Source organism: Agrobacterium vacciniicorymbosi (assembly GCF_040427045.1).
Classification (GTDB): Bacteria; Pseudomonadota; Alphaproteobacteria; order Rhizobiales; family Rhizobiaceae; genus Agrobacterium.
In genome coordinates, this window is sequence record NZ_JBETMF010000011.1 from 1 (window position 1) to 115,343 (window position 115,343).

96 protein-coding genes and 2 tRNA genes (1 of these 98 running past the window's edge) are annotated in these 115,343 nt (G+C 56.7%); 46 read left to right on the forward strand and 52 right to left on the reverse strand.

The features are described 5' to 3' along the window. The first annotated feature begins 440 nt into the window (after positions 1–440). The 4 genes from ABUK73_RS17060 to ABUK73_RS17075 all read left to right on the forward strand — a co-directional run bounded on the left by ABUK73_RS17060 (position 441) and on the right by ABUK73_RS17075 (position 3,341). Positions 441–1,154: a GntR family transcriptional regulator gene (locus tag ABUK73_RS17060; RefSeq protein WP_353578316.1), complete on the forward strand. Its 714-nt coding sequence runs from the start codon at positions 441–443 to the stop codon at positions 1,152–1,154. A gap of 8 nt (positions 1,155–1,162) precedes the next feature. Next, a complete protein-coding gene (locus tag ABUK73_RS17065) occupies positions 1,163–2,074 on the forward strand; it encodes a dihydrodipicolinate synthase family protein (RefSeq protein WP_353578469.1) in 912 nt (303 codons plus the stop codon). Between the two features lie 143 nt (positions 2,075–2,217). After that, positions 2,218–2,291, forward strand: a tRNA-Gln gene (locus ABUK73_RS17070). A gap of 651 nt (positions 2,292–2,942) precedes the next feature. Beyond that, positions 2,943–3,341, forward strand: a complete 399-nt coding sequence (locus tag ABUK73_RS17075) for a hypothetical protein (protein ID WP_353578317.1) — start codon at positions 2,943–2,945, stop codon at positions 3,339–3,341. Positions 3,342–3,494: 153 nt separating this feature from the next. On the opposite strand, the gene ABUK73_RS17080 is transcribed toward ABUK73_RS17075, so the two are convergent. Both ABUK73_RS17080 and ABUK73_RS17085 read right to left on the reverse strand, forming a co-directional pair. Continuing rightward, complete coding sequence (locus tag ABUK73_RS17080; protein ID WP_353578318.1) at positions 3,495–5,060, reverse strand: DUF1963 domain-containing protein; 1,566 nt, start codon at positions 5,058–5,060, stop codon at positions 3,495–3,497. A 334-nt stretch (positions 5,061–5,394) separates the two neighbouring features. Further along, on the reverse strand, positions 5,395–6,018 hold the full coding sequence (locus ABUK73_RS17085; RefSeq protein WP_353578319.1) for a TetR/AcrR family transcriptional regulator: 624 nt from the start codon (positions 6,016–6,018) through the stop codon (positions 5,395–5,397). Positions 6,019–6,127: 109 nt separating this feature from the next. Here ABUK73_RS17085 and ABUK73_RS17090 point away from each other — a divergent pair, with 109 nt between their 5' ends. The 4 genes from ABUK73_RS17090 to ABUK73_RS17105 all read left to right on the forward strand — a co-directional run bounded on the left by ABUK73_RS17090 (position 6,128) and on the right by ABUK73_RS17105 (position 12,558). Next, on the forward strand, positions 6,128–7,201 hold the full coding sequence (locus ABUK73_RS17090; RefSeq protein WP_353578320.1) for an efflux RND transporter periplasmic adaptor subunit: 1,074 nt from the start codon (positions 6,128–6,130) through the stop codon (positions 7,199–7,201). Further along, positions 7,198–8,283, forward strand: a complete 1,086-nt coding sequence (locus ABUK73_RS17095; RefSeq protein WP_353578321.1) for an efflux RND transporter periplasmic adaptor subunit — start codon at positions 7,198–7,200, stop codon at positions 8,281–8,283. Before ABUK73_RS17090 ends, ABUK73_RS17095 begins: the two co-directional genes overlap by 4 nt. Next, positions 8,280–11,354 (forward strand): efflux RND transporter permease subunit, encoded by a 3,075-nt coding sequence (locus tag ABUK73_RS17100; RefSeq protein ID WP_353578322.1) that lies wholly within the window; start codon positions 8,280–8,282, stop codon positions 11,352–11,354. The genes ABUK73_RS17095 and ABUK73_RS17100 overlap by 4 nt, the downstream gene beginning before the upstream one ends. A 67-nt stretch (positions 11,355–11,421) precedes the next feature. After that, entirely contained in the window at positions 11,422–12,558 is a 1,137-nt protein-coding gene (locus ABUK73_RS17105) for an alpha/beta hydrolase (RefSeq protein WP_353578323.1), read from the forward strand. 21 nt (positions 12,559–12,579) lie between these two features. Here ABUK73_RS17105 and pglB read toward each other — a convergent pair whose 3' ends face one another. From pglB to ABUK73_RS17175, 14 genes are all read right to left on the reverse strand, one after another. Beyond that, the gene (pglB, locus tag ABUK73_RS17110; RefSeq protein ID WP_353578324.1) at positions 12,580–13,932 is read right to left on the reverse strand and encodes a polygalacturonase PglB; all 1,353 of its coding nucleotides are present in this window, start codon (positions 13,930–13,932) and stop codon (positions 12,580–12,582) included. A gap of 65 nt (positions 13,933–13,997) precedes the next feature. Continuing rightward, the gene (locus tag ABUK73_RS17115) at positions 13,998–14,969 is read right to left on the reverse strand and encodes a mannonate dehydratase (RefSeq protein ID WP_353578325.1); all 972 of its coding nucleotides are present in this window, start codon (positions 14,967–14,969) and stop codon (positions 13,998–14,000) included. Between the two features lie 47 nt (positions 14,970–15,016). Then, positions 15,017–15,892 carry an SMP-30/gluconolactonase/LRE family protein gene (locus ABUK73_RS17120; protein WP_353578326.1) on the reverse strand — a complete coding sequence of 292 codons (876 nt, stop codon included), beginning with the start codon at positions 15,890–15,892 and terminating at the stop codon, positions 15,017–15,019. Positions 15,893–15,958: 66 nt separating this feature from the next. Then, positions 15,959–17,044, reverse strand: coding sequence for an ABC transporter ATP-binding protein (locus tag ABUK73_RS17125; protein WP_353578327.1), 1,086 nt, complete (start codon positions 17,042–17,044; stop codon positions 15,959–15,961). Between the two features lie 37 nt (positions 17,045–17,081). Next, positions 17,082–17,921 (reverse strand): carbohydrate ABC transporter permease, encoded by an 840-nt coding sequence (locus tag ABUK73_RS17130; protein WP_353578328.1) that lies wholly within the window; start codon positions 17,919–17,921, stop codon positions 17,082–17,084. Positions 17,922–17,932: 11 nt separating this feature from the next. Continuing rightward, entirely contained in the window at positions 17,933–18,874 is a 942-nt protein-coding gene (locus ABUK73_RS17135) for a carbohydrate ABC transporter permease (RefSeq protein ID WP_353578329.1), read from the reverse strand. 64 nt (positions 18,875–18,938) lie between these two features. Further along, positions 18,939–20,240, reverse strand: coding sequence for an ABC transporter substrate-binding protein (locus tag ABUK73_RS17140; RefSeq protein ID WP_353578330.1), 1,302 nt, complete (start codon positions 20,238–20,240; stop codon positions 18,939–18,941). Positions 20,241–20,672: 432 nt separating this feature from the next. Next, on the reverse strand, positions 20,673–20,891 hold the full coding sequence (locus tag ABUK73_RS17145) for a hypothetical protein (protein ID WP_353578331.1): 219 nt from the start codon (positions 20,889–20,891) through the stop codon (positions 20,673–20,675). 157 nt (positions 20,892–21,048) lie between these two features. Continuing rightward, positions 21,049–22,116: an LLM class flavin-dependent oxidoreductase gene (locus ABUK73_RS17150; RefSeq protein ID WP_353578332.1), complete on the reverse strand. Its 1,068-nt coding sequence runs from the start codon at positions 22,114–22,116 to the stop codon at positions 21,049–21,051. Next, entirely contained in the window at positions 22,113–23,843 is a 1,731-nt protein-coding gene (locus ABUK73_RS17155; RefSeq protein WP_353578333.1) for an ABC transporter ATP-binding protein, read from the reverse strand. Before ABUK73_RS17155 ends, ABUK73_RS17150 begins: the two co-directional genes overlap by 4 nt. After that, complete coding sequence (locus ABUK73_RS17160) at positions 23,822–24,670, reverse strand: ABC transporter permease (protein WP_353578334.1); 849 nt, start codon at positions 24,668–24,670, stop codon at positions 23,822–23,824. The genes ABUK73_RS17155 and ABUK73_RS17160 overlap by 22 nt, the downstream gene beginning before the upstream one ends. Then, positions 24,667–25,677, reverse strand: coding sequence for an ABC transporter permease (locus ABUK73_RS17165; RefSeq protein ID WP_353578335.1), 1,011 nt, complete (start codon positions 25,675–25,677; stop codon positions 24,667–24,669). Before ABUK73_RS17165 ends, ABUK73_RS17160 begins: the two co-directional genes overlap by 4 nt. 38 nt (positions 25,678–25,715) lie before the next feature. Further along, positions 25,716–27,368, reverse strand: a complete 1,653-nt coding sequence (locus ABUK73_RS17170) for an ABC transporter substrate-binding protein (RefSeq protein WP_353578336.1) — start codon at positions 27,366–27,368, stop codon at positions 25,716–25,718. 571 nt (positions 27,369–27,939) lie between these two features. Then, a tRNA-Leu gene (locus tag ABUK73_RS17175) sits at positions 27,940–28,024 on the reverse strand. Positions 28,025–28,275: 251 nt separating this feature from the next. Here ABUK73_RS17175 and ABUK73_RS17180 point away from each other — a divergent pair. After that, positions 28,276–28,791 (forward strand): disulfide bond formation protein B, encoded by a 516-nt coding sequence (locus tag ABUK73_RS17180; protein WP_353578337.1) that lies wholly within the window; start codon positions 28,276–28,278, stop codon positions 28,789–28,791. Between the two features lie 5 nt (positions 28,792–28,796). Here the strand turns inward: ABUK73_RS17180 and ABUK73_RS17185 are convergent, their stop codons facing one another. Both ABUK73_RS17185 and ABUK73_RS17190 read right to left on the reverse strand, forming a co-directional pair. Further along, positions 28,797–29,354 carry an HNH endonuclease gene (locus ABUK73_RS17185; RefSeq protein WP_113089221.1) on the reverse strand — a complete coding sequence of 186 codons (558 nt, stop codon included), beginning with the start codon at positions 29,352–29,354 and terminating at the stop codon, positions 28,797–28,799. 99 nt (positions 29,355–29,453) lie between these two features. Continuing rightward, complete coding sequence (locus tag ABUK73_RS17190) at positions 29,454–30,164, reverse strand: DNA-3-methyladenine glycosylase family protein (protein ID WP_353578338.1); 711 nt, start codon at positions 30,162–30,164, stop codon at positions 29,454–29,456. Here ABUK73_RS17190 and gluQRS point away from each other — a divergent pair. After that, positions 30,163–31,044: a tRNA glutamyl-Q(34) synthetase GluQRS gene (gluQRS, locus tag ABUK73_RS17195; protein ID WP_353578339.1), complete on the forward strand. Its 882-nt coding sequence runs from the start codon at positions 30,163–30,165 to the stop codon at positions 31,042–31,044. The two genes, ABUK73_RS17190 and gluQRS, sit on opposite strands and share 2 nt — an antisense overlap. Here gluQRS and ABUK73_RS17200 read toward each other — a convergent pair. Continuing rightward, on the reverse strand, positions 31,015–31,923 hold the full coding sequence (locus ABUK73_RS17200) for a YihY/virulence factor BrkB family protein (RefSeq protein WP_353578340.1): 909 nt from the start codon (positions 31,921–31,923) through the stop codon (positions 31,015–31,017). The genes gluQRS and ABUK73_RS17200 overlap by 30 nt on opposite strands. A 185-nt stretch (positions 31,924–32,108) precedes the next feature. On the opposite strand from ABUK73_RS17200, the gene ABUK73_RS17205 reads away from it, so the two are divergent. The 7 genes from ABUK73_RS17205 to ABUK73_RS17235 all read left to right on the forward strand — a co-directional run bounded on the left by ABUK73_RS17205 (position 32,109) and on the right by ABUK73_RS17235 (position 37,487). Continuing rightward, a complete protein-coding gene (locus tag ABUK73_RS17205; protein ID WP_353578341.1) occupies positions 32,109–32,942 on the forward strand; it encodes an SDR family oxidoreductase in 834 nt (277 codons plus the stop codon). Between the two features lie 62 nt (positions 32,943–33,004). After that, positions 33,005–33,202, forward strand: a complete 198-nt coding sequence (locus ABUK73_RS17210) for a twin transmembrane helix small protein (RefSeq protein ID WP_113089216.1) — start codon at positions 33,005–33,007, stop codon at positions 33,200–33,202. 15 nt (positions 33,203–33,217) lie between these two features. Beyond that, complete coding sequence (locus ABUK73_RS17215) at positions 33,218–33,805, forward strand: cob(I)yrinic acid a,c-diamide adenosyltransferase (RefSeq protein ID WP_353578342.1); 588 nt, start codon at positions 33,218–33,220, stop codon at positions 33,803–33,805. 21 nt (positions 33,806–33,826) lie between these two features. Then, positions 33,827–34,603, forward strand: a complete 777-nt coding sequence (locus ABUK73_RS17220) for a rhomboid family intramembrane serine protease (protein WP_353578343.1) — start codon at positions 33,827–33,829, stop codon at positions 34,601–34,603. Positions 34,604–34,784: 181 nt separating this feature from the next. Further along, complete coding sequence (locus ABUK73_RS17225) at positions 34,785–35,531, forward strand: electron transfer flavoprotein subunit beta/FixA family protein (protein ID WP_353578344.1); 747 nt, start codon at positions 34,785–34,787, stop codon at positions 35,529–35,531. A gap of 24 nt (positions 35,532–35,555) precedes the next feature. Then, positions 35,556–36,485: an electron transfer flavoprotein subunit alpha/FixB family protein gene (locus ABUK73_RS17230; RefSeq protein ID WP_353578345.1), complete on the forward strand. Its 930-nt coding sequence runs from the start codon at positions 35,556–35,558 to the stop codon at positions 36,483–36,485. Between the two features lie 120 nt (positions 36,486–36,605). Further along, the gene (locus ABUK73_RS17235) at positions 36,606–37,487 is read left to right on the forward strand and encodes a 3-hydroxybutyryl-CoA dehydrogenase (protein WP_113089211.1); all 882 of its coding nucleotides are present in this window, start codon (positions 36,606–36,608) and stop codon (positions 37,485–37,487) included. 9 nt (positions 37,488–37,496) lie between these two features. Here ABUK73_RS17235 and tlpA read toward each other — a convergent pair whose 3' ends face one another. Then, positions 37,497–38,165: a thiol:disulfide interchange protein TlpA gene (tlpA, locus tag ABUK73_RS17240; protein WP_353578346.1), complete on the reverse strand. Its 669-nt coding sequence runs from the start codon at positions 38,163–38,165 to the stop codon at positions 37,497–37,499. A 24-nt stretch (positions 38,166–38,189) separates the two neighbouring features. On the opposite strand from tlpA, the gene argH reads away from it, so the two are divergent. The 4 genes from argH to ABUK73_RS17260 all read left to right on the forward strand — a co-directional run bounded on the left by argH (position 38,190) and on the right by ABUK73_RS17260 (position 44,013). Continuing rightward, positions 38,190–39,590, forward strand: coding sequence for an argininosuccinate lyase (gene argH / locus ABUK73_RS17245; protein WP_353578347.1), 1,401 nt, complete (start codon positions 38,190–38,192; stop codon positions 39,588–39,590). Positions 39,591–39,685: 95 nt separating this feature from the next. Further along, the gene (gene lptM / locus ABUK73_RS17250) at positions 39,686–39,883 is read left to right on the forward strand and encodes an LPS translocon maturation chaperone LptM (protein WP_113089208.1); all 198 of its coding nucleotides are present in this window, start codon (positions 39,686–39,688) and stop codon (positions 39,881–39,883) included. Positions 39,884–39,894: 11 nt separating this feature from the next. Then, positions 39,895–41,163, forward strand: coding sequence for a diaminopimelate decarboxylase (gene lysA, locus ABUK73_RS17255; RefSeq protein WP_353578348.1), 1,269 nt, complete (start codon positions 39,895–39,897; stop codon positions 41,161–41,163). A gap of 165 nt (positions 41,164–41,328) precedes the next feature. Next, positions 41,329–44,013, forward strand: coding sequence for a TIGR02302 family protein (locus tag ABUK73_RS17260; RefSeq protein ID WP_353578349.1), 2,685 nt, complete (start codon positions 41,329–41,331; stop codon positions 44,011–44,013). Between the two features lie 80 nt (positions 44,014–44,093). Here ABUK73_RS17260 and ABUK73_RS17265 read toward each other — a convergent pair whose 3' ends face one another. The 7 genes from ABUK73_RS17265 to ABUK73_RS17295 all read right to left on the reverse strand — a co-directional run bounded on the left by ABUK73_RS17265 (position 44,094) and on the right by ABUK73_RS17295 (position 52,485). Then, positions 44,094–45,608, reverse strand: coding sequence for an amidase (locus tag ABUK73_RS17265; RefSeq protein WP_353578350.1), 1,515 nt, complete (start codon positions 45,606–45,608; stop codon positions 44,094–44,096). Then, positions 45,605–46,891: an NAD(P)/FAD-dependent oxidoreductase gene (locus ABUK73_RS17270; protein WP_353578351.1), complete on the reverse strand. Its 1,287-nt coding sequence runs from the start codon at positions 46,889–46,891 to the stop codon at positions 45,605–45,607. The genes ABUK73_RS17265 and ABUK73_RS17270 overlap by 4 nt, the downstream gene beginning before the upstream one ends. After that, positions 46,881–47,906 (reverse strand): ABC transporter ATP-binding protein, encoded by a 1,026-nt coding sequence (locus ABUK73_RS17275; protein ID WP_353578352.1) that lies wholly within the window; start codon positions 47,904–47,906, stop codon positions 46,881–46,883. The genes ABUK73_RS17270 and ABUK73_RS17275 overlap by 11 nt, the downstream gene beginning before the upstream one ends. A 19-nt stretch (positions 47,907–47,925) precedes the next feature. Next, positions 47,926–48,903 (reverse strand): ABC transporter ATP-binding protein, encoded by a 978-nt coding sequence (locus ABUK73_RS17280; RefSeq protein WP_353578353.1) that lies wholly within the window; start codon positions 48,901–48,903, stop codon positions 47,926–47,928. Beyond that, on the reverse strand, positions 48,903–49,820 hold the full coding sequence (locus tag ABUK73_RS17285; protein WP_454892385.1) for an ABC transporter permease: 918 nt from the start codon (positions 49,818–49,820) through the stop codon (positions 48,903–48,905). Before ABUK73_RS17285 ends, ABUK73_RS17280 begins: the two co-directional genes overlap by 1 nt. A 14-nt stretch (positions 49,821–49,834) precedes the next feature. Next, entirely contained in the window at positions 49,835–50,812 is a 978-nt protein-coding gene (locus ABUK73_RS17290) for an ABC transporter permease (protein WP_353578354.1), read from the reverse strand. 80 nt (positions 50,813–50,892) lie between these two features. Further along, entirely contained in the window at positions 50,893–52,485 is a 1,593-nt protein-coding gene (locus ABUK73_RS17295) for an ABC transporter substrate-binding protein (RefSeq protein WP_353578355.1), read from the reverse strand. Positions 52,486–52,587: 102 nt separating this feature from the next. Between ABUK73_RS17295 and ABUK73_RS17300 the strand changes: the two genes are divergently transcribed. Further along, positions 52,588–53,355, forward strand: a complete 768-nt coding sequence (locus tag ABUK73_RS17300; RefSeq protein WP_353578356.1) for an IclR family transcriptional regulator — start codon at positions 52,588–52,590, stop codon at positions 53,353–53,355. Positions 53,356–53,362: 7 nt separating this feature from the next. On the opposite strand, the gene kynU is transcribed toward ABUK73_RS17300, so the two are convergent. Genes kynU through ABUK73_RS17320 form a run of 4 tightly spaced genes read right to left on the reverse strand, consistent with a single transcriptional unit; the run spans position 53,363 to position 57,463 of the window. Then, entirely contained in the window at positions 53,363–54,559 is a 1,197-nt protein-coding gene (kynU, locus tag ABUK73_RS17305; RefSeq protein ID WP_353578357.1) for a kynureninase, read from the reverse strand. Between the two features lie 2 nt (positions 54,560–54,561). Continuing rightward, positions 54,562–55,401, reverse strand: coding sequence for a tryptophan 2,3-dioxygenase (locus ABUK73_RS17310; RefSeq protein ID WP_353578358.1), 840 nt, complete (start codon positions 55,399–55,401; stop codon positions 54,562–54,564). 56 nt (positions 55,402–55,457) lie between these two features. Next, complete coding sequence (locus ABUK73_RS17315; protein ID WP_353578471.1) at positions 55,458–56,462, reverse strand: DUF1611 domain-containing protein; 1,005 nt, start codon at positions 56,460–56,462, stop codon at positions 55,458–55,460. 20 nt (positions 56,463–56,482) lie between these two features. Beyond that, positions 56,483–57,463: a dipeptide epimerase gene (locus tag ABUK73_RS17320; protein ID WP_353578359.1), complete on the reverse strand. Its 981-nt coding sequence runs from the start codon at positions 57,461–57,463 to the stop codon at positions 56,483–56,485. Between the two features lie 156 nt (positions 57,464–57,619). Between ABUK73_RS17320 and ABUK73_RS17325 the strand changes: the two genes are divergently transcribed. Continuing rightward, on the forward strand, positions 57,620–58,219 hold the full coding sequence (locus ABUK73_RS17325; protein WP_353578360.1) for a helix-turn-helix domain-containing protein: 600 nt from the start codon (positions 57,620–57,622) through the stop codon (positions 58,217–58,219). A 58-nt stretch (positions 58,220–58,277) separates the two neighbouring features. Then, positions 58,278–58,421, forward strand: a complete 144-nt coding sequence (locus ABUK73_RS17330) for a hypothetical protein (RefSeq protein ID WP_353578361.1) — start codon at positions 58,278–58,280, stop codon at positions 58,419–58,421. Between the two features lie 37 nt (positions 58,422–58,458). Here the strand turns inward: ABUK73_RS17330 and ABUK73_RS17335 are convergent, their stop codons facing one another. From ABUK73_RS17335 to ABUK73_RS17355, 5 genes are all read right to left on the reverse strand, one after another. Then, complete coding sequence (locus ABUK73_RS17335; protein WP_353578362.1) at positions 58,459–59,640, reverse strand: alpha-hydroxy acid oxidase; 1,182 nt, start codon at positions 59,638–59,640, stop codon at positions 58,459–58,461. 86 nt (positions 59,641–59,726) lie between these two features. Then, complete coding sequence (locus ABUK73_RS17340; RefSeq protein ID WP_113087548.1) at positions 59,727–61,235, reverse strand: tripartite tricarboxylate transporter permease; 1,509 nt, start codon at positions 61,233–61,235, stop codon at positions 59,727–59,729. Positions 61,236–61,266: 31 nt separating this feature from the next. Then, complete coding sequence (locus tag ABUK73_RS17345) at positions 61,267–61,728, reverse strand: tripartite tricarboxylate transporter TctB family protein (protein WP_353578363.1); 462 nt, start codon at positions 61,726–61,728, stop codon at positions 61,267–61,269. Further along, positions 61,725–62,684: a tripartite tricarboxylate transporter substrate binding protein gene (locus tag ABUK73_RS17350; RefSeq protein ID WP_113087546.1), complete on the reverse strand. Its 960-nt coding sequence runs from the start codon at positions 62,682–62,684 to the stop codon at positions 61,725–61,727. Before ABUK73_RS17350 ends, ABUK73_RS17345 begins: the two co-directional genes overlap by 4 nt. Before the next feature lie 51 nt (positions 62,685–62,735). Continuing rightward, entirely contained in the window at positions 62,736–63,431 is a 696-nt protein-coding gene (locus tag ABUK73_RS17355; protein WP_353578364.1) for an IclR family transcriptional regulator, read from the reverse strand. A 132-nt stretch (positions 63,432–63,563) separates the two neighbouring features. On the opposite strand from ABUK73_RS17355, the gene ABUK73_RS17360 reads away from it, so the two are divergent. The 3 genes from ABUK73_RS17360 (at position 63,564) to ABUK73_RS17370 (ending at position 69,956) form a co-directional block, all read left to right on the forward strand. Beyond that, positions 63,564–64,586: a hydroxyacid dehydrogenase gene (locus ABUK73_RS17360; protein ID WP_353578365.1), complete on the forward strand. Its 1,023-nt coding sequence runs from the start codon at positions 63,564–63,566 to the stop codon at positions 64,584–64,586. A 29-nt stretch (positions 64,587–64,615) separates the two neighbouring features. After that, positions 64,616–65,290, forward strand: a complete 675-nt coding sequence (locus tag ABUK73_RS17365) for an RraA family protein (protein ID WP_353578366.1) — start codon at positions 64,616–64,618, stop codon at positions 65,288–65,290. 667 nt (positions 65,291–65,957) lie between these two features. Further along, positions 65,958–69,956: an amino acid adenylation domain-containing protein gene (locus tag ABUK73_RS17370; protein ID WP_353578367.1), complete on the forward strand. Its 3,999-nt coding sequence runs from the start codon at positions 65,958–65,960 to the stop codon at positions 69,954–69,956. 17 nt (positions 69,957–69,973) lie between these two features. On the opposite strand, the gene ABUK73_RS17375 is transcribed toward ABUK73_RS17370, so the two are convergent. The 6 genes from ABUK73_RS17375 to pobA form a co-directional block, all read right to left on the reverse strand. Further along, entirely contained in the window at positions 69,974–70,702 is a 729-nt protein-coding gene (locus tag ABUK73_RS17375; protein ID WP_353578368.1) for a branched-chain amino acid ABC transporter ATP-binding protein, read from the reverse strand. After that, positions 70,683–71,447 (reverse strand): ABC transporter ATP-binding protein, encoded by a 765-nt coding sequence (locus tag ABUK73_RS17380; RefSeq protein ID WP_353578369.1) that lies wholly within the window; start codon positions 71,445–71,447, stop codon positions 70,683–70,685. Before ABUK73_RS17380 ends, ABUK73_RS17375 begins: the two co-directional genes overlap by 20 nt. After that, a complete protein-coding gene (locus ABUK73_RS17385) occupies positions 71,444–72,466 on the reverse strand; it encodes a branched-chain amino acid ABC transporter permease (protein ID WP_353578370.1) in 1,023 nt (340 codons plus the stop codon). Before ABUK73_RS17385 ends, ABUK73_RS17380 begins: the two co-directional genes overlap by 4 nt. Next, the gene (locus tag ABUK73_RS17390) at positions 72,463–73,326 is read right to left on the reverse strand and encodes a branched-chain amino acid ABC transporter permease (protein ID WP_353578371.1); all 864 of its coding nucleotides are present in this window, start codon (positions 73,324–73,326) and stop codon (positions 72,463–72,465) included. The genes ABUK73_RS17385 and ABUK73_RS17390 overlap by 4 nt, the downstream gene beginning before the upstream one ends. 63 nt (positions 73,327–73,389) lie before the next feature. Then, positions 73,390–74,562 carry an ABC transporter substrate-binding protein gene (locus ABUK73_RS17395; RefSeq protein WP_353578372.1) on the reverse strand — a complete coding sequence of 391 codons (1,173 nt, stop codon included), beginning with the start codon at positions 74,560–74,562 and terminating at the stop codon, positions 73,390–73,392. A 102-nt stretch (positions 74,563–74,664) separates the two neighbouring features. Further along, the gene (gene pobA / locus ABUK73_RS17400; protein ID WP_353578373.1) at positions 74,665–75,837 is read right to left on the reverse strand and encodes a 4-hydroxybenzoate 3-monooxygenase; all 1,173 of its coding nucleotides are present in this window, start codon (positions 75,835–75,837) and stop codon (positions 74,665–74,667) included. A 118-nt stretch (positions 75,838–75,955) separates the two neighbouring features. Here pobA and ABUK73_RS17405 point away from each other — a divergent pair, with 118 nt between their 5' ends. Further along, positions 75,956–76,837: a helix-turn-helix domain-containing protein gene (locus ABUK73_RS17405; protein ID WP_353578374.1), complete on the forward strand. Its 882-nt coding sequence runs from the start codon at positions 75,956–75,958 to the stop codon at positions 76,835–76,837. Between the two features lie 311 nt (positions 76,838–77,148). Here the strand turns inward: ABUK73_RS17405 and ABUK73_RS17410 are convergent, their stop codons facing one another. Continuing rightward, positions 77,149–78,030: a LysR family transcriptional regulator gene (locus tag ABUK73_RS17410; RefSeq protein WP_353578375.1), complete on the reverse strand. Its 882-nt coding sequence runs from the start codon at positions 78,028–78,030 to the stop codon at positions 77,149–77,151. 233 nt (positions 78,031–78,263) lie between these two features. Here ABUK73_RS17410 and ABUK73_RS17415 point away from each other — a divergent pair, with 233 nt between their 5' ends. From ABUK73_RS17415 to ABUK73_RS17470, 12 genes are all read left to right on the forward strand, one after another. Continuing rightward, entirely contained in the window at positions 78,264–79,499 is a 1,236-nt protein-coding gene (locus ABUK73_RS17415) for an alpha-hydroxy acid oxidase (RefSeq protein WP_353578376.1), read from the forward strand. A 29-nt stretch (positions 79,500–79,528) separates the two neighbouring features. Further along, positions 79,529–80,236 carry a molybdate ABC transporter substrate-binding protein gene (locus ABUK73_RS17420; protein ID WP_353578377.1) on the forward strand — a complete coding sequence of 236 codons (708 nt, stop codon included), beginning with the start codon at positions 79,529–79,531 and terminating at the stop codon, positions 80,234–80,236. A gap of 14 nt (positions 80,237–80,250) precedes the next feature. Further along, complete coding sequence (locus ABUK73_RS17425; protein WP_353578378.1) at positions 80,251–80,919, forward strand: aspartate/glutamate racemase family protein; 669 nt, start codon at positions 80,251–80,253, stop codon at positions 80,917–80,919. 2 nt (positions 80,920–80,921) lie between these two features. Continuing rightward, on the forward strand, positions 80,922–82,187 hold the full coding sequence (gene otnK, locus ABUK73_RS17430; protein WP_353578379.1) for a 3-oxo-tetronate kinase: 1,266 nt from the start codon (positions 80,922–80,924) through the stop codon (positions 82,185–82,187). Positions 82,188–82,190: 3 nt separating this feature from the next. Continuing rightward, positions 82,191–82,835: a 3-oxo-tetronate 4-phosphate decarboxylase gene (otnC, locus tag ABUK73_RS17435; protein ID WP_454892386.1), complete on the forward strand. Its 645-nt coding sequence runs from the start codon at positions 82,191–82,193 to the stop codon at positions 82,833–82,835. 418 nt (positions 82,836–83,253) lie between these two features. After that, entirely contained in the window at positions 83,254–84,231 is a 978-nt protein-coding gene (locus ABUK73_RS17440; RefSeq protein WP_353578381.1) for a Bug family tripartite tricarboxylate transporter substrate binding protein, read from the forward strand. A gap of 90 nt (positions 84,232–84,321) precedes the next feature. Beyond that, positions 84,322–84,792, forward strand: coding sequence for a tripartite tricarboxylate transporter TctB family protein (locus ABUK73_RS17445; RefSeq protein WP_353578382.1), 471 nt, complete (start codon positions 84,322–84,324; stop codon positions 84,790–84,792). Positions 84,793–84,804: 12 nt separating this feature from the next. Then, the gene (locus tag ABUK73_RS17450; RefSeq protein WP_353578383.1) at positions 84,805–86,310 is read left to right on the forward strand and encodes a tripartite tricarboxylate transporter permease; all 1,506 of its coding nucleotides are present in this window, start codon (positions 84,805–84,807) and stop codon (positions 86,308–86,310) included. Between the two features lie 41 nt (positions 86,311–86,351). Further along, complete coding sequence (locus ABUK73_RS17455) at positions 86,352–87,134, forward strand: hydroxypyruvate isomerase family protein (protein ID WP_353578384.1); 783 nt, start codon at positions 86,352–86,354, stop codon at positions 87,132–87,134. An 896-nt stretch (positions 87,135–88,030) separates the two neighbouring features. Continuing rightward, on the forward strand, positions 88,031–89,422 hold the full coding sequence (locus ABUK73_RS17460; RefSeq protein ID WP_353578385.1) for a tyrosine-type recombinase/integrase: 1,392 nt from the start codon (positions 88,031–88,033) through the stop codon (positions 89,420–89,422). Positions 89,423–91,299: 1,877 nt separating this feature from the next. Next, positions 91,300–93,345 (forward strand): AAA family ATPase, encoded by a 2,046-nt coding sequence (locus tag ABUK73_RS17465; protein WP_353578386.1) that lies wholly within the window; start codon positions 91,300–91,302, stop codon positions 93,343–93,345. A 134-nt stretch (positions 93,346–93,479) separates the two neighbouring features. Further along, positions 93,480–94,793, forward strand: a complete 1,314-nt coding sequence (locus ABUK73_RS17470; RefSeq protein WP_353578387.1) for a DUF2442 domain-containing protein — start codon at positions 93,480–93,482, stop codon at positions 94,791–94,793. Positions 94,794–95,241: 448 nt separating this feature from the next. Here the strand turns inward: ABUK73_RS17470 and ABUK73_RS17475 are convergent, their stop codons facing one another. Both ABUK73_RS17475 and ABUK73_RS17480 read right to left on the reverse strand, forming a co-directional pair. After that, positions 95,242–95,463 carry a hypothetical protein gene (locus ABUK73_RS17475; RefSeq protein ID WP_353578388.1) on the reverse strand — a complete coding sequence of 74 codons (222 nt, stop codon included), beginning with the start codon at positions 95,461–95,463 and terminating at the stop codon, positions 95,242–95,244. A 161-nt stretch (positions 95,464–95,624) separates the two neighbouring features. Then, a complete protein-coding gene (locus ABUK73_RS17480) occupies positions 95,625–96,920 on the reverse strand; it encodes an MFS transporter (protein ID WP_353578389.1) in 1,296 nt (431 codons plus the stop codon). 673 nt (positions 96,921–97,593) lie between these two features. Between ABUK73_RS17480 and ABUK73_RS17485 the strand changes: the two genes are divergently transcribed. Together ABUK73_RS17485 and ABUK73_RS17490 are read left to right on the forward strand one after the other, a co-directional pair. Then, positions 97,594–99,192 carry an MFS transporter gene (locus ABUK73_RS17485; protein ID WP_353578390.1) on the forward strand — a complete coding sequence of 533 codons (1,599 nt, stop codon included), beginning with the start codon at positions 97,594–97,596 and terminating at the stop codon, positions 99,190–99,192. Positions 99,193–99,284: 92 nt separating this feature from the next. Further along, positions 99,285–99,848, forward strand: coding sequence for a response regulator transcription factor (locus ABUK73_RS17490; RefSeq protein ID WP_353578391.1), 564 nt, complete (start codon positions 99,285–99,287; stop codon positions 99,846–99,848). Between the two features lie 257 nt (positions 99,849–100,105). Here the strand turns inward: ABUK73_RS17490 and ABUK73_RS17495 are convergent, their stop codons facing one another. Beyond that, positions 100,106–100,900 (reverse strand): hypothetical protein, encoded by a 795-nt coding sequence (locus ABUK73_RS17495; RefSeq protein ID WP_353578392.1) that lies wholly within the window; start codon positions 100,898–100,900, stop codon positions 100,106–100,108. 459 nt (positions 100,901–101,359) lie between these two features. On the opposite strand from ABUK73_RS17495, the gene ABUK73_RS17500 reads away from it, so the two are divergent. Continuing rightward, positions 101,360–104,767: a TM0106 family RecB-like putative nuclease gene (locus ABUK73_RS17500; RefSeq protein ID WP_353578393.1), complete on the forward strand. Its 3,408-nt coding sequence runs from the start codon at positions 101,360–101,362 to the stop codon at positions 104,765–104,767. Positions 104,768–105,202: 435 nt separating this feature from the next. Here the strand turns inward: ABUK73_RS17500 and ABUK73_RS17505 are convergent, their stop codons facing one another. The 3 genes from ABUK73_RS17505 to ABUK73_RS17515 form a co-directional block, all read right to left on the reverse strand. Beyond that, on the reverse strand, positions 105,203–106,234 hold the full coding sequence (locus ABUK73_RS17505) for an alpha/beta fold hydrolase (protein WP_454892387.1): 1,032 nt from the start codon (positions 106,232–106,234) through the stop codon (positions 105,203–105,205). Positions 106,235–106,268: 34 nt separating this feature from the next. Then, positions 106,269–107,048, reverse strand: a complete 780-nt coding sequence (locus ABUK73_RS17510; RefSeq protein WP_353578394.1) for an alpha/beta fold hydrolase — start codon at positions 107,046–107,048, stop codon at positions 106,269–106,271. Positions 107,049–107,304: 256 nt separating this feature from the next. Next, positions 107,305–108,204 (reverse strand): LysR family transcriptional regulator, encoded by a 900-nt coding sequence (locus ABUK73_RS17515; protein ID WP_353578395.1) that lies wholly within the window; start codon positions 108,202–108,204, stop codon positions 107,305–107,307. A gap of 134 nt (positions 108,205–108,338) precedes the next feature. On the opposite strand from ABUK73_RS17515, the gene ABUK73_RS17520 reads away from it, so the two are divergent. Both ABUK73_RS17520 and ABUK73_RS17525 read left to right on the forward strand, forming a co-directional pair. Continuing rightward, positions 108,339–109,541 carry an HlyD family secretion protein gene (locus tag ABUK73_RS17520; protein WP_353578396.1) on the forward strand — a complete coding sequence of 401 codons (1,203 nt, stop codon included), beginning with the start codon at positions 108,339–108,341 and terminating at the stop codon, positions 109,539–109,541. A 360-nt stretch (positions 109,542–109,901) separates the two neighbouring features. Next, a complete protein-coding gene (locus ABUK73_RS17525) occupies positions 109,902–110,345 on the forward strand; it encodes a CBS domain-containing protein (protein ID WP_353578397.1) in 444 nt (147 codons plus the stop codon). 38 nt (positions 110,346–110,383) lie between these two features. Here the strand turns inward: ABUK73_RS17525 and ABUK73_RS17530 are convergent, their stop codons facing one another. The 3 genes from ABUK73_RS17530 to ABUK73_RS17540 all read right to left on the reverse strand — a co-directional run bounded on the left by ABUK73_RS17530 (position 110,384) and on the right by ABUK73_RS17540 (position 112,995). Beyond that, positions 110,384–111,016, reverse strand: coding sequence for a response regulator transcription factor (locus ABUK73_RS17530; protein WP_353578398.1), 633 nt, complete (start codon positions 111,014–111,016; stop codon positions 110,384–110,386). A 23-nt stretch (positions 111,017–111,039) separates the two neighbouring features. Continuing rightward, a complete protein-coding gene (locus tag ABUK73_RS17535) occupies positions 111,040–112,368 on the reverse strand; it encodes a sensor histidine kinase (RefSeq protein WP_353578399.1) in 1,329 nt (442 codons plus the stop codon). Positions 112,369–112,626: 258 nt separating this feature from the next. After that, the gene (locus ABUK73_RS17540; RefSeq protein WP_353578400.1) at positions 112,627–112,995 is read right to left on the reverse strand and encodes a nuclear transport factor 2 family protein; all 369 of its coding nucleotides are present in this window, start codon (positions 112,993–112,995) and stop codon (positions 112,627–112,629) included. A 345-nt stretch (positions 112,996–113,340) separates the two neighbouring features. On the opposite strand from ABUK73_RS17540, the gene ABUK73_RS17545 reads away from it, so the two are divergent. Continuing rightward, positions 113,341–115,343 carry the 5' portion of an ATP-binding protein gene (locus ABUK73_RS17545; protein WP_353578401.1) on the forward strand. Its footprint extends 799 nt past the window's final position, so the window shows 2,003 of its 2,802 coding nt (coding positions 1–2,003); its start codon is at positions 113,341–113,343; its stop codon lies beyond the right edge, outside the window.

Sequence of the window (115,343 nt, forward strand, 5' to 3'; positions counted from 1 at the left end):
GGACATCGTCGCTAGCAGCGCCGCCGCCCTCGTCAGTGAGCGGACTTATAGAGGACACACCCGAAACAAGTCAACAGGGCACTTTGAAGAAATTACAGAAAAGTGGTAAGTGTTTGAGATATTGGGGTAATTTCGTGTTTCAGGGGAATCGCCCATCAAATCCCGCCGAAATTGCATGCCGAACCTCCCGGCAATGGGCTCCCAATAATAGGATTTAGCAAGTCGCCCCTCGCGACGGCCTTTCTAGCTAAAGTTCATATCCTTGCATGGACGAAAGGCCACTCGTAGCAAGTGTGCTCTTTATCTTTAGCCAATCAAGCAGACTGAAAAGCCGTTTCCAAAACGGCTCTGGATTTGAGCGCCACCACGTCCTTGTCAATAACTGAACTTATCTGATATATCAGATATCAATATCACTTCTGATGTGAGGAACTGTTGCATTGGCCCCAATTCAGCCATCAGCCTTGGATGATCGTATTGCACGGCTCGATCCGCAGCTTCTGACGACACTTCGTGACCATGTGCACCGGACGCTGAGAACAGCCATTCTCTCAGGACGCTTTTCGCCTGATGAACGCGTGAACGAACGCCAACTTGCAGAGCAACTTGGTGTGAGCACCACGCCGATCAAGGAGGCCCTCCGTCAGTTGGAGGCAGAAGGTTTGGTAGAGACGCTTGCCCGGCGCGGAGTCGTTATTCGGTTCAATGAGAGCTGGGCCGAGGAGACTATCCTTGCCCGGGCAGCTCTGGAGTCCATGATCGCTCGGCTCGCTGCGAAACGGTTACAGCAAAATGCAGTTGAAGCTTTACAGCATACGATCGAGCAGATGCGGATTGCGACCACTGACGCGGCAGCGGATGAACTCATCGCGCTTAATGAGACTTTTCACGATCAAATTCACGTCGCCTCCAGGTGCCAGTACCTTTCACGAATGATCGAGCGCCAACGCTTCTACGACGCGGGAATTCGTCGCGTCATTCATTCAGACCCTTCAGAACGGGCAAAAGCACTCGCCGAACACACAGACATCGCCACGGCAATCATCTCGGGCCAAAGTGATGAGGCCGAAAGAGCCATGCGCGATCACGTCGTGAGGTCAGGCGACACGTATCTAAGCATTATTTTCAAAAAACTGGGAGGAGAACCAGAGTGAACACATCTATGGAAAAGGTGCGCAAGGCACTGACGGGTATTTCAGGCGTGCCAGTCACACCCTACGCCGCGGATGGGAGTGTCGATACATCGATCTTATCGACCTTGATCAAGGGTCTCGCAGACGCTGGCGTTCACAATCTTATGGCGGCAGGCAATACGGGGGAGTTCTTCACCCTGTCGATGGAAGAGGTGCGTCTGGTTCATCAGACAACCATAAAGGCTGCGGCAGGCGCCTCGCTGGTCAGCGCGGCCGTCGGCCGTTCGCTGACGGAAGCCAAGGCCTTGGCGCGTGATGCGATTGCCGAAGGTGCCGACGCCATCATGGGACATCATCCCATGGACCCGTTTGCGGGGCCGAGTTACCAGGCAAAATATTTTCTGGAGCTGGCGGAGTCTTCCACCGTCCCCGTCATAGCCTATGTGCGTAGCGACAGCTTTTCTGTTGCAGATTTTCGCAAGCTGGCGCTTCATCAGAATATTGCAGGCATCAAATTCGCCTCCAGCAACCTCATGCTACTGGCAGAAGTCATCCGCGCCACGAAAGACGCCCCCGCAATTTGGGTCTGCGGTTTGGCAGAGGGTTGGGCTCCGGCATTCTATGCGATGGGCGCACGCGGGTTCACATCCGGATTGGTCAATGTCTTTCCAGAACGTTCGCACGCCATTCATCGCGCGCTGGAAGCTAGCGACTATAGAGCGGCTCGCGAATTGATAGACGGCATCGCCGGCTTCGAAGCCATGCGCACGAAATATCTCAACGGTGCCAATGTCACTGTCGTCAAGGAAGCCATCGGCATGCTCGGCACCAACGTCGGCCCGGTTCGCGTTCCCGGGGTGGAGAAACTGAACGATGCAGAACGGGCTGAACTGAAAGAGATTGTCGAGCGGGTAAAAAGAGAGGCACCAGTTGCCGCTTGAGCGGCAGGACGCTTCCCTCCCCGGATCAAGAAATAAGCGCCAAGCTATAATATCGTCTCGCAACCGCATTTTTCGACTTGCATAGCGAGACAAATCATTTATATGACGCGCTAACGAAGCGGCACAGACCACTTCGGTTGCGTTGGGGAATAGTTCAACGGTAGAACGACGGACTCTGACTCCGTTAATCTTGGTTCGAATCCAGGTTCCCCAGCCAATCTCTTTTCTCCCCCTTATATCAAAGCCTTAAGGGCGACCGCTCACCTCGAAGCGTGCTGCTTTATGTAGCTCTCATCAACATCGCATCAGATGAGCAGCGTATGAGGGTTTGATTTTCGTAACTTGAAATGCCGACGCTTTCTGTAGCTTCAATATGGCGAATTCGCCAACGGCCACGTCATTCCCATTGTGCCGCGCTAGAAGGCCAGCAGCCCCTGATGGATAGGATGGGGTCGGCTACGTCCCAAAAGACTTTCCGATGTAACGCTGGACGGGTGGACTGATGGGTAATCTCAACAAGAGGGAATGCCCACTTCGTATATACGCCTTTGGAACATGGCGTGGCCGCACGTAAACCTGGCGGTCCGCTTGCGCGCCCATTCCAGCTGTCAACTTCGAAGCAGTTCATGTCTGCTAATGGTGTGTTTCCGTCACGATGTCAGTCAACCCAAACCGCGTGTGGCCGACCAACATCATCGTTTTGCCCTAGCCCCTCCTCCTCGGCAGAGCCGACATTCACACAAATGTATTGAACCTTGTTGCTTGAATTCATACACCCTGCTCAAGCAAGTTGTTCATGTTCGCTATAACCGGTCCCGTTTGTTGGGGGCTTGTATAGGCATGCATGTAAGCTGACAAAGGAACGCAGATGTCGATTACCGTAGAAAAAGTTATTCCCGCTGCGCGTATGCGCCAGTTCCATCAGATGGTTGACCGCTGGCTTAACGAGGGTCCGATCAGGCTTGCGACGAATGCCACGATCACCGCAATGGACAATGCCGGAATCCCGAAAGCTGAGCAGGCAGCGATCATCGAGGACCGGGATATCATCATGAAACACAACATGCGTCTCGGTGTCATCAGCGAAGTCTTCGCACCGGCCATTGAGAAAACGGTGAATGCATTCCGGTCTGGAAGTGACGCACAGGATGAGATCGCTCGGTTGATTGTGACTGCAGTTGGCATCCGTCAGGACGATGACAGTGAACGAGTGACATTCACCTTTGCAACGGAAGGTGAGGCAGACGCCTTCGATAAAGCCATCTGAAGGCATCGCCGTGAGCGGTTATCGGTATAATAACTCGGCAAGCACCCCGCCTTTGTTAAGGCCGTTCGCCCCTTGTTGGCCCTAGTTGGACGTTCGACATATAATATCGCGATTGCACCTTGAGCGATGGATCAAGGTTCTGATCCCTCTTTCTCAACCGGAGTCGACAAAGGCGTAGACCCTCGAGAAATCGGCTCGCGCTGCATCCTTCCGATGGACCATAAAAATGTAGTCGCCGTGGTCGCCGAAGCTGAAATCTGCTTCGCCTCCGGATGCGAGCTTGATGAGGATAAACCAGCCATCTGGCGCGGATATATCTGACCAATCGTTTCGTGCGGCATGGTTCGCTGCCATTTTCTGGATCGCAGGAAGATCGCGAACGCCGCTTATGCCAAACATCTGGTGCTGTGGGCCATCTCCGATTTTAAAGCGCTCACCAATCGCGATGGCAAAATCCGATGGGTCTTCGATACCGAGATCTGCATATTTTTTCGGGTTGTTCTTCTCACCTAGCTGGCCGAAGGGAGCGCTTAGAGAGCGTTCGAAGCGCAGGGCCTGCGCCGAGCGGCTGAATTCGTATTCGGAGGCAAAGGCCCTCACAGTTGCGCCGTCGCGCGTGAATGTCATGCGGCCTGCCTCGTCAACACGAACCGATAGTCCATCAACGGCCTGCCCGTTCGGAACAAATCGCTTGAGGTCGCTATCCCAGACGATCATCTGCGATACCGAGATTGCCGTGTCCATCGCGTCTTCCGGCAGCGTATAGGGCTCGAGAGTGGCGTCCGCCGGTGTGTAGAGGACGCGCCAGTCCGAGTACTCCGTTCCAGTAAAGAAGGAGATCAGCCCGGATTCCGGTAGCGCTTCCGGGCGATCGGGCACGTCAGCGAGATTGATCTGGGCAAGATAATTGAGGTGCAAGCCGTTGTCGTCGCGCGGCCAATCCATGTCGGCAGACAGGTCAGGACCACCGCCGATGCGGCTCAGTCCAGCGATGTTGCCGTCAGCGGCATCGAATTCAACCATGCTAACCGTTGGCATGACGATCAGGCGTAGGGCGTCACGCTTATCCTGTAACCCAGCGTCAGCCACCGCCTCATTGAAGCGCTCCTCGATACTGGCCACGGGCGCCTTCGCCGCCGCTGCATTTTCAATGCGCCGTTGCTCATGGCTTTGCTGCATGCGAATGGCTGACACCCGCTCCATGTTGTCCTTCAGTCTTTCAAGGACGGCTGCCCGCTCGGCGTCCGCCACAGCTCTTGGTTCGTCCGCCGCACTGCCTTCGAGCTTGAGGCGGATGGATCCCAGCAGACGCTCAAAATCAGTCTCGATCTCGGTGAGGTCAGGTGCACTGACCATGGCGGTGGCGTGATACCATCTGGAACCATCGGCCGATACCAAAAGGACGCGCAGGCGGTACCAGTCACGTCTTTCCTTCGTCTCCCAATCTTGCAGACGATCCTTTACCTTGCTCATCTCGCCCGTCATGCCCGCGAAGGTGACAGCCTTTCGCTCTACGATCTTGCCGCCGTCGTCTGTAAGGCGTTCGCCGAACCATTTTTCGGGCGATTTTCTCTCACGCTTGGAAGACCATACGCTCATCTGTGGCGAGAACACCGTCTCCGGATGACGGCGAAATCCGATTGATCCTGCAAAGACGCGGACATTTTCAAACATCGGATTTGCTTCAATCGAGAATTCCGGCGTTTCGACCAGCTTCATATGATAATCCCAACATGTACGTAGCCACTTCGATACTCGACCAGATCAGAAACCTGCGCAATGGCCGCAAATGCCGTGATGCGGTCGCGGCAGGTTCTGACAATGAGCGGACATGACGTCATCAGTCCGGCGAAGCCAAGGCGACGGAGCCTAACCGGATAGGAGCACACAACGGTCAAATCGATTGATTGCCAAATCCGCGCGGCACGTTCGGTTTTAGGGCCTTGCCCAGAAGACCAGAGCATCTCATTTGCTCCCTAAACCTGCGCTCATCTAACATACGCAGGGACACCAGACGGCGAGCCTTTGCTTCGCCATCTGGCTCACCAACATCTCAGCGCACACGATTGCTGACCAATAAACTCCCCATCACCAGATCAAGATGCGCTTCCATGAAGCTGGGGATATCCAGTTCGCGGCGGTCGCCGTGGATGAGGGTTTCTACGGCCATGGCCACGACAGGGGCGAAGATGATGCGGGCGGTTGCTCGGGGGCCGGTTATGAACTCGCCTGCTTCTATTCCTTCATCGAGAATGGTTTGGATGCGAATGAGCAATGGCTCAATCAGCTCGTCGCGGTGCGTGTCGATCACCTGCGGGAAGCGTGTGCCCTCGGATATGACGAATCTCAATATCTGGCGCAGGCGCCGGTCTTTCAGCAAGCCTTCGTAGAGCAAAAGCAGCAGCTCCTTCAGCCGCTCGGCACCGTTGCCCTGCAGGTGCTGGCTTTCTTTCGCCAGATCATCGATCGGGGCGGCGATGTGGCGGATCATTGCCGCAAAAAGCTCTTCTTTTGTAGGGAAGTAGACATAGACCGTTCCCTTGGTTACCCCTACTCTCTCGGCGATATCTTCCACCCGTGCTGCGGTGAAGCCATGTTCGACAAATTCTTCAAAGGCTGCTTCCAGAATTTGCGTGGGCCGAAGTGCCTTCTGTTCGGCGCGTGTCAGCCGTTTCATATGCGATCCTTAACCATTTTGCCCGCGGCGAATATCGCAGCAAACAATTTCATTGACTGTCCGGTAAGTCAAATGTATCACGGTTTCATCACGGTTCAAGAGGCAATGCATGAGACGTCTCGCTTTACCCGCCCTTATGGCGATATCCCTTGCAGGTCTTTCCGCCTGCACCCCAGATAAAGAAACAGAAGAGAAATCTCCCCGGCACGTCGAGACGGTCAAGGTTCACACCGTAAAGGTGGCTGAGGCCGTTTCGACGACTGGGGAAATCAGTGCGCGCGTTCAGTCCGACCTTTCCTTCCGGGTCAGCGGCCGTATTACCGAGCGGCTTGTCGACATTGGCCAGCATGTGACCAATGGACAGGTTCTGGCCCGCATCGATCCTGAAGAGCAGAAGGCGGACCTGGAAGTGGCCTTGGCTACTCTCCAATCCGCGCAGGCCCAGCAGACTCAGGCTCAGCAGGCATTCGACCGCCAGCAGAGCCTGTTCAACACAGGCGTGACGACAAGGGCCGCGCTGGATCAGGCGCAGGAAACATTGCTCACCGGCCAGGGTACGGTTCAGTCCGCCCAGGCGCAGGTGGAAACGGCCCGGGATGCTCTCGACCAGACTGAGCTGAAAGCGGATTCCGACGGTATTATCACGGCACGCAACGCGGAAGTCGGTCAGGTTGCACAGGCTGCGCAGCTGGTCTTCACGCTGGCGCATGATGGCCCTCGCGATGCCGTCATCAACGTCGATGAGTCCATGCTTCTGGGAGGCGAGCTTCAGGACGATGTGTTCGTCAAGATGCTTTCCGGTGGAGACCCGATCAAGGCAACGGTGCGCGAAATTTCACCGACACTCGACACCACGAAGGGCACAATCCGCGTGAAGCTTTCACTTGATGCGGCAGCGGCGGTTCGGCTTGGAAGTGCCGTTGTCGCGACTGCGCATTACAAGCCCGTTGATACCATTCAACTGCCTTGGTCTGCCATGGCATCGGTTTCCGGCCAGCCAGCCGTATGGATCATCGATCCAAAGAGCGGCTCAGTATCGCTGCGCAAAATCGAAGTTGGCAACTACGTCAACGAGCGTTTTTCAGTCCATTCCGGCCTGTCCGAAGGTGAAACTGTCGTTGTCGATGGCACCAAATTCCTCACCGCTGGCGAAGTCGTGGCATACGAAGGAGCGGCTCAATGAAATCGTACAAGACCGTTGTGGCGCTGATGCTGGCCACGACCTTTCTCGTTTCCTGCCAGAAGCAGGAGGAAACCGCTGCTGAAAAGCCGCGGCCCGTGTTGTCTGTGGTAGCCGAACTCATGCCCGAGGCAACGTTGACTTTGCCCGGCACAGTCAACGCACGCATAGAAACAGAATTCGGATTTCGCGTTCTCGGGCAAATCGTCGCTCGCAATGTGCAGGTCGGGGATATCGTCAAAAAGGGCGATGTGCTTGCCGCAATAGACCCGCTCGCCCTGGAGCTTGCTGTCAGAAGTTCGCAGTCTGATGTGTCCAATGCACAGGCGCAACTTGCCAATGCAGTCACCAACGAGCAGCGCCAGCAGACGCTGTTCGAACGGCAGTCTGCGGCGAAATCCACTTTCGAAACTGCGCAGCAGGAACGCGTTACCGCCGAGGCCAATCTGAACAAGGCCAAGGCCAATCTCGATAAGGCCGAGGAACAGCTGGGTTACTCCCAGCTGCGGGCAGAGTTCGATGGTGTCGTCACCACCACCTCCGCTGAAGTCGGCCAGGTCGTTTCCGCAGGCCAAAGCGTCGTGACCGTTGCGCGGCCGGAAGAACGGGATGCCGTTATCGACGTGCCGGAAGCCGGAGGCGCGCTTTTGAAGCAAGGCTCGGAATTCAACGTCTCACTGCAACTGGACCCGGATATCCGCGCCAAGGGGCTCGTTCGCGAAGTCGCGCCTGAAGCAGACGATGCGACACGTACCCGCAGAACGAAACTGACGCTGATCGACCCGCCGGAGGCGCTGCGCCTTGGCGCAGTCATCACCGCCAGCGCCGCGACCACCTCGCATCCCGTCATCCGTCTTCCGGCATCGGCAATCAAAAAAGACGGCTCGAAAACCTCTGTCTGGGTCGTTGATGACAAGGCAGGCAAGGTTTCGTCGCGAGACGTCACCATCGACGAAGGCTCGACGATTGGCGACCTGGTGGTGATTGCCGATGGCGTCAACCCGGGTGACCGCATCGCGGTCGCGGGTGTCAACCAACTCAAAGACGGCCAGGCCGTTCGCATCGATCAGGAGACTGCCCAGTGAAATCGTTCAATCTTTCCGACTGGGCGCTCGAGCACCGTTCGCTCGTCTGGTACTTCATGATCGTCTTTATTCTGGCGGGTACCTTCTCCTACCTCAATCTCGGACGTGAAGAAGACCCATCCTTTACGATCAAAACGATGATCATCAACGCGCAGTGGCCCGGTGCCTCTGCCGAAGAGGTCACGAAACAGGTCACCGACAGAATCGAGAAGAAGCTCGAAGAGCTAGACGCGCTCGATTACACCCGCAGTGAAACCAAGGCGGGCCAGACGACGATCTATGTCGAACTTCTTCCCACGACCAAGGCGAAGGATGTTGCCGGCAACTGGATCCGCGTCCGCAACATGGTCAACGACATCAAGGGCGATCTGCCAAGCGGTGTGCTTGGACCCTCGTTCAACGACACATTCGGTGATGTTTACGGCAACATCTACGCCTTTACCTCGGATGGCGTGTCTCAGCGGCAATTGCGTGATCTGGTAGAAGACGCCCGCGCAAAGCTGCTGACCGTTCCGGACGCTGGTAAGATCGATATCATCGGCGAACAGGATGAGGTCGTCTATCTCGAGTTTTCAACGCGCAAGATTGCAGCACTGGGGCTTGATCGCCAAAGCATTATCGACACGCTTCAGGCACAGAACTCGGTGACCCAATCCGGCTTCGTGGATGCTGGTCCTGAGCGTATTGCACTGAGAGTGGGTGGGGCATTTTCGTCTGAGGAAAGCCTGAAGTCGATCAATCTTCGGGTCAATGACCGATATTTCCCACTCACGGATGTCGCGACCATCAAGCGCGGATATGTCGATCCGCCGTCTTCCCTCTTCCGCTTCAAGGGTCAACCGGCAATCGGTCTGGCCATCGGCATGACGCCCGGTGCGAACCTGCTGACATTCGGTGAAAATCTCGATGCCGAGATGAAGCGTGTCGTTGCAGACCTGCCAATTGGCGTCACGGTAGAACGCGTGTCCGATCAGCCGGCGGTGGTTGAAGAGGCCGTATCCGGGTTCACGACCGCCTTGTTCGAGGCCATCGTCATCGTTCTTGCCATCAGCTTCATAAGCCTGGGTGTAAGGGCGGGTCTGGTCGTTGCGATCTCCATCCCGCTCGTTCTGGCCATCACCTTCGTCTTCATGGAATATACCGGCATATCGCTGCAGCGTATTTCGCTCGGTGCACTCATCATCGCGCTTGGCCTTCTCGTGGACGACGCCATGATCGCGGTGGAAATGATGGTCTCGCGATTGGAAGTAGGAGACAGCCTGCGAAAGGCCGCCACCTACGTCTATACCTCGACGGCCTTTCCGATGCTGACGGGCACGCTTGTCACCGTCGCAGGCTTTATCCCGATTGGCCTCAACAGCAGTGCGGCTGGTGAGTTCACTTTCACGCTCTTCGTCGTCATCGCGGTGTCGCTCGTCGTGTCTTGGATCGTGGCCGTGGTCTTCACGCCTCTCCTGGGCGTGGTCATCCTGCCAAAAACGATGAAATCGCATCATGAGCAGAAGAGCCGCACGGCCAAAGGTTTTGCGTGGCTGCTGCGTCTTGCCATGCGGTGGCGGTGGATTACGATTGCCACAACGGTCGTCATTTTCGCCCTGTCTCTGGGTGGCCTCGGTCTGGTGCAGCAGCAGTTCTTCCCGGCATCCGACCGCGTCGAACTCATCGTGGACTGGAGCCTGCCACAGAACAGCACCATTGCCGAAACCAACAGGCAGATGGCGCAGTTCGAAAAGGACAAGCTCGTCGGCAATAAGGACATCGACCACTGGTCGACCTATGTCGGTGAAGGCGCGCCTCGTTTCATCCTTTCCTATGACGTTCAAAGCCCAGCCAGCTGGTTTGGCCAGAATGTCATCGTGGCCAAGGATCTGGAGGCAAGAAACCGTCTTCGCAGCGACCTTCAGGCCTATCTCACCAAAACATTCCCCGGCACCGATGCCTTCGTCAAACTGCTCGATATCGGCCCACCGGTGGGTAAGCCCGTGCAATACCGCGTAAGTGGTCCGGACGTGCAGAAAGTGCGTCAGTTCGCCCAGCAGTTCGGAACCATCGTCAATGCCAATCCGCTGCTGACCAACATGACCTATGACTGGAACGAGCCATCGCGCGTCGTGAAGGTGGATGTGTTACAGGACAAGGCGCGGCAGCTTGGCGTTTCTTCTCAGGATATCGCGACCCTGCTGAATGATATCGTCGAAGGTACGTCCAGCACCCAGATCAGGGACGATATCTATCTCATCGACGTTATTGGTCGCGCCGAAGATGTCGAGCGTGGTTCTATCGAAACGCTGAAGAACCTGCAGTTGGCGGGTTCGAATGGAAAATCCGTTCCGCTTTCTGCAGTCGCCAAGTTCCGTTACGAGCTCGAACAGCCCATGATCGGACGCCGCGACCGTATCCCGACGATTACGGTCAAGGCTGCCGTCATCGGCTCCACGCAACCGGCAACGATTGTCGAGGAGCTGAAGCCGGAAGTGGCAAAGTTCACGGCGTCACTCCCTGCTGGTTACAAGGTGGAAATCGGTGGCTCGGTTGAATCCAGCGCGGATGCACAGGGGCCAATTGCAGCTGTTGCGCCGATGATGCTGCTGGCAATGGCGACAATTCTGATGCTCCAGCTTCAGAGCTTCAGCAGATTGTTCCTCGTCTTCGCTGTTGCACCGCTTGCTCTGATCGGTGTCGTCGCCGCGCTACTTCTCAGCAATGCTCCTATGGGCTTCGTCGCCATTCTCGGTGTCCTCGCTCTCATCGGCATTCTGATCCGAAACTCGGTCATCCTCGTGGTGCAGATCGAGCATCTCAGAACCGAGGGCGTATCGCCCTGGCGCGCGGTGATCGAAGCCACGGAGCATCGTATGCGGCCCATAATGTTGACGGCAGCGGCAGCCACGCTTGCCTTGATCCCCATCTCCCGGGAAGTTTTCTGGGGACCAATGGCCTATGCCATGATGGGCGGTATTGTGGTCGGTACGGTTCTCACGCTTCTGTTCTTGCCAGCTCTCTATGTCGCCTGGTTCAGAATTCCGCGTGAGGACGACGCTGAACCGGACCACGAGACAGCAACGGCCTGATTGATAAGAGGGAGGGTGCGAAACGCGCCCTCCCATCCCGCCCTTAATTTATAAAGCGACGCGTATAATGTTTCTTTTTTCCTTCTGCGGTGACCGGACCATTCGCTCTGCCCTCGCCATCGCCGCCATTGGAATTGCCCTTTCCGGCTGCGCGTCTCGTCCCGAGGCCGACGTCCTTAAGCCCGTTGCGCTGAAGAACGACACGGCTCAGACCATCGGCGTGCTGGCTGTCACCAACCGCGATCACCAGAGCAAAGACAACTCCTTCGGCAATCGCTGGGCGGCGGCAGTTCACTACGACCGTTTCGTCTTCTCTATCCCGCCGGATAGAAAAGGCGCGGCCATTACCTATCCGGCAAAGCAGCCCGACCCGAAGCGCCAATTTGTGGTGACGGGCCGTGAAAATCTATCGAAGGACGGGCTGGTGCTGGCGGCAACGCGTGCGGCCAATTTCGATGGCACGGTTGCCGTCTTCGTCCATGGCTACAATTACTCCTATCAGGAAGCTCTGTTCCGCACGGCGCAGATGGCAGCGGATGCCAAGACGATCAGCCCGCCGATCATGTTCTCGTGGCCGTCGGCTGCCAGCGTCACGGGATATGTGGCGGATAAGGATGCGGTTCTATATTCCCGCACCGAGCTGGATGCGCTTTTGACGGCGCTGACGAAGTCGCCCAAGGTCAAGCGGGTCATCGTGTTTGGCCACAGCATGGGCGGTTTTCTGTCCATGGAAGTCGCCCGGCAGCTGAAGCTTCAGGGTCGCGACGACGTGCTGGCAAAGCTTCAGATCATCCTTGCCGCGCCTGATATCGACGTCGATGTCTTCCAGTCGCAGCTCAAGGACATTGGTCGCATCCCCAATCCGATCACCTTGCTGGTATCGAAAGAAGACAATGCGCTCAGCATTTCGAGCTTTGTTGGCGGCGAGCGCCCGCGGGTCGGGCTTCTCGACATCCACGACCCGATCATTCAGAACACGGCGAAGGCCGAGCACCTGACGGTGATCGACATTTCCTCGCTGCAATCGTCAGACGGGCTGGGACATGACCGCTATGCTTCGCTTGCAAAGTTCGCGGGCGATCTCAGCAAGGCTGAAACAAAAATGCGCAGCAATGGCGGCAATATCGGCGCATTCGTCTTCGACGCCGCCGGTGCTGCTGTCGCAAGCCCGTTCAAGCTGGCAGGGCAGATCGCACGCCAGTGAAGAAAGCCAGCCTCCGCGCTTTCAAGCGGAGGCTGCCGTTACCACCACAACCTGCGCATTCCAGTTCTCCGGCAGCGGATCGGGTCTGGTGATCTCGATGTCTTCCACGATGAGATCGGACACACCTTTGGTGAAAATTCCGGGGATGCCGTTCGGATAGTCAATGAGGCCGATAATCTTGCCATCAGGTCCAAAACGCCAGGCATTGACGCGACCCGCACTTTTATCACCGATGGGAAAGCGGTCGAAACGATCGTCTATCGTCGGGCGGATATCGTAGCAAAGACCGGTTTTCAGAGGGCCGACTTTCTGGTCGAGCGAAATGCGCCGCAGGGTGATGTTGGAAATACCGCCCTCATGTTCCGAGACCATGTTGATCGCACCTTCCATGACGCCGGTGACATCCTCGATCAAAACGTTGCTGACTGTGCCCGCCGGAAACTCTTCCGGTCGCCTGTCTAGAACTGTGATCGTGATCGCTTCGCCGGAGCCCCAAAAGCCCGCAGGCGTCTCATGGCAATCAACGGAAATGCGCACGAAGCGAATACCCTCCACCAGGCCGCCATCGCGCGAGAAGATACCAAGGCCGCGATTGGACTTTTCGATGCGAACATCTTCGAAGGAAATATTGCGAAACGGCGAAAAGCTTTCCGTACCGAGCTTCAGCGCGCAGGAACGGCTTTCAACGATGCAATTGCGGATGTTGATATTCTCACATGGACCGGTCAGCGATCCATCTTCGCGGCGTGTCGTCTTCAGCACGATGCCATCATCTGCGGTGCGGAATACGCTGTCGAAAATCTCGACATTGCGGCAGCCGTCGATGACGATACCATCCGTGTTGGGCATGCGCCTGTCGTTATCGACGGCAACGCCCTTGACCTGAATGTTTTCGCAACCCGCAAAATGCATGGTCCACATCGGCGAATCGTCTATCCGAAGGCCTTCGATGCGGATGTCATTGCAGCCATCCAGCACCAGAATACGCGGGCGATAGCGTGACGCAACCAGCGTGCCCATGTCACCATCATCGCCGTGGGTATAGCGCGTCGAGCCCGCGCAAAAAATCCGCCCACCGCCAATTAGCGCAATGTTGTCCGCCCCAACCGCCGTCATCATCGCCCGGTTGCTTTCCTCGGCGACAATGGCGACAGTGGTTTGCGCATAGGCATCATAGCTCGGAATAAAATGCAGCTCCGCTCCCTCCAATATCTCAATCGTGAGATTGGAGCGCAGGCGCAGACCGCCGCAGTGATGGAGACCGGGCTCCAGCACAATATGCAGAAGTCCCTCATGCGTATCGAAAAGCGATTGAAGCTTCCCGGTGATCTCTTCTGTCTGAGGCGCAATGCGAATGGTGGGAGAGAAAGGCATGGTTCCAACCTGATTATCTGAAAAGGATTTTGAGGCGACCCGTTTTGACCGGGCCGCCATTGAAATCAGCAACGGGTCTGCAAAAGCGCAGCGATGTAGCCGTAGCAGAAGGCGAATGCGACCTGCTGCTGGTTATCGCCCGACAGCGTCGGCGCGTGGTCCGGCATGACCATGTATTTGTAACCCGTGTCCCGCAGCGCATCGATAACCGCTGGCATGTCGATATCGCCATCCTCGGGGAAGCTTTCACGGAAGGAATAGCGTTTGCCGACGATGTTGCGGTAATGGATGTTCATGATCTTGCCACGCTCACCGAACCAGCGGGTGATGGCGGGCACTTCAGACACATCCTCGACCATCTCACCCAGCGTGCCGATGCAGAAATTGAGGCCGTGGACTGGGCTCTCATGCATGCTGACAAAGCGCTTCATGCCCTCGACAGAGCCCAGAACGCGCGTCACGCCCATGTAACCGGGTGGCGTTGCGGGATCATGCGGATGGCAGGCAAGGCGGATATTGGCGGCTTCGGCAACGGGCACGACCCGCTCCAGAAAATAATCCACTCGCTCCCAGATCGTATCTTCATCGATTGAGCCAATGCCCTGCGGGGTCGGCTCATCGGGATTGGCCAGATCCAGCCGGAAGGCTTCCGCCATATAGCCACCCCTGCCAGGCTCCATCGGTGTGCGCGGAATACCGATATAGTTGAAATTGTAGCGCACGGATGGAATGCCCGCGGCGGCGCAATTTTCAATCAGGCGGCAGATGCCGTCGATCTGGCTATCGCGCTCAGGCCCTGCCAGCATGATATCCTTGCATGGAACATCGCGATCGACGCGCGTGGATGGCATAGGCAGCTGCGTCATATCGAGGATCAGCCCAAAGCTCTCGATCTTCTCACGGAAGGCTTCCAGCGTCGGTCGATCCCAGCTGCGCCAATCCCCCGGCGGCGTTGCCGAGATATTGTTGACACCAAGCTGCTTCATCACCCTGTAGTCATCGTCATGGCGGGCGGGGATTTGTGTTCCGAGATACATCTGCATTGCTCCGTTTGGAATTCATGAATCAGTCGAACGTCAGCGCCTTAAGGGTCGAAAGACCCGGGATCGTAGCGCGGTTCTGTCAGGCCCTGAAAAGGAAGCTGAACCACGTAAACGTCCCCGCCCGGCCCTGTGCCATTCGCCTTGAGTGTCGTGATAAAAGCGGTTCTCAAATCCGCTCCGATAAAACAGATATTCGTCGGGTTTGGCACATCGACATGGATTTCGGCATCGATGCGCCCATCCGGCGTCATGCGCAGCACCCGGCCACTATCGCTCGCCGAAATCCAGTAGCAGCCATCGACATCCATCGCGGCGCCATCGGGACGTCCGCCCAATGTTGCCCGATCCGCAAACAGCCGCCCATTCTGGAATTGCCCCGAGGCGGGATCGAAATCATGGACCATGACATAGGGATTGAGCGTGTTCGAATCCGAGACATACATGGAAAGCCCGTCCGGGCTCCAGGCAAGGCCGTTCTGGGTACGGAAGCTGCCGCCCCTCTCCAGAACCTCGCCGCCAGTACCGATGCTGAAAAGTGTGCCGAATGCACCCGGCGCGGATGTGTCCGGTGCCATCGAGCCAGACCAGAAACGGCCCTGTCTATCGCAGGCCCCATCATTCATGCGCCAACCGGCCTTGAGTTCAGGCCCTGTGTCTACGTCGATAACGACCTTGCCATCGATGACATCGAGTTTGGCAAAACCACGTTCCGTGGAGGCGATGAACCCGCCGCCGAGATGCAGGGCAAGAGCTCCGACCTTGAGCGGGAGATCGAACCGCTCCATGAGCCCGGCAGGATAGGTCATTCTGTAAAGGCTGGCGCCGGGTGAATCGACCCATGTCACGTGCCCATGTTCAGGCTCCCAGACAGGCGTCTCACCCACGGTGCAGTCGGGTTGGGCAACCCTTTCAGCCATGTAAACAGATGCGCCTTGTCTTGTCATATCGTCACATTCCGCTTCATGCATGTGCGCCTCTAACAGCTAGGATGCAGGCACCAGACGCTGCTCCGTCTCACCATCGAAAAGCAAGGCTTTTCCATCAGCAATCTTCAGAGCGACCTCTTCCCCAAGATGCAGAGAACTGCGGCTTTTGGAGGAAACGAGAATTTGGCCGACGGGGCTGTCGCAAATGACGGTCGTATCCGAGCCCGTTGTTTCCACGGCATGCACGGTGGCTGGTAACGCGCCCGCGCTGTCACGCGGCACGATTTCCAAATATTCCGGCCGCACCCCAACCACGACTTGTCGTCCTGCGGCATTTGGATAGCGTCCCGGCATCGGCAACTGGCTCTTGCCATCCTGCAACAGCAGGCTTGCCGCATCTGCGCTGACTTTGGCCTTTACCAGATTGATTGCTGGCGAACCGATGAAGCTGGCAACGAAAACACTGTTTGGAAGATCGTAAAGCTCGAGCGGTGTTCCCGCCTGTTCCACCCGACCATCGCGCAGAACGACGATCTTCTGCCCCATGGTCATGGCTTCCACCTGATCATGGGTTACATAAACCGACGTCGTGTTCCACTTGTGATGAAGATCGCGGATTTCGCCGCGCACCTGGCTGCGCAGCTTGGCATCGAGGTTGGACAAGGGCTCATCGAAGAGAAAGACCGCAGGGTTGCGGACAATGGCACGTCCCATGGCAACGCGCTGACGCTGGCCGCCTGACAGTTCCTTCGGCAGACGATCCAGCAGTTTGCCGAGGTCGAGCATCTGCGCCACCTCATCGATCTTCTGCTTGATCTCATCCTTGGGACGTTTCGCCAGTCGCAGCGCGAAACTCATATTTTCACGCACCGTCATTTGCGGGTAAAGCGCATAGCTTTGGAACACCATGGCGATATCGCGCTCCTTGGGCTCAAGGTCGGTCACGTCTCGCTGACCGATCTGGATTGTGCCATCGCTCGCCTCTTCCAGCCCCGCGATGATGCGCAGAAGCGTGGATTTTCCAGAACCGCTTGGTCCGATCAAAACGCAGAACTCGCCGTCTTCGATGTCTATCGACACATCCTTGATGACATCAACCGCACCGAACGACTTGGAAACGTTCCTGAGTGAAACTGCACCCATGTTTTCCTCCTAAAATAATGTGGCGCACAGGGCGCAATTAGCCTTTGACTGCGCCTGCCATGATGCCGCGATTGAATTGCCGCTGGAGCAGGAGGTAGACGATGACGCTGGGCGCCATAGCCACAAGCGTTGCCGCCACGAGAATGTTTGGCGTGATCGTATCGTCCACGCGCAGAGACCCGAGCGCGACCGGCAGCGTCATCAAATCCTTGTCGTTGACCACGATCAGCGGCAGCAGATACTGATCCCAGATCATGATGAAGCCGAAGATCAGAACGGTGCCCAGCGCTGGCCGGACCAGAGGAAGAATGACACGGTAGAAAATCTGCCACTCACTCGCACCATCGATGCGCGCGGCCTCTTCGAGTTCGAGCGGAATGGCCCGCATGAACTCCGTTAGCATGAAGATCGAGAACGCCCAGCCGACGACCGGCAAGATCATCGCCAAATAGGTGTTGTAGATGGAGACGTTGATAACAGGCAGTTCCTTCTGCATCACCAGATAGAGCGGAATGGCGATGACCTCTTCGGGCAGCATGAGCGTGCACAAAATGAGCAGGCTGACGACAGCCGCACCCCGGAATTTCTTGCGGGCAAGCGCATAAGCGGCCAGCGCACTGACTGTGACCTGCAAAGCAGTGCCGACAATAACGACGATGACGGAGTTGGTGAGGTAGCGCCAGACCTTCATATCGAAGATGGCGATGCGAAAATTCTCCAGCGTCGGGCTGTGCGGAATCAGCGTCAATTCGCCCGGCTTCAGGCTGACGCCGCTGAAGGCCGTCACAAGCGCGCCCCAGAACGGACCCACGAAAACAATGAGCAGGACCGCGTAGAGAACATACCGGATCACGGTGAGCCAGAAGGGAGTTTTCATCTATCGCCTCATCAACGGGTAAGTCTGGATTTGATGGTCATGTGCAGCAGCGTCAGCAGAACCGTGAACACCAGCAGCATGAGCGAGACGGCAGACGCGTAGCCGTAATTCAGCTCTTCAAACCCCACCTTGTAGATATGCGTCATGATGGTGGAGGTAGATCCGGCCGGGCCCCCGCCCGTCGTCGCGTAGACTTCGGCAAACACCCGGAAACCACGGATAAAGGACAGCATCAACACGACCGATATCGAAGGAATGATACCCGGCAGCGTCACATGCCAAAGCTTGCGCCACACACTCGCACCATCCACACTGGCTGCATCGTAAAGCTCCCGGTTCACACCCACGAGACCGGCAACGAAGATCACCATGTCATAGGGTGCGCTTTTCCAGACGCTCATGAGGATCAGAACCCAAAGCGCCTGGTTCGGATCGCTGAGAAAGCCTTGCGGCGCGATGCCGAAAAAGCCAATCAGCGAATTGACCAAGCCGTAATCGGCGGAATTGAACAATATGCGCCAGATCTCCGCAATGATGGCCACGCTGGTGATGGCAGGCAGGAAAACCGCCGTACGGATAATACTAAGGTGTCGTGCAGGTCCTTCCAATGCCAAGGCCATAAAGAAGGCGATGAAAGAGGCCGACAGCGTTGCCACGATGACGTAGATCGTGGTGTGGATGACGGCCGCACGCAGGGCCAGGTCGTTGAATGCCCTGTAGAAATTATCCAGGCCCACCCATTTGCTATCCGAGTAGAACTGGACATCATAGAAGGACATGGAGAAGCCCGATACCATCGGGTAGAACTTGAACCATGTGAAAATGATCAGCGCGGGCGCCAGAAACAGCCATGGCGTCAATGTTGCGCCAAGACGTTTCCGGGAGCGACGGCGCTTGGCACCGGTTGGACGAGTAACTGTTCCAACAGCTGATGTCTGTGGTGTGGCGGACATGTTCACCTCAAAAGACAAGGCTTTGCCGTTGCGCCTCTGCATGTGCAGAGACGCAAGGAAGCCATTATTGCTTGGAAGCGGAAAGGGCGTTCTGCCCGCTCAATTCTGTCGCAACCTGGGTATTCAGGGCTTCCAGTTCCTTCGCCACATCGGCATCGCACTGCGCCAGAATACGGTTGAAGCCTTCACCGGTAACCGTGCGGATCGCCGTCCAGTTTGGAACGGCGGGCATATAGTGGCCGTATTTGTCGAAGGTTTCCTTGAAGACCATCCAGCGCGGGTCATTGCGAACCGCATTGACGTCAACCTTGGTATTAACAGGCAAACGAACGATCGGCGTCTTGCCAGACCCCTGCGCCATGGCGATTTCCTGACCTTTCGGTGAAATCAGGAAGGAAAGGAATTTGTTGGCGGCATCAACATCCTTCACGCTCTTCAACAGATAGGCGCTGGTGCCCTCGGACAGAGAGGCGATACCGCCGGGACCGGCAGGCATCATCACCACCTCGACAACATCCTTGCCGGGCTCGGCATCTAGCTGCGGAATGTGATACGGGCCCGAAATGAAGATACCGGTCTGGCCGGAGCGGAAGGTCGGCAGCGTATCGCCAGTGGTGGCGTTGATGGCGCCCGGCTGAGCAAGCCTGTCGCAGATCATGCCGCGCACATAGGTCAGCGCCTCAGCAACCTGCGGCGTATTCAGCGTTGGAATGAAACCATCCGGGGCCTGTTTGACGTAATCGCCACCCGCCTGCCAGATGAAGCTGCTCATGAACCAGCTTGCGTAGCCGCGCGTTGTCGATCCAGGGATAGCCATGCCGAAAGTATCGGCCTTGCCATTGCCGTCAGGGTCTTTGTTGGTAAAGGCTTCGGCCAGCTTGCGCACATCATCCCAGGTCTTGGGCTGCGGCATGTTCAGCCTTTCGCGCCAGTCCTTGCGGATGAACATGGCAAAGGACTGCGCCGAAAACGGCACCGAATATGTCTTGCCATCATTCGCCTTGGCACCATCCCAGGCGGAGGGCGACACATCCTGACTGCCTGCGATCTTGGCGGGATCAATGGTTTCGAGAATACCCATCTGCCGCATCTGGCCCATTGCCGTCGTATCGTTCAACACGATATCCGGCAGCGTGCGACCGGCGGCAGCGCGCGCAAGCCGCTGCTCGAAATCAATGCCGGTATTGAATGTCTCGACCTTGATGCCTGTTTCTGCGGTGAACGCATCCGTCAGTGCTTTCAAAACGCTGAGCGATTCATCCGTTTGTCTGGACCAGACACTGATGGTCTGAGACTGCGCCGAACCGACACCCGCACACATGACAGCGCAGCCAAGCAGCAACGCCTTTAAAGACTTCCTATGCATTCACGCCTCCCAAGTTTCTCCCAGGGCAACGCACGGACAGCATCAGCCCAAACTCACATGATGAGTTAGCGCAAGTGATAAGATGATACAAGGAATTTATATGCTAATATATGTTTTAGGGGTTCTTGCTATAGCAAATTCACATGATTGCTTCAGACTAAAAACCTAGCGGATGTTGGCTTTTGGCGCCGATCAGGGATTTTCTTGGCATCATAGGACTTCCGCCTACAGCGAACTTAAAAAAGCTCCGCGAACCGAAGTCACCGCTCGGATTTTGCAAAGGTACCTGCTGCAAACGCCCGAGCGGCAAAAACAAAATACATATTATAAATATATTTATTAGAGGGAATTAACTCAGCTTAAGCAAAAGTTCTGCGGCATAGATTCAACTGGTGATCTGCCTGAAAACATTGCAAGCATGACCCAATCAACTCAGGACTTATCGTCAGCCGTATCGTCAAAATTGATATCCCAATCCTTACCAGATTTTTTCTCGCCTGGAGGACCACGATGTTCGGTCGCGTCTTCTGATCCGGTTATGACCGTCGGCTTGGCGCTGGCGACGCCAGAGCTTTTTCCATCCGCCTGAGAGGGTGCATATTGACCTTTTGCATCCTGCTCTGGCCCTGTTTTTGAAGTCTTCTTATCCATGTCATATCTCCTTATGCAGAGGTAACAGGAGTAAGGGTCGATAGTTCCATCGATCCAGAGTGCAGCGACGCACGAAATGACCTTAGCTCCGCCTTTGCAGGCAGAGCTTTCTCGTCTCAATCACGGGTGAAGGTTATTGGCGTGATGGACCCGGTGATCATCCGAAGGCTGGGGCTACCGTTTCGGAGAGATCGGTCAGCAACCGCAAATTCTCTTCAAGCCCGAAAGCCGGCGGCAGGAACAGTACGATTTCATCGGCAGCGGCAAGGCCGGGGTCGTTGTAAACCGCTTCGATGACCTGATCGGGGGTGCCCTGAAATACGGGTGAAATTTGTGCGCCCTTGGGTTGGCCGGGCGGCTCAAGCGCGCCTTTGGGGCGGGATGCCGCGATGCCCTTGGTGCGACGCTCCAGATCATAGGCCGCGTATTTGTCACGCAATTCGGCGGTGGCGCCGACGAGGATCGAGGCGGCCACGGCAACCGGCGGCGGCTCCGTCCCCCATATCTTGCGCCATGTCGTCCGGTAGGTTTCGATGATGCGGGCCTGATATTGCCCGAATGTCTCGCCCTCTTCCTGATCATGCTGAACGGTGCCGGAAATCAGACCGATACCGAGTTCTGCCGCCTGTATGGCCGAACCGACGCTGGCAGAGCCCTGCCGAATGCGGGATCGAAGCGTGGGGCTGTGCGGCGTGACCCGCAATTCTGCACCCTGCGGCGCGCCTTGGCCCGGCTCGGTAACGGTGTGAAGAACCTCACCTGCAATCGCCGCCAGAAAACGTGCCTGCCGCCGCTTTGCTTCCGTGCGCGCATCGGTATCAACGGTGCCGAAAACGGCATCGAAAGCACCGTTGGCACCGGTGGAAATGGCCAGTTCCAGCCGCTCGCCGATCAGCAAATCCGTGGTTCCAGCCGCTTCGGCCAGCAGGATCGGGTCCTGATACCGCATGGGAATGACGGCAGAGCCCAGCGTGATCGAACTCGTATGCTGGCCCACTGCCGCAAAGAATGGAAGCGGTGATGATAGATAATGGTCGAAGTGCCGTTGATAGGCCCAGCCGGATTGATAACCCAGCCGCTCTGCTTCCACGAAAAGCCTGATCCCGTCTTTCAGCCCCTGCGCCGGGCCAGTATCGTCGCTAAAAGACACCCTTGTGTTGAAACCCAGGCGATGCTTTGGACGAAATGAAGCCGATAATGTTGGGCTCGACAGGGCAATGGTCATGCGATCTGCTCCTTGCGGGCAACGCGTCGCACAGCGGATTGCGGCACTTCGGACGGCGCGTGGATACCGGCGGGGATCGATTCCAGCAGGGTCGCGGTATAGGCATGGCGCGGATTGCCGAAGATGTCACGGACCAGCCCGTGTTCCACGATGCTCCCGCGCTGCATGACCGAGACGGTGTGAGCAAGCTGCCGCACGAGCGCCAGATCATGGGACACGAAGACATAGGTCAGACCCAGCTTGGCCTGCAACGAGAGCAGAACCTCGACAATTTCTGCCTGAACGCTAACATCAAGGGCGGAGGTCGGCTCATCGAGCACGATGACATCGGGTTTGAGGACCAGCGCACGCGCAATCGCAACGCGTTGACGCTGGCCGCCGGAAAGCGCGCCCGGCCTGCGGGCAAGCAGATGCGGGCCTAGCCCGACATTCGACAGCGCTTCCCGCACCTGCTCGGTACGCTCCTGTTTCGTGCCTATTTTGAAGCGGTCGAGAGGTTCTCGTACCAGCTGCTCCACCGTCCAGGTTGGGTCCAGCGACGTGAACGGGTTCTGATAAACCAGCTGGAGATGACGCCACACCTCGCGCAGGGACTCTCGCGACCGGCCGGAAACACGCTCTCCCGCAACGGAAATCTCGCCGCTATCCGGCTGCTCTAGGCCCAGCAACAACCGGATCGTCGTTGTTTTTCCTGAGCCGGATTCGCCCACCAACGCATGGGTCGTTCCCGGCGCGACGCTGAAGGAGATGTTGTCCACGGCGGTCGTGATCTTGCCGTCGACAGTGAAGGTCTTCGAAACATCCCTGACCTCGATCTTGCTGGGCTTTTCAGCGCTGCCGCCGACGAGCCGAAGACCGCGATCGCGCAGCCGGGCGTATCGATCCGGATTGAGCGCAGGAACATCCGAGTGCAGCTTTTTCGAATAGGCCGAGTTGGGCGAGGAGAACACGGCCCGCGTGTTGCCCGCCTCCTGTACCGTGCCGTCTTTGAGGACCACCAGCTGATCGGCCCGCTCTGCCGCAATGGCAAGATCGTGGGTAATGAGCAGGAGGCTGATGTTCAAATCGTGCTGCAAGCGAGACAGAAGATCGAGAATACGTTTCTGGATCGTCACATCCAGCGCCGATGTCGGCTCATCCGCCACCAGCAGTGCCGGGCGCGGCAGCACCGCAAGGCCGATCAACACGCGCTGAAGCATGCCGCCGGAGAGCTGATGCGGATAGGAATCATAGACCCGCTGCGGATTGTCGAGACCGACTTGCGCGAATATATCGAGAATGAGGGCCTTGCGGATGGCCGCATCCGGCTCATCCGTCAAATCCGCTGCTTCCATCGCCTGCGCGCCGATTGTGCGAACCGGGTTGAGCGCATTGCCCGGATCTTGCGGAACAAAGCCGATGGTTCGACCACGCAGGGGCCGGAACTGCCTCTCCGGCAGAGCCAGCAAATCGCGGCCATCGAACTGCACATGGCCGCTTGCCTGCCCGCCAGCGGGCAAGAGCCGCAGCACGGCGCGGGCAATGGTGGATTTACCGGAGCCCGACTCCCCAATCAGCGCAAGGCTTTTGCCCCGCTCCAGGCTAAAGTCCACATCGCGAACGACCGTCTGTTTGCCATAGGCAACAGACAATCCATCGACGTTTAGGATAGGACTTGCCTGCTTGGTCACTGGGACCAGAACTTTGCTATGAACGAGTGTGGGGGTCAGTCTGTTTTGCGAAGCCATCGGCTGATCCTATTCACTGAGAGGACGGTCAAGATCGTGACGAATGCAGGTGCGTAAACAAGCCACGGCCATTTCAGGTAATCCTTGCCGATAGAGATCAGCAGGCCCCAATCTGAGGCGGGTGGCGGATCGCCGTAGCCGAGGAAAGCGAGGCTGGCGATGATGAGAATAGATTCGCCGAATTGCAGCACCGCGAGCGGCAAAATCGAGCGAGACGCATTCGGCAGGATGTGACGCCAGAGAATGTACCAACGCGAGCCACCCGCCAGAAACGAGGCTTCCACAAAGGTCGCCTGCCGCGTCTTGATGACCTCGGCGCGGGAAACACGCGCGAAGATCGCGACTGCCGATACGCCGGTGGCGATGGCCGCATTGATCGTTTCGAAACCGATGGCGGTGACGACGATGACGGCGAGCAGAAATTTCGGGATGGCCAAAAGCACATCGACAAAGCGCGCAAGGACGACATCGACCCAGCCGCCGAGGAAGCCAGCCATCAGGCCGATCAGCCCTCCGGCAACAACCCCTATGACAACAGCGACCAATGCGCTGGTTACAGAAGAGGCCGTGCCGTACACAACGCGGGTGTAGAGATCGCGTCCGAGATGATCGGTGCCGAACCAATGCTCAAGGCTGGGACCGAGCAACTTGTCAGCGGGAACACCGACGAACGGACTGTGGCTGGTGAACAGGCCGGGCGCTATCGACCAGGCGATAACGAGCACAACGATGGCAAAGGAGATTGCCACGATAGGCGGCATTCGAAGTGTGGTTCTCCAGCGTGATGCTGCCACGCCCGACGAAGGTGAGCTATAGACGAGGCTCATGGTGTCACCGCCTTGCCTGCACTGATGGAGGTTTCATCAGCGGTGGTCGGACTGCGCTTCTGCCCGCCCAGGATTTTGACGCGTGGATCGAGCAGCGGATAAAGAAGGTCAGCAACGAGGTTGACGAGAACGAACACCACCGCGCCCAGCGACACCACAGCCTGCAAGACCGGCAAATCCTGCGTGCTGACCGCACGCTGCACCAGACTGCCAATGCCGGTGCGGCCATACACCGTTTCGGTAATCAGCGAACCGCCGAGCAATTCGCCGATGGTCAGTGCGATGACGGTGACAACCGGCAGCGAGGCGGGTTTGAGCAGGTGTTTAGCAAACAGGCGCGTGCGCCCGATGCCACGGCTGCGGGCAACCGTCGCATATTCCTGCTCCGCCTCCCGGTCTAGATTGGCAATCAGCACCTCTGCGATCTGTGCGGAAACCGGAATGCCCAGCGCAATCGCCGCAAACAGGGTGGCCCAGAAGCTATCAGGATTGATGACGCGGAAGAGGCCGATCTGAAAACCGAAAATATGGATCAAGGCCAGACCGATCACGAAATTTGGCACCGAGAGGAACAGCGACGGGAAGCCTCGTAGCAGCCCCTGGCCGTAACGTTTGGGCACGAATTGCGTCCGATAGGCCACCGCAATTGCCAGTATCAGCGCAACCGCAAGGCCTGCGGAGGCAAGAATGAGCGTCGATGGCAAGACCTCCGCAATCAAGGTCACCACTGGACGGCTGGAGCGCATCGAAAGACCGAGATCCCCGGTCAGAAAGCCGGAAAGGGAAGACCAGAGCTGCACCAGCACCGGTCGGTCCAGCCCTTGAGCCGCTATGATTTCCGCAATCTGCTCTTCGGTAAATCCGTTTTGCGGGTTGCGCAGCACGCTGGTTATCGGGTCGCCGGGCAAAATGCTGACGACCACGAATGTCAGGACATAGGCCAGCAAGATGACGATCACCGCTTGGCCAAGCCGCTTTGCGGCATAGGTCAGATAGCTGTTGCTCACACCGGCACTCCTTTCAGATGGAACGGTTTCAAAACGTCTCAGTCTGCAAGGTAAGCCGTGTAGTAGCTGGCATAGGCGACGCCGTTATAGACCTCGCCCTTGAGCCTGGGTGATTGCACATAGATCCGCTGGACGATCTGCGTGCGTGGGACGAAATATCCCTGCTCCAGAACATAATGCTGCAATTCGCTCAGCAACGGTGTTCTCTCATCCAGCGATCCGGCAGCGGCGATCTTGTCGCGCAATCCGTTCAGCGTAGCGTCGCGGTCATCGAGAGCAAACCAGTTCTCGCCATTGTTGGCGTTGGTCAGAATGCTTGCGACCGTTCCGGCATCGATGAAGCTGCGCGTCACCTCATAGGCGGGAACGGCAGCACCGCCGAATTTCACCTTTTCACCAAAAGTGACAACATCATACGCACGGATTTCGACCTTCCAGCCGAGCTTTCCAAGCTGCTGGGCAATCAACTCATCGACCGAGCGTGATGTGGCCAGATAGGGGTTGGAGTGGATCGTCAGCACAAGCGGCTTGCCGTCCTTCGCGCGGATGCCACCGGCACCCTTGATCCAACCGGCTTCGTCCAGAAGCTTCTCTGCCTTGGCCGGATCATAGGCCAAAAGCGCACTCTGGTCGGAAGCGCCAGGCACATTGCTTTGGATGAAGGAGGTCGCCAGCTTCCAGTCCGACGTATAGACGGTGTCGATGATTTCTTGACGGTTGATACCGGCCTGCAGCGCCTGACGCACCTTCACATCATCATAGGGCGCGTGCTTGGTATTGACCGCCCAGCCATTGACGAAACCGAGATAACGCGGCGTGGCAACGGTGAAACCTTCTTCCTTCAGCGACTTCAGTTCCTGAGGAGACGCATTATAGGCAACGTCTGCCTGTTCGGACTGGACCGAGGCCACCCGCAGCGATGGTTCAACAACCAGCTTGTAAGTGATGGAATCGAGGAAGGCCGGACCGGTGTGACCAACAGCCTGCGGACCCCAATTATAGTCCTTGCGCTTTCTCAGCGTGACATGGTCACCCTCTTTCCAGGATTCGACCACATAGGGGCCGCTGCCGGAAGTCTTGCTGAGATCGGCCTGTTCGGTTGCCGGTTGCGCAATGGTTTTCGGGGAGATCAGGATCGAACCGTGATAACCGAGCGTCGGAATAAATCCAAGTGTCGGCGCCTTGAAGAACACCTTCACTGTTGCTGCATCGACAGCTTCCGCGCGCTCATAGGTTTTCGGGAAAAGGCCGATAGGGTTTATGCCTTCCTTCTTGCGCCCGGCATACCAGATGTCGAGATTAGCAACGACGGCAGCAGCATCCAGCGGCGTGCCATCAGAGAAGGTTACACCGCTCTTCAGATGAAGCGTAAATTCGGTCGCCTTGTCGTTCTGCTCCCAGCGCTCCGCCAGCCACGGGCTGACCTTGCCCTCGGCATCGACATAAACAAGCTTGTCAGCCACATGACCCCAGATATGGCCCTGAAAGCTTGAGATCGCACTGTTGTTGGGTATCCAGGTATCGCCGAGAGAGTCGATCAAAAAGGTGATGTCGCCGCCATCGCGTGGAGTTTCGGTCGCAAGAGCGGGATTGAAACCTGCCGGGGAAACCAAAGCCGCTGCGGCCGCAACTGCTGTCGTAATCAACAGGCGACGGCGGGAAAGAGAAAGCAGAGAAGAACGGTCGGTCATGTATGTTTCCTGAATATGAATGCGTTGTCGCGTTGCTGTGATCACAGACGGCCTGGCAGAGCTAGAGCGCACAGTTGCTCCTTCGCGGGACAAGTTGTGCCGAGCGAACCACGCCTGTTTTGAAGTTGGGATGAAACTGTCGCTATGCCGCTGGAATGAAACGGTGGGACCAATGCGGCCCGATACTCAATCCGCTGCGGCCGCTTCGTTTAAAGGCCGCGCCTGGTGCTACATGTTGTGATCATCAAGCGGTCCCTTTCCGATTTTTGATGAATATCATGCCATACAGACTACCAATGTCTCGCTTGATAGAAAGACTGCCTGTTCTTTTTCTATGGAATTTATGGATTATTTTTCCCGCCGTTTGGCGTGACGTTAGCACTGGCTTTCACCCTGCGTCCGCCACGGCGGGAATACCGTTTAGGTACGTCAGCCCAGAACTCGCAAAAGGCCGCAAAAGCCTCTGGAGAAGAAAAAGGGGGAACAAAGGTGTCCAGCTTTTTAGGGTATTTGAAAAACCTTGAACGCTTTTCGAAAATTATACAGGAAAAACAATGCTATTTTTGAATAGTGGTGCCCCTTGCCGGAATCGAACCAGCACTCCTCTCGGAACCTGATTTTGAGTCAGGCGCGTCTACCAATTCCGCCAAAGGGGCAACTTTGGAATCTCATTCCTTGGTATGCGGCGGACTATACGAACCGGGCATGTGAGGTCAACAGATTTTTGCGAAAATCTCGAATTCACGAAACTTTGCTCAGAAGCGGTATCACGGCATTCGATGAAGGATTTGCAAGCGGCTTGAGACTGGATTAGAGGCATTGGGCGGACTTTAATAATGTCCGCAGCCCGCCTTGTTTTTTACCCAATCACTTGTTTCAAATCTTGCGTCGAATGTAAGGACAGACCATGGAAAGTGCAGCTTCTGCAGAGAAGAACCGTAGCATGTCGGCCATTCTGGTTACGGTGGGAATGATCTTCACCGTGGGATCGGCGCTAGGCTTCCAGCATATTGGCGGTTACACCCCCTGTGCACTCTGCCTTTTGCAGCGAGACCCTTATTATTACGCCATTCCAGTCGGCATTCTGGCCATTGCCGCCAGCCTGTTCAAGCTGCCGGTGTGGCTGACACGGTCTGCGCTTGCTCTGATCGGCATCGCCATGCTGATCGGCGCTGGCCTTGGCGTGTATCATTCGGGCGTGGAATGGGGTTTCTGGCCTGGTCCGATCACCTGCTCGACGGGTGCCCCATCGGTTACGACCAATGCCGGTAGCCTGCTGAACGACCTCAATGCCATCAAGCCGCCATCCTGCAACGACGCCGCACTGCGCGTTCTCGGCCTGTCTTTTGCGGGCTGGAACGTAATCGCAAGCATCTTTCTTGCGGGCATCGCGTTTTTCGGTGCGACCCGGAAGAGCGCCTGAGCCGATCAAGGCTGCAATTCGGTATCCCAGTAGAGATAATCCATCCAGCTTTCGTGCAGATAGTTGGGTGGGAAAGAACGGCCATTATTGTGCAAATCCTGCACCGTCGGCTGATAAGGCTTCTGGTGCGGGAACATGCCTGCAATCTTCGGCAGCTTGCTGCCTTTCTTCAGATTGCAGGGTGAGCAGGCCGCGACGACGTTCAGCCACGTCGTTTCACCGCCATGGGCACGCGGGATGACGTGATCGAACGTCAGATCGTCTTTCGAACCGCAATATTGGCACTCGAACTTGTCACGCAAAAACACGTTGAAGCGTGTGAAGGCGGGATTTCGCGTCGGCTGCACATAGGTCTTCAGGCTGACGACACTCGGCAGCCGCATGGAAAAACTAGGCGAACATACCGCGTGATCATATTCTGCAATGATGTTCACACGGTCAAGAAATACGGCCTTGATCGCGTCCTGCCAGGACCATAACGACAAGGGATAATAACTCAGCGGCCTGTAGTCTGCGTTCAGAACGAGCGCGGGCAGGGCCTGTGGTGAAACTGCAATCGTCAAGGGCGTCTCCTGATCGATTCGGCATCTGCACTTGTATATTAGGTCTGTTGTTACAGGATTGTGAAGCCTATAAATGAAGCGCTGAAAGAAAGGCTTATTTCAGGCAATCGGCAAGACATCGCGCCGCGTCATGGACGCATAATAGGCCCAGAAAAGCCGGGCCGCGACAGACCGCCAGGGCGACCAGAACATTGCCATTTCTGCCAGTTGTTTGGCACTCGGGCGGGTTTTCATGCCAAGCGCATGGGCCACGGCTGCCTGTAGCGCCACATCGCCGGACGGAAAGATGTCCGAGTGCCCGCCACAAAACATCAAATAAACCTGTGCCGTCCATGGACCGACGCCCTTCAGCGCGGTCAAAGCTGAAAATGCGCTCGCATCATCCAGCAGGTTCAGAGATTCGAGATCAAGCCTTCCATCGACGGTAGCGGTGGCAACGCCATGAAGTGTTCGCGCTTTTGCACGGGAAAGGCCAAAGCGCGGTACGTCCGCAGACGATACGGACAGATAATTCTGCGCCGTCACCTCGCCAACCTCATCCAGCATTCGTCGCCAGATGGCATCGGCGCTGGCGCGGGACACGACCTGCGATACGATGATATGGGCGAGCCCCGCAAAACCGGGCTCGCTCAGCCGTAACGGCAGCGGCCCCGCCCGCTCGGCGACGCGCTCCAGCCGCGGGTCTATGAGGACAAGGGCTTTCAGCCCTTCCTCGATGTCAGCAGCATTTCGAATGATTTTGACCACCGCACCCCAACACGCATGACTTCGTCTTGGCGAAGCACCGGAAACCGTGGCAGAAGAAACCATGTCTTCGCTTTCAGGTCAAAAGCCGGTTTTTCGTTTTGCGCCAAGTCCAAATGGGCGGCTGCATCTGGGCCATGCGCTCTCCGCCATGCTCAATCATGACATGGCGAAAGCGGTGGACGGACGTTTTCTCCTGCGCATCGAAGATATCGATCTCACGCGCTGCACGCCGGAACTCGAACAGGGAATTTACGAGGACCTGAGATGGCTTGACCTTTCATGGGAGGAGCCCGTGCGCAGGCAATCCGACCATTTTGCGGATTATCGCCAAGGGCTGGAGACGTTGATCGGGATGGGACTGGCCTATCCGTCCTTCATGAGCCGTAGCGAGACGAAAGCTTTCGTCAGAAACTACGAGTCCAACGGACAGATTTGGCCACGCGACCCTGATGGCGCGGCGCTCTATCCACCGTTCGACAAGCAAAGGCCCGCGGAGGAAGTCGCAGCACGACTTTCGTCAAACGTTCAGCACGCCTGGCGTCTGGATATGGGCAAGGCCATCTCTCACCTTGGGCATTCACTGGAATGGGCCGATACCGGTAGCGGCGAGAGGGCAATCATCAAGGCCGATCCGGCAGCGTGGGGAGACGTCATCCTGTCCCGGTCCGATGCACCGTCCAGCTATCATCTGTCCGTGGTGCTGGATGATGCCTTGCAGGGTATAACCCATGTCGTGCGGGGCATGGATTTGTTTGCCGCGACATCAGTCCATCGATTGCTCCAGCATCTGCTGAACCTGCCGGTTCCGGAGTATCACCACCACCGGCTGGTGTTGGACGACAAGGGTCGGAAACTCTCTAAGAGCATCAGCAGCACGGGCCTTCAGGCGTTGCGCCAGCAGGGCCACACACCGTCAGATATCCGCAGCCTCCTCGGCATCTAGCGCTTCTCTCAGGCTGCCATTGTGAATGCCTGCCTTGATGACATGCCTGATGCGATATTTCATCAGCGCCGCATTCACCTCGGCCCCCAGCATGAAGATGACGCCCACCATATAGAGAAAGACGAGTACGATCATAACAGAGGCAAGACCGGCATAGGTCGCCGCATAATTGGCGAAGGTCGCCAGATAATAGGCAAAGATCGCCGCGCCGATGACCCAGAAGATCAGCGTCAGAACAATACCCGGCAGAACATCCCAGATGCGGCGGCGTCCGGCGGGAAGCCACAGATGCGCGGCTGAAAGGCCGACGGCCAGAACAATGATCGTGCCGTAAAGTCCGAGATTGGAGACCGTGACCAGAACATCTTTCAACAAGGGAAAGCGCGTTTCCGCAAAGGACAGCGCCACCGGCACGGCAACGAGAACAATGCTGATAGCGGCGAAGGTGGTCACCGCGATGACCACATAAAACAGGCTGAGCAGGCGGGTCACGTACCACCAGCGTGTTTCGCTGACCCGGTAAGCACGGTTGAGAGATATTCTCAGCGCTTCTACACCATTGGACGCGAAATAGGCGGCAGCGAGAACCGAAATCGTCAGCAGTCCGCCACGCGGAATGGTCAACACCTGTTGCACCTGCGCGGCAAGCGGCGCAGCAATGGCGGCTGGCCATGTGTCGAAGATGATATGGACGGCGGTTTCGGCAAACTGGTCAGCACCCAAAAAACCAGCCAGCGCCGTTCCGAAAATCAGAAACGGAAACAGGGCGAGCAGAATGGAAAGCGCGACATGGCTCGCCATCGCCCAGCCGTCATCCTCGGCAAAGTGAAAATAGGCATCGAAGGCGACTTTTCGGACAATGTCCAACGCGGCAACCATGTCACCTCCTCAATCGGCATTTCATTTGTAACCCATGGCGAGATATGGGAAGTCAGTCATGCTTATACAGCGCATGAGACCACGCGCCGGTTCCACTTGAAAAGAAGAATTGTGCACTACTGAAATTCACCCTACCCTTTTCTAGGCATTTTTTATAACACGTCCTGCCCGAGGAAACCTATTCCATGTCCGAAAAACCGGCCATCATCATCACCGGCTGCTCCTCCGGCATCGGCGCTTATTGTGCCGAAGCGCTTCACAAGGATGGCTGGCGAGTGTTTGCCACGGTCCGGCGCATGGAAGACATGATTGCGCTGGAACGCAGTGGCATCGAGACGCTGCTGATGGATTACACCAAGCCGGAAACCATCGCCGCCCTGGTGGATGAGGTCGCGGCACGAACCGGTGGGCGCATCGACGCGCTCTTCAACAATGGTGCCTATGGTCAGCCCGGCGCGGTAGAGGACTTATCCGTCGATGTTCTGCGCCAGCAGTTCGAAACCAATGTCTTTGGCTGGCACGATCTGACATGCCGCGTCATCCCCTTCATGCGCAGGCAGGGACACGGGCGCATCGTCCATTGTTCATCCATTCTCGGTCTCGTGCCTTACCGCTATCGCGGCGCCTATACGGCGTCGAAATTCGCTCTCGAAGGGCTGGGCGTTACGCTTCGCATGGAGCTTCAGGGCAGCGGCATTCACCTCAGCCTCATCGAGCCTGGCCCCATAGCCTCGAAATTTACTGCGACGGCACTGGCGCATATCAAGGGCAATATCGACCTTGAGAATTCTGCCCATGCGCAAGATTATAAGCGCCAGCTTGCGCGGCTGGATGGCAGCGGGCCGAAAAACAAGCACAAGCTTGGTCCAGATGCCGTTTACAGGGAATTGAAGCATGCCTTGACGGCGCGGCGTCCAAAAACCCACTACGTCATCACCACCCCAGCCAAGCAGGCAATGATTTTGAAACGGCTTGTGCCCGCCGATTTGTTTTACCGATTGCTGCGCAAGTTCGACTAGCGCTTTCACGCCTCAATCAGCTACAACGCATTCAAGGTCACGGCATTTCGGGAGGGTAGAGCATGTCGAGTTTCACCATGGTTCTTGCAGCCATCGTCATGGGTCTGGTGGTGCTTGTGCTGATACGCGGGCTGTTCAACATGCTCAAAGGCACGGATGCCAATAAATCCAACAAATTGATGCAGCTGCGGCTTTTGCTGCAGGCCATCGCCATCATCCTCATCATGCTGACCCTGTGGCTGACGGGCGGCGGGCGATAGGGGCGAGAGGCAAAAATGGTCAAGCTGAACAAGATTTACACCCGCACCGGCGATGACGGCACGACTGCTCTCGTTTCAGGACCACGACGGACCAAGCATGATCTGCGCGTGGAAAGCTATGGAACGGTTGACGAGACGAATTCCGCCATCGGCGTAGCCCGGCTGCACACATCCGGCCTTACTGAACTCGATGCGATGCTGTTTCGCGTGCAAAACGACCTTTTCGACCTTGGTGCCGATCTGGCAACGCCTGATACAGGCGAGACCCTGTCCTATGAGCCGTTGAGGATCGTTGAAGCGCAGGTCACGCGGCTGGAAAACGAGATCGACGCATTGAATGCCGGTCTTTCACCGCTGAAATCCTTCGTTCTACCGGGTGGAACGCCCGCCGCCGCCTATCTGCATCTTGCCCGCACCGTGTCACGCCGCGCAGAGCGGCAAATGGTGGAGCTGGCGCAGATGGAGGGCGAAGTGGTGAGCAGCGCAGCGCTCAAATACATCAACCGTCTATCCGACTTCCTGTTTGTCGCGGCCCGCTTTGCCAATGATGCGACGAACTCGGAGATGCCCGATATTCTCTGGGTTCCCGGTCAGAACCGCTAGGTCAAGCAAGGGCGTTTTCGCATGTTCATTCCATTGCACGATGCGAATTCGCTCAAGCACATCAAGCTGCAATATGTGACCCTGTCGCTGATCGGCCTCAATGTTCTCGTCTGGCTGCTGACGGGCGCTCTTGCAAGCAATGAGGCCGCCAATGCCGCGGCCCTTGGTCTCGGCTTCATTCCCGCAGTCGTCTTCGACTATGCTTACCTAGAGCCCGCGCTGCAAATCGTGCCTGATGATGCGACCGTTTTGACCTATGCGTTCTTACATCTGAATTTCTGGCACCTTGCCTCCAACATGGTCTTCCTTTGGGTGTTTGGCGATAATGTCGAGGACGCATTCGGCCATCTGCGCTTCCTGCTGTTCTACATAGCCTGCGCCGTCGCAGGCGCACTCTTCCACGGCCTTGTCGAGCCTGCATCGGAAGCCCCGCTCATTGGCGCGTCCGGTGCGGTGTCCGGTGTTGTTGCGGCCTATCTGCTGCTGCATCCCAAGGTGCGGGTGTGGATCCTCGTCTTCATGCGCATTCCTATTCCCCTGCCCGCCTTCATTCCGTTGGCGCTATGGGTTGGGCAGCAATTCTTCATGTTCGCCTTCGGTTTTCAGGAGCGCGTCTCCTGGGGTGCGCATGTGGGCGGCATTATTGCAGGCGCGATCCTCGTGCTGTTTCTGCGAAGAAAGGGCGTGCCGCTGTTTGACCGCTCCATAGTCACGCCGCGCGCCGTCGAACATAAAAATCAGGGCCCACAAGCCTCTGTCGTGTCGCAAACGGAACGACCTTTCGATGGTATTCGATGAAGATTGTCACAAGGATTGATATTTACGTTCACGTTAACGTAAGATATCCGCAACGTGCATGAGATCATGAGCATTGCTCCGTTGAAATTACGGGAAAAATGCGTATCCATGTCGCAACTTGATTATCTGGAGGACCGTTCGGCGTCTCGCTTTGCGGTCAGGAGTTGAAGGAAGGTTATCGATGAAAATCCTCGTCCCTGTGAAGCGTGTGGTGGACTACAACGTCAAGATTCGCGTCAAGGCGGATGGTTCAGGCGTTGAGCTTGCCAACGTCAAGATGTCGATGAACCCCTTCGATGAGATTTCCGTCGAAGAAGCCCTTCGCCTGAAGGAAGCTGGCAAGGCGGAAGAGGTCGTCGTCGTTTCCATCGGTCCTGCCAAGGCGGAAGAAACGCTCCGCACGGCACTGGCCATGGGTGCTGACCGCGCCATTCTGATCGAGACCGATGAAGCCGTAGAGCCGCTGGCCGTCGCCAAGCTTTTGAAGGGTGTCGTTGAAGCCGAAGCTCCGGGCCTTGTCATCGTCGGCAAACAGGCCATCGATGACGACAGCAACCAGACCGGCCAGATGCTGGCAGCGCTTCTCGGCTGGGGACAAGGCACATTCGCCTCCAAGGTCGAGCCTTCCGACGGCAAGGTTGCCGTAACCCGCGAAGTGGATGGCGGCTTGCAGACGGTGGAACTGAAGCTTCCCGCCGTCGTCACAACAGACCTTCGCCTCAATGAACCACGCTATGCGTCTTTGCCAAACATCATGAAGGCAAAGAAAAAGCCGCTCGACAAGAAGACGCCTGCCGATTTCGGCGTCGATATCGCACCTCGCCTCAAGGTCTTAAAGACCGAGGAGCCCGCAGGCCGCAAGGCTGGCGTGAAGGTTGGTTCGGTGGCCGAGCTCGTATCGAAGCTCAAGGCCGACGGCGTCCTTTAAGAATTCGGATAGGGAGATTTTACCATGGCCATTCTTCTTCTGGCAGAACACGACAACGCAACCCTTTCCGACCAGACGGCAAAGACACTGACGGCGGCAACACAGATTGGCGGCGATGTGACCGTGCTGGTCGCCGGTTCCAACGCCAAGGCCGCTGCTGACGAAGCCGCCAAGCTGTCCGGCGTTTCAAAGGTCTTGCTGGCCGACGACGCATCCTATGCCAACCAGCTGGCAGAACCACTCGCGGCATTGCTTGTTTCGCTCAGCGCTTCCTATGACGTCATCATCGCGCCTGCCACGGCATCCGCCAAGAACGTCCTGCCTCGCGTGGCGGCCCTTCTGGATGTGGCGCAGATTTCTGAAATCATCGAAGTCATCTCCGCCGATACGTTCAAGCGCCCGATCTATGCCGGTAACGCCATCCAGACCGTACAGGCCAGCGACGCGAAAAAGGTCATCACCGTTCGCACCTCGACCTTTGCTCCGGCACAGGCTGGCGGTTCGGCTTCCGTTGAAACCGTCGCTGCTGCTGAAAACCCGGCAGTCTCGTCCTTCGTTTCGGACGCTCTCGCATCTTCCGACCGCCCGGAGCTGACGTCTGCCAAGATCATCGTTTCCGGTGGCCGCGCGCTCGGTTCTTCGGAAAAGTTCAAGGAAGTCCTGCTTCCTGTCGCGGACAAGCTGGGTGCAGCCGTTGGCGCATCACGCGCGGCCGTGGATGCGGGCTATGCTCCGAACGACTGGCAGGTCGGCCAGACCGGCAAGGTCGTTGCTCCGCAGCTTTACATCGCCGCAGGCATTTCCGGCGCCATCCAGCATCTGGCTGGCATGAAGGACTCGAAGGTCATCGTTGCCATCAATAAGGATGAGGAAGCGCCGATCTTCCAGGTTGCGGATTACGGCCTCGTGGCTGATCTGTTCGACGCGCTGCCAGAGCTCGAAAAAGCGCTTTGATCATAACAATCATGAAAGCGGCGCGTTTTTCTAAACGCGCCGCTTTTGTTTTACGGTAATATGCGTAACATCCCGCGCAATATGACGCGCACCAAGCACATCCCACAGGAGAGACACATCATGGCCGCCCCAATCAAGAATATCGGTATCATTGGAGCCGGTCAGATGGGCTGCGGTATTGCGCATGTGTCTGCACTGGCGGGCTACAAGGTTCATATCTACGACCTCGCCAAGGATCGCATCGAAGCCGGTCTCGCGACGATCAACGGCAACCTTGCCCGGCAGGTCAGCAATGGCAAGATGGCCGATGACGACCGCAAGGCGGCACTTTCGCGCATTGGCGGCTCCTCCGATATCAACGATCTGGCCGCAATGGATCTGGTGATCGAGGCTGCGACGGAGCATGAGGAAACCAAGCGCAAGATTTACGCGCAGGTTTGCCCGGTTCTAAAACCAGAAGCGCTTCTCGCCACCAACACGTCTTCGCTCTCCATCACCCGCCTTGCTTCGGCAACAGACCGCCCAGAACAGTTCATGGGCATCCATTTCATGAACCCGGTGCCGGTCATGAAGCTGGTGGAACTGGTGCGCGGCATTGCCACGGACGAGCCGACCTTTGAAAGTGCCAAGGAATATGTCCGCACGCTGGACAAGGCGATCACCGTTGCCGAAGATTTCCCAGCCTTCATCGTCAACCGCATTCTTCTGCCGATGATCAACGAGGCGATCTATACGCTATACGAAGGCGTCGGCTCGGTTGAGGCCATCGACACCGCCATGAAACTCGGCGCGAACCATCCCATGGGGCCGTTGCAACTGGCCGACTTCATCGGTCTCGACACCTGCCTGTCGATCATGCAGGTGCTGCATGATGGTCTGGCAGACAGCAAATATCGCCCTTGCCCGCTTCTGGTCAAATATGTCGAAGCCGGTTGGCTTGGCCGCAAATCCGGCCGTGGCTTTTATGACTACCGCGGCGAAACGCCCGTCCCGACGCGGTAAATCCTCGGCTCACTTTGCTTTCGCAAATTCCACGAGTGTTTTGGCGTCCTGGCTATCCCAGGCCGCGGGGCCATTCATGGACGCCATTAGGCAGCCCTGGTCATCGATCAACAGCGTCGCGGGAAGGCCGAAAGCAAGGCCTTCTTTTTTCAGCGCGTTGAACACGCCCATCGAACTGTCACGGTAGAGCTTGAGGGAATCGATCCCATATTCGCTCATGAAGCTTCGCGGCTTCGCGTCGTCGCCCGTATCGATATTGACGGTCACGACTTCGAAGTTGTCTGCGCCCTTTTCCTTTTCGAGAGCATTGAGCGCTGGCATCTCTTCACGACATGGAACGCACCATGTGGCCCAGAGATTGAGCAGCACTGTCTTGCCCTTGAAGTCGGCTTCGGTCATCGCAGCACCATCCGCCCCCTTAAAAGAAAGCGGAATGACGCGCGGTCGCTCGCTGGCCGACATGGCGGCAACCTGGCCCTTCAGAAGTGGCTTGAGGGAGGCGATACGCTTGGCAGCCCCCTCACATAAACCGGCTTGCGCCACTGCTGCCCCTTGAACCTGACCCTCAGACCCAATAAGCCTGAACGCCACAACACCCGCGCCGCAGACGACACCGGCGATAGCGGCAATTGCAACAAGTCTGGCGGAGGGAAGCCTGAGCGGCTTTTTTTCTGTCATTGAATACTCCAGGGCAGGCAAAGAATGGCTGACGGCATCGAACAAAAATCCTCCAACCAGATGTGGGGCGGACGTTTCGCTTCCGGTCCTTCGGCCATCATGGAAGAGATAAATGCCTCAATCGGCTTCGACAAGAAGCTTTATGCGCAGGACATCCGCGGCTCAATAGCGCATGCCACCATGCTGGCCGCAAAATCCATTATTTCGGATGAAGATAAAGACAAGATCATTCACGGCCTGAACACGATCCTGTCAGAGATCGAAGCGGGAGCCTTCGAGTTCTCCCGCAAGCTTGAAGATATTCACATGAATATCGAGGCGCGCCTTGCCAATCTCATCGGCCCCGCCGCCGGTCGCCTGCACACGGCCCGTTCGCGCAATGACCAGGTGGCACTCGATTTCCGCCTTTGGGTCAAGGAAGAACTTCAGAAGACCGAGGGCATGCTGACCGCTTTGATCGCTGCCTTCCTCGACCGCGCCGAAGAGCATGCCGACACCGTTATGCCGGGCTTTACCCATTTGCAGACGGCACAGCCTGTCACCTTCGGTCACCACTGCATGGCCTATGTGGAAATGTTCGGTCGTGACCGCGCGCGCGTCCGCCACGCCATCGAACACATGGATGAAAGCCCGATTGGTGCAGCGGCGCTGGCTGGCACGGGCTATCCCATCGACCGCCACATGACAGCGAAGGCGCTCGGTTTCCGTGAGCCGACCCGCAACTCCATCGATACGGTCTCCGACCGTGATTTCGCCTTGGAATTCCTGTCGATTGCCTCCATCTGCGCGACGCATCTTTCGCGTCTGGCCGAAGAAATCGTCATCTGGTCGACCCCGCAGTTCGGCTTTATCCGCCTGTCAGACGCGTTTTCGACCGGCTCTTCCATCATGCCGCAGAAGAAAAACCCGGATGCCGCCGAACTTGTGCGCGCCAAGACGGGCCGTATCAACGGTTCGCTGATCGCCCTTCTGACCATCATGAAGGGCCTGCCGCTCGCCTATTCCAAGGACATGCAGGAAGACAAGGAACAGGTCTTCGATTCCGCCGAAAGTCTGGAACTGGCCATTGCCGCCATGACCGGCATGGTGCGCGATCTGGAAGTACGCGCCGACAAGATGCGCGCCGCTGCCGGTTCCGGCTATTCCACAGCGACCGATCTGGCGGACTGGCTGGTGCGTGAAGCGGGCCTGCCCTTCCGTGATGCGCACCATGCCACCGGCCATGCCGTTGCGCTGGCTGAAAAGAAAGGCTGCGACCTCGCAGATCTCTCTCTGGAAGAGTTGCAGGCCATCAACCCCGCCATCACCGCAGGCATCTTCGATGTGCTGTCGGTCGAGGCATCGGTTGCCAGCCGCACCAGCTTCGGCGGCACCGCCCCGTCTGAAGTGCGCAAGCAGATCGCCTGGTGGCGCGGTAAAAACTAATCAATCCAGCGTTCGACGAGCATCACAAGAAACAGGGTGCACAAGCGCCCTGTTTTTCGTTATCAGGAATGCAGAGATTTCCTTTGGACAGGCCCATGCTTTCAAAAACCTTGCGTACCTTCATCGTTCCCGTCGGCGTGGCACTTGCCGTTAGCCTTGCTCTTGCAGGCTGTGGCCGCAAAGGCGACATCGATCCGCCGAGCACGCCTACGGAACAGCGTAACATTCGCTCCAACAAAGCCAAGGTGCAGCCGACGCCAGAGCGGCCTTTCATTCTCGATAAGCTCCTTTAAGGTCCAGCGCTGTGAACCATTTTCACTATATCGACGGCGTGCTTCACGCCGAAAACGTTCCCGTGCCTGAAATTGCGAAGGCCGTTGGAACGCCGTTCTACGTCTATTCCACGGCGACGCTGGAGCGACATTACAAGGTCTTTTCAGAGGCTTTTGCCGATGTAGACTCCATGGTCTGCTATGCGATGAAGGCCAATTCCAATCAGGCCGTTCTGAAAACGCTGGCAAAGCTCGGCGCTGGCATCGATGTCGTTTCCGGCGGTGAGTTGCGCCGCGCGCTGGCGGCAGGCGTCCCCGCAAGCCGCATCATGTTTTCCGGCGTCGGCAAGACCGTTGCCGAAATGGATTTTGCGCTGGACGCCGGTATCTACTGCTTCAACATCGAGTCCGAACCGGAACTGGAAGTTCTGAACCTTCGCGCCGTGAAAGCGGGTAGGAAGGCGCATGTGTCCTTCCGCATCAATCCGGATGTGGATGCCGGCACCCATGCCAAAATTTCCACCGGCAAGAAGGAAAACAAGTTCGGCATCTCCTATGAGCGGGCACGCGCCGTCTACACCCACGCCGCCACTCTGCCCGGAATTCAGGTCAGCGGCATCGACATGCATATCGGTAGCCAGATCACCGAATTGCAACCCTTCGAGGATGCCTTCCGGCTGCTGCGCGAGCTTGTCGAAGCCCTGCGTGGCGATGGCCACACGATCAGCCATGTCGATATTGGCGGCGGGCTGGGCATTCCCTACCGCGAAGACAACAATCCGCCGCCCTTGCCAGATGCCTATGCCTATATCGTCAAGAACGAGCTGCAGAGCCTCAACTGCAAGATCATCACAGAACCGGGCCGTCTGATCGTCGGCAATGCCGGAATTTTGGTGACGGAAGTCATCTATGTGAAGGATGGTGGCGACAAGACCTTCGTGATTGTGGACGCGGCGATGAACGATCTCATTCGCCCGACACTGTATGAGGCCTATCACGCTATTCGCCCGGTCGTGCAATCAACCACTGACGCCCCGCGCATCAAGGCGGATGTCGTTGGCCCGGTCTGCGAAACCGGCGATTATCTGGCACTGGACCGTGAAATGGCAGCGCCCCAGCCGGGTGACCTGATCGCCGTCAGCTCCGCCGGAGCCTATGGTGCCGTGCAGGCCGGAACGTACAATTCGCGCCTGCTGGTCCCGGAAGTCCTGGTGAAGGGTGACCAGTTCCACGTCATCCGCCCACGTGGCACCTATGAAGAGTTGATTGCGCTCGACTCGGTCCCCACCTGGCTCGATTGAGTTTTGAACGATCACAATTGAGCGAATAGGGCTGAAAAATGGGGGTGAGCGCAGGCTTGCCCTCGTCTTCGCCATAAAGAGTGTTATCTTCATTTCCGTTGCACTGAGTTCAATCGCTGTTTGGGAATGGCGAAATCGGGTGGCCAGAACCGGGAGAACGGATTGATGACCACATCCAGGCAGGGCGGAAAAGGCGCTTTCGAAAACAGGCCGGACCTTGCACGCCGCGTGGCAGGCAAGCGCTTTTTTGCCAAGCTCGTGCTCTTTGCCGAGCGCCTTGCGCCCAAAACCCTGCTTCCGCTTTCGCTCGCTGCCGTGTTTGTTTCTCTGGCCTGGCTCGGCCTTTTCCGGCAGATGCCGGATTTCCTGCGCCTCGGCATTGTCTTCCTGCTCATCTTTTCCTTCATCACGTCTCTGCTGCCCATTGCGCGGTTAAGATGGCCGACGAAAGATGAGGCTTCACGCCTTTTGGAAACTCGTAACGGCCTGCCGCACCAACCCGTTGGCGTGCAGGAGGACGAGCCCGCTTTCGAAACGCCTTTCGCGCGCACGCTGTGGAAAGAACACCAGCTGCGCATGGCCGAGCGGATTGCAGCGCTGGATGCAGGCCTGCCGCAGCCGGACATCGCCAGCCACGACCGCAGTGCACTACGCGCCATCCCGGCCCTCATTCTCGTCGCCGCTTTCGGCTTTTCCTTTTCGAATGGCGCAGGCGATATTGCCGATGCCTTCCGCAACCGCCCGTCCAGCGGACCGGCAAACCCGGATATTCGTCTCGACGCATGGGTTACGCCGCCGTCCTATACCGGTCGTGCTCCGATCTTTCTCACTGGCAACAATGCAGCCGGACATGAGGCCGTCTCCCTGCCCCAATCGTCCAAACTCACCATCCGCATGACGGGCGGCGAAGGCAATGAAGAGGTCACCTTCGAGCCGCAAGAAGCAGGTCAGCTGCAAAAACTGACACCCGAAGGCGCTGAGAAGCCGGGTGCACAGGACGCTGCGAAAGTGGCGGAGACGACCGAGACACCGCTTGCACCGCGAACCTTCGCGATGGAAATAAAGGAAAGCGGCACCATTGAAGCCAATGGCCAGCAATGGCAATTCAACGTCGTTCCCGATAAAGCGCCAACGATTGCTTTCGACAATCTGCCGCGCCGGGCAGTCAACGGTGCGCTGGAAATCGGCTTCACCGCCAAGGATGACTATGGCATCCGCGAAGCACACGCCGTGATCGAACCCATCGGCGTGGCCGAAGGCGCGACACCGCTTTATCCGCCACCGGAATTCAAGCTGGATCTGCCACGCCAGAATCCGCGTGACATGAAAGGCGTGACCAGCCGCAATCTGACCGAACATCCCATGGCGGGCAAACGTGCGCGCATTACGCTTGTCGCCACTGATGGTGCTGGCCAAACCGGTCGCAGCCCCTCTCAGGAGATGATCCTGCCCGGACGTAACTTCTCCGAGCCGCTGGCCGGAGCGATTGTCGAACAGCGCCAGATTTTCTCACTCGATACCCGCCAGATGCCGAAGGCAATCGCCTATAACGAGGCTGTTGGGCTGCGTCCGGAAGAGACCATTCCCAACAAGACCCATTATCTTCTACTGCAATCTGCGCAGACGCGCATGAAGCTCGCCTACAATGAAGAGATGCTCAAGGACACCGCAGATTACCTGTGGCAAATTGCACTGGGCATCGAAGATGGTGATCTCTCTCAGGCCGAACAGCGGCTGCGCGACGCGCAGAACGCGCTCTCGGATGCGCTGGAGCGCAAGGCGCCTGACGAGGAAGTCGCCAAGCTGATGCAGGAACTTCGCGAAGCGATGAACGAGTTCATGAAGGAACTCGCCCAGCGCATGCAGAACGCACCGCAGTCCAACATGAACCAACAGGCACAGAATGTGCTGCGGCAGCGCGATCTGGAAAACATGATGAACCAGATCGAAAACCTCGCGCGCTCCGGCAATCGCGATGCCGCGCAGGAAATGCTTTCGCAATTGCAGCGCATGATGAACAATCTTCAGGCAGGACGACCACAGCGCGGCCAGCAGGGACAACAGCAGCAACAAAGCAGCCAGTTGCGCCAGCAGATCGACAAGCTGGGTGAGATCATGCAGCAGCAACAAAAGCTGATGGATGAGACCTTCAAGCTGGATCAGGCCCTTCGTGACCGCATGCAGCGCGGCGACCCACAGCAGGGTGAAGAAGGCGGCGATCCGCAAATGGGGCAGAATGGCCAGCAGCCGGGTCAGCAGGACCAGCAGCAGCAAGGGCAGAACGGTCAAAACCCGAATGGTCAGGGTCAGAACCCGACTGACCAGATGACAGCCGATCAGCTACGCGAAGCACTGAAAAACCTGCGCCAGCAACAGGATGGTCTTGGAAAGCAACTCGGCGATCTGCAAAAAGGCCTGCGCGATCTCGGCATGGAGCCCGGCCAGAATTTCGGCAAGGCCGAACAGGAAATGAAGGGCGCTGGCCAGGCGCTCGGTCAAAGTCAGGGCGAACAGGCCGTCGAAGGTCAGGGCAATGCCCTTAATGCACTTCGTCAGGGCGCACAGGACATGATGGGCCAGATCATGCAGGCCATGCGGCAGCAGGGTCAGCAACCCGGTCAGGGTCAGGAGGGCATGATGGGCCAAGGCGGCCAGAACGGCCGCGATCCGCTCGGTCGCCCGCGCGAAAGCAGCGGCCCGGATTTCGGCGATAATCAGGTCCGCGTGCCGGATGAAATCGATGTCCAGCGCGCCCGCGAGATTCTCGAAGCCATCCGCGAAAAGCTCGGTAACAACCCGCCCGGAGAGGTCGAGCGCCGATATCTGGAGCGCTTGCTGGACATTCGGTAAGCTGCTTTAGCGCAGGCCAAAAGCCTAAAGGTCCGTCACGAAGTCTGCGTCAGCAGACCCGTGAACGGATCGTTTAACGCTCAATCCCAGCTGTAAAAGCCCTCGGACAGGTTCAGCGGCGACGCGTTTGTTAGGGCGTCGAGTTTCGGCAGAGGGCGTGCCGTCAGCGGATCGCCCGCCAGCGCGCTTTCCAATGCATGGGCAACACCGAGCAGGAACCTGTCGGCGCCTCTGCGGGCAACGATCTGCAATCCAAACGGCATGCCGTGATGATCGACTCCGACAGGCAGCGACAGTGCCGGGCACCCGGCGATCGTCGTGGCATAGGCGCAGGCCAGCCAATGGTAATAGCTTCGTGTCTCGCGTCCCTCGATTTCACGCGGGTATAGCTCCCGCCAGGAGCGCGGCGAGACGGTGACGGCGGGTGCCAGAACGATATCGTAATCTCCAAAGAACGCGTGCCAGCGGCGGTGATAGGCCGTCTGTTCGTTCAGCGCTCTGCTGACATCGCTGGCGCTGTAGCCAAGCCCCTCGGCAACATTGGCATGAATATTCGGTCCAATCTGATCGCCGTGCTTTTCAATCATTTTCTCGAACATGCTGAGAGCCGCAACTGCGCGCAACACGGCAAATATGTCATCCGCGCCGCTGCAATCCGGCGTCGCTTCGGTCACAGAGCCGAAAAGATCAGCGAAGCGGGCGACCTTGTCCTTGAGTGCCCCAGCAATGGCCGTTTCAACCGGAGCGAATCCAAAGTCGGTTGTGACGGCCACCTTGAGCTGAGAAAGATCAACAGCCGGAGGCCCGGCTGCCCAATCCGCGCTGGAATAGGGCGTGTCATCCCAGACGGGAGACAGCGGGTCACGTCCATCCCGTCCGGCCATCACCGAAAGCATCAGCGCCGTGTCCTGAACGGTCCGTGCCATGGGACCGAGGGTGGAAACCTGAAGCCACGCCGTTCCGCGTTTTTCACTGGGGATCAGGCCAGGCGTGGGGCGAAAGCCAACGATGCCGCAATAGGCTGCCGGGTTGCGCAACGAGCCGCCGGTATCGGAGCCGGATGCCAAAGGCATCATGCCACACGCCAAGGCAGCGGCTGAGCCGCCGGACGAACCGGCAGCGGTTTTCGTTGTATCGAACGGGTTTCCGGTCGCGCCAAACACTGGATTGCGGGTGTTTCCGCCGGCTGCCCATTCCGGCACATTGGTTTTACCGATCACAACGCCACCGGCGTCCCGCAACCGCGCCACGAAGCCCTCGTCCTTTTGGGGCATATGATCGCGAAAGACCACGCTGCCAAAGGTCGTCCTCAGTCCGCCGGTTTCCGCCGTATCCTTGATCCCGATGGGAAGGCCGTGAAGCGGACCGAGCGGCGCGCCGCTCATCACCTCATCCTCCATCCTTCTAGCCGTTGATAGCGCCTTGTCGAAATCGCGCGTCACCACGGCGTTGACGGCGTGGTCGACCGCTTCGATGCGCTCGATACAGCTCTGCACCAATTCCACCGGTGACAAGGCCTTTTGCCCTATCAACCGGCGTGCGGTGGTGGCATCGAGATCGCAGGGGGAACCGTCGAAGTGAGGTTGTTTTGTCATGCTGGTATGCTCTCCCAAGTCACTGGTTTTCGTTCAAAGCGGGCTGGCGAATAGGGTTCAACAGGTAAAAATGGCTGCTCGCCGCCCATGAGTTCCGCGAGAAGCCGCCCGGTAACCGGGCCCTGGGTAAAGCCGTAATGCCCATGGCCAAACCCGAACCACAGGCCTTTGTGGCGTGGCGCCGCACCGATGACGGGCAGCATATCGGCCATGCAGGGGCGCGCGCCCAGCCATGGCTTCGCATCCAGCCGCTCGCCCAGCGCCAGCGTCTCATGGGCACAATCAATCATTTTTTCCATTTGGCAAGGCGTTGGCAATGCGTCCCGCGGGGCAAGTTCCACGCCCGTCATCACCCGCACACCTTGCACCATCGGCACGATAAGGCAGTGCCGGTCACGCACATAAATGGCGCGCTGCAGGGGTGGGGAGGCATTTTGAAAATGCTGATGATATCCACGCTTGGCGATGAAGGGCATGCGATAGCCCAGCTTTTGAACCAAATCCACAGACCATGGCCCAAGCGCCACCACCACTTTGGGCGCTCGCAATATACCGTCCGAGGCGGGAACCTCCCACACACCGTCAACACATCGAAGCCCGAGGGCATCGCCTTTTTGAAAGACGCCTTGCTGCGCGGTGAAAAGGGCACGGAGTTTGGTCATCAGGCCGCCGGGATCGACGATGCGGGCAGTATCGAGCCAGTGAATGGCGCCCGCAAACCGCGTCTTTAACGCCGGCTCAAGTCGCGAAAGCGCGCTGCCATCGATCTTTCGTGCGTTTATGCCGTAATCTCTAGCCGCATCCGCAGCCCGGTCGGCCTCTTGCAGGTCCCGCTCAGTGCGACACAATTCCAGCCAGCCATCTTCATTCAGAAGGTCGCCTGCACCGGTTTTTTCGATCAACAGTCGATGCTCCGCAAGGGAAGCCCCACTTAGCCGTCTGAACGGTGAAGCAATTTTTTCCAGATTGCTTGTCGAGGACGCCCTTTTGTACGCGAAAAGCCAAGGGAGATTTTTCAGCAGAAATCGATAGTCAGATTTGACGGCAGTTGATCGGTTGAAGGCTAGACGCAGGAGGTTTGCGATGCCCTTTGGAAAGGGATGCGGCAATATTGCAGATGTTTCGATGAAACCGGCATTGCCATAGCTGGTCGCTTTTCCCGGCTCCTGACGATCGATGATCGCCACCCGCAGCCCCCGCATCTGGAGGTGCAGGGCCGTCGATATGCCAACGATACCCGCACCAAGCACGATAACGTCGACGTCCGGGGCCTCACACCGCACTTGTCCGCTCCCTCGCCTGCAACTCGTTACGGAAGTGGCAAGCCGATAACCGCATCGGTCCGCTTTCGAGCAAGGCCGGTCTTTCCTGAGAACAGATCGGGGCTGCGACTGGACAGCGCGGATGGAAATGGCATCCCGAAGGTGGCTCCAATGGTGACGGTAGTTCGCCCTGAATGGCGGTGAACTGTCGCTTGCGCGGCTCCAGCGTCGGAATTTCTTGAAGAAGCGCGCGCGTATAGGGGTGGCGAGGATCGGCAAACAATTGTTCAGTGTCGGCCAGTTCGACGATGCGCCCCAGATACATGACCGCGATACGGTCGCAGAAATTTTCGATCATGCCCAGGTCGTGGCTGACGAAGATGTAGGTCAGGTCGAGTTCGCGCTTCAACTTTGAGAAGAGATTGAGGATTTGCGCCTGAATGGAAACGTCGAGCGCTGCGGTTGACTCGTCACACACCAGAACGCGCGGCTTTACGGCGAGGGCGCGTGCAATGCCAATTCTGGCGCGCTGCCCGCCCGAGAACTGGTGCGGGTAGAGATCGCGGCTGGCAGGATCGAGCCCGACCAGTTCCATCACGCCGCTGACATAGGAAACGAGATCACGGGCGGGGATGATCCCATGCACGACCGCCGCCTCGCCGATCAGATCGACCACGCGCTTACGCGGATTGAGTGCGGCCGTCGCATCCTGAAAGACCATCTGGATCGATAGACTGGCTCGTTTCCGCTCAGCCTCTGTCATGGTGGCGACATCGCGCCCATCGAGAACGATGCGGCCTTGCGACGGCGGCAGAATGCCAGACACGATCCGCGCCAGTGTCGATTTTCCGCAGCCGGATTCGCCGACCAGCCCGATGATTTCTCCCCGTTGGATGTCCAGATTGATATCATCAACCGCGCGCACCACCACTTCCGAGGATGTTCGCATGATGAAGTCGGATATTCGCTGCGCAAGATCAGGCGTGCCGCGAAACTGTCGCGACAGGCCGTCCAGTGTGAGAATTGGTTGCTGCATGGCTTGGTCCACCTCTCTTCTATCTCGGGTGATGACAGCGAACGAAATGGCCGCCTGCGTTCGATGAAACCGGCAATGTGCTTGCACAGACCGTCGTGCTTGCCGCGCAACGGGGGTGGAAGGCGCAACCGCCCGGCATATTGCCGAGATTGGGCGTGGAGCCGGGTATCTGTGCAAGCGGCTGCCCCCGACGATTGCGGCTTGGCACAGACGCGATCAGACCTGAGGTGTAATGGTGGGCAGGATTGACCAGAATGTCCGATACGGTGCCGCTTTCGACGATACGTCCCGCATACATAACCGCTATCCGATCGGCCAGACCGGCCACGACCGACAGGTCATGCGTAATCCACACCAGCGCCGTGTTACTCTGAGCCGCAAGCTTTTGAACCTCCGCAAGAATCTGTGCCTGTATCGTGACATCGAGTGCTGTCGTTGGCTCATCCGCAATCAGCACCGAGGGGCGATGCAGAAGCGCAATGGCGATTGCCACACGCTGGCGCATGCCGCCGGAGAACTGATGTGGATAGGCTTCCAACCGCGATTCCGGTGATGGGATGCCCACGGCTTTCAGGGCCTCAATCGCCTTTGCTCGTGACGCTTTGGTCGACAAACGCTCATGCGCACTGATGGCTTCAATGATCTGCGTATCGATGCGCAGAACGGGGTTCAGCGTCGAGATGGGATCCTGAAAGATCATGGCAATGCGGTTGCCGCGAAGCCTTCTGAATTCTCGATCCGGGAGAGCGGCAATATTCTCGCCATCAAGTCTGATGCCTTTGGCCGAGACGATGCCGGGCGGATCGATGAGGCCCATCAGGGCCAGACCGGTCACGGATTTGCCAGAGCCGGATTCGCCGACGACACCGAGAACCTCACCCGGATTGACGTGAAAGTTCACATCCGTAACGGCATTGACCCTGCCTTTGCGGGTTTTGAACGAAACGTTGAGGTTCTCGACGCTGAGCGCCGGTTTTGTTGAAACAAGATCACCCATCAGCCTAAAAACCTCGGGTTAAGAACCACGCGCAGCCGGTCGCCAACCAGATTGATCGCGATGACGATGACGACGAGTGCGATGCCGGGATAGGTGGAAACCCAGTAATTGCCTGACAGCAGGAAATCATAGCCGGAGGCGATGAGCATCCCTAGCGAAGGCTGCGTCACCGGCACGCCCACGCCCAGAAAGGACAATGTCGATTCCAGCGTAATGGCATGGGCAATCTGAACCGTGGAGACGACGATCAGCGGCGGAATACAGTTGGGAAGCATATGCCGCAGCAGAATGCGGGACTGGGGAATTTCCAGACCGCGCGCGGCGGCGATATAGTCCTTGTTCTTCTCCACCAGAGCGGAGCCGCGCACGGTGCGGGCATAATAGGCCCATTGCACCGCAACCAGCGACAGCACGACCTTGTCGACACCGCGACCGAAAACGGACAACAGAACAAGCGCTATCAGGATGGATGGGAAAGACAGCTGAAGATCGACGATACGCATGACCAGCGCGTCGAAACGGCCGCCTATGTAGGCCGAGAGAACGCCGATACAGGCACCGATGACGCTGGCTATTGCAACCGCCGAAATCCCGACGCCGAGTGAAATGCGCATTCCATAGATGATGGCGGACAAGAGATCGCGGCCCTGATCATCGGTGCCGAGCCACGCCGTGACACCGCTGGAAAGCTGCGAGCCCGGAGGCAGCATATTGTCCATGATATCGAGCTGCATCAGATCATAGGGATTTTGCGGTGCAATCCAGGCGGCAAAGATGGCCGCGAGAGCAAGTAGCCCCAGAAATATCAATCCAATGGCCGCTTCCGGGCTGGAAACCAGATCGCGGGCCTGTCTCACCAGCAGGCGTTCGCCTTTGTGAACAGGAGCGGCAGTGGGGGCATTTTCGCTGATTGTCATAATCATATCCCTTTTCATGAGTTTCCACCGCCCAGCCTGACCCGTGGGTCAAGCGCGACGTAAAGGAGATCGACGACGAGGTTGATGACGACGAATATGACTGTCGTGACCATCAGATAGGCAACCACCACCGGACGGTCGAGGCGGTTGATGGATTCGATCAGCAACTTACCCATGCCCGGATAGGAGAAGACCGTTTCGATGACGACGGTGAACGCAATCATCGCGCCGAACTCCATGCCCAGAATGGTGATGACCGGGATCATCATGTTTTTCAGCAGGTGCAGGCGAATGATGCGGAACTGGGAGATGCCCTTGGCGCGGGCAAAACGGATATATTCCTGGGTCATAACCTCACGCGTCCCGGCTTCGCATAGCCGCACGACAAGCGAGGATTTATAGAGCGCCAAGGTCATGGCCGGCAGGATGAGGTGCCGTATGCCCTCCCACGACCCCAGCGAAAGCTGCAGGCCAAGGATGCTTTCGGTCGGGCCGCGACCACCCGAAGGTAACCAGCCCAGATAGACCGAGAAAAACAGGATGAGCATCAACCCGATCCAGAAATTGGGCAACGAGAAGCCGAGGATCGAGGTGGACATGATCGCGCGTCCCGCCACCGATTTCGGCTTCATACCGGCAATGACGCCAAGCGGCACGCCGATACAGACCGAGAGAATGAGGGCGACAACCGCCAGTTCCAGAGTGGCAGGAAGTCTTTCCACGATAACCGCGAGGGCGGGCTTTCCGTAGGTGAAGGAGCTGCCGAGATCACCCTTGAGAGCGTTGGAAATGAAGGAGGTGAACTGTACCGGCAAGGGTTGATCCAGACCGAACCGGGCGGCGAGCGCGGCCCGCTCGGCCTGGTCCGCATCCGGGCTGGCCAGCACATCGACCGGGTTTCCCAGCGCGAAGATTGCCAGGAAGACCAGAACTGCCATGGTGAATAGAACAAGAATACCCTGCCCTATCCGTCGTATCAGGAAGGCTAACATGGATATGACCAATCGCGTTGCGGCGTCAGGTGACGCAAGGGAAAAGGGCGTGCTTCACGCAAGCACGCCCGCGCTAGCATCTACGTCTTGGGTACGAACATCGCGGCGGAGGTGCGCTCGTCCATGCGCGGAATGATCTCCACATCCTTGCGCGCAGCCCAGGTCGAACCCTGGAAGTAGAGCGGCACGATGGCCATGTCGTCGATGACCGTATGGACGGCAGCCTTGAGCATGTCGTTGCGCTTCTGGTCGTCCATTTCCGATGTCAGGGCAACGAGCTGCTCGTTGAGCTTGGGGTTGCAGTAATGCCCCCAATTGCCAACGCCCCAACCCCTTTGCTTGTCCGGACAGGCGACCAGCATGCGAATCCCGGTGGAGGCTTCGGATGTCTGAACGCCCCAGGCCATCATGACGGATGAGTATTCGCCCTTGTTGCCACGGGTGTTGACCGAAGCGAACGGGGCAGCATCGACATCGGTGCGAATTCCGATGCGGGTCAGCATCTGGGCGATGCCCTGAGCAACGCGTTCGTCATTGATCAGGCGGTTGTTGGGCGTTCCGAGCGTCAGACGAAATCCATCAGGATAACCGGCCTCTGCCAGCAACTTTTTCGCAGCAGCCGGGTCGAATGGCACTTTTTCGAGTTCCGGGTCGTAACCCATCATCTGGTCGGTGGCCATGTTGTTGGTGGGGTAGGCAAGTCCCATCATCAGGCGGTCGTTGATGGCCTTGCGGTCGATCGCCATATTGATCGCCTTGCGCACACGAATGTCCTTGAAAGGGTTGCTCGCGAGCGGCTTTCCATCAATTGCCTTCACGCCCGGCGTCGTATCGCGACCGCTGTCGAGAAACATGAACACCATGCGGTTGGATTTTTTCGATGCAAAGACAAAATCCGGGTTCGCCTTCAACTTCGGAATATCGGGCGTCGGAACGTTTTCGATGGCGTTGACATCGCCTGAAAGCAGTGCCGTCATGCGGCTGCCGTCATTGGGCATGAAACGTAGCGTGACATTGTCCCATTTGGGCTTTCCGCCCCAGTAATCGTCAAAGCGCGTCGTGACGACACGGTCATCAGGCGTGTAGCTGACGAATTTGTATGGGCCGGTCCCGACGACATATTTCGGAGAATTGAACTGCTCCGACTTCACGCCATCGCTTGCCTTTTTGCTCAGCATGAAAATCGAAACGAGATCCGCAGGCAAAAGCGGATAGGGCGTGGCGGTGATCAGGCGAACGGTGTGCTCGTCCACGATCTCCGTGCGGATGATCGAGCGGGTGTAGATCGTGTAGCTCGAAGGGCTGTTCTCGATGGTGGCGGGCCGCTTCAGTGACCAGACGACGTCTTCCGCCGTAAACTCGCTACCATCATGAAACTTCGCCTTCCGAAGTTTGAACTCCCACGTCACATCGTCAATCTTCGTCCAGGATTCGGCGAGACCGGGGGTGATCCGGCTGTCCGAATCCATGATTGTCAACGTTTCGAAGATATTGCGCAGGACCGCGACATTCTGGTTTGCGTTGTGAAATTGCGGGTCCATCGAGGTCGCCGGAGAACTCATGGCGAGATTGAGATCAGCGGCCTGAGTGTTTTGCATCAGCATCGTCAGGACGAAGATTGCCCCAACGGCGGCTTTTGTTTTTGACAGGATAACTTTGGGTCTCACATGCATTTTGGCATTCCCCTTTTTTGTTCATGTCCTTTACAAGGAACATGATATCGTTATAAGGCATTTTAGGTTTCAAATATTCCGTCTGTCAATAGGAGGATTGGTATGAATATCAGAGCTAAGGGAACAGACAGGTTGCTGGACGTGCTCGACGTGATGATGCAGCAGGAAAAGCCGATTACGCGCAATGCCATAGCGGCAATCCTCGGCGCGCCACGCACCACGATCTACAGCGTCATCGACACTCTGCTCACCCGCGGTTACCTCGATCAGATCGAGCCCGATGGCCTGATCGTTCCCGGTCGCCGATGCGGTTTGCTAGGCTTCGCCTATGATAAAAGTACGCCCCTGCTGCGCGAAGCAAAGGACGTGGTCAAAAAGCTTTCGGAAGCCACAGGCGAACTCGTCGAACTGGATGTGCTTCAAGACTGGAAGCAACTGATCCTCGTCTCCCGCTCCGGGCGCGGCCACACATATCGTGGTGCATCGGAGGGCACGCGTATGCCCCTTCCCTGGACTGCGTCAGCGCGCTTCCTCCTGCAAAATGTTGCCCGTGACGATCTGGCCCGCTTCATTCCGTCAGAGGATTTTTCGACACCGTCGGGCCAGCCGACCTCACTGGACATTCTCAGCCATGAGATCGGCCTTGCCCGCGAAACCGGCTTCTGGATCGCGCGCGGCCTGGTCGACCCCTACATCGGTTGCGTCGCCGCTCCCGTTAACAACAGGCAGGGACACTGCATTGGCGTCATTTGCCTGATCCTGCCCTTGCAGGAACTGGCAAAGCGTGAAGAAACCCTCACGGAGATGACCATCCAAGCGGCAAAAGCCCTGACGGCCTCTTGTACGTCCTTGCAGAACCCGTCTTTTTAAAGAGGGCTCACGTCACTGCCAGCTTCTTTTTGTATTTCGGGTCGTCCCAAAGGCCGTCGTTGATCACCTTTGCCACGATCTCGACTGCATTGGTGACATCGTCTTCGCCAATATAGAGAGGGCAGAAGCCGAAGCGCATGATATCAGGCGCGCGGAAATCACCGATGACGCCGTGGTCGATCAGCGCTTGAATGGCGGCGTAGCCATGCTCGAAAGCAAAAGACACCTGCGATCCCCTGATATCGCTTTGTCTGGGTGACGCCAGCTTGAGGCCCGGGCATCGCGACTCGACACCGGCAATGAACATTTCGCTGAGCGTGATGGAAGCTTTTCTGATGTCGCTCATTTCGACGCCGTTCCATACCTCCAAGGCCTCATCCAGAATCGATAGTTGCACGATGGCCGGTGTTCCGACCCGCAGTCTCTCGATTGACATTGCGGGGCGATAGGCCAGTTCCATCCCGAACGGCGCATCATGCCCCATCCATCCGGCCAATGCAGGCTCGATGCTCTCGATCACATCGGGACGGACATAGATGAAGGCTGGCGCACCGGGACCGCCGTTCAGATATTTGTATGAGCAGCCCACCGCAAATTCCGCACCGCAACCGGTCAGATCAAGTGGCACGGCACCCGCGCTATGGGCCAGATCCCATATGACCACCGCGCCGGCTTCCTGTGCCTTGCGCGTAATGGCGTGCATGTCGTGCAATCGTCCCGTGCGATAATCGACCTGCGTCAACATCACCACCGCGACCGTCTCGTCGATGTGGTCGGCAACCTGATCGGGAGATGGGGTGAGAAGACGGTGGCCGCTGGAAATCGTATCGATCAATCCGCCGACCATATAGAGGTCCGAGGGGAAATTGCCGTTATCCGACAGGATCACCTTCCGGTCTGGCCGCATTTTCAGCGCTGCCGCAACTGCCTGATAGACCTTGATGGACAGCGTATCTCCCGTGGTGACGGAGCCCGCAGGCGCACCGATCAACTGCGCAATCTTGTCGCCCACCCGCTGGGGAAGAGACATCCAGCCCGCACTGTTCCATGCGCGGATCAGTTCCTGCCCCCACTCTTCGCCAATTGTCTTGGTGGCTCTTGCCAAAGCACTGGCCGGCAGAGGACCCAGCGAATTACCATCGAGATAGATGACGCCATCAGGCAGATTGAAAAGCTCTTTTCTCAAAACCGTGTTCATCGTCATAATCACAACTCTCCGCGCAGGTGCCAAAGTTCGGGAAACAGCTCAACGCCCAACATTTTTCGCAAATATTCAACCCCAGCCGTGCCGCCGGTGCCGCGTTTGAAACCAATCACGCGTTCTACGGTCGTGACGTGGTTGAAGCGCCAGCGGCGGAAATAATCCTCGATGTCCACCAGCTTTTCTCCAAGCTCGTACATCATCCAGTATTGATCGATATTCTCGTAAACCGTCTTCCAGCGCGCCTGGATTTCAGGAACGGCGGCATGGGGCGACCGCAATTGAGGCGGTGGCATGTGCTCGTCCGAACCATCGACCGTGCGGAACAGAAGCGTAATGACCTCGTCGTAAAAACTGGGTCGATCCAGCTCATCCACCAGCATTTGATGAATGTGGGGTCTATGTTCGTGCGGCTTAAGCAGGTTGGGGTTTCTGTTGCCCAGAATATATTCAATCATCCGGTTCTGGTAGGATTGGAACCCGGAGGACGGGCCAAGCGCTGCACGGAACTTGGTGTAGTCAGCAGGTGTCATGGTGCGCAAAACGTCCCACGCACTGTTCAGCTGTTCGAAAATGCGCGACACGCGGGCCAGCATCTTGAACATGTTGGAGGTATCTCCAGCCTTCAGCGCGCGCCGGGCAGCATCCATTTCATGAATGGCAAGCTTCATCCAGAGTTCGCTGGTCTGGTGCTGGATGATAAACAGCATCTCGTCATGGGCCTGGCTCAGCGGATGCTGCTGGCCGAGAATTCCATCGAGATGGAGGTAATCGCCATAGGACATTGCGTCCGCAAACGACATCTTTGCGCCCTCTGTACCCGGATCATAGACTTTCTCGACCATACAATTCTTACCTTTCAAGGAAGAGCCAAACGCCTGTGCGCATGACGCGCATCAATTCAGGCGGAAACCATGTAATCCACGATATCGCCAACCCCGAAGCGAACCGGATCACATGCTGGAAGGCCATGCGCGGCGGCTGTCTCGGCAAGCAAGGCCTTCGCTTCCGCCTCGCCAAGCCGGGATGTATTGATGCTGATCCCGACGCAGCGAATGGAAGGGGCCGTTTTGCTTCCAAGCAAGGTGGTCAGTGAGATGATTTCCGCGATAGACCCCGTCTTGTGGCCCGGGAAGCCAGCAAGCTCCTCGCGCCCCGCATCATGGCAGACGACGAAGGAATCCGGCTGCGAACCATGCAGCAGGCCGAGCGATACGCCCGCATAAGCGGGGTGAATGAGCGATCCCTGCCCCTCGACGATATCCCAATGATCTGCGGCAGCCGCAGGCGTGAGAGTTTCGACCGCGCCAGCCAGAAAATCCGCAATAATCGCATCGATTGCGAAACCATGGCCGTCAATCAGAACACCCGTTTGCCCCGTTGCGCGAAATGTTGCCTTGATCTCGCGTGTTGCCATCTCCCGGTGAATGGCCAGAGCCGTATATTTCTTGCCCACAGCACAATCCGTACCGACGGTCAGAACACGCCGACCCGAACGGGGAGCGCCATTGGCAATGGGGTGCGGCCCGCCTAAGCGGCGCACGTCATGAAGGCTTCGGCCATTCGCTTCGGCTGCCTCGGCCAGTTCCGTAATGTGATGCAGAGGCTCGTGCATGCCCGAGGCGATATCCAGTCCGCTGTTCACAGCTTCAACCAGCGTCTTCACCCAATTTGCCGGCACGGCTCCACCCGGAGGCGAAGTCCCGATCACCAGAGTTTTTGCCCCTGCGGCAACCGCCTCGGCGATTGTCATATCCGGCAAACCCAGATCAGCAGCGCAATTCGGCTCCCGCAGCTGCGCCAGGCAACGCTCAGGCCGCCAGTAATGCAGGCCAGCACCGGTTTTTGCAAAATCAGCCCGTGGCGTATCGCCAAGATAAACCAGATAGGGCGCTTCGATAGAAATCATTTTGGTTTTCCTTGAAATTAGCCCCACAATGCCGGGGAGAAGTGAGAGATTTTTCCGTCGCGATAGGTCATGGGGGATGGCCGGTCCGAGGCCAGCAGCAACGGACCATCGAGATCAACCCAGTCGGAGAGGCTGGCAATGACATAGGCCGGGGCCATGGAAAGAGACGTTCCCGCCATACACCCAACCATCACGCCAAGACCGGATTGGCGCGCCGTAGCGGCCAGCGCCAGCGCCTCGGTCAAACCGCCGGTCTTGTCCAGCTTGATGTTGACACCCTGATAAAGCGCCGCCACCCTTCGGATATCCGCCGTGGTATGACAGGATTCATCCGCAAAAATCGGGATAGCCGAGCGAATGCCGCCAAGACCATCGTCTCCGTTCACCGGCAGCGGCTGCTCTATCATCTGCACGCCCAGTCTCGACAATTCATCGAGGTGAGCCTGAAGGAACTCGACAGTCCAACTCTGGTTTGCATCCACAATCAGCTTCGCATCGGGTCGCGCATTGCGCACAGCTGCAACGCGCTCGATCACCTGTTCAGTGTTGAGCTTGATTTTCAGCACTCGGTGTTGCGAGCGCAAAGCAGCCTGCGCCATGTCATCCAGAGAGCCGATGCCAATCGTGGACCCGACATCAAGCTCGCGCGGGCCCGGAGACAGTCCCGCCAGACTCCAGATACTGGCACCCGACGCCTTCGCCTTCATGTCCCAAATCGCACAATCCAGCGCATTGCGGGCGGGGCCAGCGGGCAGCGCATTGCAAACGGAGAGCACATCTTCACCGGCCTCAACAGCGTGTTTTGCCGAAACCAACGCCTCCACGGTGTCATCCAACGTCACATCGAAGACGATCGGGACCACGCCTTCGCCGCACCCCTTCACTCCATCACGCGAGACAGTGACATGAACCGTTTCGATGCCCGTGATCGTATGGGTCGCGATGTGGAAGGGTTGGGCGAGAGGCCAAAACTCGGTTGAATGCTCAATTTCGGTCATAGTCCAGCATTCCTCAAGCAGGTGTCTTGTGGCCAGGTGAAAATAAGGTGAGCTATTTGTACGAGAAAATATCTAGCACGATTTTTCGTATTGGAAAATACTTTTTTCCGATACGAAAACATTTCATTTCTTATCACCAGTTGGTAATGTTTCGGAATGAACATCATCGATACGAACGGAACGGCGCAAAGCGCCGAAGAGCAGCGAATGGAGTTCGGGCGCCGTCTGCGCGAAATGCGCAGCGACCGGAACCTGACGCTTGCGGAAATGTCGGAACTGACGGGCCTTGCCATATCGACACTGTCGAAAGTCGAGCGCGGGCTGATGGCACTCACCTATGACCGACTGAGCAGCCTTGCGGCAGGGCTTGGAATGGAGCTAGCAGCTCTTTTTGGCCGTGAAGGAGACAGTTTTCAAAAGAATAGCCTCGCCGTCGCCCGTATCGGCGAGTTTCAGCCACAGGAAACCGAGGAATATTCCTATGAAATCCTGTTCCCGGAGGTCTGGCAGAAGGCCATGACACCGATGACAGGCGTCGTAAAAGCCCACAGCAAAATGTCCTTCGACGACTATATTCGTCACCCTGGCCAGGAATTCGTGCTTGTCATGTCAGGGCAGCTGACGATCTATACCGAACACCATGCTCCGGTGACACTTTCCGCTGGAGAGAGTGCCTATCTGGATAGCGGCATGGGACATATCTACACCTCCGCTGGTGAAGAGGATGCGCGGATTTTGGTCGTGGCATGTCCGTGACAGCGGGCTCGCATTCCAGAACTTTGCGAAACCGGAATTTCCCCTGTGATAAAAAGCGGTGGGCGGTCAAAAACCGTTTTTTGCAGGGATGCTGTGGGTTTTCCAAAGCGGCTTTATGAATGAAGAAGGCCTTTTGAAATCAAGCTGGAAAAATTGGCAGTACGTTTTCTTCCAGCCAGTGGCCGATGGTGAAGGCAGCTAAATTGACCGGCGCAAGAGTGGCAGTATCTGAGCGAAACTTACCGCCGGTCGATGACTGCGGCAGACAATTGGTCAATTCCTGTCACACCCAGCAGGCCCATGTTGCGATGAAGCTCATCCTTGAGGATGCCGGCGGCCTTTGAGACCCCCGCCTGCCCGCCAACCGTGGCGGCATAAAGAAACGGGCGACCGACGAAGACGAATTTTGCGCCGAGCGCCAGCGCTTTTACGATGTCCGTACCGCGGCGAATTCCGCCGTCGATCATGACAACGGTGCCTGCGCCCACTTCATCCACGATCCTCGGCAGGGCCTTGAGTGGCGCGATAGCACCATCCAGCTGCCTGCCGCCATGATTGGAAACGATGATACCATCTGCGCCGCGCTCAACAGCGATAGCCGCGTCTTCTGGATGGAGAATGCCTTTAATGACGAGCCTTCCGGCCCATCTTTGCCTGATCCGGCTGACATGGTCCCAGCTCAGATGATCTTTCTTGCCAAAATCACGCATCACATTGGATGCAAGGATCGGCGCACCGCGCGTGGCATAGGAGTTCTCGAAATGAGGGATGCCATGCTTGAGGATGGTGCGTCCAAAGGTGCCGATGGTCCATGCGGGATGGGTCAGTCCCTGCCAGGCGAGACGCAGGCTTGGTCGAAGGGGTGTCGAGAAACCAGCGCGGACATTGTTTTCGCGATTGGCCAGCACGGCGGTATCCACCGTCAGAACCAGCGTCTTGTACCCGGCTGAAGCCACACGGTCGATCAAGGCATCTATCCGATCCGGCTCACCCGGAAGATAGGCCTGAAACCATGATCGCGGTGCAGCTTCGACGACCTGCTCGAGCCGGATCAGAGACGAGCCGCTCATGATCATCGGGATACCGGCATCCTGCGCAGCCTTGGCCAGCACGAGGTCTCCAAGATAGGCCATCAGGGCGCTGATACCCATGGGGGCTATGCCAAAGGGCGCGCTCCACTCCTCGCCAAACAGGGTGGTCCTGGTGGTTCTGCTTGAGACATTTCTCAGCACCCTGGGCTGCAAAGCGATCTCCTGGAAGGCAGAAGCATTGTGACGCAGGGAGGCATTGGTCTCGCTTGCCCCGGCAATATAGCCAAACAGCGGCTTTGGCAGGTGACGGCGCGCCAAGGGTTCGAAATCGTCAAGGGACAGAACGCCGCGCATACGGCGAGCCGTTGAGAAAGTGATAGGTGACGTCATGGGTAGCTCACAAATTTAATCATGCCAGCGCAGGGGAATCGCTTCTCCGTACGGAAGCGAAAAGGGCGCCTTACGGCGCCCTCTTGTCAGTCTTCGCTCGCCTCGAAGGCGGCTTTTCTGTTCTTGCGAATGGCGGGCAGGATGAGGGTCAGCAACATCAATGCCGTCACCGCCAGAAGCACACCGCTGATTGGGCGTTCAAAGAACACCAGCCAGTCACCCTGCGACAGAAGCATGGCGCGGCGCAGGTTCGTTTCCAGAAGCGGGCCGAGAACGAAGCCGAGGAGAAGCGGACCGGGCTCGCATTTCGCCTTGCGCAGCACGTAGCCAAGGATGCCGAACAGGATGACCAGAGCCACATCGAAACCGCGATTGCTGACGCTATACACACCAACGCAGCAGAACAGCAGAATGGCTGGGTACATCAGGCGGTAAGGGATTTGCAGCAGCTTTACCCACAGACCGATCAGCGGCAGGTTGATGACGAGCAGCATGGCGTTGCCAAGCCACATAGAGGCAACCAGACCCCAGAACAGTTCCGGCTGGTTCTGGATGACTGATGGACCGGGTGTGATGCCGTGAATGGTCATTGCACCCAGCATCATGGCCATGATGGAGTTGGACGGAATACCCAGCGTCAAAAGCGGAATGAACGAGGACTGTGCGCCAGCATTATTCGCAGCTTCCGGTCCCGCAACACCTGCAATGGCGCCGTGACCGAATTTCTCCGGCGTCTTGGAAATGCGCTTTTCGACCGAATAGGCGCTGAACGCGCTCAGGGTCGCGCCGCCACCCGGCAGAACGCCCAGAATGGTGCCGACACCGGTGCCGCGTAGAACGGCTGCCCAGCTATCCCTAAATTCCTCGCGCGTTGGCCAAAGTCTGCCGATCTTGCTTTGCAAAACGCCGCGCACTTCCTTGGATTCAAGGTTGGTGGCGATTTCTGCAATGCCGAACAGGCCGACTGCGATGACGACGAAATCGATGCCGTCGTAAAGGTCCGTCGATCCGAACGTCATGCGAGCCGAGCCGCTGTTGACGTCGATACCGACCATGCCCAGCACGAGGCCGAGGCAGACCATGCCGATGGCCTTGACTACCGAGCCGTGGGCCAGAATGGTGGCTGCGAGCAGACCGAAGATACACAGCGCCACATATTCGGCCGGGCCGAAAGAGAGTGCGAAGGACGACAGCGTTGGACCGGCAACGGCAAGCGCAATGGTTGCCACGGTACCAGCGAAGAAAGAGCCGAGCGCGGCAATAGCCAAGGCAGCGCCCGCCCTGCCCTTTCTGGCCATTTGATAACCATCGATGGCTGTCACGACCGCTGAGGCCTCGCCGGGAAGATTGACGAGAATGGCCGTCGTGGAGCCGCCATATTGCGCGCCGTAGAAAATGCCCGAAAGCATGATCAGCGCGCCAAGCGGCGGCAGGAAAAAGGTCACGGGCAGAAGAATTGCCACGGTTGCGGTTGGTCCGATACCCGGCAGCACGCCAATCAGGGTTCCCAGCAGCGCACCGAGGAAACAGAACATCAGGTTGGTGGGTGTCAGGGCCTCTGAGAAGCCAAGCATAAGTACGTCGAGAAATGCCATCGAAATAATCCGATCAAGTCAGGAAAGGCAATCAGAAGGGCCAGATGGGCATCTGAACGCCAAGTCCGTAAACGAAGAGAAGAGCGCCGAGCGAGGTGAGTACCGCCGTGGAGATCAAAATCTCTTTCCAGCGCGACTCCGGGTCTGCAAGGCTTCCCACCACCAAGAGCCAGATGGTTGCGACGACGAAGCCGAAGCTTTCGGCGGCGAAGGCAAATCCAGCAATGGCGACGACCAGAATGATCAGCGGCTTGGGATTGATCGCATCCAGTGCTTCATGGGGCTTTGACAGTGCCTTGATGAGAACGACCGCGCCGATCAGCGCAATGATGGCGCAGAGCGACTTCGGGAGAAAACCCGGTCCCATCATCGCCGGAGTGCCGTAAGTCAGGTCACGCCCGGCCCAAAGGCCAAGCGCTCCCAGAAATATCATCACGCCACCCGCAAGAATATCGGGATAATCCCGAGTGTTTGCTGCAGGCTTCGTGCTCATTGCTGCACCCAAGGTGTTGTGTCCCAGATCTTCTGGAAGCGGGCGAGACGCGTTGGCATTTCCTTTTCCCAGTCAGGTCCGCTGAGATAAGCCAGTGGCAATGCCATCTGCTTTGCCTGCTTCTGGAACTCCGGATTGTCGAGCGTTGCCTTGACGGCAGCAGCAAAACGATCCGTGATTTCAGCCGGCACTTCGCGAGGAGCGGCAATGCCGCGCTCGGATGTCATCTCGACATTGAAGCCGGATTCGATCGCAGTCGGCACATCTGGAAGCTGCGGCGAGCGCTCTTTGCCGAAGGTGTTGATCATGCGCAGACCCGACGTGTCGTTGCCGCCGAATTCGCTGACGTTAAGTCCACCGCCGGTCACCTGTGAACCGAGGATTGCCGTGCGGGTTTCACCAGCGCCGTTGAACGGGATATGCGTGATCTTGGTGCCGGTTTCAGATCCCAGAATGATGATCGCAAGGTGATCATCCGTGCCGATGCCCGACGAGCCGAAGGAAACCGCACCGGGCTTTGCCTTTGCCGCTGCAATGAAATCCGCCAGCGTTTTGATTTCGGACGCGGCAGGAACGACGATTGCCGCCGGATCATCTACGATGCGCGCAACCGGCTTGATGGTCTTTGGATCGTAACCCAGCTTTCTCTGCACCTGCATGGACAGGAAGCCCGGCGTATTGATGAACGAGAAGGTGTAGCCATCCGGCTTTGCTTTTGCCAGAGCCGTATAGGCGATCTCGCCCGAAGCACCCGGACGGTTTTCGATGACGATGTCAGCGCCGAGTTCTTTTTCGAGATAGGGCTGCATGGCACGGGCCATGACGTCGGTGCTGCCGCCCGGTGCAAAGGCAACGATCATCTGGATTGGCCGGTCTTTCGGCCATTCGGCGTGGGCCGAACCGATTGTTGCCAGCAAGGTGCTGGCTGCCAAAACTGCTGTTCTCATCATATTCATCGATATGCTCCTCCCAAGGAACGCTATGCGGGCCCGGCACCCGCTCTGAAACTAGCCGGGATGTCCTCCAAGCGCGGTGCTGAGCTTTTGCGCGGCAACGCGGAGAATTTCGAGATTTTTGGATATGGCTTCGTCGCCGAAACGCGATGGCGGACCGGTCAAGGCCAGAGAGCCGAACAGGGCCTGACCTTCGCGGTAGATTGGTACTGCGATGCTGGCGACCTGTGGATCGCGCTCACCGATCGTGACGTGAAAGCCTTGGGCGCGAATGTCATCGTAGATTTTTCCGGAGACACCCGTGAAAGCCAGAATGACGCGCCCCGGCGCACCACGATCCAGCGGCATCGTGTCGCCCACGCGGGCGGAATGGCGGATGGACTGCGTCGAGTCATGGCGATGAAGGCAAACGCGCACGTCGCCTTCCTTGATATAGACCGCAGCACTTTCGCCGCTCTCATCGCTGATCTGCGCAAGTAGAGGCTCAACGACCGTCGATGATTTGAATGTGGATTGATACAGACCGCCGAGACGCACGAGCTTCGGCCCAAGCCGCCAGCTGGCATCTTCATTGCGGACAAGCATGGAGGATTTGGCGAGCGAACGCGCAATGCGAAGGACCGTGGATTTGTCGAGTTCTGTGCGACGCGCAAGCTCACCCAGCGTCAACGCATAGTCGACGTCCGTAAAAGCTTCCAGCATCGAAACAGCCCGTTCAACAGCTGCAACACCCGAAGAATTGCCTGGCATTGGTTTAAAACCTCCCGTAAAAAAGCGTTGTACCAAGTACAACACCTTTTCATTTAGTACAATACCCGATAATGAGGATTCGTCAACCGTCGCTCCCATGCGCAGCGACGCACCGAAATTCGGGAGGTTTTAGTGAGCAAAATCAATACGGTGGCGGCGGCCACAAACCCATCAGCGGCCACGGCTACAAGTCACAAGGTCCTCGTGACAGGAGCGCAACTGGCGCCCGAAGCGACTGAACTTCTCCAAAAAAGTGGAATCGAGACCATTTATGCAGATGGCTATAGCGGTTCTGAAAACCTTGCCCAGATCGCCAAGACCAATGCGGTCGATGCCATCCTCGTGCGTCAAGGGCAGATAAACGATCTGGTCATCGGATCGTCGTCGCGTCTTCGCGTGATCGCAAAACACGGAAGCGGCGTGGACAATATCGATCTCGACGCCGCAACATCTCACAACATTCCCGTGCTGCGCGCGCTTGCCGCCAATGCCCAATCGGTGGCGGAACTGGCGATCACGCTGTCTGTGACGCTGATGAAAGACATCGGCACGCTGAGCGACACGGTCAAAGGTGGCGCATGGCCAAAGACCAAATATGTCGGTCGTGATCTTGCCGGTGCAAAATTCGGCATTATCGGCTTCGGTGAAATCGGCCGCAGAACCGCCAAGCTTGCCCAAGGGCTTGGCATGGAAACCATCGCCTACGATCCATTTGCGGATGACGCGGACGGCACGCGCGTGAGCCGCGATCTTTCGGACATTCTGGCCGAGAGCGACATCGTCAGCCTGCATTGCCCACTGTCTCCACAGACCCATCATCTCATCAATGCCGAGCGTCTGAAGCTGATGAAGCCGACCGCTTTCATCGTCAACACCTCACGCGGCGCGGTGATTGATGAAGCCGCTCTGCTGGACGCCTTGAAAGATGGAAGCATCGCTGGCGCCGCACTCGATAGCTTCGAACAGGAGCCACCAGCACAGGACCATCCGTTCTGGGCGCTGCCCAACCTCATCGCCACCCCGCATGTGGGCGGCGCGAGCCGTTCGGCACTGCGCAACATGGCCGTGCAGAGCGCGCAGCACATTGTCGACGTCCTGACCGGCGTGCCGTTCGACCGGCGCGCATTGGCCAACCAGAACCTCGAGCAGAACTAACCCACCCAACACGAAATGGAGGAATTGAGATGTTAGGTTTCAGAGTATGCAAGCGTAAGCAAAATGTCAGCGCGGACTGGGTCGAAAAATTCAGAACCCTGCCGGTTGCCAATGTCAGTGACGTGATGTCACGCATGACAGCTGGCGGCGCGCCGCTGCGTCCATTCTACACCGGCCCGCGCATGGTTGGTGCTGCAGTCACCGTCAAGGCACGTCCCGGCGATAATCTGATGGTTCACAAAGCGCTCGACATTGCCGAACCCGGCGACATCGTCGTCGTCGATGCCGGTGGCGATCTCAGCAATGCGATCATCGGCGAATTGATGGTTGCACACGCCGCCCAACGCGGCCTCGGCGGCATCGTCATATTCGGCGCCATCCGCGACAGCGAAGAATTGCTGGCAGGTTCCTTCCCGGTCTTTGCCGCAGGCGTCACCCACCGCGGCCCTTACAAGGATGGCCCCGGCGAAGTGAACGTCCCCATCGCCATCAACGGCATGGTCATCGAACCGGGCGACCTCATCTGCGGTGACGCCGACGGCCTTCTCTCCGTTCCCCTCGCCTCCGTGGAAACCGTCTTCGAAGCCGCATCCAAAAAGCACGCGGCAGAGACGAAGCAGATGGAAAACATCAAGCTCGGCAAAAACGACCGCGCCTGGGTGGATGCGTCCCTTCAGCGTCTGGGATGCGTTGTAGAAGAATGAAAACAAAAAGGGGCGTGGAAGTTCCACGCCTCCCTCACTTGCACCGACTTAGACACGAGCGCCCACGCTTCAGCGCATGGGACAGGAATTCGGCCTGAAGAGCTCGGCAAGAAACATGGATGCGCACTGCATTTGACCTAGGGCAACGGGAATGCTGCCGCTCGCCATCTCGGAAAACCGTAAGAAAAAGCGGCCTTTCAACCGTCCCAGTTGATGTTCCAAGTTCTCAGCGCGGTATCAACGGCATTCAAAATCTACCGCCGTAAAATTACCCGCAATAATTTATAATCTAAAAATATACGCCCTTAAATGGCATTAATATGACAGCCTTTTCAGTATCAGTTATTTATGTATTTCGAAAACTCGTTTTTCAATTCGATAATTATTTTATTGACTTATATATCTTCACGTAAGCTCTGAAACTTACATGTCAACCATAAACTTTAAATGGTTTATTTTAAAGATACATCCTCAACTTGTAAAATAACGTAAACTCGATACCTTGCACTGCAGCAAACGAGCTGGTGCCCAAGTGCGCTCCCTCTGTGAGCTACGAACAATCTGGAATTCTTCGGCACGACAGCATGCGTGAAAGCGCAATGCGATTCTGTGCGCGTGGACATATGACCGAACTCTTTTGCCTACTCGATTTATGAAGGATCATTCGATGGACGGGCATTTTAAGTCGTATCCTCTTTCAGTCGCACAGACAGGCATGTGGGTAAAAGAAAAATTATCCCCGCCGGATTTAAGTTTTGTGCTGGCAGAAGCCATGGAAATCTCCGGCCCTGTATGCCCGGATGTTTTCTGCGATGCCCTGCAGCGCTTATCCCAAGAGATCGACGCGACGCGTCTGCGGATTACGGAGATCGACGGCAAGCCTCGCCAGATCATCACCCCTTATGTGGGAAGAGATTTCGAGGTACTCGATTTCAGCACCGACCACGCGGCATTGGAAAAAGCATACGACTGGATGCGTTCGGAGATGCAACGCCAGCTCGATTTGGAGCAGGACGACCTCTGGTCAAGCGCCTTGATCAAGATCAGGGAAGACCACTGGATTTGGTACCACAGGGTTCACCACATTCTTTTCGATGGCTTTTCCGGTGGACTTCTCGCACGCCGTCAGGCTGAGATTTACACGTCGCTGAAACGGGGCGAAGACCCTGGGGCCTATGACTTTGGGTCGCTTCAAGAGCTACTGCAAAGCGAAGAAAGCTATCGCCACTCCGTCCATTTTGAACGCGACCGAGCCTATTGGCTTGAGCAGATGAAAGGTATTTCACCACCTGTCACACTGGCGAAGCGCAGCGAGGTTCCCTCTGGCGGTCTGCTGCGGCTAAGAACCACGCTTGGACGCGACGACGTTAAACGACTGCAACAGGAAGCGAAACAGCTCGGGGCGAGCCTGCCACAAGCATTGATAGCAACGGTCGCAGCTTATTACGCTCGGGCCACAGATTGCTATGACCTGACCATGGTGACAATGGTCACGGGTCGCATCAGTGGTGCAGTGCGTCGGATACCCGGGATGGTGGCCAATGCCGTTCCTCTTCGGTTCAAGATTACGCCGGAGCTTTCATGGCAGGATCTGGTCAAACAATCCTCCAGTCAGATGATGCGCGCGTTGCGTTATCAAAGATATCGCTATGAGGACATGCGGCGCGATCTTAATTTCACCAGCCAGGATGAGCAGATCGCACGTCTGGGCGTCAACATCGAACCTTTTGACTATGACCTAAGATTTGACGGACACCCTGCCGCCGCACATAATCTCTCCAACGGCACCATGACCGATTTCACGATTTTTGCTTATGATCGTGGCGATGGAGGTGATCTGCAGATCGATTTCGACGCAAACCCCGCCCTTTACACTTTAGCGGAACTGGAAGAGCACAAGGAGCGGTTCCTTCATCTCATTCGCACTATTCTTGCCAATCCTGCTCAGTCGGTCTGCAATATCTCGCTGCTGCTGGCGGACGAACGCGAACGTGTTCTGCATGACTGGAACGACACCAGCAGGCCTGTCGAAAATGCCACTTGGCTCGATCTGTTCAGCCAACAGGTTGAGCGGCAGCCGCATGCGAAAGCCGTCATTTTCGAAGACCGGGAACTGACCTACGAGGCGCTCAACAAGGCGTCGGACATGTGGGCAGCGGCATTGCGAGGTCTGGGCATCGGGCGAGGCAATCTCGTGGCCATAGCAATGCCGCGAAGCGAACAAATGCTAGTCGCGCTTCTCGCGGTTGCCAAAACAGGCGCGGCCTATCTGCCACTTGATCCATCCGATCCGCGTGAGCGTCTGTCGACAATCCTTGAAGACGCAATGCCGAGCATCGTCATGTCCACAGCCGCCGCTCGTGCTTCGCTCCCTGTACTGATGGCACCGGTCGTTCTGCTTGACGAGCATCCCAAAGATGTTACGGGCGACGCATTTTTTGACAGTCCTGAACCGCAGGACACCGCCTATGTCATTTTTACCTCTGGCTCCACCGGACGCCCGAAAGGTGTTGAGATTGCCCACGCTTCGTTGCTCAATTTCCTTCAAGCCATGCAGGAGTTGCTGGTCCTAAAACCGGAAGACCGGATCGTTGCGGTCACCACGATTGCATTCGACATTTCCGTGCTTGAGCTGTTCCTGCCGCTAACCGTGGGAGCGACAACGGTCATCACCACACGTTGCGTGGTACGCGACCCTGCTGCCCTTTACCGCGTCATCAAAGACAACGCTGTCTCGTTGATGCAGGCAACGCCTTCATTGTGGCGCATGCTACTGAGTGAATATGCGTCAGAGTTGAAAGGGCTGCGCCCTCTGGTGGGTGGTGAAGCGTTGCCACCGGACCTCGCCCGTTTGATGGAAAAACTGGGACACCCGGTCATCAATCTGTATGGCCCCACCGAAACGACGGTTTGGTCTGCCTGCATGCCGCTCAGCGGTTCCGATCTCGACAGCGTCCCCATCGGCAGGCCGATCTGCAATACCGAGCTTTATGTTCTGGATAAAATGCATCAGCCTGTTCCTCCGGGCAGTGCCGGAGAACTTTACATCGGCGGTGCAGGCGTTGCGAAAGGCTATCTCAACAAACCGGAGCTGACAGCCGAACGTTTTCTGCCGAACCCATTCAAGAAGGGTGAGGGTCGCATGTATCGTACCGGCGATCTGGCGCGATGGCGCGCCGATGGCGTACTCGAATATCTTGGTCGCAACGACCACCAGATTAAAATCCGCGGTTTCCGGGTCGAACCGGGCGAGATCGAAGCCGCGATCATGTCCACCGGTTCTGTGCACCAGACAGTGGTGGTGCTGCGGGAGGATCCGGGCCAACGCAAACAGTTGGTGGCCTATCTGACTCCCGCCACCGGCGCCACAATCGATACCGCGCATCTGGCGAACCGTCTGGCGGGAACTCTGCCGTCACATATGATCCCGGCCATCTATGTCGTTATGGAAGACCTTCCCCTGAACACCAATGGAAAGATCGACAGAAATGCTCTGCCGGCACCGCAGGAGCGAATCTCAAAAGACCATGTTGAACCCAGCACTGCCACAGAAGCCTTATTGGCGAAGTTGTGGTGTGATGTCCTCGATCTAGAAGCCGTCAGCATTCATGATGATTTTTTCCAGCTGGGAGGGGATTCTCTTGCAGCGGCGTCGATGATGTCGGCTCTGAGCCGCACGATTGATGGCGACATCGCATGGTCTAGCTTTGTGGATACGCCAACTATTGCCAGTTTTGCAAAACATCTCGATGGTCCCAGAAAGCAGAAGGCGTCCATAACTCCCCTTTTGCCCATTCGAGCAAAAGGAAATCATTCGCCATTGTTTTGCATACACCCTGTCATGGGTCTAGGTTGGGCTTTCACGTCTCTGGCCAAATATATCCACGAGGATATTCCTATTTTCGCCTTTCAGGCGGACGGCCTGAACAGCGTAGAACCACCGGCATCAATCGAAGAGATGGCGCAAATCTATCTCAGCAGGATTCGCGAGATTCAGCCTGACGGACCCTACAATATCATCGGTTGGTCTTTCGGGGGACTGGTCGCCCACGAGCTTTCCAGACAGCTGGAGCAAAAAGGTGATGATGTCGCCTTTCTCGCTCTCCTCGACTCCTATCCCTTCATGCCGCCCTCGGGTGCGGCATTCAACGACGAAACGGTCCTGGCAAAAGCAGCCTTGGGCTTCCTCGGCTTCGATGAAAACATTATTGGGGATCGACCAGCGTTCTCGGCCCTCGGCGACTTTTTAGCGCAACATTACGGGCTTCGCGAAAATGTCTTTTTCAAAGAGATTTTGCGAGAAGATCCGGCGTTCATGGAACGGTTGCGCGAGGTCATCCTGCACCATCTGGATATCGCCCAGCGCTTCGCTCCTGGCAGGATCAATGCCGATATACAGTTTTTCAGCGCCAAGCCAGCAACTGCCAAAACCCTTCAGAAAATTCTCAATTATCGCGTTGAAGCTTGGCTGCCACATACGATTGGCGGCGTACACCGAAATCAACTCAACTGTGATCATGAAGACATGCTGGAGCAACACAGCGCAGAGAAAATAGCAGCGGTTTTCATGCGGCATGCTTTGAAAAAAATGCCGCACCTCATGCGGAATAGAGAACAGGTTTCCAACAAAAGCTCGGTGGTTCCGGCAAGTCACCACCTAGGCTGACAGCGTTGTCCTAAACCTCAAGCCTCTTCGCTCAAAAGGCCGCCGACGCCGAGAAGGCGTTCAACCGTGGCATGGTCGGCGGCAAGGGCCTGTGGTGTTCCGCTCCAGGCCAGCCTGCCGCGTTCGAGAATGATGACCTGCTCGGCGAAGTCGAGCGCGCTCTGGATGCGTTGTTCGACCAGAAGAATCGTCATGTCGCCTGTCTTGGCGAGATCGGCGAAGGCCAGCATCAGTTCCTCGCAGATCACCGGTGCCAGCCCTTCCAGCGGTTCGTCCAGCAGCAGAACGGACGGGCGGCCAAGGATGGAGCGGGCGGTGGACAGCATCTGCTGTTCGCCGCCGGACAACTGGTTGCCGAGATTGCGGCGTCGCTCTTTAAGGCGCGGAAACATCTGATAGGCTTCTTCCAGCGCCGATTTCGGCCGCCCTTTCAGACCGACAAACAGGGTTTCCTCCACTGTCAGCGTTGGAAACACGCAGCGCGCCTGCGGCACATAGCCAAGGCCCGCATGGGCGCGCGAAGCGCTTGGCGCGCTCGTGATGTCCGTGTCGCCAAGGCGGATGCGTCCTTCGTAGCGTCTGGTCTGGCCCGCGAGTGTGGCGAGCAAGGTCGTCTTGCCCATGCCGTTTCGGCCAAGCACGGCAAGGCGCTGGCAGGCAGGCACCGAGAAGGAAACGTCTTCCAGCACCTTCGTCTGGCCGTATCCGGCAGAGAGATTTTCGACCTCAAGCGACTTGGCCGGCATCGGCATAACTCCCCAGATAAGCTTCCCGCACGCGGGCATCCTTGGTGACATCGGCGGGCAGGCCATCGAAGATGACGGCGCCCGCCGCCAGCACGATCACGCGCTTTGCAAAACGAAACACCAGATCCATATCGTGTTCGATCATCAGCACCGCGAGATCGGCTGGCAGGTTTGCAAGGGCGTTTTCGATAAGCCCGGTATCGCTTTGCGGCACACCGGCCGCCGGTTCGTCCAGAAGCAGCACCTTGGGCTTCAGCGCCAGCGCCATGGCAAGTTCCAGCAGGCGCTGCTGGCCATAGGCAATCTCGCTGACCCTGCGATGCGCAAGTTCAGCCAGACCGAGCTTTCCGAGCATCGCTGTAACTTCGGCCATGACATCGGGCATTGTCAGGAAATTGCCGAACAGGCGGGTGGCGCGGCCATCCCGTTGCAGCATTGCCAGTGCCACATGTTCGGCAGGCGTCATATCCTGAAAAAGCCGGGTGACCTGAAAGGAACGCACGAGACCGCGCCTGACACGGCCCGCGGCATCGATTTTCGTGACGGTCTCTCCATTGAGGCGCACGTCTCCGGAATTGGGCTGGAGATTGCCGGTGACGAGGTTGACGAAGGTGGTCTTGCCCGCACCGTTAGGACCGATCAGGGCGACGCGATCGCCCGGCATCAGCGATAACGAGACATTGTCGGTGACGGTCAGACCACCAAACGTCTTTTTAAGATTGTCGACTTCGAAAACCGCGTTCATGGCTTCGCCCCCTTGCGCCGCGAAATGTAATCGGCAGCCGTTCCGTAAATCCCTTTCGGAGCGAAGAGGACGACGGCGATCAGCAAGGCACCGACCATCGTCAGCCAGTGGAAGGGATTGGCAGCCGAGACATAGTCCTCGAACAGCATGAAGATCAGCGTTCCGGTCAAGGCGCCGAACAGGGAGCCGGTTCCGCCCAGCACCAGCATGACCAGCGCCTCGGCAGACTGGGTGAAGGACAGCGTATCGAGCGCAACGACCTGCGTCGAGATGGCGTTCAATGCCCCGCCGAGACCTGCAACCGCGCCTGAGATCACATACATCCTGACCAGCACGGAACTAGGGTACGCGCCCATAGCGCGAATGCGCAACGTATCCTGCCGAACACCCCGGCTCAACATGCCGAAAGGTGAGCGAACGAGGATTCTTAAAAAAACAAACACGATCAACAGCAGAACGACGCCGAAAACATAGGCGGTCTGGCCGTAAAGATCGAACTCGAAGACACCGAAGACCGGGTCCGGCGCGATGCCTGCAAGCCCATCGCTGCCGCCGGTCCAGGAGGACATTTTGTTCGCTAGCTCGTGAAAAAGATGGATGAGCGCAATTGACAGGACGAGCTGTGGCAGTCCGTGAGCACGCAGCATGATAACACTGCAAAGCAGGCCGGAAGCCGCACCGCCAACAAGCCCGGCCAATGCCATCAGAAACGGGTCATTGATACCGTAATGGGCCGAAAGAATGCCCGCCGCATAGGCACCCGCCCCAAACAGCGCGGCATGGCCAAGGGTGGCAACGCCGCAATATCCGGTCACGAGATCGAGTGCCAGCACGAGAAAAGCAATCGCGAGGATGCGGGTCAGCAGCGCCAGATTGTCGGGAAACAGCAGATAGCCGATCACGGCGGCAACCACGATTACGGCGATGCCGATGAGGTCACGGGCCAGCGCGCTGCGCGGTTTTGTGCCGGGAGAAATGTCGCTCTGCACGTTGGAGGTCACTTTCACGGTCTCCTTCATTTCGCTCTTCCGGCAAGGCCGCGCGGAAACACGCAGATGATCGCGATCACCGCAAGGTAGAAGAAGAATTCACCGAATTCCGGCATCAGATAGCGTCCGGTCGTATCGATTGCGCCCAGCAGCAGACAGGCCGCGAGGGCGCCCGGAATGGACCCCGCACCACCAACGGAGACGACAACGAGAAACGTCACCATGTAACGAAGCGCGTAATAGGGTTCGACCGGCAGAAGTTCCGCGCCGACGACGCCACCGAATGCGGCGAGACCCACCGCAATGGCAAAGCTGATTGCGTAGATGACTTCGGTACGCACGCCGAGGGCGGCGGCCATGGCAGCATCATCCACTGACGCCCGCACCTTGACGCCGAAACTCGTCCTCTCGATTGCAAACCAAAGACCAAGCGCCACGACGAGACCGCAGACGATGGCAAAGAGGCGGTGGACGGAAATGCTGCGGAAGCCGAGATCGGCAGCACCTTGCAGCGGGCCAGCCAGCGGGATGGTCTTCAGTGTCGGCCCCATCACATAATTCGCGATACCGATGACGCAGAAGGTGATGCCGATGGTCATCAGAACCTGTGTGAGTTCAGGGGCACCGTATATGCGGCGATAGAGGAACCGCTCAATCGGAATGGCGATGATGATCGTCAGCACGACAGCCGCCATCACGGCGACCGAATAGCCTAGCCCAAGATCGCGGGCCACGTAGGATGCAATGTAGCCGCCGATCATGGCGAAAGCGCCATGCGCCAGATTGACGACGCGCATCAACCCCATCGTCACCGAAAGGCCGATGGAAATGACAAAAAGCACCATGCCATAAGCAAGGGCATCGATGGCTATGCTGAAGACTGTCTGCATGGAATATCCTGCTCAGATCGGCGGGTCATAGACCCACCGATGTTTCGAGGTTCTTCTTGAGGCTTATTTCGCAGCCGCGAGGCCCGGATCGCCCTGATTTTCGAAGGTGCGGATTTCCTTGTTGATATAGGTGCCGTCATCAGCCTTCACGACTTCGCGAAGATAGATGTTTTGGGTGATGTGCCGGCTTTCCGGATCGATCGACACAGGTCCGCGCGGGCTGGTCCACGACAGGCCCTTGACGGCATCGACAGCCTTTTCAGGGTCTTGCTTGCCACCGGTCGCCTCGATCATCTTGTAGATGACGTGCATGCCGTCGAAAGCGCCGACTGCCGGGAAGGAAAGCTCCGCCTTGTTGCCGATTGCCTTGGTGGCCGCTTCCACGAACGCCTTGTTTTCAGGAGAGTCATGCGAAACCGCATAGTGGAACGTGGTTTGGATGCCGAGCGCGGCATCACCCAGCGCCGGAAGATCGGATTCCTGCGTCAGGTCTCCCGGCGCGAAGAACTTCACGCCAGCCGCCTTCAGGCCATTGTCATTATAGGCTTTGACGAAGCCAAGCGTGGTTGGGCCTGACGGAAGGAAGGCGAAGACGCCGTCTGCGCCCGAATCCTTGATACGCTGCATGATGGGGCTGAAATCATTGGTAGTCAGCGGCATGCGGATCGACTGCACCACTTCGCCCCCTGCCTTCACGAAGGCCGCCTTGAAGGCATTTTCGGCATCAACGCCCGGACCGTAATCACTGACCACCGAGATCATCTTCTTGACGCCAGCCTCAAAGGCCACCGTCGCAATCGGGGTCGATGTTTGCCAGGTCGTGAACGACGTGCGCACGACCAGCGGACTGGTCTTCATGATCGCTGAGGTCGCGGCATTCATGATGACCATAGGCACCTTTGCCTGTTTCAGGATCGGCGTCACAGCCATGGCATCCGGGGTGAAGTAGAACCCGGCCAGATACTGTACCTTTTCCTTGACAACCAGTTCCTGCCCGAGCGCCTTGGACTGGGCGGGATCGGCCTGCGGCACGTCGCGATAGATGATCTCTATCGTGTCATCGCCGACCTTGTTGCCATGGATCGCCATATAGGCATCGATGCCAGCCTTGAAGTTTTTGCCCTGTAGTGCGAACGGACCCGAAAACGGCCCCACGACACCAACCTTGATGACATCTGCATAAGCCGTGCTGCTCAGTGCGAGCGCCGCGATGGCGGCGAGAATGGCTTTCCTCATGATCTAGTCCTCCCTTTTTGGTGCGCACCTCCCAGGCTTTGCACCGTTTCAACTTATAGTCTTAAACGCATGTCGCGAGATACGCACCCTTTTGGCATTTCATCAGTATGGCAGACCCACATAATTTTCCGCGAGCGCCGTGGAAGCCGCTGGCGAATGGGTGAGATAATCGAGCTCAGCTTCCTGTATCTTCTGGCCAAAGTCTCCGGTGTCGGGAAAGCGGTGCATGATGTTGGTCATCCACCATGAAAAACGCACTGCCTTCCAGACGCGGGCAAGCGCCTTTTCCGAATAGGCATCGAGACCGGCATCCGAGCGATCCTTGTAATGCTCGCGCAGTCCGCTGAAGAGATAATGCACGTCACTTGCCGCAAGGTTGAGGCCCTTGGCGCCGGTGGGCGGAACGATATGGGCGGCGTCTCCCACGAGAAACAGCCTGCCGAACCGCATCGGTTCGGCAACGAAGGAACGTAGCGGCGCAATCGATTTTTCGAAGGATGGAGCCGTCAGCAATGCTTGCGCATGATGGGCAGGAAGGCGGCGCCTCAACTCGTCCCAGAACCGGTCGTCGCTCCAGTCCTCCAGCTTTTCGTCCAGCGAACATTGGAGATAATAGCGGCTACGCGTTTCCGACCGCATGGAGCAGAGCGCAAAGCCGCGTGGGTGGTTTGCATAGACCAGTTCATGGCTCACGGGCGCCACATCGGCCAGAATACCCAGCCAGCCGAAGGGATAGATCTTTTCGAAGATCTTGATCGCACCCGGCGGCACTGACTTGCGGCTGGCACCGTGGAAACCGTCGCAGCCCGCAATGAAGTCGCAATCAAGCCTGTGTCTCGTGCCGTCCTTCTCATATGTTACGAACGGCGAACCGGTATCGAAATCGTGCAGCCGGACGTTGGACGCTTCGTAGATCGTCACCGCCCCGCTGGCTTCGCGACACTCCATCAGGTCGCGGGTAACCTCGGTCTGGCCATAGACCATGACGCGCTTGCCGCCGGTCAGTCCGGCCAGATCGATCCGATGATCGCGGCCATCAAATGCCAGCGAAAACCCATCATGCGGAAGCCCCTCCGCATGCATGCGCGCACCGGCTTTTGCCTGTTCGAGAAGCTCAACGGTGCCCTCTTCCAGCACGCCCGCGCGAACCCGGCCGAGAATGTACTCCTTGGATGCGCGGTCAAGGATAACGTTATCGATTCCAGCATCAGTCAAAAGCTGACCGAGCAGCAGACCTGATGGTCCTGAGCCAATGATAGCAACCTGGGTTCTCAATGCTTTCCTCCCGATCGCAGTTGATGGTGCAAGTCTGATGAACTTCACCCCCATCCGCAATGGACATTTCAGCCGCATACTTGCACTATCTGAACATTCAGGCTGGAGAAAATTCCCGATGCAATCCGTGCCCACCTATATGCTCTACGGCGAGAATGCGCGTAAAGAGCCTGATTTCTGGGTGCATTGCGAAACGATTGAGTCTCGTAGCAGCCGGCATGCCTGGGAAATCCGGCTTCACCGACATGACTCTTTCTTTCAGATATTGTACCTTGAAAGCGGTTCCGGCGATGCTGTGCTCGACGACGGAATTGTGCCGATTCCCCCGTCATCTGTTGTCAGTGTACCAGCCGGTTTCAATCACGGATTTCGCTTTTCGCGCGACGTGAAAGGCATCGTTCTGACGATCCTAAATACGCATCTTGGTCACGGGTCTGCCGAACGCGGCGGACTGCTTTCGATACCGCAAGTCACGCAGCTCGACATCGCCCAAGCAGATGGGGCCTATGTGGCACAAACGCTGACACGGCTTGCAGACGAGTTCGACAATCGTCGCCCCGGGCGCGGCAATCTTTTGGCCGCCTATATCTCATCGATCTTACAACTCCTGACGCGGATGTCCTCCGCGCAGACTGCCAGCCAACAATTTCCTTCGGAGAAGGCACTTCGCATAGAAGCGCTTCGCGCGCTGATCCAGCAGCATTTCCGGGCTCACAAACCGGTTGCCTTCTATGCGCAGGCGCTCGACATGTCGCTGACACATCTCAATCGCATCGTCCGTTCCGCGCTCGGATGCACGGCGCACGATCTGATTGCGGAAAAACTGATGGAGGAATCCAAGGCCCAGCTGCTGTTTTCGGCAGCACCCGTCAGCGAAATCGCAACGCATCTGGGCTTTGCGGATCCAGCCTATTTCTCACGCTTCTTCCTCAGTCGCGCAGGCGAACCGCCTCGTGTTTGGAGACTAAGGGAACAGGCACGGTTGGAGAACCTCCCATGATACCGGTTCCGATAACAGCGACGGTAGACTCGGTATCGATCACAGGTTTGTCCTTGCGGTCAGGGGTATCGTCTTGCTGAAAACCGCACCGGCCGTTCTTGTCTGCGACGAACTTGGTCTTCGGCATCAACTCCTCAAAAGCCGCTTCAAGATTAGGCTCGGCACGGATATCGAAGGACGGCTGATCTCGGTTCGGTGGGGCTCGTTGGGGGCTTTGATCGCTTACCAAAAAGCGTCAGGTCGCCGTTTAAAATAAGTTCTCCGCGTCCATTGAATTTGTATTTCAAACCGTCCTGATAAGACCTACTTCATCAAAATGTTGCTGGGTGTGTAAGCGCTTTGGCGCGCTTGATGAATGTCTCGATTATCATCATTTTGGGCGAGGCCCGTTGCCATAAAACTCCGATGTCTCTGGCATAATCGTTCTCATCCAGAATGATCTTGTTGAGCTTGAGGCCTTCGGGCCAAGGTGGCGCCCAATCGGGGATAATGGAAATTCCAAGGCCGCGATCGACAAAAACAGCGATTGCTTCGAGAGAGTCGAGTTCGAGACGTTCAATCGGTTTCAGTCCGTTATCTTCAATAAAGCGGGTGGCGATGCGGCCTCCCCAATTATTGCGGTCGTAACGAATGAATTTGTGGTCTGCGATTAGTTTGCCTATGTCGCGTTCGGTAACATTGGCGGGCGTTATCGCGATCAAGGGCTCTTTTCGAATGCTGACCCAATCCACTGACTTGGGCAGGGCGAAATTCGGTTTGATGACAATGGCGGCGTCTAGTTCACCGCTCAAGACCTGCGGATAGAGTTCGCCCGAGGATGCCCTGATCAGGAAAAAATCGACTTTGGGAAAATCCTCTATCAGCTTCTCCAGAATGGAGGGAAAGAACCCGGTAAGAGCGGAGGTGAAAATCCCGATTCTTAAATCACCCCAGACCGTTCCCTCTGCCGCCAACAATCGTAAATTATTGATGGCCTGAAGGACTTTTTTAGCTTCCGGCAAGAGCGCTGTGCCAGCAGGGGTTGGCAGAACCGTTCGACCGGATCGCGAAACAAGCTGGATATTCATCTCTGCTTCGAGAGATCCGATGCGTTGTGAAACTGCAGATGCCGTCAGGTCAAGCCGACGCGCGGCCTCCGCAATCGACCCCGACTCCGCAACAGCGACAAAGCTCTCAAGAAAATGCGTATCCATCCGCGTGTCTCCTTCGCTGCAAAAGAAACAGACACAGCATACCTTTCAATCATCAAAAGCAAGAAAATGTTGGATTTGACGTAAGGTATAAGTAGATTTTCTTCGCTCCGTCAGCGGCTATAACACAGTTCTGTGGGGAGGACGCAGGTTCGTGAGGGCGATGAATTCGCTCGTTTGCGAGCGTTGATGGTTCGGCCTTTCAGTTACGCGACAAAAGCGGTGAGGAGGCGTCAATGGACATCAAGGCAAACGGTGAAATTCAATCAGCGGCAACGCACGCCGGAATACAGGTCGCTCCCGCCCCTTCTGCCGTCAAGGCCGTGCCACGGCGCTTCCGCAACCTGCTTGCGCTTGATGACTTCGAAAAAGCCGCGCGCCGTCATTTGCCCCGCATGGTCTATGGTTTCGTTTCTGGGGCATCGGAAACGGGCACAGCACTTAAGCACTCCCGCAGTGGTTATGACAATATCGCTCTTCTTCCGCGAACGATGATGGATGTGTCGAAACGGACGACGGCCACGGAATTGTTCGGCGCACAATACAGCGCACCGTTTGGGATTTGCCCATTCGGGGGGGCGGCAATGGTGGCTTACAGGGGTGATCTTGCGCTTGCGGAAGCGGCAAAGAATACCCGTGTGCCCATGATCCTGAGCGCTTCCTCGCTCATCCCGCTTGAAGAGGTGTATCGCCAAAACCAAAACGCTTGGTTTCAAGCCTATCTTGCCGGAGATATGGCTCGTATCGAGCCGATGGTGAAGCGCGTCGAGGCCGCGGGCTTCAGAACGCTCGTCGTCACCGCCGATCATCCGGTGCCGTCAAACCGGGAAAACAATGCGCGGAACGGCTTTTCGATGCCCATGAAGATTACGCCCAAAACCATGCTGGACAGTGCTCTTCATCCGTCCTGGTTTCTGGGCACGATTGCGCGCACGGTGCTGAAACACGGTATTCCCCACTTCGAAAACATGGATGCCAAGCGCGGGCCGCCGATGTTTTCGCAAAATGCGGTGCGCAATATCAATGGACGCGATCAGCTTGCCTGGAGCCATGTCGAGGCCATCAGGCGAATATGGAAGGGCAAACTGGTCGTCAAGGGAATCCTCAGCGTTGAGGATGCACTGAAGGCAAGGAATGCGGGCGCAGATGGCGTCATCATCTCCAACCACGGCGGTCGCCAGCTCGATTATGCGGTAGCGCCGGTTACGATGCTTCCGAAGATCGTTGAGGCCGTTCCGGGGCTGACGATCATGATCGATGGTGGCATCCGTCGCGGTACGGATGTTTTGAAGGCATTAGCGCTGGGTGCGGATTTCGTTTTCGTCGGCAGACCGCTTCTTTATGCGGCAAGCATAGGCGGAGCACCGGCTGTCGAGCACGCCGTCAATCTTCTCATCGAAGAGATAAACAGGGATATGGCGTTGCTTGGTGTGCGAAACCGGTCCGAAATAACGCCTGATCTTCTCACCTGAAAACATTTGCGACAGCGGAAAGACAAGCCATGACAGAGACATTTAAACTCATGAGCACGCTGGCCGTCGAAAAGGCGTTCAAGACGTGGCTCCTTCCAGCATGGCGTGAAAGCGGACAGGAGATAGAGGCTGAATGGAGCCCGACGACGGTGCTGATGGAAAACATCGAAGCGGGCAAGCGGGCTGACGTGGTGGTGTTAATCGATGGTCCGATGGCGAAGCTCTCGTCGGCAGGAATTGTATTGCCTGAGAGCGTCACCCCTGTTGCCACCGCCGGTTTCGGACTTGGAGCCCGTGCAGGCAGCGCGCTGCCGGATATCTCCACACCGGCAAAATTCAAGGAAGCGCTGCTTGCCGCGCGTTCCATCGTATATTCCAAGGCCGGGGCAAGTGGAATTTATTTCGCCGAAGTCGCCAAGACGCTTGGAATTGCTGACGAGATCGCTGCCAAGTCAATCATCATCCCGGCCGGTTTCACCGGAGAAAAACTCGTCAGCGGAGAAGCAGATATCGCCGTTCAGCAAATCAGCGAATTGATGTCTGTCGATGGCGTCGATGTCATCGGGCCCTTTCCAACGGAGATTCAGGTCACGACGGATTTTTCAGTGGCAATCTTTGCCGATGCACCAAATAACGCCCTCGCCCAAGCCTTTGTGGCTCATTTGACGTCTGCCCAAGCCCATGAGGCTTATTCGAAGGGTGGACTGGTGGCGCGGTTTACGCCAGCTACCGCTTAACTGGAGTCGTGAGTTTGAAAAAATCTCCTCGTATCGTTCTTCTCCATGCAACACCTGTGGCAATGGAGCCCATTAAAACCTCCATGACGCAGTTGTGGCCAGAGGCCGAAATGGTCAATCTTCTGGATGACGGACTTTCAATTGATCGCGCCAAGGAAGGCCCGGAACTGTCCGGCTCTTTGAGCGACCGTTTCGTGGATTTTGGACACTATGCGCACCGTATGGGCGCCGACGGAATTCTCATCACATGCTCGGCCTTTGGCCCTGCAATCGACAGGCTGATGGCAGAGTTGCCAATTCCCGTATTGAAGCCGAACGAAGCCATGTTTCGGGAAGCGATTTCGGCGGGCCACCGCATCGGCATGCTGGCGACCTTTGGTCCGGCGGTCGGCACCATGACGCAAGAGTTCGAGCAGTTTGTGGGCGAAGGCGAAACGGCAGCAACGCTTGAGACGATCCTTGTTGCCGATGCGATTGACTTGCTACGCAAGGGTGACGCCGAAACCCATAATCGGCTGGTGGCGGAACAGGCACCGCGACTTGCAGGATACGACGCGATCATGCTGGCCCATTTCTCCACGTCTCGCGCCTTGAATGCCGTGCGAGCCGTGGTCGATGTTCCCGTGTTGTCAGCACCGGACGCCGCTGTGCTGCGTATGCGTTCACTTGTTTCTGGAGAATGAGCATGCTTCTTGGAGTGATCGCCGACGATTTTACCGGTGCAAGCGACATCGCCAACACACTGGCAAAGGGAATTCCTGGCCAGGGTGGCCTCAGGGTCTCGCAGTTCATGGGCATTCCTGATCACCCTGCCCCTGATGATATCGAGGCGGGGGTAATTTCGCTCAAAAGCCGTTCCATCGCAGCCGCCGATGCCGTTTCGCAGTCACTTGCGGCAATGGAGTGGCTGCTGGCGCAGGGCTGCAAGCAGATCGTTTTCAAATATTGCTCCACATTCGATTCAACGCCGGACGGCAATATCGGTCCTGTTGGCGAAGCATTGGCCGATGCCCTCAACGTCAAAGGCGTCGTCGTCTGCCCGGCCTTTCCGACTGTCGGGCGCACCGTGCACCAGGGGCACCTTTTCGTCCACGACCGTCTCTTGAACGAATCCGGCATGCAAAATCACCCGCTGACGCCGATGACCGATCCCGATATTCGCCGCTGGCTGCAACGGCAGACCACGACACCTGTTGGTCTCGTGTCCGCGGGTATCGTCAGAAGTGGACCGGATGCCGTCGCTGCCGCCTTGGCGGCCTGCGCTGACAAGGGAGAAACGCTGGTCATCGCAGATGCGGCGACCGATGAAGATTTGATCGTGCTGGGTGCCGCATGCGCGAATGCAGTGCTCGTGACCGGTGGTTCGGGCATTGCGCTCGGTTTGCCTGCAAACTTTATCAAAGCGGGCCTTGCAAAGGGTCAGGGTGAAAGTTTCAAGGGCACGGATGGCCCCGAAGCCATTCTGGCAGGCAGCTGTTCCGGTGCGACGCGCGGGCAGATCGATATTCATGCCAGGGATCACCCCGTGCTTTCCATCAGCGTGGATGACATCATGGGTGGGCGAACGCAGGTCAAAGATGCTCTCGACTTCATTGCGGGACACCAAGGGAAGTTGCCGCTCGTCTATTCTTCCGGCACACCGGAAGACGTTGCCAGAGCGCAGGCGACCTATGGGCGTGAAGCGATTGCAGAAAAACTTGATACATTTTTTGCAGAAACTGCGCAGAAATTGATCGATGGAGGCGTTCGCCGGCTAGTGGTTGCAGGCGGGGAAACCTCGGGTGCTGTGGCACAGGCTCTCGATCTTGGTGCGTTGCAGATCGGTCGGGAAATCGATCCCGGCGTGCCCATCCTCTTTAGTGAAAAGCGGGGGATTTCGCTGGCGTTGAAATCTGGAAATTTCGGTGGCCCAACGTTTTTTGCCGATGCGCTCACCGCACTGAAGCAATGAGGGATGATCTTGGAAACTGAACCTGTCCTTCGCGACAAAATTGTGCGCTTCGGCGCACTGCTTTATCAACGTCAGCTGGCTCATGGTAGCGCGGGTAATCTGTCGGTGCGATTGGAAGACGGGAGCATCCTGGTGACCCCGACCAACTCCAGTCTGGGTTTCCTCGACGCAAACCGCATATCAAAAGTGTCGCCTGACGGCACTCTTTTGGCAGGTGATCCGCCATCCAAGGAGGCGTTTTTTCATTTGGCGGTTTACGAAGAGCGCCCCGCTGCAAAAGCAATTGTGCATTTGCATTCGACATATTCCACGGCACTTTCTTGTCTGTGTCATGCCGATATTGCCGATGCCCTTCCACCGCTGACCGCCTATCAGGTAATGCGCCTGGGCAAGTTACCACTGTTGCGCTATTTCCGACCCGGAGACAGGGCGCTGGCAGATGCAGTGCGTGAAACCGCGCGGGAGCACCGGGCCATGCTGCTGGCTAACCATGGCCCCATCGTTTCGGCCAAAACGCTGGAAGAGGCGATCTATGCCTATGAGGAACTTGAGGAAACGGCAAAGATTTTCTTCATCGTCGGTGACCGTAAAACATCTCCGTTGACTGCCGAAGCCATCGTGGATCTCAACGCAAATTTTCCAAGCTGACCTCACGATCTATTCCGGTCTGACGTGTGAAACCAACCCAATAGGGATGCTGATCACCGCGGCGGTGGATCGGCGACCGCTGGCATTGATGATCTCTTGGTTTTGACGCAGGTAACCTCCACCACGTGTCGCTGTCATTCTCGGCTCGAGCAATAAGGTCGATACCATCCGTCCGCACTATAATTTGCACCAATAACAAAAGTTTTTCTTACGAATGAAGCTAGTATTCGCAAGTTTATTTAGCTTTTGATTCATGCGAACTATCAGGTCGAACTGATCGGACGCATTGCCTTGGGAGAGGGCGCGTAACCTGGGATTTTTGTCTTAGCGGTATTGTGAAGACGATATTCGCGCAATTTACCCTTACGACAATACGCGACATGTGAAGGATCAGCTGAGTTTTCAGGAGGAGAAGAAAATGATTAATCGCAGACATTTCCTGGCGGTTGCCGCCGCAGCAAGTGCATCCACCGTCGTGGGCGGACGCGCGTTTGCAGCGGAGTGGCCCAGTGCCAAGCCTATTATGTTCGTCGTCCCGTTTCCGCCAGGTGGTGGCGTGGACCAGATGGCACGCCTCATCGTACCCTATGTCCAGAAGCAGCTTCCCGGTGCCAATATCGTCATCGAAAACCGCGCTGGTGCCGGAAGCCAGATCGGCATGGAATATGTGTTTACGGCAAAGCCTGACGGTTACACGCTTTGCGGCGTTACTTCGCCGGCAATGATGACAATCCCCTTCGATCGTCCCGTTCGCTACAAGGTCGATGAATTCATCTACATCGCCAATGTGATGGATGACGCAGGCGCTATAGCCGTTTCTCCAACCTCTGATATCAAGGATCTTGCTGACCTGATCGCTCGTGCCAAGGCAGAGCCGGAATCGATTTCCATTGGTCACACCGGTGTCGGAGGCGACGATCATCTGCTCGTACTGGAGCTTCAGCAGGCTGCGGGTGTGAAGTTCAACGTTATTCCGTTCAACGGATCTGCTCCTGTCAGCACAGCGCTTCAAGGCGGACACATTGATGTCGCCGTATTGAATGTGAGTGAATTTATCCAGCCTCTCGCCGATGGTACAGTGCGCGTTCTCGCACAGGCAGGCGATAGCCGCAGCCCTTCCATGCCCAATGTGCAAACGTTCCGCGAAGGCGGTCTAGCCTTTACAGTCGGCGCGCAGAGAGGCGTTGTCGCACCTCCGGGCCTTCCTTCCGACATTCAAACCAAGCTTTCCGCAGCCTTCAAAGCCGCGATAGAAGATCCGGAATTCAAAGCTGCCGCTGCCAAATTCAAGGCGCCGATCCGCGGCCTCTACGGCGATGAGTACAAAACTGCAGTTTTGGGGATCGATGCACGCCTTAAAGACATGTGGGCTAAAAACCCATGGAAAGATCAGTAAGGTCATTCATGTCTTGGACCGAGCCACCTGTGGCTCGGTCGTCAACGGCGTCACCGCTGCATTTTCTAACGCACTTCCGGGAGTAAGCCCTTGATAAAGGCGCCAAAGGATTTCTGGACCGGTTCAATCTATCTGTTCGTTGGTCTTGTCGGATTATTCATCGCGAAGAATTACAACTTCGGAACCACGACCCGCATGGGACCCGGCTTTTTCCCAATTCTGCTGACCAGCCTTCTTGTGGTTGTCGGCGTGGTGGCTGTCGTCAGGTCGTTCTTTATCGATGGTACGTCCATTGGCAAGATACCGCTCAAGCCGTTGCTCGCAATAACCGGTTCAATCGTCGTTTTCGGACTTACGGTAGAGCCATTGGGTGGACCAATCGCTATGCTGCTGAACGTCGTGGTGGCCGCATGGGCCAGTCGTGAGTTCCGGCTTGCGCCTGCCGCCCTTATTGGCGCTGTCTGCCTTGTTGGCATCTGCTCCCTTGTCTTCATCGAGCTCCTCAACGTTCCGATCCCATTGGTTGGCACCTGGCTTCAGCCGCTCGTGCCGAATTTCTAAGGACCACAATCCATGGACGTTATCGCCAATCTGACAATGGGACTCCACGTCGCTCTGGACCCCATGAATCTCTTTTATTGCCTCGTCGGCGTTCTCTTGGGCACCGCAATCGGCGTGTTGCCGGGGCTCGGACCAGTACCAACCATCGCAATGCTGCTTCCCTTGACCTACGGGCTCGGTTCGGAGTCGGCTCTGATCATGCTGGCCGGTATCTTTTATGGCGCACAATATGGCGGCTCCACGACGGCCATTCTGGTCAATCTTCCCGGAGAGTCTTCGTCGGTCGTGACCGCGATCGATGGATACCAGATGGCGAGGCAGGGCAAGGCGGGCCGCGCACTTGCGACAGCGGCAATATCCTCGTTCATTGCAGGAACGATTGCGACCATCGTCATTGCTATCGCTGCACCAATGCTTGCCGGTGCGGCATTGGCCTTTGGCCCGGCTGAGTATTTCTCGCTCATGGTGCTGGGATTGATCGCCTCCGTCGTTCTCGCCAGCGGATCACTGTTGCATGCAATCGGCATGATCCTTCTCGGCCTGATTTTCGGTATGTTCGGAACAGATATCAATTCGGGCGTTGCTCGCTTCACATTTGATGTCCCACAGCTTGCCGATGGAATAGGTTTCGTGACCATTGCCATGGGTCTCTTCGGCATCGGCGAAATCATTGCCAATCTGGAAGACGAAACCACGCGTTCCACTCTTGCCACGAAAGTTTCTGGGCTGTTTCCAACGAGAGAAGATTGGGGACGCATCATCGGACCGACGCTGCGTGGCACAGCTCTCGGGTCAGCACTTGGTATTCTCCCGGGCGGTGGTGCCGTACTGTCCTCGTTCGGTGCCTATGCGCTTGAAAAAAGAATTTCGAAAAATTCGGCTGAATTTGGACATGGTGCGATTGAGGGCGTTGCCGCGCCTGAAGCCGCAAACAATGCCGGTGCCCAGACATCTTTCATTCCCATGCTCACACTGGGCATTCCGTCCAATCCAGTGATGGCTTTGATGATCGGCGCCCTGATGATCCAGGGCATCCAGCCTGGCCCGAGCGTCATGGTGGAGCAACCCGGCCTGTTCTGGGGTCTGATTGCCTCTATGTGGTGTGGCAACCTGATGCTGATCGTCCTCAACCTTCCCCTTGTCGGGCTTTGGGTGAAGATGATTTCCATTCCCTACAAATATCTTTTCCCGGCAATCATCCTGTTCTGCACGATTGGCGTTTTCACGGTCAACAATGCAAGTTTCGACGTGTATCTCATGGCCGGCTTCGGTGTTCTCGGATATGTCTTCAAGAAGCTTGACGCTGAACCAGCGCCTCTTCTTCTGGCACTCATCCTCGGACCTATGATGGAAGAGTTTCTGCGCCGCGCGCTGATGCTATCCAAAGGCGATGCGACGGTTTTCGTAACCCGTCCGATCAGCGCGACGATGCTCGTGCTCGCTGTCGCCATGCTCGCACTGATGATCGCTCCAACCTTGCGCAAAAAGCGTGAAGTTGCATTTCAGGATGAAGGCTGAAGCATCGACCTGAAATATCTGCTCAGATGATAGGAAATACCATGCCTAAGTCATTCGGTTACAGTGCTCATCTTGGATATCTGTTCACGGAACTGAGTTTTGCCGACCGCTTTCGGGCGGCCAAAAAACACGGGTTTTCAGCCGTTGAACATCCATCGCCTTATCACGTGCCAGCATCTGAGATGGCTGAGTGGCTGCAAGAAATGGGGCTTCCATACGTTCAGTTCGGGCTCTACTCGGGCGATGCGACGCAAGGCGAAAAAGGGCTGGCGATATTCTCGGATCGTCTAAGTGAGTTCCGCGACAGCGTTGCGGTCGGGCTCGATTATGCACAAACCATAGGTGTCGATAAGGTTCATGCGATGGCAGGTGTTTTGCCGCAGTCGATGCGCACACCGGATCATTGGGATTGCTATATCGAAAACCTCAGATGGGCCGCAGATCGCGCAGCAGAACGCGAAATGACGATCCTTGTCGAAGCGATGAGCGCAGGCGCTGTTCCCGATTACTTCGTTGATGTGCCCGATATTGGAGCGAAAACCATCGCCGCCACCCAACGTGGCAACATCAAACTGTTGTTGGACGTGTTTCATTGCGTCAACAGCGGCTTGGATCCGCTGGTAGAAATCAGAAAACATGCAGCCCTTATCGGGCACGTTCACATAGCAGACCATCCAGGTCGTCACGAACCCGGTTCAGGAAGCATCAATTTTGCCCAAGTGCGCAGTGCTTTGGAAGCGGCGGGGTATCACGGGTTTCTTGGATGCGAGTATGCCCCTGAGAGGACTACTGTGGAAGGTTTGGGGTGGACGACTGTTGCGTAGCTTGGAACTCGAGGTGCTCATCAACGGGCGTCGCGAATACGCCAGTATGAAGCCTTGATTGACACTGGCAAAACACGTTTCTGCCAGTTGGCTGGTGCATTGATGAATCGAACGTCATCGTTAAATAGATACGCCCTTCCCTTCTCTTCGCTAAATTGACGACAACCATACTATGCAGTCAGTCGGTCTCTAAAGCGTTCTCGATACGGAAATCTTGAAGAGCACCTCTATTACCAGTTCAACTTCAGTGAACTGGACGAACTCCGGGTGTAGTAGGAACAGTGGCCCGAAATGAAGCAGTTCGGGCGCGTTATCAAAGCAACCGCTTAAACGTTGCGCACCGGCCAAAGTCATTGCTGTAAGTTGAGCTTTTGCCGGAGCTGCGGTGGCCCATACTCCATGCGTCGTGCACCTTGCTTTGCATGCTCGAACTTATATTACCAACTGGCACCAACTTTAGATTGAGAAGAACGTGGACGGCCCGTAACGAGGCGATATTGACGTGCGCTTTTGTAAGGCGAATTGGGGACTATCCTGAACTGGACCGAGCGGCAAGATGTTACAAAGGTTTCAAAAAATTCGACAGCGATAGCTACGGGATTTTGGGGAAAGATTTTTGGTTGCGGGGGCAGGATTTGAACCTGCGGCCTTCAGGTTATGAGTTTAATGGTCGGGCTGATTGAGGGTGAGGTCAGAATTTACCAGTGTTTCCGTGGTTGTGTCACGACGTGCCTTAATGTACTCTAAGCATCTGATATAATTGACATTTTATCGATTTTAATTTTTTCTTGCGGCTCAACGACATACCAAGTGCCGAACTCCAGCTGCCCCGTTTTGCTGCCCGGAATCGCTGCCCAAATGGTCGTTGGAAACAGAACCAAGAGCACGAGGAAATCATGATGATCAGGAAGCATCTCCACGACGAACTGATAGACACCCTCCCTTTTTCTGGACACTCGGAAAAGCGCTCCGAAATTTACGATGCCTCGATTCCAAATCTCGCTATCAGGGTTGGCGCAAGAACAAAGAACTTCATTTTGGTTGCGCGCTTCGGCGGAGGCGGTGACACAACAAGGCGTATCTTGGGTCGCTTTCCGACAATGAATACCGAAACGGCGCGGAAAGAGGCACACCGGTGGAATAATCTCTTACAAGAGGGGATCAACCCGGCAACAGTGGTTGAGAAAGAGAAGCAAGCAGAGGAACTGAGAAATCGAAGTACTTTCGAAGCGGCCATGTTGGATTATCTTGCGTATATTCCGTCCCGACCGAGGAACCTCAGCGTTGCGACCGAGACCTATAACATCAGGCGGTATATTCTTGATCCCCGCTCCAACCCATGGCTTTACAAACCGATTTCCGAGGTAGACGACTTAGATGTCGCTTCGTTGATTGGCGAAATCAAAAATCGTACTCCCGCGATGGCCTTCCAGGTCTTCAGATTGCTAAAGACTTTTTTTCGCTGGGCGATTGGCCCGGAGTATCGCAGACTTGTCGGTCTCGAACACAATCCAATCGAGTACTTACGAGCCAAGAGCTTGGGACTTCGAGCAAATGAGCGTGATCGGGTCTTTGAATATGAAGAAGCGCGGGCTTATCTCAAGGCAGCAACCGCTACTCCATATCCTTATGGTCCGTGCCTGCGTGTATTAATTGAAACGGGACAGCGTATCGGCGTGGTTTCTGCCATGCGATGGTCGCAGGTAAACCTAGAACGAAAGCTTTGGATCATACCTGGCGGTCGAAGTAGTAAGGCAAAACCGGGCCTGACTTCGAAAGGTGATGAGCCCCATAAAGTCCCCTTGTCCAACGCGGTCGTTGATTTGCTGAAGGCAATTCGTGCAATGCAGCCTGAGGGTCATGGCGATTTCGTCTTCAGCTATACCGGCGGACAAACGCGGATACGTAGTTTTAGCAACCTTAGAAGAGATAAGAAGAGCTCCCTAGATCGAGAAATAGACGATGTAGCGCCCGGACGTTTTGACAAATTGATGCGCGATACACTTGAAGCAGAAGCTTTAGAGTACGAGCCATGGGTCTGGCACGATGTTCGTCGAACTTGTCGCACCCACCTCGAAGCGATCACTGGTCGAACTGAAGTAGCAGAAGCTGCCATCGGCCATGGCAAATCAGGGGTGGTTAGGATTTACAACCTTCACAAATATCGTCCCGAAATCCGGAAAGCCTTTGAGGCCTGGTCGATGCTTTTGCAAAAGGTCGAGAGCGGTAATTGTACCATTGCCGATTGGGAACATGATCTGGAAGCGACCTGGGAGCCAGTTAAGTGATCACTCGAGATGAACTACATGCCCTAGTTTGGAGTGTTCCAACCCATCGCGCGGCAGCCCAGCTTGACGTCTCAAATGTGTATCTGGCAAGAGTCTGCGCTGCCATGGACATACCCCGCCCAGGCCTCGGCTGGTGGAGGAAGCAGCAATTCGGGCTGGCCCCTTCTCCACCACAACTACGACCTCTACGGCCAGGCGTCTTAGACCGGTGGGAGAAGGGAATGAGTATAAACGGAGCCCGCTCCTCCTCACCCTTTCGCCTCCTCCAAAACGCTTACGAAAGCCCAAACGATACTTGTCAACACCCTCTTGTAAAGAAGGCGTGCCTCATCTTCCGAAAGGCAAACGAATTAGTCAGAGAAAATTATCTCGCGCCCCGTCACCACGATGCAATTGACATGATCTGCAGCAAGAGTGTGTTGGAGCAAGCATTACAGCACGCCGACACGCTTTTCCTCACGCTCGAGTCACGCGGTCACAGCGTAGTGGTTGCCAACCCGGGACATGGCCTGATCCGCGCGCCCCTTGAAACGTTGAAGAGACCGCCAATTCGAACGTTAAGGCGTCACACTCGTATATGGTCACCGCGATCACCCACAGTTGTGATCATTTGCGGTGTACCAATTGGGTTGACAATATTCGAAACGAGCGACGAGGTATTGATGCGGTATGTCGGTCACGGGAATTTTGCGCCTGACTCGAAAAAATCCAGAGTATACGGCCTCACGTGGACCGAGTGGCAGTGTCTCCCAAGCGGGCAGCTTGCAACACGAGCCTACTCAACGCGTTTTTCCGCGCCCTGGGAGCAAAGATGGAAAAATAAGCGCGGCAGAATGTCGCGAAAATTTGCGGAGGAAATTGTATCGGAGCTAGAACAGCTAGCTCAGAACCAACCGCCTTTATGAAAATTTGGACGAGTTTCGTCGCGTTGTTTCTAACTCAGTGTTCTTATTATCTTCTTTCGCTAGAGGGACGATTGTGGTTGCCTCAAGAATTTCGGTCGGGGCTTCATTCGGAGACTCCAGCAAATAATGACAGAGATTTCCCGAAATCGCGGCAAGCCAAAGTTCAATGATCAATACTCAGTTGCCGCCAACGCACTCCAACGCCATAGTATAGTCCGGTTCGAACATCGCCTGCGCCCATAAACTCGATCCCAACCTCGCTGTAGTACAGACGCAAAGACCTATAAGATGAGGTCGCTACCTGCGCTCCCGCCTCGAGCGATGCCAGTTCTCTTATAGACACGGCGGAATTTTTGGAAACCTCTGCCCTGCTCGCGTTCAGGAGGCTTCGAGCCGCAGCAAAATCTGTTCCGTTTGCTTCTGTATGGTATCTCAGGGCTTCTGCGGCGGACGGAGGGAACTCGTCAGGGTAGCGCCAACATACCCCTGCCGCCGTGATCGTCCCTGTGTCGATATCGATTACACCGAGGAACCGAAGGCCCAGTTCCTCGTAAAAAGCGCGCATCTTCGAAACCGTGGGATTTGGTGCCCACGCGTCCCTTTCAGCAGTCGAAACGCTTTGGCGGGTAACTTGGATTTTTTTGCATAGCTCGTCCTGCGAGAGGCGCGATAGGGCGCGGGCTGCACGTAGAGTGTCTGGAGGAGCGTACGACTTCATAGAGCCGAAAAACCGGCGAAATTTTGAAATGTCAAATGGCGTCTTTAATTTGACATTTAATTCGTTTTTTGTAACTAAAAGACAAATTTGTTTTTACAAATGATTCTCCAGTTCGCTATGCCCGAGTCGGTGTATCACCGTTTGAGCATTAACAGCCCCCTAGTTGGGAAGCCTTCAGGTTTGGTCTTCAAGGCAAACCGTCAGTCAACATAGGAAGAAAGCCGTGTTCAAAGCCGATGCGTTTAAGAGAATAGATGTTCTATGTCTGCTCAGGCAGCCTCTTTGCGCAGGCCGATCTCGTCAGCTCTCGTCAAGCCCTCAAGCTACGCGAGGCGGTCGTGATTGAAAACTGGCTTCAAACTCCCAGTGAAAATCTGTCCGGCAATCGGACGGGCAAACCGTCGGTTCCGTGGAAGCTGTATGAGCCCACCACAGAAGCGGCCTTGACGGTTCCAGTCTTCATGGCGTTCTGCGGCTTGGCTGCGGCGCTCAGGCCATGGAATCGTATCGGCTCTAAATTCATCGCTATCGTCTGCGTGCCGGACGATGACTCATTACAAATCTATAAACGTGCCGCGAGAATTTTTCTTGATCGCGTTGCCAACAAGGTGGGTGCAAGACTTATCGTAAATACGTGGGGTAAGAAGAATTCGTTTCGCGATCAGCAGGAGGCACTCGATAACGACCGTTCGATTTCAATTAAGGACCCAGCGGTTGAACTCGATGATGATGCAGAGCTTTTCGCGGACGCCGTCGTGCACGTGATGCCCCGCTGCAAACGCCACGCCGAAGCAGCCCTGAGACGATGCGGAATCCCACCAAATGACGAATACGTGGAACTGCTATTAACGGAATCCTGGTCCAGGCTAGCCAGTGCCTTTCAGGACCGCCGCTCGCCCATACTGGCTATTCAGAGGCTGAAGCAAACACCACATTCCGGCGCAAGATTGTCGGATAAGAAAATCGAGGACCCCGGTCCTACTCTCGAGGACTTACGCGGCTTCGGTAAAGCTTCGGATTGGGGTTGCAATCTTGCGGTCGACTTGGCGGATTACAAGGCGGGGAAAATAGATTGGGACGAGGTCGATCCCGGAGTTCTGTTATCAGGGCCGCCGGGCAGTGGAAAAACCATGTTCGTGAAGGCCCTTGCCAGCACGTGCAGGGTGCCACTCATTTACGGCTCTCCGGCGGCTTGGCAAGAGGCCGGCTCTTTGGACGCGCACCTCAAATCAATGCGAGACTCGTTCGATGAGGCAAAGGCGGCAGCGCCCTCGGTGCTCTTCATCGATGAAGTAGACACACTCGGCACCAGAGGTTCCAAGGACCACAACGAACTATACGGAAGAGCCGTGATAACGGCGTTCCTCGAGTTGCTAGACGGCTTCAACCGCAGATCGGGTGTGGTCGTCGTAGCGGCTTGCAATCATCCCCAACACCTTGATCCTGCAATAAAGCGAGCGGGAAGATTAGATCGGCATCTGGAAATTTCCCTTCCTGACGGTGAATCTCGTCTGTCTATTCTACGACACTACAGCGATGTCGATATCGACGAAAAGGATTTCGAAATGTTCGCGCTGGCTAGCGACGGTCTGTCGGGGGCGGACATCAAACGGATAGTGCGGGATGCGAAACGCACGGCGCGCCGACGACATGAGACCTTAACCTCGGGTCACATTCTAGAGCACATGCCAGTCCTGCTTCCTCTTCCCGAAGAGTACGTCAAGGCCGTCGCGGTCCATGAAGCGGGGCATGCAATAATCGCGGCAGAAGTAGGACTGCCAGTCGGGGACATCAGACTGTCCAGTTACAAGATCGACGGACAACAGATGAGCACCCTGGGTGAAGTTTCATACAGCCATTCAACCTTCACCCGAAGAACCCGTGCGCATTACCTGGATCGGTTATGTGTCTGCCTCGGTGGTGTGGCGGCGGAAACCGAGATATTCGGGCACTTCGCAGACTTCTCAGCGGGATCGGATTTGGCAGACCTCAACGTCGCCACCCGGATAGCTACGCTTCTTGAAGGGGCGATGGGAATGGGTGAAACCTTGATTGTCGAGAACACGACCCCGGATCGGCTCGAGACACTCCGCGACCGGAATCCAGAGCTTAGGCGAAACGCAGATGCAACGATCGCTGCCTCGTTCGAAAGAGCGAAAAAGATCATCCGAAACAACCGGCCGGCTTTGGACGTCATCATCGAGAAACTGATCGAGACACGATTGATGTCTGGTTACGAACTCCGCGAAATATTGGAGCCTGAGACCAGACCGAAGGCTGACCTCTCCGATACGTCGTAGAGAATGACAAGTTGATCCTATGCTGGTGTGCTGGAAGCGACCCGCGAATCGGCAAGCCGCAAAAAGTCGATAGGGCACTGTGCAGAAGCCGCTTGCCCGAAAAACCATGTCACAACCGTTAGCCGGACGCTGCCATGACAAAGAAACCACCCGGGAAGACCCATACGACTGCAAGTGATACGGGCGATAAACATAGCGCGTACCTCTCATTCGGGTCAGGGCTGGACGACATTGGCGTCAAACCTTTGGGGAGACGGATCACCGTCAAGCCGGGAAGAGATGTTGGTGGCTCCCCCTCGCCGTATCACGTGGCTCGGACGGTCGAATTTGAGACTGCATCCGGTATGATAATTGTGGAACTCGAACATGGCCCAACGTTGTTGGTTCCCGCTAGACGCCTCAATGGATTGATGCAAGCGACTGATAGCGAGATCGCCGACGTAGAGCTAATGGAACGCACGTCTCTCTTCTGGAGGAAACTCGGCGTCACCCTGAAAATCAAGGCTCTGCTGTCGGGGAAATCCAGCGCGCACAGCGTTATGATATTGAAAAGGCCGGCTAGATTCAAATGGGCCAACGATTTGGCTACGTCCTCGGAATGGCCTGCGCTAGTTGTGAAATTCCTCTCAAGCAACCTTCCGGGTAGCCGTGCTTCCGGATGGTATCACGACTTCCTCACGGCATACCAGATTGGATGCGAAACACTGGTAGCGCTAGGACAAGCCATCGATACGTCTACCGGTGCACAAGCGGTGGAGAAGCCGAGGTTTCCAGAATTATTGCCACGACCGGACGATGTCGCCGTCGCCGTTATCTATCTCGCGACCCAAAATGGGCTTATTACGTTTCCGTCTTCCCGCAAGTCTGCCCATTCGCAAACTTCGCCTAGTGGGCACGATTTCATTCCCTTTTCCGAAGGCGGAGCTTGGATCGCACATGTCCATCCCCAGGTCGTCGTGGTCCTCCGCTCCTTAGGAATGCTTGAGGGAGACAAGTGGACAGGTTCGGCGGAAACCATCTGGTGGCGTGAAGACCCTTCGGAGTGGCGTCTACATTTCGAGCGCGATGCCCGATTCGAAGCTGCGGTCAAAAATGCATGTGAACGTATACCGGACCATATCAAAGATGCGATGAGGGGCATCCTCGAGATCAGCAATGACGATATCGCCATTCACCGTTCGCCCGATACAAATTACGCCTCCGACGATATCGCGACTACAGCCCTCTATCCTCCGGAGACGCATGATGAAGTGATACAAAGAATACGCTATATCAGAAGTAAAGACTTCGACTGCCTGTTTTACAAGTACTGGCGGCTCAACGATGGTTGGCTATCCAACGAGGATGCCGGTAGAGCGCTTGATATTTTCAACGATCCGCTCGCAATTTCAATGAGGAAGGCCGTCGTCCGAAGGTTATTTCCGGACTCTCCAGAGCTGGCGAGGTAAAGATAGCGTTCGCCTTCTATTGCGGTCTTAGACCTACTGGCGAGCTGCACGTGGTGCAGCGAGCATAGCTAGGGTTTCGTACAGTCGCCTTTGCGCCTCAAGTACAAACGGAAACGGTCTGATTTTCGTAAACACAATATGGGCGTCTTGCTTTGCACGAGTGAACCCTACGTACGGCGCGCTCCTTTAGTGGCGTTAGAACGCGGCTTTTACCTTTGTCCATCCCGAACATGGTAACGTAGCGGAACTCTCTACCTTTGGAGCTATGCAATGTCAGGATATCGACGCTGCCGGACCGGCTGCTCTGGCCCGCAAACTGTTCGAGCGTCAGTTCAGAACAATCGCCCTCGGACAAGGTGCGGGAAAGAAACGTATCGAGGAATTCTCCCTCGTCCTGAATGCCTCTGCATTTAGCACTTTTCCTGGGACCTGGTGACGATGGTGACCGTCAAAGAACGGATTGATTATGGCTCACTTCAAAGTGTCGCTGCCGGGCCGGCCTCGGTAGGTAGACACCGAGGCCGGGTGCGGGCGTATGAGCTTCCAACTCGGCCTTTGCCTTGGCGCTGACATCGATGCCAAGTCCTTCGGCCAGATCCGTCACGATAGCCAGTGCGTTGCCCAGGTTCTTATCGGCATCGAAGCCAAACGATTTTTTCTGGCGGCACACGATTCTTCGAGCTGCAATTCAAGCATGTGCAGTCTCGTCGGGTAGGCGTTTTAAAATGGATCTGCGCCGTCGCAACCAACTCCGGACGACAATGCCCTCGCAAAGCGTGCGCGAACCAAACAACCCGATGCTGTTCATACCGCTTCTTCAGGTGTCGCGGTTTAAGCACGCGCCACCTCAAGTGGCCTGGGTGAGCGGCTTGGCGACAGCCAAGGAACGCCCGCGATTCCAATCAAGGTCGCGACTATCATGCAATATGCTGGCACTAACTGGTCTCCAGTAAAAGCGATCAACGCAGTCATGACGAACTGGATCGAACCGCCCAGTAGGCAAACGACGACAGCGTATGTGACGGATAACCCCGTGCTGCGCAGACTTGGTGGAAGAGCGTTCGTGATGGCACCGAAACTGGCCCCGCCGCTCACCATGGCAAGAAAGGGAAACGCACTGCTGAGCAGCAGGACCCCGTAGATGGAAATGTGGGCGACGGAAAAGAGCGGATAGATCGCAAAGAGAAGTACGGCTCGTGACCAGTAGATGACGCGCCTGTATCCGAAAGCGTCTGCCAACGCCCCTCCCGCTACTGATCCGGCGCAGATCGATAGGCCAGTTACCGCTGTCGCGGTGTACGATATGCTGGGCGGCAGGGCGGAAATCTTTTGCAGGTACGTGTTCATGTAAGTGCAGGCGTAGATCGAGATGGTCCCGAACACGATTTGCGAAGCGATCGCAACGAGGGTCGTCGGATATTTTGTCAGCAGCTTCATGATGGACCGATCCCTACGGCCACGGACCGCTTCTGGCGCTCTCGGCAGGGTTTCCGACATCGCTCTCCTCAAGAGGAGCGCAATCCAGAGCACTACCGAACCGAAGAGAAAAGGAATACGCCATCCCCATTCGACGAGTGCGCCCTGCCCGAGGATAGCTCCAAGGGCCAACCCGAAGATCGCAGCCACCATGGTGGCGAGCCCCTGCCCCGCAGGCTGCCAGCTCGCATAGAGATTTCTCCGCTGCGGCGGCGCGATCTCGTAGGCATAAGCGGTGGACGGGCCTATCTCTCCGCCGAAAGCGAAACCCTGAACAAGACGTGCCAGCAGGATCATAGCGGGCGCAACCCATCCGACTTGATGATATCCCGGCATCAGCGCGACTACTGCGGTAGCCGTCGCCATAGCCGAGGCGGTCAAGACCAGCGCCGCGCGCCGCCCATGCCTGTCCGCGAAAATTCCGACTATCACGCTACCGAATGGCCGGGCGACGAAACTTGCCCCGAAGATAGCGAGTGTCGCGAGCAGCTGCGTTTCGGCGTTTTCACTTGGGAAGTAAGTCCGTCCGATGGCCATCGCGAAGATCGCGTACAAGGTGACGTCGAAGAATTCTACGCCGCTGCAAACCATCGCTGTCGCCGCACCGCGAAATGAACGGTCATCTCTGCCGTCGTCATCGTGTCTACCCACGGCTTTCTTCTCCACCTTTTTCGCGGCAGAGCAACAAATTTCCTATGAAGGCGCTAGGCAAACTTTGGTTTACATCGATTCCGGTCCTGTACGCCTAAAGTGTGGGCCCTTCAGCTTCAAGCGGCATTAGCCTGACCGCTAACGCATCCTGTCATAGCCTCGATCGCTTGCTGGCAGACCTGAACACGAACAAGCCACTTGCTCGCCCGCTCGTCTCGAAGAACCGTCCGCGCGCCTTACAAACCAAGGTATATCTGCATCACCCCACTGTAATCGACTAGCTTCTACTCGTCGCCGAGATCCTCCCCGCCCTTCACTACGGCGACTTGCTCGGGTTGTTCCCCTCCAAGCCCGAGCGCGGACATCAGTCCGCCTTGCCGCCCCTTAGCCGGGGCGGCTTTTTTTTGGTGAAGTCATCGGAGACCCTTGAAATTCTCCAGGCCGGCCATTCCCGAGACAGCAAGCCCGTTATCCGCCGAGTATACCAAAGCCCATCTATCTCCTAGCATCTCAACGATATCACATCGGCAAACGCGCGATCAGTTTACACCCACGCTTGAGGGTCCATTCAGCAAAGAGGTAATTATCGCGCCTGCAACGGCAGGGCATTGTCGGCTCCCTGACGTGCACCGAATTCTCGATCCAAACTGGTGCCGACCACGGAGCGATCGCGATGACTAACATATCCTATACTCAAACGGAATTATCCAGGTCGGCTTCGACCGCCAGCGCCGTTTTCCTGCTTGTCGGAGCGATGACGATCGTGCTGACCGACGCCGTCTCAGGCACGGCCTTGTCGATGGCACGGCTCGACATCATGGGCGGTACGCATGCGTCGGCCGACGAGTTCGCCAAGCTCGACTACGGTTATACCGCCGCGAAGCTCTGCGCATTCGTCCTTACTCCGTGGCTTGCTGGCGCGTTCGGTCTCTATCGCTCCGTGATGATCGCCGGAGCGTTGATGACCGCGGCCTGCTACGGTGCGGCCTACACGAGCGACCTCAACCTCATGTTCGGCCTGAGGCTTCTACAAGGCGCGAGCGGCGGCGTGCTTCTAGTCGGCGCGCAGTCGCTGCTCTTCCGCGTGTTCCCGATGCGGCAGCAGCCGTTCGTTCAAAGCGTGTACGCGATCGGATCGGTGGTCGCTCCGGCGACATTAGCCCCCTACATGCAGGGATGGCTCCTCGACCAGATCGATTGGTCTGTCATCTTTCTATGCTCGGTGCCCTTCGGTGTCGCTGGCATCGTGATGCTCGCTCTCGCGCCACAGGCGGAAGAAGTGGACAGCCCGAGGATCAGGCTTGACGCGGTAGGCTTGATCCTCTTTGCCGTCGCCGCCTTCACGCTGACATTCGTTCTCAACCAAGGAAATCGCTGGGACTGGTTCGGAGACAGGACGGTTGTGTTGGCCACTGTTATCGGCCTGGCTGCACTCGGCGTTCAGATCGTTCGTCAGCTCCTCAAGGCCGACATGGCGACCACGTTCAATTTCGCGGTCTTCCGCAACGCCAATTTCTCGTTTGGGATCGCAGCGAGCCTCGCTGCCGGATTTGCACTTCTCGGGAGCAGTTACGTCATACCTTCCTTTGCCGTTTCCGTCCTGAGAATGACGCCCACCGCAGCCGGGAGCCTGCTTCTGCCAAGCACGCTCATGTTCGTCGGCTCGCTATTCCTGACGGCCTTCATGATCCAGAAACTCAAGCTGCCGGGTGTCATCACAATACCGCTTGGAATCCTCGGCTTGATGCTGGCGATGTGGTTGCTGTCGGGCTCCAGTAGCGGCAGCGGGATTTCTGACATGACTCCAGCAATCTTGATACGAGGTCTTGCGCTCGGATTCCTGTTCCTTTCGATCACGCTCGTCACGCTTTCAAGCCTCGGCAAGACACTTCTGATCTATGGGGTTGCCTTGTTCAGCATAGGCCGTCAGATGGGTGGGCTGGCGGGTATCTCGTTCCTTCAGACCTTCATCGAAGACCAGACGGCACACAACAGAGCTGTGTTGGCGGCACATATCCTCCCCGGGCGTGAGGAAGTGATCGCGCGCATCGGAAACCTCGGTCGGCTTCTCGCCAGCCACGGGACGGAGGCGGGATTGGCTAGCAAGGAAGTGGTGGCTTTGATCGGCAAGGCTGTCGCCCTTCAATCCACGACGATAGCCTTCGATACCGCCTTCTTTGCGATCGCGCTGTTTTTTTTCGGGGCGGCCCCGACCCTGATCATCTGGAAAATCGTCCTCGGTCGTGTTCTCGCACCTAAGTCAGCAAAGTAAGCCCGGCGCGTTATCGTGGTATCCAACCGTATAGTAGTTGAACCTCAAGGGCCTCGGTAGATTGGCGGCAGCAATCAGGGATGAGGCAAGCCATGGAAGATAACGAGGAATTCAAGAAAGCCCCAGCGATGCCACGCGTGACGGTGGTGATCGCCGATCCGTTTATCGAAAAGACTGAATCGCTCTTTTCGAACCTGATCGGAAGAGGCTGTCTTGTGGTGAGGACTTCGACGCTCTCCGAAGCGGAGGCAGCATGCTTGGCGATACAGCCAACCATTTTGTTGACGGAACTTAGGTTTCCCGATGGTCCTGGACTTGAGCTCGTGAAATGGGTTTCGGAACGGCTGCCTTCAACGAAGATAGTCATTCATAGCTGGTTTGCCGATGTTCCGATAGCAGTTGTCGCGGTAAAAGCCGGGGCTGACGATTTCGTGCCCAAACCCACCGACGACGAGTTCTTGACGAGCATTCTTTTGCACGGATCGGCGAACATACCGTCCGATTGCAGGATCGAGAAGCCGGATCGGATGAGGCAGGAGCACATCGAGGAGGTGATGAGACGGACCAACTCAAACGTGTCACTTGCCGCCCGACATCTAAACCTGAATAGGCGTTCGCTTCAGAGAATTCTCAAGCGTTATCAACCCAGCGCCTGAGCGCACTCCGGTTGACAGTCCGAGCGGGATCAGATGGTCGCACGACGGACACAGGCCGGTTCCAGGGGTCTTCTGTGGACGTCGCCCCCCGACATCCAACAAACTGACAAAATTCGGGCTCTACCATCGTTCCTGAGCGTGAAAGGGGACCATGCAGCCGCCCGTCCTCTATACTTTCGGCCAAACGGCGGGCGGAAGGGCCGTTCCCGACCCGGCCCGCCGATGTCATTCACCGCAAGACACGGCGGCGCGTGCGATCAGTCCAGAACAGAACCCTTGGCGTCCACAAGGTCCGGCACGCTCCGATGCCGATGAGACGTCTTGAGCAATTCTGCCATGATAAAGCAGAGCGGACGCGAAAAACCGCCCGTTTCGTCGAACATCCGCCGGTAGTCATCCCCGCAGGACAATTCGGTCTCGATTTCGAGCAGTCGGTGGAAAGCGATATGCGAGAGCTTCCATCCGCCTCGAGACATCGGTACCGCAAACGCCTTGCCGGACAGGGCGAACATCGCGGGGGTGAGATGTTCGTGGATAAACACTGACGTGCAGTTCGCAAAAAGACCGAGCTCATGGAGCGGAGGCACCTCCCCGAGAGCAATGGTCACCCTTCTGGCATCGAAGTCCGGTTCGGTCTGGTTCTCGTCCGTGCTTGACCAGATGTGACCGGGTCCAATGTCATCAAAGCACCATATCACTTCCACGGGCCTGCGCGTGTGATGATGGAGCAGCGTCTGCAGGCTTTCGAGTTCGGAGGAAGAGGAGCTGCCGCCGATCACCGAGATCACATCGCATGAAGCGATGGCGTCCGCGACTTGCAAGATGACATCGCCCCAGACCTTTGTCTCGTATCGGTCACTCTGGCCGCAATATCCTACCGGGAAAGGCATCACACCCATCGATTTCAATCGCTCGGCGGGCCAATGCCGCAACTCAGACACTCTATGCCTTGCGAAAAACACGGGCCCGGCTTCCTCGCGGAGTCCTTTGAGTACGACAGGTAAGTCGAAGACTTTTCGGTTGGGCGTTCGGTCGGCGAGCATTGATGACATGTTGAGTTACCCCTTCGTGGATGGATCGCCCAAGTTACCCTCCGCCTCAACGGAGGTGCAGTATACTGAAGTGTGTGTGATGGGAGCCGCTCGGAACGCGGACCCCGTCGGAAGCGGTCAGAGCGTCGGCATCATATGCTCCCGCATGAACACCATGTAATCCACCTCGGAGCTTCCACGACGCATATCGATCAGTGGCAATCCTGTAAGCCAAGCCGTGTCGGCGACATGGGAGAGGAGAACTGCGCCCGATCTGGGCCATGTACGATCTGATTGCCGAAACACAATGTGTGAATACTTGTTTTCCGTATATATTAGGTTTTAAGAATGCACTGAGGCCAGACGTCGGGCGGTTGTTTCAGCTTATCTGTACTGAATTGGATTCACGTAGGGCCGTGGCGACGTCGCTTTTTACGACCGCTCGCAGCCAGCGGCGAATAGCATTTTGGAAGGGGCAGTATGAAACACAGAAGCGGTCTATTGGAGCTGAGCGCGTCCGATCTAGTTGGTTTCCTCAATTGCGACCACCTCACAGCCCTTGACCTCAAAGTCGTTGCTGGAGAACTAGGCAAGCCCGCAACGTACGATCCGTTTCTTGAGATTCTGCGAGAGCGCGGTTTTCGGCACGAACAGGCATTTATCGATCGCCTGAACCAGCTTGGCCTTTCAACAGAGTGCATTGACGGAGTGGGTATAGAGAACACCAGCATTGCGGCGACAATAGATGCTATGAGCCGCGGCGTTCACGTAATCATTCAAGGTGCACTACGAGCAGGTCGGTGGGCAGGACGATCAGATGTCTTGCGTCGTGTCGAGACACCAAGCCGTTTTGGCTCATGGTCCTACGAGGTCTATGACACCAAATTAGCCCGGGAAACGAAAGGGGGGACCGTTCTCCAACTCTGTGTTTATTCTGATCTTGTAGCTCATACTCAAGGCGCTCAACCTGAAAAAGCATACGTCGTGGTGCCTTGGTCCGATTACGCTCCACATGCGTTCAGGATCGCCGATTATGGAGCGTACTTTCGGAAAGCTAAGTCGGAGTTGGAAATTGCCTCCGAAGCAGGTGTTGAAGCGACTTATCCTGATCCGACAACTCACTGCGAAATCTGTCGATGGTTCGACGTTTGCGAGAAACGGCGTAGAGGCGACGATCACCTGAGCTACGTGGCGGGTATCACTACAAATCAAGTGATGGAACTCCGAGAAAACGGCATCGATACTCTCGCTAAGTTCGCCAATATGGAATTGGCAACGGGTTGGAAACCTCAGCGCGGAAACCTTCAGTCCTTCGAGAAGAGCAAAGAACAAGCCAGAATTCAGTTTGAAGCGAGAATAGAAGGAATTTCAAAATATGAGTTGCTAGCTGCCTTTTCTGGGTTTGGGCTGTCGGCACTGCCTGAGCCAAGTGACGGCGACGTATTTTTTGATATTGAAGGTGACCCATTCGTGGGCGAGTCCGGCCTGGAATATCTATTCGGCTACCACTTCAAGGGTTCAAACAAAGAGACCGTGCATGTTTCTGACTGGGCCTTGGACAGGGCATCTGAAAAAGCCGTTTTTGAGCGCTTCGTCGATTTCGTAACGGAACGGCTTGAAACCTACCCCGATCTCCACATTTTTCACTTCGCGCCGTACGAACCAGCTGCGTTGAAACGATTAATGGGTCGGTACGCCTCGCGAGAGGTCGAGGTCGATCAACTGTTACGAGGAAATGTCTTCGTTGACCTTTATGGCATCGTTAGAAATGCGGTCCGCGCAAGCGTCGAAAGCTACTCGATAAAGCGTCTCGAGCAGTTTTACGACTACGTCCGTGCAATGCCACTAAAAGACGCCAATCTGGCACTGGCGTCTTTTCAAGCTGGTCTTGAACTCGATGATGCAGCGTCCATTACGGATGTGGAAAGGGACGTTATCGCCCTCTATAACCGCGACGACTGCCTGTCGACGGAGGCGCTGAGGGACTGGCTTGAAGCCCAGCGTGCAACGCTTATCGCCAGTGGCATCGACATATCTCGCCCAATCATCCCTGATTCCGCTGCCAGCGCAGAAATTTCCGAACAGCAAGCGCGCGTTGCTGAGCTCGCGACAAAGCTTCTCGATGGAATCCCGGTCGATCCAGATGATCGTAACGAGGAGCAGCAAGCTCAATGGGTCTTGGCAAATATCCTCGATTGGCATCGGCGTGAGGAAAAGGCGACCTGGTGGGAATACTTCAGGCTCTCTGACCTAAGTGGTGAGGAGTTGCTGGACGAAAAAGCTGGACTCTCAGGTCTTACCTTTGTGGAAGAGGTGCCTGACGGAACGTCGAAAATACCTATCCACAGATACTCATTCGTCTCTCAGGACAGCGATGTGCGGCCTGAAAAATCGCTTAGGCAGGTTGGTGGAGAAAAGCTAGGCAAGGTGGTCGGCATCTCGTCCGAGAACGGCACTATAGATATCAAGAAAACGGCGGTCACACTTACCGTTCACCCGCCCGCTGTCTTTATGCACGACATCATCCCAGCGAAAGAACAGGCCGCAGCGCTACTTCGTTTCGGCAAAGCGGTCGCCGGGGCGGGAATTGCGGGCGAAGGTCCATATCAGGCTGCTCGCGATCTTCTGCTTCGTCTTCCGCCAAAGGTTTCAGGAGGCCCTATTCTGACAGTGGGTGAGTCCACACTAGATGCTGCCGTAAGAATCGCGCAGCAAATGCAATCGGGCGTACTCCCCATTCAGGGCCCGCCCGGTACGGGTAAATCTCACACTGGCGCACGGATGATCTGTCAGTTCGTAAAGGACGGAAAGAAAGTTGGGATTACGGCTAACAGCCACAAAGTTATCCGGAACCTCTTGGACAAAGTGGTCGAGGCCAGCATTGAAATGGGCGTTTCCCTTCACTGCGTGCAAAAGCCAGGGGCCGACTATACAGATAAGGCAACCGATCAAATTTCGTTTGCGAAGGACAACGCGGCCCTATTCGGCGCGTTGTCCACGGGACAATGTCAAGTAGCGGGCGCAACAGGTTTTTCGTGGGCCCGTGAGGATGCTTTCGAGTTGCTCGACGTTTTGTTCGTCGATGAGGCTGCTCAGATGTCGCTTGCCAACGTACTCGCTGTGTCGCAAGCAGCGACACTGTTAGTCTTGCTCGGGGATCCGCAACAATTGGATCAACCCACGCAGGGAACACATCCGGACGGTGTCGGTGTCTCCTCTCTAGAGCATATTCTTAACGGGCAACAGACAATTGATAGCGAGCAGGGTCTGTTTCTGGCCGACAGTTGGCGAATGAACCCAGCGATCTGCGAGTTCAACTCCGAGCTATTTTACGACGCCAAATTATCGAGTGTTGATGGCTGTAAACAACAAACGCTCCGATCTCATAGTGACTTCAACGGATCGGGTCTGAGGTATGTCAGTGTCAACCATGCAGGGAACACGAGTTCCTCGATTGAGGAAGCTGCTAAAGTTGTCAACATTGTCGAGTCGATAATGTCCTCTCAGCCGACCTGGATCGACCGTAAAGGCGATGAACTTCCGCTTTCTCAAGACGACATTATTATCATCACACCATATAACGCCCAAGTTCTCGAAATTCAGAAGCGTCTACCTAATTATCGGGTTGGAACCGTAGATAAGTTCCAAGGGCAGGAAGCCCCCGTCGCGATCTATTCAATGGCGACTTCAAGTTACGCGGATGCACCCCGAGGCATGGAGTTCCTCTATAGTGCAAACCGTCTCAATGTCGCCATTTCACGCGCTAAATGCCTGGCGATTTTGGTCGCCTCCCCTCAGATTTTTGACGCTGAGTGTAAAACACCGCGGCAAATGCAGTTAGCAAATGCCTTCTGTCGATACTTAGAGAGAGCGGTCACCGTGGGTTAGAAAAGCTCATTTGGGCTTCATTCGATCTGGAATCCATATCGCCGTGTTTCATCCCCAAAGGGTCTTGCACGACCATCAAGGGCGCATGCGCCGACCCACGCGCAAACAACCGCGTAGAGGCGGTCTTCGAAAGCCTTCAAGCGATATCCCCTGTCGTTCTCTTCTGGCAATCTAGGGCGTTCGGAAACGCCTGAAATCTCGTTTTCGAGGTGGGCGATAATGATTCGCCAGACATCCCCTATCCCAGCATAGCGCTGTTCTATCCAAACCGCAGACTGCCTTCCGCCGGGCTGCGCGCCTTCATCGAAAACGTTCACGCTTGGCGGAAGACGCACAGGTAATCGGACCATCCGGATAAAGCGGACCGACCCTGGACGGGTGTCATAGGTCCGCCTTACCGGATTGCGATGCCCGGTGACAGTCGGTCGGATTCGATCATCCGAGCGCTGCTACCTCCATGACGGCGTTCGCGAATGCTTCGGGAGCCTCTTGGGGAAGGTTATGGCCGACCCCTTTGATCACATGATGCACCCTCTTGGCGGAGAACTTGCCCGCACTCGCCTTGCCGTCCGTCGCCGGAATAACGCCGTCAGAATCGCCGTCAAGGGTCACAGCGGGGACGGTGATCACGGGCTGGGCCGCGAGGCGCGCCTCGAGTTCGGCGTAATCGGGATACCCCGTCGCTCCCCCGAGGCGGTGGCGATAAGAATGAATCACAACGTCGACATAGTCCGGGTTATCGAAGGACGGTGCGGATCGTTCGAACACCTCTTTGCCGAACTTCCACGTCGGGGAGTTGTCGTGCCACATGATTTCGGCGATATCCCTCCGGTGGGCGTCCAGCCCCGCCCTTCCCCGCTCGGTTTGGAAATAGAACTGGTACCAAAAGCCACGCTCCACCCTCGCCGGAGCGGGCAGATTTGACTTGGCGATGTCCTGGATCAGATATCCGTTGACCGATACGAGCCCCGAGCACCTTTCGGGCCAAAGCGCCGCGGCCACACATCCGGCTCTGCCGCCCCAGTCATATCCGGCAAAGATCGCCTTTCGGATACCCAGGGCATCCAGGAAATCGACGAGGTCCTTGCCGATTGCAGCCTGCTCACCAGAGCGTGATGTTGATGGATCGAGGAAGGTGGTGGCACCATGCCCCCTTAGATATGGTATGATGACCCGATAGCCTTTAGCGGCCAGAAGAGGTCCGACCTCAACATAACTTTGAACGTCATACGGAAAGCCGTGAAGTAATATGACCGGCTGGCCACCGGAGGAGCCCATCTCGTAATATGCGACGTTCAGCACACCCGCCTTGATCGACTTGAGCGGTCCGAAAGACGCTTGGCTCGTCGCGTCGCCTTTGACTGCAGTCGCAGCGTTTGAAGGTGAAAGTTGAAGCGATACACATGCGACGCCAGCTGACCCAGCAATTAAGAGGCCGCGGCGGCTGATTATGTTGTCGTTTACCATTGATTAGTCCTTTTAACTTCGAAAGATTATGCGGTCACTTATGCGCCGCCGCGTCCTCGATGACCTTTGCCACGACCGCCGGGTGGGAAGCCATGATGACATGCGAACCGCCCCTTACGACTATTGTCTCCTTGGAGCTTGCCCGTTCAGCCATCCAGGAAAGAGCTCTCGGCGGGATGTTCTTGTCCGCGTCGCCGTAGACGAACCACGACGGGATGGATTTCCATGCAGCTTTCGTGGACGGCTCGCTGAGGGCTGCTTCGGTGACTGGGCGCTGCGTGGCCGCCATGATCGTGGCTTCGTCTTTCGAGACGTCGGCCGCGAACTGGTCACGGAACTTGGCCTGCTGGATGTAGAGGTCCTTCTGGCCTCCCTCGAGCTCAATGGCATCTCCGAGGGTTTCCCCCAACGTGCTACCGGGGAACTTGCCCGACAGCTGGGCGGCGCTCTCACCCACCTCGGGTGCAAAGGCCGCGACAAAGACCAGGGCTTTCACGTTGCCATCGGTCGGCACTGCATCGTTGATCACAGAGCCGCCGTAGGAGTGACCGACGAGGACAACGGGACCGTCAACGCCGGATACTATGCGTCTGACATAGTCGGCATCCCCCTTGACGCTTCGCAAGGGATTAGCAACGGCGATGACGGGAAAACCGTCTTTTTTCAATTTGGAGATCACGCCGCTCCAGCTCGACGCGTCGGCGAAAGCGCCGTGGACGAGAACCACCGTTGGCTTTGAGCCGCTTGCGAACACGGGCAAGGCTACAGCCGAAAGAAGCACTGTGATGAGCAGGGTTTTGGTTGCTTTCAACATTTCCAACTCCTTTGTTTTGATTGATACGCGACCGTCAACGACCACTGGTAAAGACTGCGCCAACGCAGTCGGACGAGGATCAAGCCGAAGCTGAATCTAGCTTTTCCGAAGGAACGAGTAAGCTATACGGAGGTTTGTCGGGTTCGCCGTGCGGCGAACCATGCTTATGGCGAGAGATTGCCTCCAGGCACGCTTATGGTGAAGTGCTCGGGATAGCTTGATACGAAGCTGGCAATTCTCCACGAGGGGCGAAGCTTCACGCCTCGAACTGCGGCAATCGCGCAAAGCGCTCGACCAGAAGATCGATAAAAAGGCGGACCTTACTCGGTAAGTGATTGCGGTTCGGAAAAATGGCGCTGATCGTGAACTCCACGCCCTTGTATCCTGTCATGACGGATACGAGTCGGCCGGCCGCGATATCCTCGACAACAACCGGGCTCGGAGCGAGGAAAATGCCGCGTCCCCTCACCGCGAGATCACGCAAGAGATCGGCACTGCTTGAGACGACATTTCCTCTCGCCCGGGCTTCCACGATCAAACCGTCCATGTCGACGAAGCGCCACAGGTCGCCGAAGGCGTATAGGGCATAACTAAGGCAGTTGTGATCAACGAGGTCACTCGGTTTTTCTGGCGCTCCGTGCCGTAAGACATATTCTGGCGAACACACCAGCAGATGTCTCCAGGTCGCCAGCTTTCTTGCGATCAGATTCGAGTCCGGCGTCGTCATCCGTATAGCCAGATCGTAGCCGTCATCGATCATGTCCACCATGCGTTCCCCAATATCCAAGCTGATCGTCACCTGAGGATAGCGTTCGACGAATTCGTCCGTTATCGCGGCCAAGCTCTGGACCATCGATGAATTGGTGTAGATACGGAGTTGCCCCCGAGGGGTCGATGACAACGCTCCGACGGCCTCGTTTGCCTCATCGAGATCCATCAATATGGTCGAAGAACGGTCGTAATAGAATTTTCCGGCTTCGGTCAGACTTACCTTACGCGTCGTACGCTGGAGGAGCAGGACGCCGAGGCTCTCCTCAAGGGCTTTGATGTGGTTGGCGACCATCGTAGTGGACATGTTCAACTTACGAGCAGCGGCTGAAAAACCGCCAGTCTCGACGACCCGGCCGAATACTTCCAAACTGGTCAACCTGTCCATGATCTCCGCTCACCTTAAACCGACACTTGATAATCCTTTCATATCTTCACCGATTATCACAGTTCGAATTCAGGGGTATTTTTAAGGGCTAAAGGGTGAGCGGCGGGTCGTTGCTTGAGATCGGGAGAATCAAAATGGTGGAACTGCCTCGGCCTGAAGAATTCGCAGTCGCTGGAACTGAGGAGGGACTTCGAATTGGCGGGCCATCCGAATTGGCCGCTCCGGTTCCATCGACATCCGGTAAGCATCCGCTTCAAGGTGCGAAGCGCAAAAGATTCCGCTCGCTCATGCTGGCGTCAGCCGTCATTGCAGCGTGTGTCTCAGGCGGGCAGACGGGGTATCGACATCTCGTCGTCGATCGGTACGTCGAAACAACCGACAACGCCTATCTCAAGGCGGACTCCACTGCCGTGGCTCCCAAGGTTTCGGGATACATCCGAGAAATTCTGGTGAACGACAACGACCCCGTCAAAGAAGGACAGTCGCTGGCGCGCATCGACGACAGAGACTTCCAAATCGCGCTATCCCAGGCGCGCGCCGACCTAGAAGCGGCAGACGCGGCAATAAGGAACATCGATACACAGGTAAACCTGCAACGCTCTCTAGTCCGGCAGGCAGAGGCCACATTGAAAGCTTCCGAAGCCGCTTTGGTTTTCGCCGAAACAGACGCGAAGCGATGGAGCAAGCTTATCACGAACGGCGCGGGCTCTCAATCACGTGCGGAGCAGACCGTCTCCGTCCGGGACCAGGCAAAAGCCGCTGTGAAGCGCGACGAGGCGAACGTGGTTGCGACCAGAGACCGGATTCCGGTGCTTGAGACGCAGAAAAGCCAGGCTGCCGCTCAACGCCACAAGGTCGAGGCTCAGGTTGCCCAAGCGGAACTGAACCTGGCGTACACGCGGATCGTCTCACCTGTCGACGGTACGGTCGGCGCGCGAACTCTCAGGATCGGACAACTCGTGAACGCTGGAACACAACTAATGTCCGTAGTTCCTCTTCATTCGATTTACGTCGTCGCCAACTTCAAGGAAACGCAGCTGACTGATATCAAGGTCGGCCAACCTGTCGAGATCAGCGTCGACAGTTTTCCCGGCATTGAATTTGACGGCCGAGTGGAAAGTCTGTCTCCCGGAAGCGGTTCGGAGTTTTCGCTTCTCCCTACCGATAACGCCACGGGCAACTTCACGAAGATCGTCCAGCGGGTTCCCGTCAAGATCGCGGTGGACGCTGGCGATCTCTCGGGCAGCCTGAGGTCAGGCATGTCCGTGGTCCCGCGGATCGACACCGCAGCCGGACGTTCCACGTTCGGCGGACTCTGGCCGATCCGGGGCAAATAGGTATACCTCGGTCTACATAGATCAGCGTATTTGTGCGTGTATTTTCTCTATTGCGGATCGCGTCCACGTAGACCGCCTCTACAGAAGATGTCCCGGCTATCCTCGTCGGCAGGGACCCGCGAACAGCACGCGATAGCAGGGTCGTCCATCCGCCGCGACGGCCCTGCTCTTCCCGTTTCCCAAAAAGGCTTCCCTTCTTCAACCAACGAAGACAAACGGAGGTATAGCTTCCGTCGGAAGTTGCCCGACGCTACCGTCAAGGGGCCCACCATGCATGGTCTCACGAAAAACTGCTTCTGAGGCATGTCGGCGTTCAAGGCTGATCGCGTGGCTATCTGGTCACCTTAGGAGACGAAGTCAATGATTTTCGTAGAGCAGATTCTCGACAGGGCGAGAGCACGCCTTGTTAAAATCTCCCCTGATGCTCCGGCGCTCGACGCCGCGACGTTATTCCGAGACGGAGCAGAAATGGTGCTGGCGTGCCGCGAGGACGGGCGACTCGCCGGGATACTTACAAAAAGCGATCTCATGCGGAGCTTCGTACGAAGCGGCAGGCTAAATCCGGCGGTTCCGGTCGGTTCCGTGATGCAGACGGAAATTGTCAGCTGCGAGCCTACCGATGAGCTTGAGCAGGTCTGGCGGGTGCTCAGTCAAAACAACTTCAGACATCTCCCCGTCGAAGATCAGAACGGTTGTGCGATCGGCGTTGTAAACGCCCGAGACATTCTAAGCGGCCTCTTGCTGGAGGCCGAAAGCGAGGAGGAATTGCTCAAAGAGTACGTTATGGGCGTCGGGTATCGCTGAAACAGTCGCATAGGGCGGCCCGCTTGGCCGCGCGCGCCTTACGCCATCGCATCCGACGCGGCCAGTAGGTCGTAACGGCGCACCAGTTCACTCAAGGTTCGGCACTCCATTTTCCTCATCATACGGCCGCGATGCAGTTTCACCATAATCTCACTTATCCCCAACTCCCACGCGATCTGCTTGTTCAGCAGGCCATCGGTGACGAACTTCAGAACCTCCCGTTCGCGGGGCGTCAGCTTTCCATAGCAGTTGTGAGCGTTGTCGAGCTTCAAGCGCTCAGTCCTTCGTTCGCCATCGAGATTGATGGCATTTACTGCTGCTGCTACAACTTTCTTGCTGTCGAAAGGCTTGAGGAAGAAGTCGGTCGCCCCGGCCTTCATTGCGTCTACCGAAATACTGACGTCTTCGAAGCCGGTTATGAAGACGACCGGATGGCTGCAGCCCATCGCCGATAGCCTTTTTTGTAGTTCAAGCCCGTTGAAATCAGGCATGTTGATATCGAGCAGTATGCAACCCGGACGCCCCGGATCGAAGCCCGCGAGAAAATCGGCAGGACCGTCGAAGGCTACCGCGGGCATGTCGAAAGAGCCGAAAAGATCGATCAACGATGTGCGAACGGTGTCTTCGTCATCGACGATCGTGATCAACGGTGCGGCATTCTGCACTTCCATCAAGTGTATCATTTAAGATCCTCCTACACCTTCCATCTATTCTGCGGGTTTTCGGCTCGGCTCGGTTTCCGGTTATTGTCCGTCTCGACAAATACGAGAGGCAGCCAAGCTTCGAATGCCGCGCCGCCCTCCATGCTGTTTCGCGCCGAAATCACGCCGCCGTGGCTTTGGACAATGGAACGGCAAATCGACAGCCCCATGCCCATTCCTTCCTTCCGGGTCGTGAAAAAGCTTTCGAATATTTCCGTCGCAATCTCTTCCTGAATGCCCGGGCCCGTATCGTGAACGTCGATGAAGACCCGTTCACCGTCGCTTCGGGTGGTTACCTGCACCCGCCCGGACTGCGCGTTCGTCCTCTCGATTGCCTGCATCGCGTTGACGACAAGATTGACGACAAGCTGCTGGATCTGAACCGGATCGGCCTCGACCGTCGCGAGTTCCGCCGACAGATTGCTGCTGATCGTCACGGATCTGCGGCTCGCTTCCTTTTTGACGAACGTGAGCGCTCCGGCGATCAATCGGTTGAGGTCGCACGTTTGCCTCTCTGGCGTCGCCTTGGTCGCCATATCCTGGACACGCTTGATCACCTCGTTCGCGCGCAGGATGCTCTCCTCGATCCTTGCGACAAGTTCCCGCACCTTCGGCAGGTTCGGATCGCTTCGCTGAAGCCAGCGCCCAACGGTAGCGGCATCATTCGCGACCACCGACAATGGCTGTCTGACCTCATGGACGATCGCACCGGAAAGCTCGCCAAGAATGGACAGCTTCGAGAAATGAGCGAACTCGGATTCCATCTTCTTGAGCTCCTTCTCGATGCGGACCTGCTCGGTCATGTCGATGATCATCAGCACCGATGTATCGAAATTGGCAGCCGACTGCGGAAAGGAGACCATGAGAGCGGCGTCGATGGTTCTGCCGTCGAAGGTCTTGATTTTGAGCCGTTGATAATGGTTTGGCCGCCCTCGGAAGTGGGCGGACATGACGTTCGAGGACGCCTCTGGCGTCCCAGCGAAGACATAAGCAACGGGGGCCAGCAATTGAGCGATATCCGTGGCTCCGAAAAGTGTCAGCGCGACATCGTTCACCTCCCTCACAATCACAGAATTGTTGGCCTGATCAACAAGCTGCGGATTCTCGAGCAGAAACGCGTCGATATCCTCTACACCGCTGTGTTTTAGGTTGATGAAAGCCTCCTCCACGTCGCTTGCGTCGACCTGTAGCACGGCAGCGGGGACGTTGTTGAACAGAGTCCGGTAGCGGGCTTCGCTGACCTCAAGCTCTTTGAGCCGACGGCTCATTTCCCTCAAACATGTTGGGTCGAGGTCGTCATTGGGGAACGTCGTCATATTCATATCGTTCACTCCACCCTTCACCGGCAATGAAATCGGCACCCGAGGACCGAAACCAGCGGTGATGCTAGAAATTAAAGTAAAGAAGGAAGTCCATGCAACTGAATGCGATTACGGTAGCGCTAGTGACATTCAAATAAGGAATGCGTTTCTCGCGACCCTACAATTCGTTTTTTATCATGTACTATTTGGTCTCAAGCGATGCAGCTAACAAGCATCGCGCTTTCCAGCCTCCCCAATGGATCGGGGTATCAAGCGTCGTCAGGCCTCGTCTCGGAGCACCACCAACAGGGCGATCTTCTCGAAAGACAGCACGAAGTAGAATTTGTATAGCAGCGGGTCCGGCAGCCCGCGCTTGTCGAACGTACCGTCGACGCTGCCCTTCATTATGGTGCTGCCGTAATGTCGATGGATGGAAATCGCCTCGATCGACAAGGACACGCCCGCAACGTCGGTTTTCGCCCACTCGCGGATTTTGCCGACGCCCTGAACTTCATTCAACTGGTCGTTCACTATCGCGTCGGCGGCGAAGAGTGCCAGAAGCCGCTCGATGTCGCGTGAGTTGATCGCTTCGACAAAGTCTGTAATGACCTTGCGATTCATCATTTCCGGGGTTGAGTGTGCGTTCATTGGTTCGCCGACCTTCCAAGAGCGGTGTATCGTCACGTAGCTGTATTTATTGGCTTTTGAGGCATGCGATCGCCTCGTCTGCCGCGGTAGGCAGCTTTGCTTGTCTGCTTTCCACACCTACACTTTCTCATGGACCTATCGGAATGGCATGTGAAACGATGTGAAAAGGCGCTCCTGAGGAAAGCGGCGATTTCCCGCCCCTTTAACAGCGCGATGTAACGTGCGGATCGGCCGTGAAATCGTGTGCCGTGCGAGGCGTCTCTGGGATGCAAACCTAACCTATCAGCTAGGTTGGCGGAGCGTATCGGGCCTTCTATGCTGAGATTGACTCAGTGTGACGGCACCATGATTTACTCGTTCGGCCCATATCGTTTCTTGGCGTCTCAGCGCTCGCTACAGCGCCATGGGGAACCGTGCGAAATCGGCAGCCGCGCGACGGATATCCTGACCCTGTTGCTGGAGCACGCCGGGGAAGTGGTTTCGAAGGACACCATCGTCAGTCACGCCTGGCCTTCAAGTTTCGTGGAAGAAAGCTCGATCAGGGTGCAGATTGCATCGCTCCGAAAGGCCCTGGACGACGGCGACCGGGAGAAGTACGTCCGCAACATACCGGGGCGAGGCTATTGTTTTGTCGCTCCGGTCGCAAGGGAAGCGCCGCTAGAAGCGTTCGCGCATACCTCCCTTCCCGCGACCTGTGCAACACGCCCGACCATTGATGTCCCTCCTCCGCTAAAACGGATGATCGGGCGTGACGGTGTTGTCGCGGAGCTCGTCGCCGATATCCTCGAACGTCGCTTCGTCACCGTCGTCGCATCCGGCGGCATCGGAAAGACGACCGTTGCCGTCGCGGCGGCACACCTGATGCTCGACGAATTCGAGGGTCACGTCTACTTCTACGACTTGGTCGCTCTCAAGGACGCCGCGGAACTTCTGACGGGTCTGGCGAACGTTCTAAGCCTGAACACCTCCGCCCCGAATCTCCTGGCATCCATCATCGGCAACCTGGATGGACGCCGTCTCCTGCTAGTTTTTGACAACTGCGAGCATATCGTCGAAGACGTCTCCACACTGGCAGGATCGCTGTTCCATGCCCTGCCGGGTCTTCACATACTCGCCACCAGCCGCGAAGCACTGCGGGTGGAAGGCGAGATAGTTCTCCACCTCCAGCCTCTGGTGGCACCACCTCCGGGCGCGGCCATTTCAGCCGCGGACATCGAGAATTTCCCCGCCGTCCAACTTTTCTTCGACAGAGCCGCCGCTGCGGGACTAAGAGGCGCACCCGGCGACGACGACGCGAGCAAGGCCGCGCAGATATGCCATCGGCTCGACGGCATCCCATTGGCATTGGAACTGGCGGCTGGTCGCGCCGGCGCACATGGAATTTCGGGTGTGGTCCAACTGCTCGAAAACCGCTTTCGACTTCACTGGCGAGGCCGACGAGCAGCGCTTCCGCGTCATCAAACGCTGAGATCGATGTTCGACTGGAGCTACAACCTGCTTACCCGCGAGGAGCAGGCGCTTTTCCGGGCTTTGTCGATGTTCAACGGGGGCTTCACGCCGGAGATGGCGATAGCGGTGGCTGCCTTTATGGAAACCACCGAAGAAGAAGTCTTCGATCTCTGCGAGAGCCTGGCGGAAAAGTCACTCATTTCGCTTCAGACCGGACAACAGCTTTATCGGCTCACCGAGACCGCACGCGCGTATGCAGGGGAAGCCCTTCAGCAGCACGAGGTTGAACTCGCCCGCGCAAGCCAAGAACATGCAAGCTATTTTCTTGCCTTCACGCGAAAGCTGACCGATTTGACCCCGCCTTTCGAGAGATGGGGTGAGCAGAACAGAACCAGCGATCTCCTTGCCAATGTCCGATCTGCGTTGAGATGGTGCTTTTCCGAGGATGGAAACAAGGATGTCGGTGTCGCGCTCATCGCGTCGTCCTGGCCACTTTTCTACGAGATGGGGCTCCTGACGGAATGCGGGTCGTGGGCGGCGAAAGCGCTCGCGGCGGCGACCGAGCTCGACGTCGCGACTGAAGCGTCTCTTTGCGAAGCCGTGGCCCTGACGGGGACGATGGCGGTACATTCCATGCTTCAGGTCAAGACGGCCTACAGTCGATGCCTGGAGTTGTGCCGGGAGCTTGGAGATGTCGGGCGCGAGATGCGCACGCTAGCGGCCTATAACGTCTTCATCACCAGGATAGGAAAGTATCAGGAGGGTCTTGAGGCAGCCAGGGATTTCGAGGCTCTTTCGGCCGAGGCGAGCATTCCCAAGGCCAGGCTCCTCTGTGGCTGGATGAACGGGACGACGCTTGCCTATATCGGTTCATTTGCACAGGCGCGCCATTACCTGGA

Excerpts from the sequence above, each read along its gene's own strand:
- ABUK73_RS17065 (WP_353578469.1), top strand. The coding sequence starts at position 1,163 with ATGGAAAAGGTGCGCAAGGCACTGACGGGTATTTCAGGCGTGCCAGTC.
- ABUK73_RS17075 (WP_353578317.1), top strand. The coding sequence starts at position 2,943 with ATGTCGATTACCGTAGAAAAAGTTATTCCCGCTGCGCGTATGCGCCAG.
- ABUK73_RS17080 (WP_353578318.1), bottom strand. The coding sequence starts at position 5,060 with ATGAAGCTGGTCGAAACGCCGGAATTCTCGATTGAAGCAAATCCGATG.
- ABUK73_RS17085 (WP_353578319.1), bottom strand. The coding sequence starts at position 6,018 with ATGAAACGGCTGACACGCGCCGAACAGAAGGCACTTCGGCCCACGCAA.
- ABUK73_RS17090 (WP_353578320.1), top strand. The coding sequence starts at position 6,128 with ATGAGACGTCTCGCTTTACCCGCCCTTATGGCGATATCCCTTGCAGGT.
- ABUK73_RS17095 (WP_353578321.1), top strand. The coding sequence starts at position 7,198 with ATGAAATCGTACAAGACCGTTGTGGCGCTGATGCTGGCCACGACCTTT.
- ABUK73_RS17105 (WP_353578323.1), top strand. The coding sequence starts at position 11,422 with ATGTTTCTTTTTTCCTTCTGCGGTGACCGGACCATTCGCTCTGCCCTC.
- pglB (WP_353578324.1), bottom strand. The coding sequence starts at position 13,932 with ATGCCTTTCTCTCCCACCATTCGCATTGCGCCTCAGACAGAAGAGATC.
- ABUK73_RS17115 (WP_353578325.1), bottom strand. The coding sequence starts at position 14,969 with ATGTATCTCGGAACACAAATCCCCGCCCGCCATGACGATGACTACAGG.
- ABUK73_RS17120 (WP_353578326.1), bottom strand. The coding sequence starts at position 15,892 with ATGGCTGAAAGGGTTGCCCAACCCGACTGCACCGTGGGTGAGACGCCT.
- ABUK73_RS17125 (WP_353578327.1), bottom strand. The coding sequence starts at position 17,044 with ATGGGTGCAGTTTCACTCAGGAACGTTTCCAAGTCGTTCGGTGCGGTT.
- ABUK73_RS17130 (WP_353578328.1), bottom strand. The coding sequence starts at position 17,921 with ATGAAAACTCCCTTCTGGCTCACCGTGATCCGGTATGTTCTCTACGCG.
- ABUK73_RS17135 (WP_353578329.1), bottom strand. The coding sequence starts at position 18,874 with ATGTCCGCCACACCACAGACATCAGCTGTTGGAACAGTTACTCGTCCA.
- ABUK73_RS17140 (WP_353578330.1), bottom strand. The coding sequence starts at position 20,240 with ATGCATAGGAAGTCTTTAAAGGCGTTGCTGCTTGGCTGCGCTGTCATG.
- ABUK73_RS17145 (WP_353578331.1), bottom strand. The coding sequence starts at position 20,891 with ATGGATAAGAAGACTTCAAAAACAGGGCCAGAGCAGGATGCAAAAGGT.
- ABUK73_RS17150 (WP_353578332.1), bottom strand. The coding sequence starts at position 22,116 with ATGACCATTGCCCTGTCGAGCCCAACATTATCGGCTTCATTTCGTCCA.
- ABUK73_RS17155 (WP_353578333.1), bottom strand. The coding sequence starts at position 23,843 with ATGGCTTCGCAAAACAGACTGACCCCCACACTCGTTCATAGCAAAGTT.
- ABUK73_RS17160 (WP_353578334.1), bottom strand. The coding sequence starts at position 24,670 with ATGAGCCTCGTCTATAGCTCACCTTCGTCGGGCGTGGCAGCATCACGC.
- ABUK73_RS17170 (WP_353578336.1), bottom strand. The coding sequence starts at position 27,368 with ATGACCGACCGTTCTTCTCTGCTTTCTCTTTCCCGCCGTCGCCTGTTG.
- ABUK73_RS17180 (WP_353578337.1), top strand. The coding sequence starts at position 28,276 with ATGGAAAGTGCAGCTTCTGCAGAGAAGAACCGTAGCATGTCGGCCATT.
- gluQRS (WP_353578339.1), top strand. The coding sequence starts at position 30,163 with ATGTCTTCGCTTTCAGGTCAAAAGCCGGTTTTTCGTTTTGCGCCAAGT.
- ABUK73_RS17190 (WP_353578338.1), bottom strand. The coding sequence starts at position 30,164 with ATGGTTTCTTCTGCCACGGTTTCCGGTGCTTCGCCAAGACGAAGTCAT.
- ABUK73_RS17200 (WP_353578340.1), bottom strand. The coding sequence starts at position 31,923 with ATGGTTGCCGCGTTGGACATTGTCCGAAAAGTCGCCTTCGATGCCTAT.
- ABUK73_RS17205 (WP_353578341.1), top strand. The coding sequence starts at position 32,109 with ATGTCCGAAAAACCGGCCATCATCATCACCGGCTGCTCCTCCGGCATC.
- ABUK73_RS17210 (WP_113089216.1), top strand. The coding sequence starts at position 33,005 with ATGTCGAGTTTCACCATGGTTCTTGCAGCCATCGTCATGGGTCTGGTG.
- ABUK73_RS17215 (WP_353578342.1), top strand. The coding sequence starts at position 33,218 with ATGGTCAAGCTGAACAAGATTTACACCCGCACCGGCGATGACGGCACG.
- ABUK73_RS17220 (WP_353578343.1), top strand. The coding sequence starts at position 33,827 with ATGTTCATTCCATTGCACGATGCGAATTCGCTCAAGCACATCAAGCTG.
- ABUK73_RS17225 (WP_353578344.1), top strand. The coding sequence starts at position 34,785 with ATGAAAATCCTCGTCCCTGTGAAGCGTGTGGTGGACTACAACGTCAAG.
- ABUK73_RS17230 (WP_353578345.1), top strand. The coding sequence starts at position 35,556 with ATGGCCATTCTTCTTCTGGCAGAACACGACAACGCAACCCTTTCCGAC.
- ABUK73_RS17235 (WP_113089211.1), top strand. The coding sequence starts at position 36,606 with ATGGCCGCCCCAATCAAGAATATCGGTATCATTGGAGCCGGTCAGATG.
- tlpA (WP_353578346.1), bottom strand. The coding sequence starts at position 38,165 with ATGACAGAAAAAAAGCCGCTCAGGCTTCCCTCCGCCAGACTTGTTGCA.
- argH (WP_353578347.1), top strand. The coding sequence starts at position 38,190 with ATGGCTGACGGCATCGAACAAAAATCCTCCAACCAGATGTGGGGCGGA.
- lptM (WP_113089208.1), top strand. The coding sequence starts at position 39,686 with ATGCTTTCAAAAACCTTGCGTACCTTCATCGTTCCCGTCGGCGTGGCA.
- ABUK73_RS17260 (WP_353578349.1), top strand. The coding sequence starts at position 41,329 with ATGACCACATCCAGGCAGGGCGGAAAAGGCGCTTTCGAAAACAGGCCG.
- ABUK73_RS17265 (WP_353578350.1), bottom strand. The coding sequence starts at position 45,608 with ATGACAAAACAACCTCACTTCGACGGTTCCCCCTGCGATCTCGATGCC.
- ABUK73_RS17275 (WP_353578352.1), bottom strand. The coding sequence starts at position 47,906 with ATGCAGCAACCAATTCTCACACTGGACGGCCTGTCGCGACAGTTTCGC.
- ABUK73_RS17280 (WP_353578353.1), bottom strand. The coding sequence starts at position 48,903 with ATGGGTGATCTTGTTTCAACAAAACCGGCGCTCAGCGTCGAGAACCTC.
- ABUK73_RS17285 (WP_454892385.1), bottom strand. The coding sequence starts at position 49,820 with ATGACAATCAGCGAAAATGCCCCCACTGCCGCTCCTGTTCACAAAGGC.
- ABUK73_RS17290 (WP_353578354.1), bottom strand. The coding sequence starts at position 50,812 with ATGTTAGCCTTCCTGATACGACGGATAGGGCAGGGTATTCTTGTTCTA.
- ABUK73_RS17295 (WP_353578355.1), bottom strand. The coding sequence starts at position 52,485 with ATGCATGTGAGACCCAAAGTTATCCTGTCAAAAACAAAAGCCGCCGTT.
- ABUK73_RS17300 (WP_353578356.1), top strand. The coding sequence starts at position 52,588 with ATGAATATCAGAGCTAAGGGAACAGACAGGTTGCTGGACGTGCTCGAC.
- kynU (WP_353578357.1), bottom strand. The coding sequence starts at position 54,559 with ATGACGATGAACACGGTTTTGAGAAAAGAGCTTTTCAATCTGCCTGAT.
- ABUK73_RS17310 (WP_353578358.1), bottom strand. The coding sequence starts at position 55,401 with ATGGTCGAGAAAGTCTATGATCCGGGTACAGAGGGCGCAAAGATGTCG.
- ABUK73_RS17320 (WP_353578359.1), bottom strand. The coding sequence starts at position 57,463 with ATGACCGAAATTGAGCATTCAACCGAGTTTTGGCCTCTCGCCCAACCC.
- ABUK73_RS17325 (WP_353578360.1), top strand. The coding sequence starts at position 57,620 with ATGAACATCATCGATACGAACGGAACGGCGCAAAGCGCCGAAGAGCAG.
- ABUK73_RS17335 (WP_353578362.1), bottom strand. The coding sequence starts at position 59,640 with ATGACGTCACCTATCACTTTCTCAACGGCTCGCCGTATGCGCGGCGTT.
- ABUK73_RS17340 (WP_113087548.1), bottom strand. The coding sequence starts at position 61,235 with ATGGCATTTCTCGACGTACTTATGCTTGGCTTCTCAGAGGCCCTGACA.
- ABUK73_RS17345 (WP_353578363.1), bottom strand. The coding sequence starts at position 61,728 with ATGAGCACGAAGCCTGCAGCAAACACTCGGGATTATCCCGATATTCTT.
- ABUK73_RS17350 (WP_113087546.1), bottom strand. The coding sequence starts at position 62,684 with ATGAATATGATGAGAACAGCAGTTTTGGCAGCCAGCACCTTGCTGGCA.
- ABUK73_RS17355 (WP_353578364.1), bottom strand. The coding sequence starts at position 63,431 with ATGCCAGGCAATTCTTCGGGTGTTGCAGCTGTTGAACGGGCTGTTTCG.
- ABUK73_RS17365 (WP_353578366.1), top strand. The coding sequence starts at position 64,616 with ATGTTAGGTTTCAGAGTATGCAAGCGTAAGCAAAATGTCAGCGCGGAC.
- ABUK73_RS17370 (WP_353578367.1), top strand. The coding sequence starts at position 65,958 with ATGGACGGGCATTTTAAGTCGTATCCTCTTTCAGTCGCACAGACAGGC.
- ABUK73_RS17375 (WP_353578368.1), bottom strand. The coding sequence starts at position 70,702 with ATGCCGGCCAAGTCGCTTGAGGTCGAAAATCTCTCTGCCGGATACGGC.
- ABUK73_RS17380 (WP_353578369.1), bottom strand. The coding sequence starts at position 71,447 with ATGAACGCGGTTTTCGAAGTCGACAATCTTAAAAAGACGTTTGGTGGT.
- ABUK73_RS17385 (WP_353578370.1), bottom strand. The coding sequence starts at position 72,466 with ATGAAGGAGACCGTGAAAGTGACCTCCAACGTGCAGAGCGACATTTCT.
- ABUK73_RS17390 (WP_353578371.1), bottom strand. The coding sequence starts at position 73,326 with ATGCAGACAGTCTTCAGCATAGCCATCGATGCCCTTGCTTATGGCATG.
- ABUK73_RS17395 (WP_353578372.1), bottom strand. The coding sequence starts at position 74,562 with ATGAGGAAAGCCATTCTCGCCGCCATCGCGGCGCTCGCACTGAGCAGC.
- ABUK73_RS17405 (WP_353578374.1), top strand. The coding sequence starts at position 75,956 with ATGCAATCCGTGCCCACCTATATGCTCTACGGCGAGAATGCGCGTAAA.
- ABUK73_RS17410 (WP_353578375.1), bottom strand. The coding sequence starts at position 78,030 with ATGGATACGCATTTTCTTGAGAGCTTTGTCGCTGTTGCGGAGTCGGGG.
- ABUK73_RS17415 (WP_353578376.1), top strand. The coding sequence starts at position 78,264 with ATGGACATCAAGGCAAACGGTGAAATTCAATCAGCGGCAACGCACGCC.
- ABUK73_RS17420 (WP_353578377.1), top strand. The coding sequence starts at position 79,529 with ATGACAGAGACATTTAAACTCATGAGCACGCTGGCCGTCGAAAAGGCG.
- otnK (WP_353578379.1), top strand. The coding sequence starts at position 80,922 with ATGCTTCTTGGAGTGATCGCCGACGATTTTACCGGTGCAAGCGACATC.
- otnC (WP_454892386.1), top strand. The coding sequence starts at position 82,191 with ATGATCTTGGAAACTGAACCTGTCCTTCGCGACAAAATTGTGCGCTTC.
- ABUK73_RS17440 (WP_353578381.1), top strand. The coding sequence starts at position 83,254 with ATGATTAATCGCAGACATTTCCTGGCGGTTGCCGCCGCAGCAAGTGCA.
- ABUK73_RS17450 (WP_353578383.1), top strand. The coding sequence starts at position 84,805 with ATGGACGTTATCGCCAATCTGACAATGGGACTCCACGTCGCTCTGGAC.
- ABUK73_RS17455 (WP_353578384.1), top strand. The coding sequence starts at position 86,352 with ATGCCTAAGTCATTCGGTTACAGTGCTCATCTTGGATATCTGTTCACG.
- ABUK73_RS17460 (WP_353578385.1), top strand. The coding sequence starts at position 88,031 with ATGATGATCAGGAAGCATCTCCACGACGAACTGATAGACACCCTCCCT.
- ABUK73_RS17465 (WP_353578386.1), top strand. The coding sequence starts at position 91,300 with ATGTTCTATGTCTGCTCAGGCAGCCTCTTTGCGCAGGCCGATCTCGTC.
- ABUK73_RS17470 (WP_353578387.1), top strand. The coding sequence starts at position 93,480 with ATGACAAAGAAACCACCCGGGAAGACCCATACGACTGCAAGTGATACG.
- ABUK73_RS17485 (WP_353578390.1), top strand. The coding sequence starts at position 97,594 with ATGACTAACATATCCTATACTCAAACGGAATTATCCAGGTCGGCTTCG.
- ABUK73_RS17490 (WP_353578391.1), top strand. The coding sequence starts at position 99,285 with ATGGAAGATAACGAGGAATTCAAGAAAGCCCCAGCGATGCCACGCGTG.
- ABUK73_RS17495 (WP_353578392.1), bottom strand. The coding sequence starts at position 100,900 with ATGTCATCAATGCTCGCCGACCGAACGCCCAACCGAAAAGTCTTCGAC.
- ABUK73_RS17500 (WP_353578393.1), top strand. The coding sequence starts at position 101,360 with ATGAAACACAGAAGCGGTCTATTGGAGCTGAGCGCGTCCGATCTAGTT.
- ABUK73_RS17505 (WP_454892387.1), bottom strand. The coding sequence starts at position 106,234 with ATGGTAAACGACAACATAATCAGCCGCCGCGGCCTCTTAATTGCTGGG.
- ABUK73_RS17510 (WP_353578394.1), bottom strand. The coding sequence starts at position 107,048 with ATGTTGAAAGCAACCAAAACCCTGCTCATCACAGTGCTTCTTTCGGCT.
- ABUK73_RS17515 (WP_353578395.1), bottom strand. The coding sequence starts at position 108,204 with ATGGACAGGTTGACCAGTTTGGAAGTATTCGGCCGGGTCGTCGAGACT.
- ABUK73_RS17520 (WP_353578396.1), top strand. The coding sequence starts at position 108,339 with ATGGTGGAACTGCCTCGGCCTGAAGAATTCGCAGTCGCTGGAACTGAG.
- ABUK73_RS17525 (WP_353578397.1), top strand. The coding sequence starts at position 109,902 with ATGATTTTCGTAGAGCAGATTCTCGACAGGGCGAGAGCACGCCTTGTT.
- ABUK73_RS17530 (WP_353578398.1), bottom strand. The coding sequence starts at position 111,016 with ATGGAAGTGCAGAATGCCGCACCGTTGATCACGATCGTCGATGACGAA.
- ABUK73_RS17535 (WP_353578399.1), bottom strand. The coding sequence starts at position 112,368 with ATGAATATGACGACGTTCCCCAATGACGACCTCGACCCAACATGTTTG.
- ABUK73_RS17540 (WP_353578400.1), bottom strand. The coding sequence starts at position 112,995 with ATGAACGCACACTCAACCCCGGAAATGATGAATCGCAAGGTCATTACA.